Annotated in this window: 109 protein-coding genes, 1 tRNA gene and 1 pseudogene (2 of these 111 running past the window's edge); 40 read left to right on the top strand and 71 right to left on the bottom strand. The window is 66.9% G+C overall.

The genetic code is table 11. From position 1 onward, the window contains the following. Nucleotides 1–914, bottom strand: partial view of a 4-hydroxyphenylpyruvate dioxygenase gene (gene hppD, locus AC1DOM_RS02570; RefSeq protein WP_498960211.1) — the 5' portion only. 154 nt of this gene lie to the left of the window's left edge; 914 of the gene's 1,068 nt are visible here — the first part of the coding sequence; the start codon lies at nt 912–914; the stop codon falls past the left edge of the window. 103 nt (nt 915–1,017) lie between these two features. On the opposite strand from hppD, the gene AC1DOM_RS02565 reads away from it, so the two are divergent. Continuing rightward, a complete protein-coding gene (locus tag AC1DOM_RS02565) occupies nt 1,018–1,503 on the top strand; it encodes a MarR family winged helix-turn-helix transcriptional regulator (RefSeq protein ID WP_498959907.1) in 486 nt (161 codons plus the stop codon). A 3-nt stretch (nt 1,504–1,506) separates the two neighbouring features. Here the strand turns inward: AC1DOM_RS02565 and AC1DOM_RS02560 are convergent, their stop codons facing one another. The 14 genes from AC1DOM_RS02560 to AC1DOM_RS02495 are packed head-to-tail and all read right to left on the bottom strand — an operon-like array spanning nt 1,507 to nt 21,353. Continuing rightward, on the bottom strand, nt 1,507–3,021 hold the full coding sequence (locus AC1DOM_RS02560; RefSeq protein ID WP_498959905.1) for a phytoene desaturase family protein: 1,515 nt from the start codon (nt 3,019–3,021) through the stop codon (nt 1,507–1,509). Next, complete coding sequence (locus AC1DOM_RS02555) at nt 3,021–4,604, bottom strand: phytoene desaturase family protein (protein ID WP_498959903.1); 1,584 nt, start codon at nt 4,602–4,604, stop codon at nt 3,021–3,023. Before AC1DOM_RS02555 ends, AC1DOM_RS02560 begins: the two co-directional genes overlap by 1 nt. Beyond that, nucleotides 4,601–5,797: an aminomethyl transferase family protein gene (locus tag AC1DOM_RS02550; RefSeq protein ID WP_498959901.1), complete on the bottom strand. Its 1,197-nt coding sequence runs from the start codon at nt 5,795–5,797 to the stop codon at nt 4,601–4,603. The genes AC1DOM_RS02555 and AC1DOM_RS02550 overlap by 4 nt, the downstream gene beginning before the upstream one ends. A 24-nt stretch (nt 5,798–5,821) precedes the next feature. Further along, nucleotides 5,822–7,144 (bottom strand): aromatic ring-hydroxylating oxygenase subunit alpha, encoded by a 1,323-nt coding sequence (locus AC1DOM_RS02545; RefSeq protein WP_498959899.1) that lies wholly within the window; start codon nt 7,142–7,144, stop codon nt 5,822–5,824. A 9-nt stretch (nt 7,145–7,153) separates the two neighbouring features. Continuing rightward, nucleotides 7,154–8,473 (bottom strand): APC family permease, encoded by a 1,320-nt coding sequence (locus AC1DOM_RS02540; protein WP_498959897.1) that lies wholly within the window; start codon nt 8,471–8,473, stop codon nt 7,154–7,156. After that, the gene (locus AC1DOM_RS02535; RefSeq protein WP_498959895.1) at nt 8,463–9,794 is read right to left on the bottom strand and encodes a Xaa-Pro dipeptidase; all 1,332 of its coding nucleotides are present in this window, start codon (nt 9,792–9,794) and stop codon (nt 8,463–8,465) included. The genes AC1DOM_RS02540 and AC1DOM_RS02535 overlap by 11 nt, the downstream gene beginning before the upstream one ends. Then, a complete protein-coding gene (locus tag AC1DOM_RS02530; RefSeq protein WP_498959894.1) occupies nt 9,791–10,972 on the bottom strand; it encodes a DmpA family aminopeptidase in 1,182 nt (393 codons plus the stop codon). Before AC1DOM_RS02530 ends, AC1DOM_RS02535 begins: the two co-directional genes overlap by 4 nt. After that, the gene (locus AC1DOM_RS02525) at nt 10,972–12,954 is read right to left on the bottom strand and encodes an alpha/beta hydrolase family protein (RefSeq protein WP_498959892.1); all 1,983 of its coding nucleotides are present in this window, start codon (nt 12,952–12,954) and stop codon (nt 10,972–10,974) included. The genes AC1DOM_RS02530 and AC1DOM_RS02525 overlap by 1 nt, the downstream gene beginning before the upstream one ends. Further along, on the bottom strand, nt 12,954–15,455 hold the full coding sequence (locus AC1DOM_RS02520; RefSeq protein ID WP_498959889.1) for a CehA/McbA family metallohydrolase: 2,502 nt from the start codon (nt 15,453–15,455) through the stop codon (nt 12,954–12,956). The genes AC1DOM_RS02525 and AC1DOM_RS02520 overlap by 1 nt, the downstream gene beginning before the upstream one ends. A 20-nt stretch (nt 15,456–15,475) precedes the next feature. Beyond that, on the bottom strand, nt 15,476–16,798 hold the full coding sequence (locus tag AC1DOM_RS02515) for an acetyl ornithine aminotransferase family protein (protein ID WP_498959887.1): 1,323 nt from the start codon (nt 16,796–16,798) through the stop codon (nt 15,476–15,478). Between the two features lie 11 nt (nt 16,799–16,809). Next, a complete protein-coding gene (locus AC1DOM_RS02510; RefSeq protein ID WP_498959885.1) occupies nt 16,810–17,598 on the bottom strand; it encodes a CoA-transferase subunit beta in 789 nt (262 codons plus the stop codon). Further along, nucleotides 17,595–18,443: a CoA transferase subunit A gene (locus tag AC1DOM_RS02505; RefSeq protein WP_498959884.1), complete on the bottom strand. Its 849-nt coding sequence runs from the start codon at nt 18,441–18,443 to the stop codon at nt 17,595–17,597. The genes AC1DOM_RS02510 and AC1DOM_RS02505 overlap by 4 nt, the downstream gene beginning before the upstream one ends. Before the next feature lie 7 nt (nt 18,444–18,450). Beyond that, nucleotides 18,451–20,019: an aldehyde dehydrogenase family protein gene (locus AC1DOM_RS02500; RefSeq protein ID WP_498959882.1), complete on the bottom strand. Its 1,569-nt coding sequence runs from the start codon at nt 20,017–20,019 to the stop codon at nt 18,451–18,453. Then, a complete protein-coding gene (locus AC1DOM_RS02495) occupies nt 20,016–21,353 on the bottom strand; it encodes an aminotransferase family protein (protein ID WP_498959880.1) in 1,338 nt (445 codons plus the stop codon). Before AC1DOM_RS02495 ends, AC1DOM_RS02500 begins: the two co-directional genes overlap by 4 nt. Nucleotides 21,354–21,471: 118 nt before the next feature. Between AC1DOM_RS02495 and AC1DOM_RS02490 the strand changes: the two genes are divergently transcribed. From AC1DOM_RS02490 to AC1DOM_RS02470, 5 genes are all read left to right on the top strand, one after another. After that, nucleotides 21,472–22,287, top strand: a complete 816-nt coding sequence (locus AC1DOM_RS02490) for an IclR family transcriptional regulator domain-containing protein (protein WP_498959879.1) — start codon at nt 21,472–21,474, stop codon at nt 22,285–22,287. After that, complete coding sequence (gene pcaF, locus AC1DOM_RS02485; RefSeq protein WP_498959877.1) at nt 22,284–23,474, top strand: 3-oxoadipyl-CoA thiolase; 1,191 nt, start codon at nt 22,284–22,286, stop codon at nt 23,472–23,474. Before AC1DOM_RS02490 ends, pcaF begins: the two co-directional genes overlap by 4 nt. Then, nucleotides 23,471–25,207 carry a sulfotransferase family protein gene (locus tag AC1DOM_RS02480; protein ID WP_498959875.1) on the top strand — a complete coding sequence of 579 codons (1,737 nt, stop codon included), beginning with the start codon at nt 23,471–23,473 and terminating at the stop codon, nt 25,205–25,207. Before pcaF ends, AC1DOM_RS02480 begins: the two co-directional genes overlap by 4 nt. 101 nt (nt 25,208–25,308) lie before the next feature. Then, nucleotides 25,309–27,729 carry a TonB-dependent receptor gene (locus tag AC1DOM_RS02475; RefSeq protein WP_498959873.1) on the top strand — a complete coding sequence of 807 codons (2,421 nt, stop codon included), beginning with the start codon at nt 25,309–25,311 and terminating at the stop codon, nt 27,727–27,729. 70 nt (nt 27,730–27,799) lie between these two features. Next, a complete protein-coding gene (locus AC1DOM_RS02470) occupies nt 27,800–29,188 on the top strand; it encodes a M20/M25/M40 family metallo-hydrolase (protein ID WP_498959871.1) in 1,389 nt (462 codons plus the stop codon). Between the two features lie 70 nt (nt 29,189–29,258). On the opposite strand, the gene AC1DOM_RS02465 is transcribed toward AC1DOM_RS02470, so the two are convergent. Together AC1DOM_RS02465 and AC1DOM_RS02460 are read right to left on the bottom strand one after the other, a co-directional pair. Beyond that, nucleotides 29,259–30,761, bottom strand: coding sequence for a peptide MFS transporter (locus AC1DOM_RS02465; RefSeq protein WP_498959869.1), 1,503 nt, complete (start codon nt 30,759–30,761; stop codon nt 29,259–29,261). A gap of 136 nt (nt 30,762–30,897) precedes the next feature. Continuing rightward, the gene (locus AC1DOM_RS02460) at nt 30,898–31,791 is read right to left on the bottom strand and encodes a tryptophan 2,3-dioxygenase (protein ID WP_498959867.1); all 894 of its coding nucleotides are present in this window, start codon (nt 31,789–31,791) and stop codon (nt 30,898–30,900) included. Between the two features lie 48 nt (nt 31,792–31,839). On the opposite strand from AC1DOM_RS02460, the gene pdhA reads away from it, so the two are divergent. Genes pdhA through AC1DOM_RS02440 form a run of 4 tightly spaced genes read left to right on the top strand, consistent with a single transcriptional unit; the run spans nt 31,840 to nt 35,699 of the window. Further along, nucleotides 31,840–32,919 (top strand): pyruvate dehydrogenase (acetyl-transferring) E1 component subunit alpha, encoded by a 1,080-nt coding sequence (pdhA, locus tag AC1DOM_RS02455; RefSeq protein WP_498959865.1) that lies wholly within the window; start codon nt 31,840–31,842, stop codon nt 32,917–32,919. After that, on the top strand, nt 32,912–33,901 hold the full coding sequence (locus AC1DOM_RS02450) for an alpha-ketoacid dehydrogenase subunit beta (protein ID WP_498959864.1): 990 nt from the start codon (nt 32,912–32,914) through the stop codon (nt 33,899–33,901). The genes pdhA and AC1DOM_RS02450 overlap by 8 nt, the downstream gene beginning before the upstream one ends. A gap of 11 nt (nt 33,902–33,912) precedes the next feature. Continuing rightward, on the top strand, nt 33,913–35,307 hold the full coding sequence (locus AC1DOM_RS02445; protein ID WP_498959861.1) for a dihydrolipoamide acetyltransferase family protein: 1,395 nt from the start codon (nt 33,913–33,915) through the stop codon (nt 35,305–35,307). An 11-nt stretch (nt 35,308–35,318) separates the two neighbouring features. Then, nucleotides 35,319–35,699 (top strand): VOC family protein, encoded by a 381-nt coding sequence (locus AC1DOM_RS02440; RefSeq protein ID WP_498959859.1) that lies wholly within the window; start codon nt 35,319–35,321, stop codon nt 35,697–35,699. A gap of 1 nt (nt 35,700) precedes the next feature. Here the strand turns inward: AC1DOM_RS02440 and AC1DOM_RS02435 are convergent, their stop codons facing one another. From AC1DOM_RS02435 to AC1DOM_RS02425, 3 genes and pseudogenes are all read right to left on the bottom strand, one after another. Further along, nucleotides 35,701–36,747 carry a GGDEF domain-containing protein gene (locus AC1DOM_RS02435; protein WP_498959857.1) on the bottom strand — a complete coding sequence of 349 codons (1,047 nt, stop codon included), beginning with the start codon at nt 36,745–36,747 and terminating at the stop codon, nt 35,701–35,703. Nucleotides 36,748–36,850: 103 nt separating this feature from the next. Next, nucleotides 36,851–37,159 carry a hypothetical protein gene (locus AC1DOM_RS02430; protein ID WP_498959855.1) on the bottom strand — a complete coding sequence of 103 codons (309 nt, stop codon included), beginning with the start codon at nt 37,157–37,159 and terminating at the stop codon, nt 36,851–36,853. Nucleotides 37,160–37,284: 125 nt separating this feature from the next. Next, nucleotides 37,285–38,490: pseudogene (locus tag AC1DOM_RS02425) on the bottom strand (tryptophan--tRNA ligase); the annotation flags it as partial. A 121-nt stretch (nt 38,491–38,611) separates the two neighbouring features. Between AC1DOM_RS02425 and AC1DOM_RS02420 the strand changes: the two are divergent. Continuing rightward, nucleotides 38,612–39,397, top strand: a complete 786-nt coding sequence (locus AC1DOM_RS02420; RefSeq protein ID WP_498959853.1) for a hypothetical protein — start codon at nt 38,612–38,614, stop codon at nt 39,395–39,397. 108 nt (nt 39,398–39,505) lie between these two features. On the opposite strand, the gene AC1DOM_RS02415 is transcribed toward AC1DOM_RS02420, so the two are convergent. From AC1DOM_RS02415 to AC1DOM_RS02390, 6 genes are all read right to left on the bottom strand, one after another. Beyond that, nucleotides 39,506–39,673: an entericidin A/B family lipoprotein gene (locus tag AC1DOM_RS02415; protein WP_498959851.1), complete on the bottom strand. Its 168-nt coding sequence runs from the start codon at nt 39,671–39,673 to the stop codon at nt 39,506–39,508. Nucleotides 39,674–39,828: 155 nt separating this feature from the next. After that, a complete protein-coding gene (rocF, locus tag AC1DOM_RS02410) occupies nt 39,829–40,752 on the bottom strand; it encodes an arginase (RefSeq protein WP_498959849.1) in 924 nt (307 codons plus the stop codon). A 41-nt stretch (nt 40,753–40,793) separates the two neighbouring features. Then, nucleotides 40,794–40,869 (bottom strand) — tRNA-Thr (locus tag AC1DOM_RS02405). 31 nt (nt 40,870–40,900) lie between these two features. After that, the gene (locus tag AC1DOM_RS02400; RefSeq protein WP_498959847.1) at nt 40,901–41,575 is read right to left on the bottom strand and encodes an SPOR domain-containing protein; all 675 of its coding nucleotides are present in this window, start codon (nt 41,573–41,575) and stop codon (nt 40,901–40,903) included. Next, a complete protein-coding gene (locus AC1DOM_RS02395; RefSeq protein ID WP_498959845.1) occupies nt 41,572–42,285 on the bottom strand; it encodes a type III pantothenate kinase in 714 nt (237 codons plus the stop codon). The genes AC1DOM_RS02400 and AC1DOM_RS02395 overlap by 4 nt, the downstream gene beginning before the upstream one ends. Beyond that, nucleotides 42,282–43,280 (bottom strand): biotin--[acetyl-CoA-carboxylase] ligase, encoded by a 999-nt coding sequence (locus AC1DOM_RS02390; RefSeq protein ID WP_498959843.1) that lies wholly within the window; start codon nt 43,278–43,280, stop codon nt 42,282–42,284. Before AC1DOM_RS02390 ends, AC1DOM_RS02395 begins: the two co-directional genes overlap by 4 nt. 157 nt (nt 43,281–43,437) lie before the next feature. Here AC1DOM_RS02390 and AC1DOM_RS02385 point away from each other — a divergent pair, with 157 nt between their 5' ends. Next, on the top strand, nt 43,438–43,761 hold the full coding sequence (locus AC1DOM_RS02385) for a hypothetical protein (protein ID WP_498959841.1): 324 nt from the start codon (nt 43,438–43,440) through the stop codon (nt 43,759–43,761). 21 nt (nt 43,762–43,782) lie between these two features. Next, entirely contained in the window at nt 43,783–44,529 is a 747-nt protein-coding gene (locus AC1DOM_RS02380) for a M90 family metallopeptidase (RefSeq protein WP_498959839.1), read from the top strand. 1 nt (nt 44,530) lies between these two features. Here the strand turns inward: AC1DOM_RS02380 and AC1DOM_RS02375 are convergent, their stop codons facing one another. The 7 genes from AC1DOM_RS02375 to AC1DOM_RS02345 all read right to left on the bottom strand — a co-directional run bounded on the left by AC1DOM_RS02375 (nt 44,531) and on the right by AC1DOM_RS02345 (nt 49,965). After that, the gene (locus tag AC1DOM_RS02375; RefSeq protein WP_498959837.1) at nt 44,531–45,946 is read right to left on the bottom strand and encodes an ATP-binding protein; all 1,416 of its coding nucleotides are present in this window, start codon (nt 45,944–45,946) and stop codon (nt 44,531–44,533) included. Between the two features lie 11 nt (nt 45,947–45,957). Next, on the bottom strand, nt 45,958–46,641 hold the full coding sequence (locus tag AC1DOM_RS02370) for a response regulator transcription factor (protein WP_156640792.1): 684 nt from the start codon (nt 46,639–46,641) through the stop codon (nt 45,958–45,960). Nucleotides 46,642–46,681: 40 nt separating this feature from the next. After that, nucleotides 46,682–47,074, bottom strand: a complete 393-nt coding sequence (locus tag AC1DOM_RS02365) for a hypothetical protein (RefSeq protein WP_498959835.1) — start codon at nt 47,072–47,074, stop codon at nt 46,682–46,684. A 114-nt stretch (nt 47,075–47,188) separates the two neighbouring features. Continuing rightward, nucleotides 47,189–48,100 (bottom strand): arginine deiminase-related protein, encoded by a 912-nt coding sequence (locus AC1DOM_RS02360; protein ID WP_498959833.1) that lies wholly within the window; start codon nt 48,098–48,100, stop codon nt 47,189–47,191. Then, the gene (gene dusA / locus AC1DOM_RS02355; RefSeq protein WP_498959832.1) at nt 48,097–49,095 is read right to left on the bottom strand and encodes a tRNA dihydrouridine(20/20a) synthase DusA; all 999 of its coding nucleotides are present in this window, start codon (nt 49,093–49,095) and stop codon (nt 48,097–48,099) included. Before dusA ends, AC1DOM_RS02360 begins: the two co-directional genes overlap by 4 nt. 22 nt (nt 49,096–49,117) lie before the next feature. Next, the gene (locus AC1DOM_RS02350) at nt 49,118–49,639 is read right to left on the bottom strand and encodes a DsbA family protein (protein ID WP_498959830.1); all 522 of its coding nucleotides are present in this window, start codon (nt 49,637–49,639) and stop codon (nt 49,118–49,120) included. Then, on the bottom strand, nt 49,636–49,965 hold the full coding sequence (locus tag AC1DOM_RS02345; protein WP_498959828.1) for a redoxin domain-containing protein: 330 nt from the start codon (nt 49,963–49,965) through the stop codon (nt 49,636–49,638). Before AC1DOM_RS02345 ends, AC1DOM_RS02350 begins: the two co-directional genes overlap by 4 nt. Before the next feature lie 329 nt (nt 49,966–50,294). On the opposite strand from AC1DOM_RS02345, the gene AC1DOM_RS02340 reads away from it, so the two are divergent. Further along, on the top strand, nt 50,295–50,654 hold the full coding sequence (locus AC1DOM_RS02340; RefSeq protein WP_498959826.1) for a hypothetical protein: 360 nt from the start codon (nt 50,295–50,297) through the stop codon (nt 50,652–50,654). A gap of 245 nt (nt 50,655–50,899) precedes the next feature. On the opposite strand, the gene AC1DOM_RS02335 is transcribed toward AC1DOM_RS02340, so the two are convergent. The 4 genes from AC1DOM_RS02335 to AC1DOM_RS02320 form a co-directional block, all read right to left on the bottom strand. Further along, nucleotides 50,900–51,103 carry a hypothetical protein gene (locus tag AC1DOM_RS02335; protein ID WP_498959824.1) on the bottom strand — a complete coding sequence of 68 codons (204 nt, stop codon included), beginning with the start codon at nt 51,101–51,103 and terminating at the stop codon, nt 50,900–50,902. Between the two features lie 123 nt (nt 51,104–51,226). Then, nucleotides 51,227–51,631: a GFA family protein gene (locus AC1DOM_RS02330; protein ID WP_498959822.1), complete on the bottom strand. Its 405-nt coding sequence runs from the start codon at nt 51,629–51,631 to the stop codon at nt 51,227–51,229. Continuing rightward, nucleotides 51,628–52,260: a hypothetical protein gene (locus AC1DOM_RS02325; protein ID WP_498959820.1), complete on the bottom strand. Its 633-nt coding sequence runs from the start codon at nt 52,258–52,260 to the stop codon at nt 51,628–51,630. Before AC1DOM_RS02325 ends, AC1DOM_RS02330 begins: the two co-directional genes overlap by 4 nt. Nucleotides 52,261–52,349: 89 nt before the next feature. Continuing rightward, nucleotides 52,350–52,784 carry a copper resistance protein NlpE N-terminal domain-containing protein gene (locus AC1DOM_RS02320; RefSeq protein ID WP_498959818.1) on the bottom strand — a complete coding sequence of 145 codons (435 nt, stop codon included), beginning with the start codon at nt 52,782–52,784 and terminating at the stop codon, nt 52,350–52,352. Nucleotides 52,785–52,865: 81 nt separating this feature from the next. On the opposite strand from AC1DOM_RS02320, the gene AC1DOM_RS02315 reads away from it, so the two are divergent. Then, complete coding sequence (locus tag AC1DOM_RS02315; RefSeq protein ID WP_498959816.1) at nt 52,866–53,051, top strand: hypothetical protein; 186 nt, start codon at nt 52,866–52,868, stop codon at nt 53,049–53,051. Nucleotides 53,052–53,069: 18 nt separating this feature from the next. Here AC1DOM_RS02315 and AC1DOM_RS02310 read toward each other — a convergent pair whose 3' ends face one another. The 5 genes from AC1DOM_RS02310 to AC1DOM_RS02290 all read right to left on the bottom strand — a co-directional run bounded on the left by AC1DOM_RS02310 (nt 53,070) and on the right by AC1DOM_RS02290 (nt 55,892). Then, nucleotides 53,070–53,507, bottom strand: coding sequence for a hypothetical protein (locus AC1DOM_RS02310; RefSeq protein WP_498959814.1), 438 nt, complete (start codon nt 53,505–53,507; stop codon nt 53,070–53,072). 129 nt (nt 53,508–53,636) lie between these two features. Then, nucleotides 53,637–54,089 carry a hypothetical protein gene (locus tag AC1DOM_RS02305; RefSeq protein ID WP_498959812.1) on the bottom strand — a complete coding sequence of 151 codons (453 nt, stop codon included), beginning with the start codon at nt 54,087–54,089 and terminating at the stop codon, nt 53,637–53,639. An 89-nt stretch (nt 54,090–54,178) separates the two neighbouring features. Next, a complete protein-coding gene (locus tag AC1DOM_RS02300; protein WP_498959810.1) occupies nt 54,179–54,928 on the bottom strand; it encodes an HAD family hydrolase in 750 nt (249 codons plus the stop codon). Nucleotides 54,929–55,046: 118 nt separating this feature from the next. Then, nucleotides 55,047–55,274 (bottom strand): hypothetical protein, encoded by a 228-nt coding sequence (locus AC1DOM_RS02295; protein ID WP_498959808.1) that lies wholly within the window; start codon nt 55,272–55,274, stop codon nt 55,047–55,049. Nucleotides 55,275–55,394: 120 nt separating this feature from the next. Then, nucleotides 55,395–55,892, bottom strand: coding sequence for an EF-hand domain-containing protein (locus AC1DOM_RS02290; RefSeq protein WP_498959807.1), 498 nt, complete (start codon nt 55,890–55,892; stop codon nt 55,395–55,397). Nucleotides 55,893–56,274: 382 nt separating this feature from the next. Here AC1DOM_RS02290 and AC1DOM_RS02285 point away from each other — a divergent pair, with 382 nt between their 5' ends. Both AC1DOM_RS02285 and AC1DOM_RS02280 read left to right on the top strand, forming a co-directional pair. Continuing rightward, nucleotides 56,275–56,496, top strand: coding sequence for a hypothetical protein (locus AC1DOM_RS02285; RefSeq protein WP_498959805.1), 222 nt, complete (start codon nt 56,275–56,277; stop codon nt 56,494–56,496). Between the two features lie 7 nt (nt 56,497–56,503). Then, the gene (locus tag AC1DOM_RS02280; RefSeq protein ID WP_498959803.1) at nt 56,504–56,782 is read left to right on the top strand and encodes a hypothetical protein; all 279 of its coding nucleotides are present in this window, start codon (nt 56,504–56,506) and stop codon (nt 56,780–56,782) included. A gap of 8 nt (nt 56,783–56,790) precedes the next feature. On the opposite strand, the gene AC1DOM_RS02275 is transcribed toward AC1DOM_RS02280, so the two are convergent. The 3 genes from AC1DOM_RS02275 to AC1DOM_RS02265 form a co-directional block, all read right to left on the bottom strand. Further along, nucleotides 56,791–56,979: a CPXCG motif-containing cysteine-rich protein gene (locus AC1DOM_RS02275; protein ID WP_498959801.1), complete on the bottom strand. Its 189-nt coding sequence runs from the start codon at nt 56,977–56,979 to the stop codon at nt 56,791–56,793. Nucleotide 56,980: 1 nt separating this feature from the next. Continuing rightward, the gene (locus AC1DOM_RS02270) at nt 56,981–57,493 is read right to left on the bottom strand and encodes a DUF1993 domain-containing protein (RefSeq protein WP_498959798.1); all 513 of its coding nucleotides are present in this window, start codon (nt 57,491–57,493) and stop codon (nt 56,981–56,983) included. Between the two features lie 84 nt (nt 57,494–57,577). Then, nucleotides 57,578–60,493, bottom strand: a complete 2,916-nt coding sequence (locus AC1DOM_RS02265) for a putative bifunctional diguanylate cyclase/phosphodiesterase (protein WP_498959796.1) — start codon at nt 60,491–60,493, stop codon at nt 57,578–57,580. Nucleotides 60,494–60,682: 189 nt separating this feature from the next. Between AC1DOM_RS02265 and AC1DOM_RS02260 the strand changes: the two genes are divergently transcribed. Both AC1DOM_RS02260 and AC1DOM_RS02255 read left to right on the top strand, forming a co-directional pair. Beyond that, complete coding sequence (locus AC1DOM_RS02260; protein WP_498959794.1) at nt 60,683–60,967, top strand: hypothetical protein; 285 nt, start codon at nt 60,683–60,685, stop codon at nt 60,965–60,967. A 100-nt stretch (nt 60,968–61,067) separates the two neighbouring features. Further along, a complete protein-coding gene (locus AC1DOM_RS02255; protein ID WP_498959792.1) occupies nt 61,068–61,502 on the top strand; it encodes a hypothetical protein in 435 nt (144 codons plus the stop codon). Nucleotides 61,503–61,562: 60 nt separating this feature from the next. On the opposite strand, the gene AC1DOM_RS02250 is transcribed toward AC1DOM_RS02255, so the two are convergent. The 4 genes from AC1DOM_RS02250 to AC1DOM_RS02235 form a co-directional block, all read right to left on the bottom strand. Next, entirely contained in the window at nt 61,563–63,896 is a 2,334-nt protein-coding gene (locus AC1DOM_RS02250; RefSeq protein WP_498959790.1) for a PAS domain S-box protein, read from the bottom strand. Further along, nucleotides 63,893–64,231 (bottom strand): thioredoxin family protein, encoded by a 339-nt coding sequence (locus AC1DOM_RS02245; protein WP_498959788.1) that lies wholly within the window; start codon nt 64,229–64,231, stop codon nt 63,893–63,895. The genes AC1DOM_RS02250 and AC1DOM_RS02245 overlap by 4 nt, the downstream gene beginning before the upstream one ends. A 70-nt stretch (nt 64,232–64,301) precedes the next feature. Continuing rightward, nucleotides 64,302–65,072: a lytic transglycosylase domain-containing protein gene (locus AC1DOM_RS02240; protein WP_498959786.1), complete on the bottom strand. Its 771-nt coding sequence runs from the start codon at nt 65,070–65,072 to the stop codon at nt 64,302–64,304. 70 nt (nt 65,073–65,142) lie between these two features. Then, nucleotides 65,143–65,913: a lytic transglycosylase domain-containing protein gene (locus AC1DOM_RS02235; protein ID WP_498960209.1), complete on the bottom strand. Its 771-nt coding sequence runs from the start codon at nt 65,911–65,913 to the stop codon at nt 65,143–65,145. Between the two features lie 25 nt (nt 65,914–65,938). Here AC1DOM_RS02235 and AC1DOM_RS02230 point away from each other — a divergent pair, with 25 nt between their 5' ends. After that, nucleotides 65,939–66,454 (top strand): hypothetical protein, encoded by a 516-nt coding sequence (locus AC1DOM_RS02230; RefSeq protein WP_498960225.1) that lies wholly within the window; start codon nt 65,939–65,941, stop codon nt 66,452–66,454. Nucleotides 66,455–66,461: 7 nt separating this feature from the next. On the opposite strand, the gene AC1DOM_RS02225 is transcribed toward AC1DOM_RS02230, so the two are convergent. The 4 genes from AC1DOM_RS02225 to AC1DOM_RS02210 form a co-directional block, all read right to left on the bottom strand. Next, nucleotides 66,462–67,046, bottom strand: a complete 585-nt coding sequence (locus tag AC1DOM_RS02225; RefSeq protein WP_498959784.1) for a DUF1294 domain-containing protein — start codon at nt 67,044–67,046, stop codon at nt 66,462–66,464. A gap of 56 nt (nt 67,047–67,102) precedes the next feature. Beyond that, on the bottom strand, nt 67,103–68,134 hold the full coding sequence (locus tag AC1DOM_RS02220) for a proline iminopeptidase-family hydrolase (protein WP_498959782.1): 1,032 nt from the start codon (nt 68,132–68,134) through the stop codon (nt 67,103–67,105). 303 nt (nt 68,135–68,437) lie between these two features. Next, complete coding sequence (locus AC1DOM_RS02215; protein WP_498959780.1) at nt 68,438–68,761, bottom strand: hypothetical protein; 324 nt, start codon at nt 68,759–68,761, stop codon at nt 68,438–68,440. A 94-nt stretch (nt 68,762–68,855) separates the two neighbouring features. Further along, entirely contained in the window at nt 68,856–69,011 is a 156-nt protein-coding gene (locus AC1DOM_RS02210) for a hypothetical protein (RefSeq protein WP_498959779.1), read from the bottom strand. Between AC1DOM_RS02210 and AC1DOM_RS02205 the strand changes: the two genes are divergently transcribed. Continuing rightward, nucleotides 68,995–69,438, top strand: coding sequence for a hypothetical protein (locus AC1DOM_RS02205; protein WP_498959777.1), 444 nt, complete (start codon nt 68,995–68,997; stop codon nt 69,436–69,438). The genes AC1DOM_RS02210 and AC1DOM_RS02205 overlap by 17 nt on opposite strands. Nucleotides 69,439–69,969: 531 nt before the next feature. Here the strand turns inward: AC1DOM_RS02205 and AC1DOM_RS02200 are convergent. The 3 genes from AC1DOM_RS02200 to AC1DOM_RS02190 all read right to left on the bottom strand — a co-directional run bounded on the left by AC1DOM_RS02200 (nt 69,970) and on the right by AC1DOM_RS02190 (nt 73,596). After that, nucleotides 69,970–70,752: a TSCPD domain-containing protein gene (locus tag AC1DOM_RS02200; protein ID WP_498959775.1), complete on the bottom strand. Its 783-nt coding sequence runs from the start codon at nt 70,750–70,752 to the stop codon at nt 69,970–69,972. 63 nt (nt 70,753–70,815) lie between these two features. After that, the gene (locus AC1DOM_RS02195; RefSeq protein ID WP_498959773.1) at nt 70,816–71,361 is read right to left on the bottom strand and encodes a histidine biosynthesis protein HisIE; all 546 of its coding nucleotides are present in this window, start codon (nt 71,359–71,361) and stop codon (nt 70,816–70,818) included. An 81-nt stretch (nt 71,362–71,442) separates the two neighbouring features. Then, nucleotides 71,443–73,596: an adenosylcobalamin-dependent ribonucleoside-diphosphate reductase gene (locus tag AC1DOM_RS02190; protein WP_498959771.1), complete on the bottom strand. Its 2,154-nt coding sequence runs from the start codon at nt 73,594–73,596 to the stop codon at nt 71,443–71,445. A gap of 483 nt (nt 73,597–74,079) precedes the next feature. Between AC1DOM_RS02190 and AC1DOM_RS02185 the strand changes: the two genes are divergently transcribed. From AC1DOM_RS02185 to AC1DOM_RS02155, 7 genes are all read left to right on the top strand, one after another. Next, on the top strand, nt 74,080–75,513 hold the full coding sequence (locus AC1DOM_RS02185; protein WP_498959769.1) for a Do family serine endopeptidase: 1,434 nt from the start codon (nt 74,080–74,082) through the stop codon (nt 75,511–75,513). 26 nt (nt 75,514–75,539) lie between these two features. After that, nucleotides 75,540–75,914 (top strand): hypothetical protein, encoded by a 375-nt coding sequence (locus tag AC1DOM_RS02180; RefSeq protein ID WP_498959767.1) that lies wholly within the window; start codon nt 75,540–75,542, stop codon nt 75,912–75,914. 12 nt (nt 75,915–75,926) lie between these two features. Continuing rightward, nucleotides 75,927–76,484, top strand: coding sequence for a phage holin family protein (locus tag AC1DOM_RS02175; protein ID WP_498959766.1), 558 nt, complete (start codon nt 75,927–75,929; stop codon nt 76,482–76,484). Between the two features lie 61 nt (nt 76,485–76,545). Further along, nucleotides 76,546–76,881, top strand: a complete 336-nt coding sequence (locus AC1DOM_RS02170; RefSeq protein ID WP_498959764.1) for a hypothetical protein — start codon at nt 76,546–76,548, stop codon at nt 76,879–76,881. Further along, nucleotides 76,878–77,969, top strand: a complete 1,092-nt coding sequence (locus AC1DOM_RS02165) for an AI-2E family transporter (protein WP_498959762.1) — start codon at nt 76,878–76,880, stop codon at nt 77,967–77,969. The genes AC1DOM_RS02170 and AC1DOM_RS02165 overlap by 4 nt, the downstream gene beginning before the upstream one ends. A gap of 50 nt (nt 77,970–78,019) precedes the next feature. Further along, nucleotides 78,020–78,742 carry an HAD family hydrolase gene (locus tag AC1DOM_RS02160; protein ID WP_498959760.1) on the top strand — a complete coding sequence of 241 codons (723 nt, stop codon included), beginning with the start codon at nt 78,020–78,022 and terminating at the stop codon, nt 78,740–78,742. Continuing rightward, nucleotides 78,739–80,109, top strand: a complete 1,371-nt coding sequence (locus tag AC1DOM_RS02155; RefSeq protein ID WP_498959758.1) for a leucyl aminopeptidase family protein — start codon at nt 78,739–78,741, stop codon at nt 80,107–80,109. Before AC1DOM_RS02160 ends, AC1DOM_RS02155 begins: the two co-directional genes overlap by 4 nt. On the opposite strand, the gene AC1DOM_RS02150 is transcribed toward AC1DOM_RS02155, so the two are convergent. Genes AC1DOM_RS02150 through AC1DOM_RS02135 form a run of 4 tightly spaced genes read right to left on the bottom strand, consistent with a single transcriptional unit; the run spans nt 80,110 to nt 83,610 of the window. Continuing rightward, a complete protein-coding gene (locus tag AC1DOM_RS02150) occupies nt 80,110–80,712 on the bottom strand; it encodes a response regulator transcription factor (RefSeq protein ID WP_498959756.1) in 603 nt (200 codons plus the stop codon). Then, a complete protein-coding gene (locus AC1DOM_RS02145; RefSeq protein WP_498959754.1) occupies nt 80,709–81,881 on the bottom strand; it encodes a sensor histidine kinase in 1,173 nt (390 codons plus the stop codon). Before AC1DOM_RS02145 ends, AC1DOM_RS02150 begins: the two co-directional genes overlap by 4 nt. A 20-nt stretch (nt 81,882–81,901) precedes the next feature. Continuing rightward, nucleotides 81,902–82,690, bottom strand: a complete 789-nt coding sequence (locus AC1DOM_RS02140) for an ABC transporter permease (RefSeq protein ID WP_498959752.1) — start codon at nt 82,688–82,690, stop codon at nt 81,902–81,904. Then, complete coding sequence (locus AC1DOM_RS02135; RefSeq protein ID WP_498959750.1) at nt 82,690–83,610, bottom strand: ABC transporter ATP-binding protein; 921 nt, start codon at nt 83,608–83,610, stop codon at nt 82,690–82,692. Before AC1DOM_RS02135 ends, AC1DOM_RS02140 begins: the two co-directional genes overlap by 1 nt. 193 nt (nt 83,611–83,803) lie before the next feature. On the opposite strand from AC1DOM_RS02135, the gene AC1DOM_RS02130 reads away from it, so the two are divergent. The 6 genes from AC1DOM_RS02130 to AC1DOM_RS02105 all read left to right on the top strand — a co-directional run bounded on the left by AC1DOM_RS02130 (nt 83,804) and on the right by AC1DOM_RS02105 (nt 90,983). Next, nucleotides 83,804–85,057 carry an efflux RND transporter periplasmic adaptor subunit gene (locus AC1DOM_RS02130; RefSeq protein WP_498959748.1) on the top strand — a complete coding sequence of 418 codons (1,254 nt, stop codon included), beginning with the start codon at nt 83,804–83,806 and terminating at the stop codon, nt 85,055–85,057. A 31-nt stretch (nt 85,058–85,088) separates the two neighbouring features. Next, nucleotides 85,089–85,778, top strand: a complete 690-nt coding sequence (locus AC1DOM_RS02125) for an ABC transporter ATP-binding protein (protein ID WP_498959746.1) — start codon at nt 85,089–85,091, stop codon at nt 85,776–85,778. A gap of 16 nt (nt 85,779–85,794) precedes the next feature. After that, nucleotides 85,795–86,955, top strand: coding sequence for an ABC transporter permease (locus tag AC1DOM_RS02120; RefSeq protein WP_498959744.1), 1,161 nt, complete (start codon nt 85,795–85,797; stop codon nt 86,953–86,955). Between the two features lie 10 nt (nt 86,956–86,965). Beyond that, a complete protein-coding gene (locus AC1DOM_RS02115) occupies nt 86,966–88,267 on the top strand; it encodes an ABC transporter permease (RefSeq protein WP_498959742.1) in 1,302 nt (433 codons plus the stop codon). 165 nt (nt 88,268–88,432) lie between these two features. Further along, the gene (locus AC1DOM_RS02110) at nt 88,433–89,644 is read left to right on the top strand and encodes a ricin-type beta-trefoil lectin domain protein (RefSeq protein ID WP_498959740.1); all 1,212 of its coding nucleotides are present in this window, start codon (nt 88,433–88,435) and stop codon (nt 89,642–89,644) included. A 124-nt stretch (nt 89,645–89,768) separates the two neighbouring features. After that, complete coding sequence (locus AC1DOM_RS02105) at nt 89,769–90,983, top strand: ricin-type beta-trefoil lectin domain protein (protein WP_498959738.1); 1,215 nt, start codon at nt 89,769–89,771, stop codon at nt 90,981–90,983. Nucleotides 90,984–91,036: 53 nt separating this feature from the next. On the opposite strand, the gene AC1DOM_RS02100 is transcribed toward AC1DOM_RS02105, so the two are convergent. From AC1DOM_RS02100 to AC1DOM_RS02085, 4 genes are read right to left on the bottom strand one after another with little or no spacing between them, the layout of a single operon-like run. Further along, nucleotides 91,037–91,276, bottom strand: a complete 240-nt coding sequence (locus AC1DOM_RS02100; RefSeq protein WP_498960207.1) for a DUF1272 domain-containing protein — start codon at nt 91,274–91,276, stop codon at nt 91,037–91,039. A 19-nt stretch (nt 91,277–91,295) separates the two neighbouring features. Continuing rightward, nucleotides 91,296–92,225, bottom strand: a complete 930-nt coding sequence (gene rarD / locus AC1DOM_RS02095) for an EamA family transporter RarD (protein WP_498959736.1) — start codon at nt 92,223–92,225, stop codon at nt 91,296–91,298. Continuing rightward, entirely contained in the window at nt 92,222–93,160 is a 939-nt protein-coding gene (gene yedA, locus AC1DOM_RS02090) for a drug/metabolite exporter YedA (protein ID WP_498959734.1), read from the bottom strand. Before yedA ends, rarD begins: the two co-directional genes overlap by 4 nt. Next, on the bottom strand, nt 93,157–93,639 hold the full coding sequence (locus AC1DOM_RS02085) for a DinB family protein (RefSeq protein ID WP_498959732.1): 483 nt from the start codon (nt 93,637–93,639) through the stop codon (nt 93,157–93,159). Before AC1DOM_RS02085 ends, yedA begins: the two co-directional genes overlap by 4 nt. Nucleotides 93,640–93,774: 135 nt before the next feature. Between AC1DOM_RS02085 and AC1DOM_RS02080 the strand changes: the two genes are divergently transcribed. Next, nucleotides 93,775–94,269 (top strand): Lrp/AsnC family transcriptional regulator, encoded by a 495-nt coding sequence (locus tag AC1DOM_RS02080; RefSeq protein ID WP_498959729.1) that lies wholly within the window; start codon nt 93,775–93,777, stop codon nt 94,267–94,269. Nucleotides 94,270–94,326: 57 nt separating this feature from the next. Here AC1DOM_RS02080 and AC1DOM_RS02075 read toward each other — a convergent pair whose 3' ends face one another. The 5 genes from AC1DOM_RS02075 to AC1DOM_RS02055 form a co-directional block, all read right to left on the bottom strand. Beyond that, nucleotides 94,327–95,175: a methylated-DNA--[protein]-cysteine S-methyltransferase gene (locus AC1DOM_RS02075; protein WP_498959728.1), complete on the bottom strand. Its 849-nt coding sequence runs from the start codon at nt 95,173–95,175 to the stop codon at nt 94,327–94,329. 79 nt (nt 95,176–95,254) lie between these two features. Then, the gene (locus AC1DOM_RS02070; protein ID WP_498959726.1) at nt 95,255–97,438 is read right to left on the bottom strand and encodes a carboxy terminal-processing peptidase; all 2,184 of its coding nucleotides are present in this window, start codon (nt 97,436–97,438) and stop codon (nt 95,255–95,257) included. Nucleotides 97,439–97,672: 234 nt separating this feature from the next. Beyond that, nucleotides 97,673–98,680 carry a lipoyl synthase gene (gene lipA / locus AC1DOM_RS02065; protein WP_498959724.1) on the bottom strand — a complete coding sequence of 336 codons (1,008 nt, stop codon included), beginning with the start codon at nt 98,678–98,680 and terminating at the stop codon, nt 97,673–97,675. Next, a complete protein-coding gene (gene lipB, locus AC1DOM_RS02060; RefSeq protein ID WP_498959722.1) occupies nt 98,677–99,390 on the bottom strand; it encodes a lipoyl(octanoyl) transferase LipB in 714 nt (237 codons plus the stop codon). The genes lipA and lipB overlap by 4 nt, the downstream gene beginning before the upstream one ends. Next, entirely contained in the window at nt 99,378–99,656 is a 279-nt protein-coding gene (locus tag AC1DOM_RS02055; RefSeq protein WP_498959720.1) for a DUF493 family protein, read from the bottom strand. The genes lipB and AC1DOM_RS02055 overlap by 13 nt, the downstream gene beginning before the upstream one ends. A 179-nt stretch (nt 99,657–99,835) precedes the next feature. On the opposite strand from AC1DOM_RS02055, the gene AC1DOM_RS02050 reads away from it, so the two are divergent. From AC1DOM_RS02050 to AC1DOM_RS02030, 5 genes are all read left to right on the top strand, one after another. Beyond that, entirely contained in the window at nt 99,836–102,160 is a 2,325-nt protein-coding gene (locus AC1DOM_RS02050) for a winged helix-turn-helix domain-containing protein (protein ID WP_498959718.1), read from the top strand. A gap of 80 nt (nt 102,161–102,240) precedes the next feature. Beyond that, entirely contained in the window at nt 102,241–104,775 is a 2,535-nt protein-coding gene (locus AC1DOM_RS02045) for a YadA C-terminal domain-containing protein (RefSeq protein WP_498959716.1), read from the top strand. Nucleotides 104,776–104,826: 51 nt separating this feature from the next. Further along, nucleotides 104,827–106,647 carry a S8 family serine peptidase gene (locus tag AC1DOM_RS02040; RefSeq protein WP_498959714.1) on the top strand — a complete coding sequence of 607 codons (1,821 nt, stop codon included), beginning with the start codon at nt 104,827–104,829 and terminating at the stop codon, nt 106,645–106,647. Nucleotides 106,648–106,789: 142 nt separating this feature from the next. After that, nucleotides 106,790–108,820, top strand: a complete 2,031-nt coding sequence (locus tag AC1DOM_RS02035; protein WP_498959712.1) for a hypothetical protein — start codon at nt 106,790–106,792, stop codon at nt 108,818–108,820. After that, nucleotides 108,811–110,562: a hypothetical protein gene (locus AC1DOM_RS02030; RefSeq protein WP_498959710.1), complete on the top strand. Its 1,752-nt coding sequence runs from the start codon at nt 108,811–108,813 to the stop codon at nt 110,560–110,562. Before AC1DOM_RS02035 ends, AC1DOM_RS02030 begins: the two co-directional genes overlap by 10 nt. Nucleotides 110,563–110,639: 77 nt before the next feature. On the opposite strand, the gene AC1DOM_RS02025 is transcribed toward AC1DOM_RS02030, so the two are convergent. Continuing rightward, complete coding sequence (locus tag AC1DOM_RS02025) at nt 110,640–111,854, bottom strand: D-alanyl-D-alanine carboxypeptidase family protein (RefSeq protein ID WP_498959709.1); 1,215 nt, start codon at nt 111,852–111,854, stop codon at nt 110,640–110,642. 95 nt (nt 111,855–111,949) lie between these two features. Next, nucleotides 111,950–112,320 carry the final stretch of a septal ring lytic transglycosylase RlpA family protein gene (locus AC1DOM_RS02020; RefSeq protein ID WP_498959708.1) on the bottom strand. 907 nt of this gene lie beyond the right edge of the window, so only the last 371 of its 1,278 coding nucleotides appear in the window; its start codon lies off the right edge, out of view; its stop codon occupies nt 111,950–111,952.

The following is a 112,320-nucleotide window of genomic DNA, read 5'->3' as shown; positions in this document are numbered from 1 at the left end:
TGCTTGGTTTCCGGATCGGCGTCGATCAGGATCTTGTTGCGCTTGAGGCGCGGCACGTCTTCGCCGTGGTCGGGCACGCGCTGGTCGATCACGTCGAAGTAGGTCTCCGGCGTATCGAGGAACAGCACGCCCTGCGCGCGCATCGCTTCGACCGTGTCGTAGATGTTGTCGGTGAAGCACGCGATGTGCTGGATGCCCTCGCCCTTGTAGGCGTCGAGGTATTCGTTGATCTGCGACTTCGGGTCGTTGGATTCGTTGAGCGGAATGCGCACGATGCCGTCCGGCGCCGTCATCGCCTTGGACACCAGGCCGGTCTTCGCGCCCTTGATGTCGAAGTAGCGGATCTCGCGGAAGTTGAACAGGCGCTCGTAGTAATCCGACCAGCGCTGCATGTTCCCGAAGTACAGGTTGTGCGTGAGGTGGTCGATGAAGGTCAGGCCGAAGCCCTTCGGGTTCTGGTCGGCGCCCTGCACCGGCAGGAAGTCTTCATAGATCGAGCCCTTCTCGCCGTACTTGTCGATCAGGTACAGCATGCAATCGCCGATGCCCTTCACCACCGGCGCATGCACGGCCTTGGATTCGGGCTTGTGCGAGATCGCTTCGCCGCCGTTGCCGAGCACGGTCTTGCAGACTTCGTCGGCCGGCTTGCGGAAGCGGATCGCGAAACCGCACGCGCTCGGGCCGTGGGCCTGCGCGAAGTCGGCGGCGAAGGAATCGGGATCCTCGTTGACGAGGAAGTTGACGCCACCCTGGCGATACACGGTGATCGGGCGCGTCTTGTGCTGCAGCACGGCGGTGAAGCCCATGCGGCGGAAGTAGTCGTGCAGCAGCTCGCCCTGGCCGGCGGGTGCGGCGAACTCGACGAATTCGAAGCCGTCGATCCCCATCGGGTTCTCGAAGGTGGTGACCTGCATGCCGAGATTGGGCTGGGCGTTCATGGCATTCTTTTCGCGCGAGGGGGAAAGGCGCATTCTACACCCCATAGTTTCAGGTGAAACAATACCCCGGGGCATGTTGATGAACGCAGCCGACCCACCCAGCCACGAAGGCCACGACCACGCCGAGCTGGACCTCGATCGCTTCCTGCCCTATCGCATGAGCGTCCTGTCCAACCGCATCAGCCAGGCCATCGCGAAGCTTTACCAGGCGCGCTTCGGCTTCGGCATCACCGAGTGGCGCGTGATCGCGGTCCTCGGGCGCTACCCGGCGCTGAGCGCGAACGCGGTGGCCGAACGCACGGCGATGGACAAGGTCGCCGTGAGCCGCGCGGTCGCGCATCTGCTCGAACGGGGCCTGCTCACGCGCGAGATGCACGGCGACGACCGCCGCCGCTCGGTGCTCGGCCTCAGCGAAGCGGGCTACCAGATCTACGACGAGATCGTGCCGCTCGCCTTGGGCCGCGAGCGCAAGTTGCTCGCGACCCTGGACGCGGACGAACGGCGGCAGCTCGAACGCATCCTCGACAAGCTCGCGAACGAAGGCTTGCCGGCGATGCTGGAGTAGTCGTTACGCCTTCGACTTCAGGACCATCTGCGCCGCATTCCGCCCCGGCGCACCGCTGATCCCCGCACCCCCGTGCATGCCGTTGCCGCATAGGTACAGCGCATCGATCGGCGTGGCGTGGTTCGACCAGCCCGGCAACGGGCGCATGAAGAACATCTGGTCCAGCAGCGGCTGGCCGTGGCTGAGGTCGCCTTCGGTCAGGCCCCACTCGCGTTCGAGATCCGGCGCGACGATCGTGCGCGTCTCGCGGATCGACGCCTTCAACGCGGGGAAGTGCGCGGCCAGCATGTCGATCGCGATGCGCTCCACCGTCGCGCGCGCCTCATTCCAGTCGACGTTACGCAACTTGTACGGCGCCGATTGCACGTGGATCGACACGATGTCGCCCGCGGTCGTGATTTCCAGGTACGGGCGTTGCGCGATTTCGCCGTATTTCGCCGCGTCGTAGGCGCGTTCCAGGTCCTTGAGCGTCGGCGCGATCGCGAGCGTGCCCGCAGGCATCCCGTGGCTGCCGTCGGTGCGCAGGTGCACCTTGGCGAGCGAGCCGCGCATCTTGATCGACTGCACGTGCCACACGAATTCGGTCGGCAACTCCGGCGCGCCCACCAGGCCCTGGAAGGTGTGCTTCGGATCGGCGGCAGAGAACACGGTGCTCGCGCGAATCTCTTCGCCGTCGGCCAGCCGCACGCCGGTGGCGCGCATCTTTTCGACGAGGATGCGGTCGACGCCCGCCGACGTGCGCAACGTTCCGCCGTTCGCCTTCAGGGCGGCGACGAGTGCTTGCGTCACATTCGAACTGCCCCCGGCGATCGGACGATGCGCAAGGCCGCCACGATGCAGCCAGTTGTGCATCAGCGTGTAGCCGGTGCCCGCCGACATCGAGCCCAGCGTGTAGCCATGGATGCCGACCGCGGCGATCGCCGCGCGCACCGGTTCGGATTCGAACCACTCTTCGGTGAATTCCACCGTCGACATCGACATCATGCGGATGACGCGGAACATGTCCTTGCCGCCCAGGCGGCGCAGGGTCCACGCGAGCTTGGCCAGCGGCCAGCCTTCGGCCAGGCCGACACGCGGCAGGCGCGGCATCGGCGTGCGATAGGCTGCATCGAGGAATGCCGCCGCGCGATCCATGAAGGCCACGAAGTCGGGCCAGCGGTTCGCGTCGTTTTCGGAGAACTGGCGGATCGACTCGCAGGTGCCGGGCAGATCGGTCGTGGACAACACCAGCAAACGGCCGTCGGGCAGGACCGAGATGTAGGGCACCGCCATGCCGGTCTTCAAACCATGTTTGGTCAGATCGAGATCGCGCACGATGTCCGGTCGCAATTGCGCACCGGCATGCAGCGGATCGAACGCGACGCCCCCCAATTCGTCCGGTGCGAGCTGCCCGCCCGCGCGATCGCGCCGCTCCAGCACCAGCACCTTGCGGCCGGCCTTGGCGAGATAGTTCGCGGCGACCAGGCCGTTGTGGCCCGCACCGATCACGATCGTGTCGTACTGCTTGTCGGTGGTCATCACTTCCAGTCCTTCAGCACTTCCTGTGCGGCCAGCTTGCCGGCCGCGCCCATGACGCCACCGCCCGGATGCGCGCCGGACGCGCCGAAGTAATACCCCGGCAGCGGCGTGCGGAAATCGGCCCATTGCGGCGCCGGGCGCAGGAAGAACAGTTGATGCAGCAGCAGTTCGCCGTGGAAGATGTTGCCGCCGGTGATGCCGGCGATCATCTCGATGTCTTTCGGCGTGATGACCTGCTTGCCGACGATGGCGCGGCGGATGTTCGGCGCGTAACGCTCGATCGTCGAAATCACCGTTTCGCCGAAGGCATCGCGCTTGGCATCGTCCCAACCGCCTTCGATGTCGTAGGGCGCGTATTGGACGAAGCAGGACATCACGTGGTGTCCCGGCGGCGCCATGTCGCGGTCGATCATCGACGGGATGATCATGTCGATGTAAGGGTTCTTCGCGAACTGCCCGTACTTCGCCTCGTCGTAGGCGCGCTCGATATATTCCATGCTCGGGCTGATCGAGATCGCGCCGCGATGCAGCGGGCCTTCGCCAGGCAGACACGTGAAGTCGGGCAGTTCGCTCAATGCGATATTGACCTTGCCCGACGAACCGCGCACGCGGAAGTTCTCGATCTGCTGCACGAACTCGCCGGGCAGGTGCTTGCGCTCGACGAACTGCAGGAAGCTGCGCTTCGGATCCGCAGCGGAGATGACGACCTTCGCGCGCAGCTCGTCGCCATTGGCCAGCGCGACGCCCGCGGCGCGGCCGCCCTGCACGATCACTTGTTGCACGGAGGCATTGGTGCGCACTTCCACGCCCAGCGCGCGCGCCGAACTCGCGATCGCCGCCGACACGCCACCGTTGCCATTCTTCGCGAAACCCCACGCGCGGAACGCGCCGTCGATTTCGCCCATGTAGTGGTGCAGCAACACGTACGCGGTGCCCGGCGAGTGCGGGCCGAGGAAGGTGCCGATGATGCCGCTCGCCGACTTCGTGCCCTTCAGCGGATCGAACTCGAACCAGTCGTTGAGCAGATCCGCCGCCGACATCGTGAGCAGCTTGGCGATCTGGTAGAGCTCCTTCTCCGACAGGCTCTTCGCGTATTGACCGACCTTCAGCAGACCGAGCATGTCGCGCGGGCTGAGCGAGGAAGGATCCGGCGGCACCAGGCCGAGGATCGGCTTGATCGCCTTCGCAGCGCGCGCCATCACGCGGCCGTATTCGTCGGAGGCTTCGGCATCGCGCGGCGAATGGCGATACAACTCCTGGCGCGTGAGGTCGTGGTCGTCCCACGCGGCGAGGTAATCGCCGTTGTCCATCGGCGTCAYGGTGCTGGGCAGCGGGAGGATCTTCAACCCGTGCTTCGGCAATTCGAGGTCGCGGATGATTTCCGGGCGCAGCAGGCTGACCACGTAGGAGAACTGGCTGAAGCGATAGCCGGGAAACGGCTCGGCGGTGACCGCCGCGCCGCCGACCACTTCGCGCCGTTCGAGCACGCAGACTTTCTTGCCCGCGCGCGCGAGATACGCGGCCGCGATCAGGCCGTTGTGGCCGGCGCCGATGACGATGGCGTCGTACTGGTTGGACGTCATTTCTTTTTCCACTCCGGCTCGTAGAACGGCAGCTTCACCACCTTGCCCGGTGCCTGCAGGCGCTTGTGCTCGACGGTGACTTCCATCGTCAGCGGCGTGCCGGGCGTGTAATGCGGGCGTTGCAGGTGGACGAGCGCGATGTATTTCTTCAACACGGGCGACCAGGTGCTGGTCGATGCATAGCCGACCTGCACGCCGCCCTGCTTCACCGGCAGGCTGCCGCGCACCGCCATCGCGGGAATCTGCGGCGGCAAGCCGACGGCGGCGAACAAGGGTTCCATGCCGGCCCAATCCACTTCGAAGCCCATCAGCTTCCACGCCGAGCCTTCGCGCTGTTCGCGTTCGAGCGCGCGGCGGCCGACGAAGTAACCGGGCTTGTCCAGGTGCACCGCCCAATCCAGGCCCATTTCGAGCGGCGAAGATTTCTGTCCTTCGATCCACGCGTGGTTGGCTGCGGTGTAATCGACATCAATCATGAACAGGCCCGCTTCCACGCGCGCCATGTCCATCGCGAGGATGCCGCACGGCACGATGCCGTAGTTGTGCCCCGCTTCCATCAACGCGTCCCACACGTCGAGCGCGTCGGCGGCGTCCATCCAGATTTCGTAACCGAGGTCGCCCGTGTAACCGGTGCGCGAAATCGTCACCTTCTTTCCGGCGAGCGTGTTCTCCATCACCCGGAAATACTTGAGCTTGTCGAGCGATTTCTTGCACACCAGGTTGAGCACGGTGCGCGACTTCGGGCCCTGCAGGCTGAGCGCGCCCATCTTCTCGGTGACTTCGGTCACCGTGACATCCAGGCCGACGGCGTTCATCGACAGCCAGCGCAGCGAGGGCTCGGCGGAGGTCAGGCGGAAGGTGGTTTCGCCCAGGCGCGAGATGGTGCCGTCGTCGAGCAGCTTGCCTTCGTCGTCGCACCAACCGGTGTAGCCGACCTGCCCGATCGCCATCTTGCCGATGTCGCGCGGCACGAGCTTGTCGAGCAGGCGCGCGGCATCGGGGCCTTCGATCATGTACTTCATCAGCGGCGAGACGTCGATCAGCGCGACCGCGTCGCGGATCGCCCAGTACTCGCGTTCGACGTGCAGATCGTAGGAACCCACCACGATGTGGCCGGCCCAGCGCCGCCAGTTCTGCGGCAGGCTGAGCTTCGACGTACGCGCATGGAAGGGCGTGTGTTTGAGCTGGAACATCGGGAAGGGGTTTCCGCTTGGAAATCAGGGGTGTTCGGTCATTTCGCAGGAACTGGTGCGATGCGCGCGCACCGTCGGGGGCACCACGCTGAAATCGCCGGCCAGCGCATGCAGGTACCAATCGACGAAGCGCTTGGGCGTGTCCTCGAACTCGGGATGCTGCGGACCGGGCTCGAAGAACCGCGAGTTCACGCCCGCGGCGTTCAACTGCATGATGCGCTTGTCTTCGATCGTCGTGACATCCCACAGCCACACCAGCCCGGCCTTGTCGTAGTCGACGCCTTCGACCGCATCGCCGTCGACGAACCACACGATCTCCATGTCCGTCCTGTTCCTGCCGAAGGGAACGTAACGGAACAGGATGCAGTGGTCCGGGTAGTTGAGCATGTAGGTGAGCGGGCCGAGCTGGTAATCGCCCGCGCCGCCGTCATAGCCCTTGAACTCGCCCATCAGCGGCGCGACCGGCGTGCCGTCGCGGCTGCCGGTCAGATAACCGTCGAACAACGCATAGCGGCTCGTATACACGCACGAACCGAAGCCCGGCGCTTCGCGGAACATGCGATAGACGGCCTTCTCGATGTCGGGCACGCCGGTTTCGCGCACGGCGCGCTCCCACATCGCGCGATTGATCGGCGCGACGACTTCCTCGCGTTCCTTGAAGGTATGCAGCTTCGAATACGCGCGGTGCGCGGTTTCGCAGTGATAGCACTCCAGGTAATTGCCGAGCGCGATCTTCCAGTTCGCATCGACCGAATACGTTTCGCGATGCGCGATCTTCGCCTTGTCCAGCCGATACGGGCCCAGCTGCGCGTCGAGTTGCGACAGGCAGGCGTTGTAGTCGTAGGCGTCGGGATCGAAGTTGATGAAGATCAGGCCGAAGCGCTCGGCCACGCGCAGTTGCTTCAGACCGTGGTCTTCCTTGCGGAAGTCCGGCATCACGTCCATGTGGCGCGCGCCGCGCAGGGCGCCGTCGGTGCCGTACACCCAGCCGTGGTACGGGCAGACGAAGGTGCGGCAATTGCCCTGGCGTTCCTCGCACACCCGCGAACCGCGGTGGCGGCAGGAATTGACCAGCGCGCGGATCTGTCCATCGTTGCCGCGCGCGACGATCACCGATTCCTCGCCGATCTCGTAGAGGAAAAAATCGCCCGGGTTCGGAATCTGGCTGACGTGGCCGGCCCACAGCCAGCTCTTGAAGAACACGGTGTCGAGCTCGCGCTGGTACACCACGTCCGAGCGGTAGAAGTACTGCATCAGCCCGGCGTCGCGGTCGCGCGCTTGCGCGGCCACCGCCTGCTGCATGCGGGCCTGGTTGTCTTCGCTGTCGGCGATGAATAGTTGCGTCATGGCCCGATGTTAAGCCACCGCCGCCGGGCGGCGAATACGCATGAAGACATAGAGCGGCAACCCCGCCGCGGCCAGCACCAGGCCCAGCTGGAAGGGCTCATGGCCCAGGCCCACGAAGGCAAAGATCACATAGGCCGTGCCCAGCACAGCCACCGGCAGCATGCCGCGCACCCCGGCGCGGTCGCCGCGGCGCCACAGCACCGCCAGCGCCAGCGACGCGCACAGGTACAGCGGGAGGTTGGCCGCGGTCACGACGTTGGTGATGAAGGTGAAGCCGTCGACCAGCGAGCGGCTGTAGCTCATCAGCACCATGCCGCTGCCCAGCAGCCCTGTCACGACCAGCGCGATCGCCGGCGCGCCGCGCCGATTGTTGCGCGCCAGCGGCGAAGGCATCACGCCATTGACGGCCATCGCGCGCGTGAGTTCGCCGACCAGCAGCGTCCACCCGTTGAGCGCGCCCAGGCCGCTGATCACGACGAACAGCGCGAGCCAGCGCCCGACGCCGGCGGCGGCGAAACGGTCCATCACCAGCGCGAAGGGCGCGTTCGCGGTCGCGAGTTCTTCCTGCGAAATCAACATCATCGGCACGGTCGAAACGACCAGGTAGACCACCGCCGTCAGCAGCGTGCCGGCGATCGTCGCGCGCGGAATCGTGCGGCCCGGATCCTTGACGCGCGAAGCCGGCACGGTCGCCGATTCCAGGCCGAGCATCGCGAACAGCGCAATGGTCGAGGCCGTGACGACGTGACCCAGGTCCACGGGCGCCGTCGGCGGGTGGGCGGTATAGGCCGCGGGTGCGGTCAGCAGCAGCCAGCCACCGAGCAGCGCGACGGCGACCATCGGCAACAACTTCAGCGCGGTGGTCACCACCTGCACGCGGCCGCCGGTGCGCACGCCGAACAGGTTGATGATCACGAAGGTCCACAACAACGCGAGCGCGACCAGCGCCGGCTGCATCGCCGCCACGGACGGAAACACCGCGCCGAGATAGCCAACGACGCCCGTGGCGATCGCCGCGTTGGTGATCCACAGCGAGACCCAGTAGCACCACATCGCGATGAATGCGGGAATGTCGCCGAGCGTCGCGCGAATGAAACCGTAAGGTCCGTCGGCGTTGGGCATCAACCGGGCAAGCCGCGCGAAGACATTCGCCAGCGCCACGCAGCCCAGGACCGTGACCAACCAGCCGATCGTGGCGTTGAAGCCGTACGGCGCCAGGGAGGCGGGCAACAGGAAGATCCCGATGCCGATGGTGTTGCCCACCACCAGCGCGGTGCACATCCAGAAGCCGAGCTTGCGCTGGCCGTCGTCCACCACGTCACTTGCCATTCTGATGCTCCGGGTCCGGCGGACCGCATTCGTCGGGGCCGTCGCAGACCCGTTCCCCACTCTTGATCACCGAGCGTACGTGGCGGAGCACGTCGATGTCGACGATCGGATCGCCTTCCACCGCGATCAGGTCGGCGAACTTGCCGGGCGCGATCGAACCCAGCTCCCCTTCGCGCCCGAGCAGGCGCGCGGACTGGATGGTCGCCGACTGGATCGCCTGCATCGGCGTCATGCCATAACGGACCATGTAGGCGAACTGGCGCGCGTTGTCGCCGTGCGGATAGACGCCGCTGTCGGTGCCGAAGGCGATGTTGACGCCCGCGGCCACGGCCTTGCGGAAGCCGTCGCGCTGGGTCTGCGTGGTCTCGGTGTTCTTGCGCAGCGTGTCCTTCGACCAGCCCTGCGCGCGGCCGACGGTGTCGATGAAATCGCCGTTGTAGATATCGGCCACCAACCAGGTGCCGTGCTGCTTCATCAGCGCGATCGCTTCGTCGTCCATGAGCGAGCCGTGTTCGATCGATCGCGCGCCGGCGCGCGTGGCGCGCTTGATGCCTTCGGCGCCGTGCGCGTGCGCGGCGACGAAGCTGTGGTGTTTCTCGGCCTCTTCGACCGCGGCGCGGATTTCGGCCTCGGTGTATTCCGAATGGCCAGGCTCCGTGCCTTCGGCAAGGACAGCGCCGGTGGCGATGACCTTGATGAAGTCGACGTCGTGATCGAACAGGAAGTTCACCTTCTGGCGCACCTGTTGTTCGTTGTCCGCCACGCCGATGCGGAATTCCGGCGGCACCACGGTGCCTTTCGGCAATCCGGTGATCTCGCCGCCACCGCCGGTCACCGTGATGTAGCCACCGGCGACGTACATGCGCGGGCCGGGAATGAGGCCTGCGTTGATGGCGTTGCGCAGCTGCACGTCGGACAGGCCGCGATACGTGCCGACATCGCGCACGGTGGTGAAGCCTGCGCGCACGGTGTCCCACGCATTCTTCGCGCCGATGAAGGCATCGCGCGCGGGGTTGCTTTTCAACGGCGCACCGGGGTCGGCGGACTGCGCTTCGTCCGACAGATGCGTGTGCATGTCCATCAGGCCGGGTAGCACGGTGTAGCGCGACCAGTCGACGACCTTCGCGTTTTTCGCGAGCGCATCGTTCCAGGGCTCGACACGCACGACGTGGCCCTTCTCGATCGTGATCGCGCGATCGGCGAGTACTTCACCGCGATCGACGTCGACCATGCGGCCGGCGTGCACGACGAAGGTTTGCGCGAACGTCGGCGTCGCGGCGAGCGCCAACAGCAGCGCGGTGAACAGCTTGCTCGGGGTCATTTGGATTCCGGGTGGTAACGGTTGTACTGCTTGAGCAGACGAACCAGGGCATCGTGGTCGATGGCTTTCGCATAGCGCCCGCCTTCGCCGCGCATGTCGCGCGCGGCGACCATCGCGTTGACGATGGCTTCCTCGGTGGCCTGCACGGTGGCTTCGAACAATCCGTCGAGATGATCGTTGCCGATGAACTGCGCGTCGTTCATCTCCTTGTTCGCGGCGGCCGCGGCATTGGCGGTGGAAAACGCAACGAAGATGTCGCCCGATCCATTGCCCGCGTAGCTGCCCATGCGCCCGAGCCCCAGGCTCGCGCGCTTGGCGACGCGGTCGAGTTGGTTCGGCAGCAAGGGCGCGTCGGTGGCGATCACGACGATGATCGAACCGGTATCGCCACCCGGCACGGCGCGTCCTTCCAGCGCGAGCGCCGGATCGGTATAGACGCGATCGTTGCGCAGGTGCTGGCCGACGGGCACGCCGGCGATGCGCAGGGGATCGCGCACGCCGTAATTCGCCTGGACCAGCACGCCGACGGTATATGCGCCCTTCCCTTCGGTGACGCGGCGCGAGGCGGTGCCGATGCCGCATTTGAATTCGTGGCAGATCATGCCGGTGCCGCCGCCGACATTGCCTTCGGCGACCGGACCGCCCTTCGCATCGTGCAATGCCTGCGCGACGTGCTCGGGCTTCACATGGAATCCGTTGATGTCGTTGAGGTGGCCATCCCAGGTTTCGGCGACGACGGGCAGCGACCACCAGTAACCACTGGCATCGGCGCCGCCGGCTTTCACGCGCTCGGCGATCACTGCGTCGCGCACGACGCCGACGCTGTGCGTGTTGGTCAGCACCACCGGCCCTTCGAGCTGGCCCGACTCGGTGATCCAGGTGGTGCCGGTCATCTCGCCGTTGCCGTTGAGCGCGAACCAGCCGCCGAAGACCCAGGTGTCGAACGTTTCGCGACCTCGCGGCAGGATCGCGGTGACCCCGGTGCGCACCTTGTGGCCATCGGGCAGGTCGTCGATCAGCGTGACCTGGCCGACGGTGACGCCCGCGACGTCGGTGATCGCATCGAGCGTGCCGGGCGTGCCGTCGAAAGGCACGCCTAGCGCACGCGCGCGTGGTTCGGCGGCGAGCGCGGACAGCGACGCGGACAAGGCCAGCGCGAACACGACGGTCGAGCGCATCAGTCCCCTCCCTTCAGGAACCTTGTGTACCACCCCAGGTTCCGCATCATGCGGTCACGGAGGTAGCTGGGAACAGTGAGCCCGTGCGATTCGCCGGGATAGACCACCAATTGCGTGGGCACGTCGCGGGAGCGCAGCGCCTGGTACATCTGCTCGGCGCCGAGGCAGGGCACGTTCGCGTCGGCTTCGCCGCACTGGAAGAGCGTCGGTGTCGTGATCCGGTCGCTGTGCAGGAAGGGGAAGCTGGCGCGGTCGTAGACTTCGCGGTTGTCCCAGGGCGTGCCGAGCTCCAGCGTGTATTCGCGGATGTATTGGTCGTGCCCGAACATGCCGTACATGTTCGAGGCGCCGGCGCCGCTGATGGCGGCCTTGAAGCGCTGGTCGCGCGCGATGACGGCGTTGGTCAGGATCGCGCCATAGCTCCACCCGCCGATGCCGAGGCGACCTGGATCGGCGATGCCCATCTCGACGACATGGTCGACGCCCGCCAGCACGTCGCCCGCATCGACATTGCCCCAGTCGGCGTAGATCGCCTTCGCGAAGTCGAAGCCGCGGCCCGAGCCGCCGCGCGGATTCAGCGCAACCACCGCGAAGCCGCGCGCCGCGTAGGCCTGCCAGTCGGCCATGAATTCGTGGCTGAATTGATACACCGGGCCGCCGTGCAATCGCACGATGGTCGGGTAACGATGGCCTTCGACGTAACCGATCGGTTTGACGAGCAGTCCATCGAGCTCCACGCCGCCGTTGCGGTAGTGCAGTTCCTCGACCGGCGCGAGCTGGCGTTGTTCGAGGAAGGTGTTGTGGTCGGCGAGCGTGCGCAGGCCCGCCGGTTCCACTGCGGCGATGTCGTAGGGATGCAGGTCGCCGCCGCCGAGGACGACGATGCGCCCGTCGCGTGAGACGTCGAGGTCGTAATCGAAGCGCGGTCCGGTCGTGAGCGGCGTGACGGTGCCGCTCGCGAGATCGATGCGCGAGAGATGCGTGACAAGCGGTTGCTCAACGAGTGCGTAGACGCTCTTTCCGTCGCCCGACCAGCGCGGCTTGGTGAAGCAGCGGTCGATCGGCGCCGGAATCGACTCGGCGCCCGTCGCGACATCGACGATCGCCAACTGCCACGGCGTGTAGTAGATCCACTTGTCCTCGCCGCTGCGCAGGTAGGCGATCCGCGTGCTGTCGGGACTCCAGGTCGGGCGGGTCTCCCAATACGGATCGAGGTCTGAGCCGGTGAAGGTCGTGAGTTGTCGTTCCTTTGCGCCCGCCTTGGGTTCGACGAGGTAGATGTCGTAGTTCAGATGCCGATCCGGATCGACGCCGCGCTTGGTGACGTAGGCCAGCCACTTTCCGTCGGGCGACCACGCAGGCAGTTGTTCGTCGTGCGCGCCGGGCGTCAGCAATTCGGTTTTGCCGGTGGCGATGTCGAACACGTAAAGGTGCGCGCGCCGCGCGGTGAGATAGCCGACGCCGTCCTCGCGCAGTTGATAGCGCTCGGTGACGATCGGCGGCGGTTGCTTGGGTTCCTTCGCGCCGAAGGGCCGTTCGGGATCGCGGCCGATGAAGGCGATGCGCTTGCCGTCGGGCGAGAGCACGAAGTCGCTGATGTCTTCCCCGAATTTCGTGAGGCGCCTGGCTTCGCCGCCCTTGGCCGGCATCAGCCAGACTTGCGTCTTCGCCTCCTCACCACCGCGATCGAAAAGGAAGGCGATCGATTTGCCATCCGGCATCCACTGCGGACGCGACTCGTCTTTCTTCGGCGTGTCGGTGAGGCGCGTGCGTTTGCCGCTGGCGTAGTCGACCAGCCACAGGTCGGATTGGCTTTTGTCTTCAGTGAGGCTCGCGGCGGTCGCGGTGTAGACGAGCGTGCGGCCATCCGGCGAAAACGCCGGCTCGGTCAGATCGACCAGCTTCGACAGATCGTCGGCGGTGAACGGCGCCTGCGCCTGCGCGGACGCACTAAGCAACGCGAGCAACCAAAGGGCACGCATCACTTGCCTCCCGCGCGCTGGCGGATCAGGGATTGCGCTTCGCGCAGGTAGGTGAGTGTCGCGTCTTTTTCGGGGGCGTCGTTGAAGTCGTCGCGCGCGCTAACGGCTTGGATCATGCGATCGATCCAGGCGATGAAGTAGGCGGCATCGGCGCGCGCGTCGGGCACGGGGCCTTCGAGCCACACGGGGTTGGTCGTCGCGTACGGGTAGAGATCGAGCAACAGGGCATCGGCGCCATCGTTCCAGGCGCGCAGGAGCAGCCAGCCGCCGTGCGGCAAATCGAGCGTACCTTGCGCATCGAAGTGCATGCGCTCGCCGGTGAGGTCGAAACGCTTGACGACTTCGCCGTTGGACACCAGCTCGAGGTGGTCGACCGGCACCGGCGAACGCAGCGCGACGCGGTAGGCCGGATGCTTCGACGCGATCGATTCACCGGGCTTGTGGCCATCGACGAGCAAGCCGAGAAGCGGACCGTTGCTTGCGAAACCCCGCCCGGCCTTGAGCGCAGCGAACACCGCGTCGTCATCGATGCGTCCATGGGTATCGAGGAACACGCGATTCATGCCGACCGGCCCGCGCAGCGACGCGTAATTCGCCATCGTGTCCGAACCCGCGCCCGCGGGGATGCGGTAGCCGAGATTCAAAAGCCGATACCAGACCGACGCCGTCGACTTGTGGTCGGAGAAGCCGACCACTTCCATGTAGTCGACCTTGCCGTGCGCGACATCGGCGGGAAGCGCGTTGGTGAGCGATGCGTCGTTGACGGGATCGGGCACGGTGTCGAACGGATGCACGTAACCGACCAGGCCCTGCTGCGCGTGCGCGAGATCGGCGATCACGCCGTTGTGCGGGAACGGGCTGCCGATCGCGGTGTGGCGATAGGCGGAGAAGTCCGGCGTGATGTAGTGGTCGCGCAGGTTGAGCAGGCCCAGGTGGCCCCAGAAACTGGTGTGGAATTCCTGCGCGTGCGCGATGCGCGGCCGCGTGTCGATCCCCGGCTTGCCGAACCAGGCGATGTCGGGGATGCGCTCTTCCTTGTTGACGATCAGGTTCTCGACCAGGTCGAGGTCCTCCGACTGCGCCTGCCAAGCCAGGTGTTTCGGCGTATTGCGGTAGTGGCCGCCGTAGTTCATGTGGACGTGCAGGTCCGCGCTGATCCAGTCGCCGAATTCCGGCGGCAACGGCTGGGCGGCCAGCGCGACGTCGACGGTGTTGTCGCGGCCGGCGGCGACATTGATGCGCTTGTGCCATAACGCGTTCGCGAATCCATGCTGCACGGTGACCTGCGTCGCGCCAGCGGGAACATCGAGCGAACACGGCGAGGCGCAGTGGAAGTAATGCGCTTCGGTGGCGATCTTTGCGCGATCGAAGCCATCGTCGGCGTGCATCCAGGCCGCGCGCGGCGCATGCGCGCGATCGTCGCTGCCCTGCACCGAGACTCGCGCGGGCATGGGCTTGCCGCCGGCGTCGCGAATGTCGAGCGTCAGCCGCGCGGTCGGCGACAGCGTGCGCAGACGCCTTGCCTCGATCGCACGGCTCGCGCCGCCCAACGGATCCATCACGATCAGTTGCGTGTTGCCATCCGTGCCGGCGTTGCCGATGTAGGCGATGCGCTTGCCGTCGGGCGACCAACGGGCATTGCGGCGTTCCGTCTCGCCGAAGGTCAAGGGCAAGGGCGCGGCGCCTTGCAACGTCGTCAGCCAGAGTTGATGTGTTTGCCGCCCGTGGTAGCTGGCATAGAGGATACGTTTGCCGTCCGGCGCGAACTCGGGGCGCGCATTCCAGCTGGTTTCTTCCGAGAGCACCTTGCGGCGCTTGTCCGGCGCATCGATCGGCACGATCGAGAGATCGCCCGTGCCCCACGCGATTTCAGGATTGCTCACGTACAGCAGCGATTTTCCATCCGGCGACCACGACGGATTGATCGCGTGATCGAACGCGGAGTAGTAATACCGATCGAGCGTGCTGCGGCGTTCGCCGAGGAGGGGATGCGCGTCGTGCAGGCCATCGGCGGCGATGTCGGCGATGAACAGGTTGAAATGCCCCGTGCCTTGCGTCGACACCCAGGCGATGCGGCGCCCGTCGGGCGACAGGCGCGGTTCGACGTTCACCGCGCCGCCCTGTGTCAGCGCCCGTGACGTCCCACTCGCAAGGTCGAGCCGCCACAGTTCGAGCCCGCGCCCGTCGTAGCGCGTGAACACCACGCTGCGTCCATCGCGCGCGACATCGGGCTGGTAGTCGTAGGCACCCTTCGCATGCGTGAGCTCGACCGCCTCATCGTCTCCGATGCGCTGCCGCCACAAGGATCCGCCCATGCTGTACACGAGCGTTTGATTGTCGGGCAGGAAACTCGCGGACGACGGCCCGGTCGTCAATTGCGGGATGTACAACTCGCGCCAGTAATAGTTGTGCGGCAGGTCGACCTGCTTGAGCACCGGTTCGCGCCCGCTCGCCGCGGCGACCGCCGAAGCGGACAGGACGACGAGGCCCGCAATGCGCATCCCCCCGGTGCGCATCGGCCTCAGGCCCCGGCCAAAGCTTGATCGAGGCTGGTGCGCAACAGCGCCATCGCCTCGTCCACTTCATCGCGCGTCACGTTGAGCGGCGGCATGAAGCGCACCGTGCTCGCGCCGCACGAAAGCAGCAGCAGACCGTTGTGGAAGGCGCGCGTCACCACCGCGTCGCACAGCGCGCGTGCCGGCGTGCGCGGGGCATCGTTCTCGATCAGTTCCATGCCGATCATCAGGCCCTTGCCGCGGATCTGGCCGATGCAGGGATAGTCGCGCGCCAGCTCGTTCAGGGCGCCCATGAAGTGCGCGCCGACCGTGGCCGCGTTGCCGACCATGCCGCCTTCCACCAGGTCGATCGTGGCGTTCGCCGCCGCGCAGGCGATCGGGTTGCCACCATAGGTATTGCCGTGCGCGCCGCGCTTCCATTGCGACATCAGGCGCTTCTTCGCGACCATCGCGCCGATCGGCAGACCCGAGCCCAGGCCCTTGGCGAGCGTCATGATGTCCGGCGCCACGCCCCAATGCTGGCTCGCGAACATGCGTCCGGTGCGGCCGGTGCCGGATTGCACTTCGTCGAAGATCAGCAGGATGCCGTGCTCGTCGCACAGCGCGCGCAGGCCGGCGAGGAAGCTGTCGGGCGGAACGATGTAGCCGCCCTCGCCCTGGATCGGTTCGACGAGGATGGCCGCCACTTCCGACGGCGGCACGCTGCGTTCGAACAACATGCGGATGTAGTCGAGCGCCGCGACACCTTGATCGTCGCCGGCGAACAACGGCCGATAGGCATTCGGATATGGCACGTGCACCACGCCCGGCATCGTGGCGAAGAAGCCCTTCTGTTGCGTGTACTTGCTGGAAGTGAACGCGAGCGAGCCCATCGTGCGTCCGTGGAAGCCGCCGAGGAAACCGATGAAACGCGAGCGTCCGGTCACGTAGCGCGCGAGCTTGATCGCTGCTTCCACCGCTTCGGTGCCCGACTGGCACAGGAAACTCATCGCCGGCTCGCCCATCGGCGCGATGCGCGCCAGGCGTTCGCCGAGCCCGGTCATCTGTTCGTGCCAGTAATCGCTCGAGATATGCAGGAACTTGCTGGCTGCACCCTGCACTGCCGCGACGACCTGCGGATGCGCATGGCCCGTGCTGCACACCGCGATGCCCGCGGCGAAATCCAGGAAGCGGTTGTCGTCGACATCCCACACTTCCGTGCCGCGGCCATGCGACATCACGAACGGGTAGTCGCGCGGATACGACGGCGAAATGACTTCGGCATCGCGCGCGAGCATCGCCTGCGCGTTGGGGCCGGGAAGCGGAGTGCGGATGTGTTCGGAGGACATGGGCGATCCGGTCAGGGGGTGGGCAGCACGACGGGGCGTGCGTGGGCCGCGCGGGTGCGCGCATGCAGCGCGCGCAGGGTGTCGAGTTCGAGCGGCGTGGGCGGCGGCACCTGCGTGACGACGTCGGCCACGTTGAGCGGCCAGCCGATCGCCTTGCGGGCTTCGTCGACGGTTGCGTCTTCGAACAACGCGCTCAGTTGCAATTCGTCGGTGGTCGGGTGCGGCGTGAGGATGCCGAAGTCGGTGATCACCGCGCGCGGGCCGCCACCCTGCGCGGTGCCACGTGCGCGCGCGCCGTGACCCCGGCCGAAGCCGGCGGTCGTGCGGAAATCCAGTTGCCCGACGAAGCTGCGTGGCGTCGCCTTCAAGAGCACGAAGGTTTCGCGCACGTGCGCCGCGATCTCCGGCGCGCCCCCTGCACCGGGCAAGCGTGTCGACGGCGCCTCGTAATCGCCGATGACGGTGCTGTTCAAGTTGCCGAAGCGATCGATCTGCGCCGCGCCGAGGAATCCGACGTCCACGCGGCCGGCCTGCAGGTAGTACGCGAACACTTCCGGCATCGGCACGACGAAGGCCGCGGTCTCCGCCAATTCGCCATCGCCGATCGACAGGGGCAGTACATCGGGCTTGGTGCCGATGGTGCCGGATTCGTAGATCAGCACGATGTCGGGCGCGTGCGTGAGGCGCGCGAGGTTGCAGGCCGCGCTGGGCAAGCCGATGCCGACGAAGCAGACGCAGCGATCGCGCAGCATGCGTGCGGCGGCGACGGTCATCCACTCATCGCGCGTGGCCTCGGTCATGCGGCGTGCCTGTCGAGCATTGCGAGGAAAGCCGCGTGGTCTGCCGTCTCCAGCACATGCGCCTGCATCCACGCCGCGAACGCCTCGCGCTCGCGCGCGATCGCATCCCAGCGCTGGTAGAACGCGTTGTCGCGCGCGTAGTAGCCCTGCGCATAGGACGGATATGCGCCGCCGGGACAATGCACGACGGCGGTGACGATCCAATGCGGCAGCACGATGCCGTTCATGGCCGGCGGCAATGCGTCGACGATTTCTTCCACGGTAACGATCAACTTCGTCGCCGCCATCGCCGCTTCGCGCGCCGCGCCGACGATGCCGTGCAGTGCGACGTTGCCCGCGCGGTCGGCGCGTTGCGCGTGGAGGATCGTGACGTCCGGATTGAGCGCGGGCACCGCGGCCAGGCGTTCGCCGGTGAACGGGCATTCCACGCGCTTCACGCGCGGATTGACCTTGTCCAGGTCGTTGTCGAGATAACCGCGCAACACGCCGAACGGCAGGCGCGCCGCACCGGCGCAGAACGCCGCGACCATGCCGGCGTGGCTGTGTTCGTCGAGTTCCAGCCGCCTCGGCCATTGGTGTTCGGCCGCGTCGCGCAGGCGATGCAACGACCCCACGCCGGGATTCCCGCCCCAGGAGAATGTCAGCTTGCGCGCGCAACCCATCCCGATCAGTTGGTCGTAGATCAGGTCCGGCGTCATGCGGATCAGATGCAGATCGCGCTTGCCCTGCCGAATCAACTCATGGCCCGCGGCGAACGGGATCAGGTGCGTGAAGCCTTCCAGCGCGACGCTCGCGCCGTCGGCGACGTGCGCGGCGATCGCATCGCGGAGCGAAAGCGCCTGCACGCGTGGCTTACTCCACCACCGTGCGCGATTGCTCGCGCAGGTATTGCTGCAGGTAGTAGAAGGACGCGATCGCCTTGCCCGTCGATCCCGATCCCTTCCAGCCGCCGAAGGGCTGGTAGCCCGGCCACGCGCCGGTCGTCGCGCCTTGCGGACGATTGGCGTAGGTGACGCCCGCTTCGATATGGTCCTGGAACCACGGTACTTCGTCGGGACCGCCATAGAAGCCGGCGGTGAGGCCCATGTCGGTGTCGTTGGCCAGGCGCATCGCGGCTTCGCGATCGGTGTAGCGGTGCAGCATCACGATGGGCAGGAACATCTCCTGCTTCCACAGCGGATGCGAGAGATCGGCTTCGGCCAGCACCGGTTCGACGTAATAGCCGCGCGAACCACCGTTTTCGCGAATCTGCTTGCCGCCGCGCAACAAGCGCGCGCCGCCGGCTTCGAGGTCGAGCACGTAGCGTGCGTAATTCGCGTAGGCGTTCGCGTTGACCACGGGGCCGAGCCAGTGCTCGCGTTGGCGCGCATCGCCGATGCGGATGGCGTCGATTTGCGCGACGAGTTTTTCGATCAACGCATCGGCGACGGATTCGTGCACGTACAGGCGCGACAGCGCGGAACACTTCTGCCCGCCCATGCCGAACGCCGAGCGCGCGATGCCCGCCGCGGCGCGATCCAGATCCGCCTTCTCGGTCACGATGCAGGGATTCTTGCCGCCCATCTCCGCGATGCACGGCCGCGGATACGCACCGCCCGCCATCTGTTGCATGAGGTTGCGGCCCACCGGAACCGAACCGGTGAACGTGATGCCTGCGGTCAGCGGATGCTTCGCGAGTGCCTCGCCCGCTTCGCGACCGCTTCCCGACAAATAGTTGAACGTGCCCGCGGGGAAGCCCGCGTCGCGCAGCACTTCGGCGAGCAGGCGCCCCGACCACGGTGTGTCGGTCGCCGACTTGAACACGACGGTGTTGCCCGTCACCAACGCGGCGGCCACGGGTCCGCCGGCAAGCGCGAACGGGAAATTGAAGGGCGCGATGACCACCCACGGGCCATAGGGCCGCATCACGCTGCGATTGTGCGAGGCCATGCCTTCGATCGGATCGTCGGGCAGCGGGTTGTCGAAGCCGGCGTGTTTTTCGAAGTCGTCCGCGTAGTGGTGGAAGAAGTCGACGGTTTCCTGCGCTTCGCCGAGTGCCTCCATGCGGTTCTTGCCGACTTCGAGCGTGAGCGCCGCGGCGATGTCGTAAACGCGTTGCTGCATCAGGTCGCCGGCCTTGCGAAGCAGCGCGGCGCGCGCGGCGACGGGCAACGCACGCCAGGCCGGATACGCGGCGTGCGCGGCGCGCATCGCGGCATCGACGTCGCCCGCATCGGCGAGCGGGAACTCACCGATGACCAGGCTGGTGTCGATCGGCGTGTGTTTCGCGCTCCACTTCGCCGGCTGTCGGTCCGCGCCGTCGACGAACAGCGGATGCCGCTCGCCGAAGCGCGCTTCCAGGCGCGCGAGCGCGGCCTCGAACTGCACGTGCATCTCCGCCGGCGGGTTGAACATCGTCGCGTAGGTCAGGCGAAAACTCATCGGGATACCTCGACGGGGGTCGATGCGAAATGGTGGGCGAGCAGGCGGTCCAGCAGCGCGAGGGCGTCGGCGAGTTCGGCTTCGTCGATGACCAGCGGTGGCGCAAGCAGGATGAGGTTGCCGCGCGTGGCGAAGGACACGCCTTCGGCCATCGCGGCAGCGACCAGCGCCTTCAGCGCGGGCGGTGTTTGCGGCCACGGCGCGAGCGGCTCGCGGGTGTGGCGGTCGGCGACGAGTTCGATCACGACGAACAAGCCATGTCCGCCGCGCACGTCGCCGATGACCTCGTGCCGTTGCTGCAGGCGCGTGGCTTGCGCGAAGAGCCGCGCGCCGAGCGTGCGCGAACGTTCGATCAGATCTTCTTCGTCATAGGCCTCGAGCGCGGCGACACCCGCGGCGCACGCGAGCGGATGCCCGCAATACGTCAGGCCCGTGTAGAGCATTTCGTGTTCGATGCGGGCGGCGACCTCGCGCGACAGGACGACCGCACCCAGCGGCACGGCGGCGCCCGTGAGCCCCTTGGCGAGTGTCATCAGGTCCGGGCGACCGGCTTCGCCGTGGCGCTGCCAGGCGAACCATTCGCCGCAGCGGCCGAAGGCGCTCATCACTTCGTCGGCGATCAACAGCACATCCCGTTTCGCGGTCGCGCGGCGCAACGCGGGCCAATACGTGTCGGGCGCGACGATGCCGTTGGTGCCGGCGTTGGGTTCCATCAACACGGCCGCGACAGCGTCGGCGCCCATCGCATCGATGCGTTGCGCAACCGCGTCCGCGGCGCGCAGGCCGCATTCATCGGGATCGCGGCTGCCGAACGGACAGCGATACGCATAAGGCGGCGGCACGTGTTGGACGCCGAGCGCACCGGCATCGACCTGCTGCTGCGTGCGCGTGTCGCCCGACAGCGCCATCGCCAGGTGCGTGGCCCCGTGATACGAGCGATCGCGCGCGATCACCGCGCCGCGCGGCTTGCTCGAGGCCTGCCGCGCGATCTTCACCGCGTTTTCGTTGGCATCGGCGCCGCCGAGGGTAAAAAACACGCGGCCGCCTTCGAAGCCGGAGCGTTCGAGCAGCATTTCGGCCAACTGCGCCCGCGGCTGTGCGCCCCACGCATTGCTGACGAAACACAGGCGGTCGGCCTGCGCCCGGATGGCGGCGACCAATTTCGGATGCTGGTGCCCGAGGTTGCTGCACTCGGCCAGGCTGCTCATGTCGAGGATCGTGCGGCCGTCGGCCAAGTGCAGCCGCGCACCCGAGCCGCCGACGACCGTCGGCGCACGCCAGTCGGCCTGGACCGACCAGCTATGCAGGACCGAATGGCGTTCGTCGATCGACATCGCGACAGCCTCGCATGCCCGGGTTTGTGCGCTATGCGCACGCTCTGTGCGTATTGCGCACCACTCTATGAAGCACTTACCCTCGTCGTCAATCCGCCTCATCAGGGTACGGGCAAGCATGGCGAAGTCAGCACGCAGCCAACCGGCGTTCGACGACAGTCGCGACTACGTCCAGTCGCTCGCGCGCGGATTGTCGGTGTTGCGGGCCTTCGACGCCGAACACACGCGCCTGAGCCTGGCCGAGATCGCGCATCGCGCCGGCACCTCCCGCGCCGCCGCGCGGCGCCTGATCATGACCCTCGAACACCTGGGCTACGTGCGCCTGAGCGGGCGCGAATACGTGCTCAGCCCGAGCGTGCTCGAGTTGGGCTTCGGCTACCTGGGCTCGCTCAACCTCACCGACCTGGCGCAGCCCCTGCTCGAAGAACTCGCGCGCGCGGTGAACCAGAGCAGTTCGATGGCGGTGCTGGACGGACAGTCGATCGTCTACGTTGCGCGCGTGCCCGGCCGGCGGATCATGAGCGTGACGCTCGGCGTCGGCGCGCGCCTGCCGGCTTCCTCCGCATCGATGGGGCGCGTGCTGCTGTCGGGCCTCGACGACGCCGCGCTCGACGCCTGGCTCGCGCAATGCACGCCGGCCAAGCTCACCGCACACACCGTGACCGACCTGCATCGCCTGCGCCGCATCGTCGAAGACGTGCGCCGGCAGGGGCATTCGTGGGTCGAACAGGAACTCGAACTCGGACTGTGTTCGCTCGCAGTGCCCGTGCGCAATGGCGAGGGCCGTGTTGCCGCGGCGATCAACGTGAGCATGCCCTACCACCCCGACGTCGAACGCGAAGCCACGCGCGAGATCCTGCCGCACCTGAAGCTCACGGCGGCGGCGATCGAAGGTTGCGCGCCATCGCATCGGTTGCCGGCGGTGGCTGCGTGAACGCCACGCGCGCCGTCTGGCTCTGCGACGGCGTGCGGACGCCCTTCGGCCGGCATCGCGGGGGCCTGTCGACGGTGCGCACCGATGATCTGGCGGCGCTGCCGTTGCGCGAGTTGATCGCGCGCAATCCGCGACTCGATCCCGCCGCCATCGACGATGTGATCCTCGGTTGCGCGAACCAGGCCGGCGAAGACAACCGGAACGTCGCGCGCATGGCTGCCCTGCTCGCGGGCCTGCCGGTATCGGTGCCCGGCGTGACGGTGAATCGGCTCTGCGCGTCGGGGCTGGAAGCCGTGGGCCAGGGTGCGCGGGCGATCGCGCTGGGCGAAGCGGAGATTGTGCTCGCCGGGGGCGTCGAAGGCATGTCGCGCGCGCCCTACGTGCTTTCAAAAGCCGATGCGCCCTTCTCGCGCGAACAGGCGCTCGAAGACACCACGCTCGGCTGGCGCTTCGTGAATCCGGCGATGCGCGAGGCGCACGGCGTGGATTCGATGACGCAGACCGCCGAACACCTGGCGCGCGAACACGCCATCGCGCGCGAAGACCAGGATGCTTTCGCGTTGCGCTCGCAACAGCGCGCCGCGCGGGCGATCGCGGCGGGTCGCTTCGCCGAGGAATTGATGCCCGTGGGCACCTGCGTTGCCGACGAACAACCGCGCAGCGACACCACCCGCGAAAAGCTCGCCACGCTCGCACCGCTGCTCGGTGCGCAGGGCACGGTGACCGCGGGCAACGCCTCCGGCCTCAACGACGGCGCATGCGCGTTGCTGCTCGCTTCGGACGACGCGGTCGCACGCCATGGGCTCACGCCGCGCGCGCGCATCCTCGGGATGTCCGCCGCCGGCGTGCCGCCGCGCACCATGGGGCTCGGGCCCGTGCCTGCGATCGAACGCCTGCTGCAACGCCTCCGCCAGGACCTGGACGACTTCCAGGTCGTGGAGATCAACGAGGCCTTCGCCGCGCAGGTGCTCGCCTGCACGCGCGCGCTGGGCCTGCCCGACGACGCGGCGCGCGTGAACCCGAACGGCGGCGCGATCGCGCTCGGCCATCCGCTCGGGGCCAGCGGCGCGCGCCTGGCCCTGACGGCGATGCAGGAGTTGCGGCACATGCGCGGGGGGCGGGCCCTCGTGGCAATGTGTGTCGGCGTCGGACAGGGCGTGGCCCTGGCCATGGAGCACGTCGCATGAGCGTTCACTCCGCTTCGCTTCCATCGATCGCCGCGCTGCGGCGCACCGTGGCCCAGGACCCGAGTGGTTGGCTGGCGCTGGGCGATCGCCTGTTCGCATCGGGCGATCTGGCCGGCGCGGACGCGGCCTACGTCGAACACGTGCGCCACGCGAGCAGGGACCCCACGCTCCTGCGCGCCGGTGCCGCGCTCGCGCAGAACCGCATCCCCGAAGCCGAAACCCAGTTGCGCGCGCATCTGCAACGCGCGCCGACCGACGTCGCCGCGATCCGCATGTTCGCCGAACTCGCCGCGCGCCTGGGTCGGTTGGAAGAATCCGAACATCTGCTCGCGCGTGCGCTCGAACTCGCACCGAGCTTCCACGCCGCGCGCCTGCATTACGCGCTCGTGTTGAATCGCGGCAACAAGCCCACCGACGCTTTGGCACAGATCGAGCGCCTGCTGCGCGTGGATCCGCACAACCCCGGTTATCGCAACCTGCATGCGGTGGTGCTGTGCCGCATCGGCGAATACACGCGCGCGCTGGACATCTATGCGCGCCTGCTGCGCCAGTACCCGGCGCAGACCAAGATCTGGATGAGCTACGGCCACGCGCTGAAAACCGAAGGACGACAGGAGGAGGCCATCGCCGCATACCGGCGATGCATCGCGCTCGATCCGTCCTTCGGTGAAGCATGGTGGAGCCTGGCCAACCTCAAGACCTTTCGTTTCGGCCAGGCCGACCTGGCGACGATGCGCCGCCAGCTCGAAAACACCGCGCTGCCCGCCGAGCACCGCTTCCATCTCGAATTCGCGCTGGGCAAGGCGCTCGAGGATGCAGGCGAACATGGCGAATCGTTCGCGCATTACGACAACGGCAACCGGCATCGCCGCGAAACGGCGTACTACAGCCCCGCGGACAACACCGCGCGCGTGCGCCTGATCAAGCGGACATACACCCGCGAGTTTTTCGCGCAGCGCGCAGGCAGCGGCAGCGATGCGAACGACCCGATCTTCATCGTCGGCATGCCGCGCGCGGGTTCGACGCTGATCGAACAGATCCTCTCCAGCCACTCCGCCGTCGAAGGGACGATGGAGTTGCCCGAGATCATCGCGATGACGCGCGAGCTGCGCCGTTGCCTGGACACCGCGCAATCCAAGCCGTACCACGAAGCGCTGGCGGCGCTGGATCCGGCGCGTCTGCGGGAGCTGGGCGAGGACTACCTCGAACGCACGCGCATCCACCGCAAGTCCGGCGCGCCCCGCTTCATCGACAAGATGCCGAACAACTTCGCGCACATCGGCCTGATCCAGCTGGCCCTGCCCAACGCGAAGATCATCGACGCGCGCCGCCATCCGCTGGCGTGCTGCTTCTCCAACTTCAAGCAGCATTACGCGCGCGGGCAGAACTTCAGCTACGGGCTCGACGACATCGGCCGGTATTACCGCGATTACGTCGACCTGATGGCGCACTTCGACGACGTGCTGCCCGGCCGCATCCATCGCGTGTTCTACGAACGCATGGTCGCCGACACCGAAGGCGAAGTCCGCCGCCTGCTCGATTACCTGGGCCTGCCCTTCGAGGCGGGCTGCCTGCGCTTCTACGAAAACGATCGCCCCGTCCGCACCGCGAGTTCCGAACAGGTGCGCCGGCCGATCTACACCGATGGCGTCGACCAATGGCGCCATTACGAACCCTGGCTCGATCCGCTCAAGGCGGCATTGGGCCCCGTGCTCGAGGCTTATCCGACGTAACGCTGTCGTAATCGATCGATTCCACTACTTGGGAGGGGAGCTGGATGCATCGTTCAAGACTGACATCGCCACGCAATCGATTCGCGTGCAAGCCCGTTCGCTTGCCGCTGGTTGCCGCCATCTACCTCGCCTTCGGCTCCGCTCTCGCGCAGGAGGCGCAACCGCCGCCGGCGCAGGCCGCCACGCAGACGCCCGTGCTCGACACCGTCACGGTGACCGCGCAAAAGCGCTCCGAGGACGTGCAGAAGGTGCCGATCAGCATCCAGGTGCTGGGCAAGGAAAAACTCGACGAGCTGGACCTGAAGGACTTCCAGGACTACGCGGCCTACGTGCCCGCACTGTCCTTCGATACCGGTGAAGGCGGCGGCTCGGTGCCGTACATGCGCGGCGTGGCCAGCGGCGAAAACAGCAACCACTCCGGCCCGCAGCCCAGCGTCGGCGTGTACTTCGACGAACAGCCGACGACGACCATCGGCGGCGTGCTCGACATCCACCTGTACGACATCGACCACGTCGAAGCGCTCGCCGGCCCGCAGGGCACGCTGTACGGCGCCAGTTCGCAGGCGGGCACGCTGCGCATCATCACGCGCAAGCCGGACAAGGAAGCGTTCTCCGCCGGCTATGCATTCGGCGCGAACCAGTTGACCGGCGGCGACAACGGTTTCGTCGCCGAAGGCTTCGTCAACGTGCCGCTGGGCAAGAACGCCGCGGTCCGCGTCGTCGCCTGGGACAAGAAGGACGCCGGCTACGTCGACAACAAGCCGGCCACGCGCACCTTCCCGTCATGGGATGCCGATTCGGGCGGCAACGGCACGATCACCAACGTCGGCACCGTCGCCGAAGACAACTACAACGACATCTTCACCCGCGGCGCGCGTGCGGCGCTGAAGTTCGACTTCAACGAGAATTGGTCGGTCACGCCGATGGTGATGACGCAGAAGACCGACAGCTACGGCAACTTCGCCGGCGACGATCACCTGGGCGACTACATCGTCAACAAGTACTACCCGGAAAGCGCGCAGGAAGACTGGACCTCGGCGACGCTGACCGTCGAAGGCAAGATCGGCAACTTCGATCTCACCTACGCCTACTCGCACCTGCGGCGCGAGATCGATTCGGAGTTCGACTACACCGATTACTCGTTCTGGTACGACAGCATCGACGGCTCCGGCGCGTATTTCTACGACGATTCTGGCGCGATCATCAATCCTTCGCAGGTGATCATCGGCGTCGACAAGTACACCAAGCAGAGCCACGAGTTGCGCATCGCATCGCCCTCCGACGAGGCCTTCCGCTTCGTCGCCGGCGTGTTCTTCCAGAAGCAGACGCACGATATCCAGCAGCAATACAAGATCGTCGGCGACCTGGCCTCCGACCTGGAAGTGACGGGCTGGCCCGACACGATCTGGCTGACCGAACAGGGACGCCGGGACGAGGACCAGGCGGCGTTCGGCGAGATGTCGTACGACTTCAACCCGAAGTGGACCGCCACCATCGGCGCGCGCTACTTCCGCTACGACAACAGCCTGCGCGGCTTCTTCGGATACAGCGACGGCTACAGCAGCAACTACGGCGAAGCGCTGTGCTTCAACCCGATGCCCTACCACGGCGCGCCGTGCGTGAACATCGACAGCGTCGTCAAGAAGAGCGACACGATCTATCGCGCCAACCTGACCTACCACATCGACGAGAACAAGCTGATCTACGGCACGTGGTCCGAAGGTTTCCGCCCCGGTGGTTTGAACCGCAACGGCACCGTCGGCCCCTACCTGCCCGATTACCTGACCAACTGGGAATTGGGTTGGAAGACGATGTGGCAGGACAATCGCCTCGCCTTCAACGGCGCGCTGTTCCAGGAAAACTGGGACGACATCCAGTACTCATTCCTGCCGCCGAGCGGATCGGGGCTCACGGTCATCCGCAACGCGGGCAACGCACGGGTGCGCGGCCTGGAAATGGACCTGAGCTGGGCGGCGACCTACAACTTCCGCGTCAACGGTGGCGTGGCGTTCTACGACGCGGAGTTGACCAAGGAGTACTGCGGCTTCAACGACCTGGCCGGCAATCCGGTCACCAGTTGCCCGGCGGGGACCGTGAATCCGAACATCCCGGACGATCCGCTCGACGATGAGGTGGTCGACGGCCCGCAGGCGCCGGTCGGCACGCGATTGCCGGTGACGCCGCGCTTCAAGGCCAACGCCACGGGGCGCTACGCCTTCGACATCGGCAGCATGGAGTCCTACGTGCAGGGCTCGCTGGTGCATGTGGGAAGCCGCGCTGCCGCGTTGACGCGCGAGGATCTGGCGGCGTTCGGCGAACTCGATGCCTACACGCAGGTCGATTTCTCCTTCGGCGTGAAGCGCAACAACTGGTCGCTCGACTTCTTCCTCAAGAACGCGTTCGACGAACACGCCGAACAGACCCGCTTCGCGCAATGCGCCACCGACACCTGCGGCGGCCAGTCCTACACGGTGCACGGGATTCCGCGCAGCATCGGCTTCCGGTTCTCGCAGGAGTTCTGAGCGACACGCCCAACCCGGTGGCGGCCCTGCCGCCACCGGTTTTTTTTCACCTCGCAAAAAGGATTGCCCGATGACCCGCACCTTGCTGAGCGCGCTGCTCGCCCTGGCGATCGCCGCGCCCTGCACCGCTTCCGCCATCACGCCCGAACAGGCGCGCGCGCGGGAGATCTATTCGACGCTGATTTCGTACAACACGGCCGCCGGCAACGGCCAGGTGCCCGTGATGGGCGCGTGGCTGGCCAAGCAATTCCGCGACGGCGGATTTCCCGATGCCGACATCCACCTGCTCCCGGTCGGCGAAACCGCATCGCTGGTGGTGCGCTACCGCGGCGACGGCAGCGGCGGAAAACCCATCCTCCTGATGGCGCACATGGACGTCGTCGCCGCCGATCCGAAGGACTGGACGCGCGATCCCTTCAAGCTGGTCGAGGAGAACGGCTACTTCTTCGGCCGCGGCACCAGCGACGTCAAGGACGGCATCGCGACCTTGACCGCCACGTTCCTTCGACTGAAGAAGGAAGGCTTCGTGCCGACGCGCGATCTCATCATCGTCTTCACCGGCGACGAGGAAACCGAGATGGCGACGACGCGCGACCTGACGACCACGCATCGCGCGCTGATCGACGCCGAATACGCGCTCAACGCCGACGGCGGTGGCGGTACGCTCGAAGAAGACGGCACCGCGCGCTCCTTCAGCGTGCAGACGGCGGAGAAGACCTACGCCGACTTCGAACTCACCACGCACAACCCGGGCGGGCACAGCTCCAAACCCATGCCGAGCAATGCGATCTATGAACTCGCCGATGCGCTCAAGCAGGTGCAGGCCTACGCGTTCCCGGTGATGTGGAACGACACGACGGTCGCGGAGTTGCGCGCCGAAGGCAAGGTGGCGCCGGGACCGATCGGCGCGGCGATGGCGGCCTTCGCGAAGGACCAGCACGATGCGAAGGCGGTCGCCACGCTGGCAGCCGACCCCGGCAGCGTCGGGCGCATCAAGACCACGTGCGTGGCGACGATGCTGCGCGGCGGACACGGGCGCAACGCGCTGCCGCAATCGGCCACCGCGAACATCAACTGCCGCATCTTCCCGGGCACGGCGGTGGACGATGTGCGCAAGACCTTGCAGGACATCGTGGGCAAGAAGGTCGAAGTGACGACGATCGGTTCCCCGATCGCCACCGACGCCTCGCCGCTGCGGCCCGACGTGATGGAAGCCGTGACGCGCGCGGTGCACACGCTGTATCCGGGCATCGAGGTGGTGCCGAACCAATCCTCGGGCGCGACGGACGGGATGTACTTCCGTGCGGCGGGCATTCCGACCTATGGCGTCGGCGGGATGTTCATGAAGGACAGCGACGGGTTCGCGCATGGGCTCAACGAGCGCGTGCCGGTGAAGGGCTTCTACGACGGGCTCGATTACTGGCACGTGTTGTTGACGGACCTGGGCGGCAAGCACTGAGTCGCAGCGACGCGCATAAAAAAAACGGCGGCCGAAAGGCCGCCGTTTTTCGTTTCGCGAAGTGCGTTGCTTACTTCACGCCGTGCATCAGCTTCTGGATCAAGGGCGCGATCAGGAACAACAACACGCCGCCCACCATCAGGATGATGAAGCCCTGCGTATAGCTGGCGTAGGCCGAGTCCACCGTCATGCCGGTCTCGCCGCTCGCATGGCTGGCGAAGATGCCCGACAGGTTGTTGCCGATGCCCGTCGACAGGAACCAGCCACCCATGCCGAAGCCGACCAGGCGCACCGGGGCGAGCTTGGTCGTCATCGACAGACCGATCGGCGACAGGCACAGCTCGCCCACCGACTGGATGACGTAGACCATGAACAAGGTCCAGAACGGAATCTTGCCGGCCGCATCGACCATGCCCGACAACGCCGCCATCAGCAGCAGGAACGCCAGGCCGTTGAAGATGATGCCGATGCCGAACTTGCGCGGGATCGACGGGTTGTGGCGACCCATCTTGATCCACGTCCATGCCACCACCGGCGCGAGCGTGATGATCGCCAGCGAGTTCACCGACTGAAACCAGCCCACCGGGAAGATCCAGCCGCCGAAGGTGCGGTTGACGATCTTTTCGGCGAGGAAGTTGAACGAGCTGCCGGCCTGTTCGAAGAAACACCAGAACAGGATGTTGAAGGTGAAGATGATCAACATCGCGATGGCGCGGTCGCGCGCGGTCTTTCCGTCGCGGATGCCTTCCACCAGCAACATGCCGCACAGGCCCAGGAACAGCACCGTCAGCACGCCCTGCAGCTTCGCCGCATCGATGGCGAGCAGGAAGTAGTACACCGGGATCGACGCCAGGCAGAACAGCAGCACATACAGCACCTTGTGCTTGCCGCCCGACCCTTCCGCGGGACGACCGATGTTGCCGAGCTGGCGACGGCCGAACCAGAACCACACCAGGCTGATCAGCATGCCGATGCCGGAAACGATGAAGACGATCTTGTAGGTCGGCAAGCTCGGCGTGCCGCCGAACATGTGCTCGGCCATCCAGCCGGTCAGCAGCGGCGCGACCATCGCACCCAGGTTGATGCCCATGTAGAACAGGGTGAAACCCGAATCGCGGCGCTGGTCGGCCTGCGAATACAACGCACCGACCATCGTCGAGATGTTCGGCTTGAACAGGCCGTTGCCCGCGATGACCGTGGCCAGGCCGATCTTGAACACTGTCTGGTCGGGGTAGGCGATCATGAACAGGCCGGCGGACATCACCACCGCGCCGAGCAGGATCGAACGTTGGTAACCGATGACGCGGTCGGCGATGTACCCTCCGAAGATCGCCGCGGCGTACACCAGTGCGAGGTACGCGCCGTAGATGCGGCTCGCCGGTGCCTGGCCTTCGCCGGCGCCCGCGAAGAACTCCTGCACGATGTACAGCGTCAGCGCCCAACGGATGCCGTAGAACGCGAAGCGCTCCCAGAACTCCGTCATGAACAACATCCACAACGGCCTGGGATGCCCCAGGACCTGTCGGAATTCCGGAATGGGCGCGCTCGCGCCCGATGTCGCCGCTGAACTCATGCGGTGGCCCCTGATGGTGGATCGATGGGTGCGCCTGCCGGGATGGCAGGCAATCCTGTCGAGGTTTACCGGCTCCGGCGGAGCCCGTCAAACCGGAAATGTGTGATGTTGCAGCGCATCACGCCGCCACCCGCATTCAGGCGGACGGCGGTCCGTAGCCGGGAAGACCGATCACCGTGCGGACTTCGAACAATTCCGGGAAGAAGGTGAGTTCCAGCGCCTGCTTGAGGAAGCCGACGCCGCTCGACCCACCGGTGCCTTTCTTGAACCCGATGATCCGCATCACCGTGCGCATGTGGCGGAATCGCCACAGCTGGAACTGCGTTTCCAGGTCGACGAGGTCCTCGCACAGGTGGTACGCCTCCCAGTGCGCCTTCGTGCCCTCGTAGATCGTTTCGAACACCGGCACCAGGTCCGGCGCGAACACGTGCGGCTCCGACCAGTCGCGTTCCAGGAACTTCGCCGGCACCGGATGGCCATGGCGCGCGAGGTACATCAGCGCCTCGTCGTAGAGGCTCGGCGCTTCGAGCGCGTCCTTCAGGCGCGCCTGCCCTTCGGGGTCGTGGGCGAACACGCGCAGCATCTGCGCATTCTTGTTGCCCAGCAGGAATTCGATGGTGCGGTACTGCAAGGACTGGAAGCCCGACGAAGGCCCGAGGATCTCGCGGAATTCCATGTATTCCGACGGCGTGAGCGTCTCGAGCACCGACCACATTTCGGTCAGCTGGCGCAGCACCTGTTTGCAGCGCGCGAAGATTTTCTGGCACGGCTCCAGGCGGTCGGCGCGCAGGTGCGCGATGGCCGCCGACAGCTCGTGGACGAGCAGCTTCATCCACAGCTCCGAGACCTGGTGCTGGACGATGAAGAGCAGTTCGTCGTGGTGCGGCGGCGTGGACAGCGGTTGCTGCGCCGAGAGCAGGCGCCCGAGCTGCAGGTAGCCCCCATACGTCATCCGGCCTTCGAGATCGGTGTGGATGCCGGCCTCGAGGGGGCGCTGGTTTTGGGCCCCGGCGTTGTCTTCAATGCTCATGCGGGAAGGGTATCATCCGGGGTTCCTGTCGCCCGAGCCGAAGTCCGCATGACCCTCGCCGCACAGTTCCAGATCGAATACCTGCAGTACCTCGGTCCCGACGGCAAGGCCGTCGCCGATCTGCCGCAGGCCTTCCGCGATGCATCGGCCCTGGTGCCGCTGTTCAAGCAGATGTTGTACGTGCGCACCTTCGATGCGAAGGCCATCGCGCTGCAACGCACCGGCAAGCTGGGCACCTACGCCAGCTGCCTGGGCCACGAAGCCACGCACGTGGGCATCGGCGCGTCGATGGCGCCCGAAGATGTCTTCGCGCCCAGTTACCGCGAGTACGGCGCGCAGTTCATGCGCGGCGTCAAACCGCGCGAAGTCCTGATGTACTGGGGCGGCGACGAACGCGGCAACGATTTCTCCGGCCCGAAGCACGACTACCCGTGGTGCGTGCCGATCGCCACGCAATGCCTCCACGCGGCCGGCGCCGCGCTCGCCTTCAAGTTGCGCGGCGAGAAGCGCGTGGCCGTCACCTGCTGCGGCGACGGTGGCAGTTCGAAGACCGATACGTACGCGGCGATCAACTCGGCCGGCGCGTACAAGCTGCCCTTCATCCAGTGCATCATCAACAACGGCTGGGCGATCTCGGTGCCGCGCAATTCGCAGACCGGTGCGCAGACGCTCGCGCAGAAGGGCCTGGCCGGCGGCCTGCATTGCCTGCAGGTGGACGGCAACGACCTGATCGCCGTGCTCGAAGGCATGCGCCGCGCCGTGGCGCGCGCGCACAGCGGCGAAGGCGGCAGCGTCATCGAATTCATGACCTATCGCCTGCACGACCACACCACCGCCGACGACGCGCGCCGCTATCGCGACGAGGCCGAGGTCAAGGACGCGTGGACGCGCGATCCGATCCCGCGCCTGCGCACCTACCTCACCGCCGCCGGCGCCTGGAACGAAGCGCAGGAAACCGCGTGGATCGAGGAGAGCGCCAAGCTCGTCGACGTGGAGATCAATGCGTACCTGGAATTGAAGGTGCAGCCGGTGACCGCGATGTTCGATTTCCTCTACGCCGACCCACCGCCCGACCTGCTCGCGCAGCGTGCGGCCGCCGTCGCCCTGGAGGGCAAGTCGCATGGCTGATGCACCCGCGATCACCTTGATCGAAGCGATCACGCAAGCGCTCGCCTACGAAATGCGCGCCGACGACACCGTCGTCGTGCTCGGCGAAGACGTCGGCGTCAACGGCGGCGTGTTCCGCGCCACTGCAGGTTTGCAGGCGACCTTCGGTTCGCAGCGCGTGCTCGACACGCCGCTGGACGAAACCACCATCGCCGGCCTTACCGTCGGCCTGGCCTCGCAGGGCATGAAGCCCGTCGCCGAGGCGCAGTTCGACGGCTTCGTCTATCCGATGGTCGATCACATCATCTGCCATGCGGCGCGCTTCCGTTACCGCACGCGCGGGCGACTGACGTGCCCGATGGTGTTGCGCGTGCCGTGGGGCGGTGGCATCCGCGCGCCGGAGCATCACTCCGAAGCGAACGAATCGATCTTCACCAACGTGCCGGGCCTGCGCGTCGTGCTGCCCTCCTCGCCCGCGCGCGCCTACGGCTTGCTGCTGGCCGCGATCCGCGATCCGGATCCGGTCATCTTCATGGAACCCAAGCGCATCTATCGCCAATACAAGGAAGTGGTGCCCGACGACGGCGAAGCGCTGCCGCTCGACGTGTGCTACGTCCTGCGCGACGGCACCGACCTCACGCTCGTGACCTGGGGCGCGCAGGTGAAGGAATGCCTGGAAGCCGCCGAGGCGCTCGCGAAGGACGGCATCAGCGCCGAAGTCATCGACGTCGCGACGTTGCGTCCGCTCGACTTCGCCACCATCGCCGAATCGGTGAGCAAGACCGGGCGTTGCGTGATCGTGCACGAGGCGCCGAAGACCGCCGGCTTCGGGGCGGAGATCGCGGCGCGGCTTGCGGAGGAGTCGATGTTCGACCTCGTCGCGCCGGTCGAGCGCGTCACCGGCTACGACACGCACATTCCGTTGTTCCGCCTGGAAATGAAGTACCTGCCGAGCGTGGACAAGATCGTCGCCGCGGCAAAGCGCGCCCTGGCGCACGCATAAGGACTGGACGCATGACGACGAAACAATTCCTGCTCCCCGACCTCGGCGAAGGCCTGCCCGACGCAACCGTCGTCGAGTGGTACGTCAAGGTCGGCGATACGATCAAGCTCGACGACAACCTGGTGTCGATGGAAACCGCGAAGGCGGTCGTCGACGTGCCTTCGCCAGTTTCGGGCAAGGTGCTGAAGGTCGGCGGCGGCGCGGGCGACGTGATCGTCACCGGCACGCTGCTCGCCGAGTTCGAAGTCGATCCCTCGATGCCGCAGCGCGCCGAAGGCCAGGACACGGGCCATCACCACGGTCCGCCGAAGGGCGCGGGCGCGCACCTGAGCGCCGAGAACGTGGTGGCCTCCGACGAAGGCGGCGAGATCACCGAAACCGACAAGCCGGCACCGAAGGCCGAGCGCGAAGACAGCGGCACCGTCGTCGGTGCGATGCAGTCCTCCGATGCGGTGCGCAGCGAAGCCGCGGTCGCGGTCGGCGGCGTCAAGGCCTTGCCGGCGGTGCGCGCGTTGGCGCGCAAGCTGGGCGTGGACATCGCGCGCGTGCGTGCGACCGGTCCCGATGGCGTGGTCACCAACCAGGACGTGAAGAACGCGGCGGCCGATGGGTCGGCGAAGGTGGGCGCAGCTCCGGTGCAAAGCCGTCCCGCCGTTCCCCCCTCCGGCGCTGGCGCGCCGACTCCCCCCGCAGGGGGGAGTGGGCAACGGTCGACGTTGTCGCAAGCCGGCAAGCCGATGCGCACGCAGCCGCCGGGCGTGCAGGCCAGCGGGCAACCGGAACAACTCAAGGGCGTGCGCCGCAACATGGCGCGCGTGATGGCCGACGCGCATTCGAAGGTCGTGCCGACGACGCTGAGCGATGACGCCGACATCCACGCATGGGCCCCGGGCAACGACATCACCGGCCGCCTCGTGCGCGCCATCGTCGCCGGCGCGAAGGCCGTGCCGGCGCTCAACGCCTGGTTCGACGGCGAAGGGCTCACGCGCACGCTGCATCCGCACGTCGACATCGGCATCGCGGTGGACACCGACGACGGGCTGTTCGTGCCTGCGTTGCGCAACGCCGACATGCTCGATGCGCGCGGCGTGCGCGAAGCGGTCAACCGCCTGCGCACGCAGGTCGAAGACCGCACGATCCCGATGACCGAACTCACCGGCTACACGATCTCCCTGTCGAACTTCGGCATGTTCGCCGGCCGTTACGCCACGCCGGTGATCGTGCCGCCGACCGTGGCGATCATCGCCGCGGGCAAGGGCCGCCATCAGATGACGCCGGTGATGGGCGGCTTCGAATCGCACAAGGTCATCCCGCTCTCGCTCACCTTCGACCACCGCGCCTGCACGGGCGGCGAAGCGGCGCGCTTCCTCAAGGCGATGCTGGACGACCTGGCCAAGGCCAACTGAAGGACACACCCATGGCGCACCGCAGCCGGCTCGCAGGCTTCATCATCGACTGCAACACCGACGACCATGCGGCCGCCGTGGACTTCTGGAGCCAGGCGCTCGGTTTGCCGAAGACCGAGCACTACATCGAGGAAGGTGCGGAGTACACCAACCTCACCGACACGCCGGGCGACCTGCAGATCGAAGTGCAGCAGGTCGCGCATCCCTCGCGCGTGCACCTGGACATCGAAACCGACGACCAGGACGCGGAAGTCGCGCGCCTTGAAGCACTCGGCGCCAAGCGCGTCGAATGGGTCAAGCGGTGGTGGGTGATGGAAGCGCCGACCGGGCAGCGGTTCTGCGTGGTGAAGATGCGCCATCCCGACAAGGGCGCGACGCCGAACGAGTGGTGAACTAACGCGGAGTATCGTCCGCGACGACACGATTCCGGCCGCCCTTCTTCGCGCGATACAAGGCTTGGTCCGCGCGTTCGAACACGCCTTCGGGCCCCTTCTGCGAAGACGGCCCGTCTGCGATCCCCACAGACACGGTGACCGGCACCGGCAATTCCAATTGCTCGACCGCACGGCGGATGCGTTCGGCGATTTCCGCGCCGCCGTCCAGGCGCGTGTCGGGCAACACCACGAGGAATTCCTCGCCGCCGATGCGCGCGGCGATGTCGTTCGCGCGCACCGAACGCGACACCGCATCGGCCACCGCACACAGCACGCGATCGCCGAACAGGTGCCCGTGCTTGTCGTTGATGCGCTTGAAGTGGTCGATGTCCAGCACGAGCATGACGTAGGGTTGCGCGAGTTCTCGCTCCACGTCGATGCGCGCGCGCAGGCGTTCCAGGCCCGCGCGGTTCCACAGGCCGGTGAGCTGGTCGTGGTGCGCGGTGTATTGCAGGTCGTCGTGGCGACGTTGCAGGTCGGCGCGTGCATGGCGCTGTTCGAGCATGAGCCGGCGCAATTCGAACAGGTGTTGCGTCTGCTTCGCGAGCAGGCGCAGCCCTTCCAGTTGCGGCAATCCCAGCATGCGCGGCACGACGTCGGCCACGCTGAGCACGCCGAGTGCATGGCCGTCGGGGCTGAGCAGCGGCACGCCGGCGTAGAAGCGCGGACGCAGGCCGAGCAAGCGGCGCCGCTGCGCGTAGACCGGATGCTGCTCGAGATCCTGCACGACGAGTGTTTCGTGCGGCGCGTCGATCGCGTGCCCGCAGAGGGAACGCTTGCGCTCCAGTTGCGATTGGTCGATGCCGATGCGCGCCTTGAACCACAGGCGATCGTGGTCGATCAGCGCGATCGCCGCCGCGGGCATGTCGCACAACGTCGCGGCCAGCCGGACGATGTCGTCGAAGGCGCTTTCCGGCCCGGTATCCACGATCGCGTAAGCGTCGAGCGCCGCCTGGCGCTCCGCTTCGCGGACGTCGAACACGATGGAGGAAGGAACGGCGGACATGGCGTGCGGGGAAGCCGGGGGGGCGATCTCGAAACCGGCTTCCCTGCCGACACGATGGAACTGAACAGGCGGCAGATTCTACCGATCTGGCGTCGCCGAACCGTTACTGCTTCCGCAACATGCGGCGCCGGACCCAGAACGCAAGCCCGAGCGCGGCGAGGAACACGCCATATGAGACGGACGTCCCAACGATCTGCTGCCACATGCGCCCGTACCCCCGGTCGGCCCATTCCAGCGCCCAGTGCAGGCTGGCGACGAACAGCAGGGCCGAGGCCGCCAGCGCCCCGAGGTCGAACCACGTGCGCCACGACGGACGCGGCTGCCGCGGGTAGAGCCAATAGAGCACGGCGAGGATGAGGAACCAGGGCAGGAACAGCAGCGCGGCGAGATTGACCTCGACGAGGGAATTCATCACGCCTCCTGCGCGAATCGGGCGAGCGCGGCGCGCAGGTCGTCGACGCTGCCGTCGGGCGGTACGCGACCGAGCACGCCGTCGCCGAAGCGGACGACACCCGCCTGCGCATCGAGCGTGCGCCCCGCGTCCTGCTTCGCGCGGGCCACGAGCTGGCCGGCATCGCGCGCGGAGTCGAAGCCTTCGCTCTGCAACAGCACGCGGTCGCCGTCGACGAGCTTGAAGTAGAACTTGCCGTCGGCTTCGCGGTACTGCTTGAAGGTCGCTGCGGCACGCTTGGTTTCTTTGGTTTGCGCGGCGTTTGCCTGGGTCGACAGATCCCGCAGGCCCACCGACTCGCGCAAGGACTGCATCAACGGCGTCGCGTACTGCGTGCGCAAACGCTTCGCGCCATCGCGCAGCAGCGCTTCGATCTTCGCAGGCTCGGCCATCAGCGCTTCGTACTTCTCGCGCAGCGGCGCGATGTCGCGATCGATGCGTTCGAACAGTTGCTGCTTCGCATCGCCCCAGGCGATGCCGTCGGCGAAGGCCTTGCGCATCGCGACGACTTCCTCGGGCGAGGCGAAGGCCTGGTAAAGCTGGAACAAGGCCGAATCCTGCGTGTCCTTGACTTCGCCCGGCGCGCGCGAATCGGTCTTGATGGCGAAGATCAGTTTCTTCAATTGCTCGCGCGGCGCGAACAAGGGAATGGTGTTGTCGTAGCTCTTGCTCATCTTGCGGCCGTCCAGGCCGGGCAAGGTGGCCACGTGTTCTTCGATCGCCGCTTCGGGCAACGCGAAGTGTTCGCCATAAAGGTGATTGAAACGCTGGCCGAAGTCGCGCGCCATTTCGATGTGCTGCACCTGGTCGCGGCCCACCGGCACCTTGTCGGCGTTGAACAACAGGATGTCGGCGGCCATCAGCACCGGATACATGAAGAGGCCGGCGGTGATGCCCGCATCGTCGTCGGTTTGCTCGACGCGATTCTTGTCCACCGCAGCCTTGTAGGCGTGCGCGCGATTGAGCAGGCCCTTGCCGGCGACGCAGGTGAGCAGCCACGTCAGTTCCGGGATCTCGGGAATGTCGCTCTGGCGATAGAACCAGACCTTCGCCGGGTCCAGGCCGCAGGCGAGCCACGCCGCCGCGATTTCCAGCGTCGAACGCTGCACGCGCGCCGGTTCCTGCACCTTGATCAGCGCGTGGTAGTCGGCGAGGAAGTAAAAGCTCTCGGTTTGCGGATCGAGGCTGGCGGCCACCGCCGGGCGGATGGCGCCCACGTAATTGCCGAGGTGCGGTGTCCCCGAGGTCGTGATGCCGGTGAGGACGCGGGTGCGGGGAGCCTGGGCGGCCATGAAAACGGTGTTCCTTTCGCAGGCGTTCGAACAGCGCCCAGTGTAACCGGCGGCCGCCTCAACCCCGCCGGCGGCGATGGCGCGTTGGAGGAAACGCACCATCCCTCGCGAGGCGTTCCCCATGTTGCGCACCACGCTCTTACTCGGCACCTTGCTCGCCACCACCCTGCTCGCGACGCCGCAGGCCCACGCCGCGCTGGTCGACATCGACCTGGTCGACCGCGACACCGGGCAATGGCTGCCCGAAACCCCCTTCCGCGGCGACACCTGGGTCGCCGGCATGCCCGGCCACCGCTATGGCGTGCGCCTGACCAACACCAGCGGCGAGCGCGTGCTCGTCGTGCTGTCCGTCGATGGCGTCAATGCCGTGACCGGTCAAACCGCGCGGCCTTCGCAGGCCGGCTATGTGCTCGAACCATGGCAAAGCACGGAGATCGCGGGATGGCGCAAGTCGATGGATGACGTCGCGCAATTCGTGTTCACCGATTTGCCCGATTCCTATGCCGCGCGCACGGGGCGGCCGCGCAACGTCGGCGTTGTCGGTATCGCGGTGTTCCAGGAAGCGCGGCCGGTGATGTACGAGGAGTACGACGCGCCTTCGGCCAACGGCGCGGCGCGCGATGCGGCGGCGGCGCCTGCGCAATCGCGTACGAAGGCCGCGGCCGAAGCCAGCGAACAACCGCAACGCCTCGGCACCGGGCACGGCGCACGCGAATGGTCGCGCGTCGAACGCACCGACTTCGTGCGCGCCACGCGTTCGCCCTCGCAGGTGACGGAACTGCGTTACGACGACTACAACACGCTGGTCGCGATCGGCGTTTATCCGCGCCCGCGTCCGCCGTATTGGCGCGACACGCCGCGCGCATTCCCGAACGGCTTCGTTCCCGATCCACCGGGCGGTGGATAAGCGCAAAGGAAAAGGGACGGCCCGGGGTCCACCGGGCCGTCCCTTTCATCTGCATCCGTGCTTACCGCGGCGCCACTCCTGTACGCCGCTTCCCTCCCTCGTCGGGCCTCAGCAATGGCTGTCCTTGCAGTCCTCGGCCTTGTCTTCAACCTTTTCGCCCGCCTTCTGCACGTCCTTGCCGGCGCCAGCCATCGTGTTGCAGGCGGCGAGCATGTTCATCGAGAACATGGCGAGGATGAGCAGGTAAACGGTGCGCTTGAGTGCCGTACGATTCATCGAATGTCTCTCCTGGGGATGGAAGGGACGGCACTCCGCCGTCCGCGAAGGCATTCCACGCAAGCGGCCGTGAACGCGGTGTCGAATGCGACACAGCGTTGCGCGGTTCGTTCAGGGATTGATTCGACGCGTGCACGCCGCGTCAAGATGCGTCGTCAGTCGCGCATCAACGTCGACTTGCCGAACAGGCTCTCGACCAGGTCCACGGCCAGTTGCGCCGTCGCATTGCGCGCATCGAGCAAGGGGTTGAGTTCGACGATGTCGAGCGAGCCCATGCGCCCGGTGTCGGCGATCATCTCCATCACCAGTTGCGCTTCGCGATAGTTCGGGCCGCCGGGCACCGTGGTGCCCACGCCGGGCGCGATGCTCGGGTCGAGGAAGTCCACGTCGAAGCTCACGTGCACGTGCGTGTCGGCGTCGACGCCCTCGAGCGCGGCTTCCATCGCGCGCTTCATGCCGACCTCGTCGATGTAACGCATGTCGTACACGTCCAGCCCGTGTTCCTTGACCAGGCGCTTCTCGCCTTCGTCGACGGAACGGATGCCGATCTGGCGGATTTCGCCGGCCTGCAACGCGGGTGCGCTGCCGCCGATGTTCGTCAGTTCGCGCGGGCCCAGGCCGCACAGGCACGCGACCGGCATGCCGTGGATGTTGCCCGACGGCGTGACGTTGTGCGTGTTGAAATCGGCGTGCGCATCGAGCCAGAGCACGCGCAGTTTCTTGCCGGTGCGCCGGCAATGCTTGGCCACCGCGGTGATCGAACCGATGCCCAGGCAATGGTCGCCGCCCAACAGGATGGGCATGCGACCGGCCGAGAGTTCGGACGCCACCGCTTCCATGACGACGCGGTTCCAGTCGACGACTTCCTTCAGGTGCCGATAGCCGTCGTTCGGCGGTTGCCAGGGATTGCGCGGGCCATCGAGGTTGCCGCGATCGACCAGGTCGATGCCGCGCGCGATCAGCGCCTCGGGCAAACCCGCGATGCGCAGCGCTTCGGGGCCGAGGCCCGCACCGCGATGACCGGCGCCGACGTCTGTCGGCGCACCCAGGAGACTGACGGGGGGATAGGTGCGAGCCATGCCGGGATGGTATCGCATGCGGCGTGCGGCGCCGCGGAGCGTGGTGCCGGCAGTCAGAATCGAACTGACGACCTACCGCTTACAAGGCGGTTGCTCTACCAACTGAGCTATGCCGGCGAAAGCGCGGGCATCCTACCCTATTGGCGCATCAGCGCAACGAGGCGCAGTCCGCGGGCACGGTGCGCGGCGCGGCGATGTCCCGCGCGGCGAGGGCTGCGTCGAAGGCCGCCGGTGCGGCGACATCGATCCAGCCCTGCGTGCGCACGTCGCCGATCGGTTCGACCTGCACGTCCGCGAACCCTTTCGCCTGCACCTGCGCCTGGCGGCGACGCGCGGAGTCTTCGCTGCCGAAGCGCCCGAGCGCGACGCTGTCCTGGTCCACGCCGGCCGGCATGACGAGCAGATCGTCCAGGCCCGCCGCCGTCATGCGGTCGGCGAGGGCCTGCGCGGCCTCGCGGCTCGCCTGGCGCGGCGCGAACACGCGCCATCCGCGCGGCGCGCCGCGGATTTCATTGCGCACCGTCGCGCGCAGCACCTGCGGTTGCAGTCGCTCCTGTGCGCGACGCAACAGGGCGGGATTGTCGAAGGGACCGAAGGACACGCAACGCGCATCGGCCGGAATCGCGGTGGTGGCGATGGATGCGCCGGGCGTCGGTGTCGCAGGGCGTGGACGTTGCGGTGCTTCCTGCAGCAATTGCAGTCGCGGCACGCCTTCGGGTGCTGCGATGCGGTCTTCCTGCACGGCCGGTTTGCGCGAGACCCACCACGCGGCGACGCCGAGGTTCATCACGACCAGCAACACGATGAGGGCGCGTTGCTTCATGCAACGACGTCCATGCGCGCCCAGCGCGCGAGGCCTTCGAGCACGAGCGCCGGACGGGCGTGCGCGTCGTCGAGACGCGCGTGCAAGGGCGCGGCGCCGCCGCCGTGCAGCAGCAATTGCGGGCGCGCGCCGAGCTGGCGCGTGGCTTGGGCGACACTGCGTTCGACGAGTGCGAGCGCCGCGCCTTCGCAACCGGAGACGAGCGCGTCTTCGGTGTCGTCGGCGAATTCGACGTACGCGCCGCCCGTCGGCGCGAGTTGGGTCGCGCGGGCGTGCAGCATTTCGCGCATGAGCGTCGGCGAGGGGGCGATGCGGCCACCGTGGTGGCGTCCCGTGCCGTCGACCAGGTCGATCGTCAGCCCGGTGCCCACGCCGACGATCAACGCCGGCCACGCATCTTGCGCGCCGGCCATCGCGAGGAAGCGATCGACACCGAGTTTCTGCGGATTGGCGTACGCGATGCGCAACGCGCCGAATGCCACCGACGTGCGCGCGAGGCAAATGCGGCGAAAGCGCTGCGATAGGGCATCGAGCAACTGCACGCGCGCGTCTTCGCCGGCGACGCTGGCGACATACGCCACCTCGCCCGACGGCAAGGCATCGACTTCGGAAGGCGCGCAGGCACGCACCGACCCGACGCTGCCGTCCGCGCCGAGCGGCGCGCACTTCAGGCGGGTGTTGCCGAAATCGAACAACCAGTCCTGCTTCATGCCCCGCGTGTCCGAACGCTGACTTCGCCGGAGTGGACCACACGCACCTCACCGTCGTCGAGGCGAACGCGCAATGCACCGTCGGGCGCGAGGCCTTCCGCGACGGCGTTCCGCTTTCCACCGTGCTGGTGCAGGACGATCGGCCGGCCGGCCAGGGCGTCGACCGCGGCGTGTCGTGCGAGGAAGGGTTCGAGACCATCGCGATCGAACAGGCCCAAGGCCGGCAACAGATGCGACAACACGACCGCCGCGATGGCGTTGCGTGTGTGCAGTTCGACGCGTGCGTGTTCGGCGAGCGGGGCCAGGTCGCACCAGGGTTGGTCGATCTCGCGCGCGAATGCCGCGGGCATGCGCACGTTGAGACCCAGGCCGATCACCGCGCGCACCGGGCCGCCGTGCTCGCCACCGCCTTCGACGAGCAGGCCACCGAGCTTGCGCAGGCCCGCGCCCTCCTCGACGACCAGGTCGTTGGGCCATTTGAGTTTGACGTCGGCGTAGCCGAGCGCATGCAGCGCTTCGGCCGCGGCCACGCCGGCGACCAGGGGCAGCCCGCCGAGCCGCGTGAGCCCGCCGCCGAAATGCCGGGCGACCGAGAGATACAGATGGGCTGCCAGCGGCGAGGCCCAGGTGCGTCCGCGCCGACCGCGGCCGCCGGTCTGGCGTTCGGCCAGCAAAACGTCCGCTTTGCGCACATCGGTGCTGCGGCGCAGCAGTTCGGTATTGGTCGAGTCGATGGACCACGCCAGTTCGAAGGTACCAATCGCCTCACGTACCGGCGCCGGGAGGCCTTGCTGAATGGCGGTCGCGTCCAGCAGATCCATCGGCTGTTCGAGCGCATAACCGCTGCCGGCGCGCGCCGCGATCCCGACGCCGGCCGCGCGCAAAGCCTCGATCCGCTTCCAGATTGCCGCGCGCGTGGTGCCGGCCGCGCGGGCGAGGGAATCGCCGCTGGCGGGGCCTTGCGCCAGCCGTGCGAGGAGGTCGCGGTCGTCCATGCGGGTCGGGGCCGGCGCGGGGGAAGCGGCGATTCTACGATTCCCCGACCGACAGGCGGTCGCCGGCCCTTGCAACGTTCTGCGTGCAGGCCGCATCCACGCTATAGTCCGGGGCCTGTTCCCCTGGCCGTGCACCCCACCGCACCAGGATCCTGCCATGACGTCCCGTGCCCTGATTTGCGTATTGATGCTGCTCGCCAGCACGAGCGTTGCTGCGCGCGATGTGCACCTGGCCGGCCCCGGCGGTGGTGGCGGTGGCAAGGGCGGCAGCCTGCAGCAGTGCGACGAAGTCGAGAATGCCGTCGCGGCGGCCAACGCCAAGGCGCCGGCCAAGCCGCGCGTCACCGCCTCGATCTCGCAACCGGTGCGTAGCGTGAAGGCCGTGAAGGCCCTTCCTGCCACACGCGGCGATACGGACGAGGATGCGCCCCGCATGCCGACGCCGCGCTGGCACAGCTTCCTGCCGGGCATGTTCCGCTAAGCCTTCCGCAAAGCACGTCGCTTGCGTTCGCTTTTCCGGCGCCTCCTGCGCCCCGACCCCATCGATGACGCGCTCTGGCGCGAAGCGACCGCGCGCGTTCCCTTCATCGCGCCCCTCGATGCGCAGCGCCAGGCGAAACTGCATGTGCTCGCCTCGCGCTTCTTGCACGAAAAAGCGATCACCCCCGTCGGCGACCTGCATCTGGACGATCTCCAGCGCATCCAACTCGCCGCACTGTGCTGCCTGCCGCTGATCGAATTCGGCGCCGAAGGCCTGCATGGCTGGTCGCAACTGCTCGTCTATCCCGATGCCTTCCGCGTCAACCGCACGCACGTCGACGCCGCGGGCGTGCTGCACGAATGGGACGACGAACTCATCGGCGAAGCATGGGAAACCGGTCCGGTGATCCTGTCGTGGGCCGACGTGCAGGCGGATTTCGAATCGCCGCGCGACGGGTTCTGCGTTGCTGTGCACGAGATCGCGCACAAACTCGATGCACTCGATGGTGTGCTCGATGGCACGCCGCCCTTGCCGCGGGCATGGCAACGCGACTGGGCGCGCGATTTCCAGAAGGCTTACGACGCATTCGCCGATCGCGTGGACCGCAATCGGAAGACCGACATCGATCCCTACGCGGCCGAAGCGCCCGAGGAATTCTTCGCCGTGTGCACCGAATACCACTTCAGTGCGCCGTCGTTGCTGCGCAAGGACATGCCGGCGATCGCCGCGCACCTGGAGCGCCTGTACGGCCCCTCGCCCTTCGCCTGAGTCAGAGGCCCGGCGGGAGTTTCACTTCGAAGCGCGCGCCGCCGAGTTCGTCCGAGCGCCGCACTTCCAGCTCGCCGCGATAGCCGCGCACGATGTCCTGCACGATCGCCAGGCCGATGCCGTGGCCCTGCACGCGTTCGTCGCCACGCACGCCACGCTGCAGCAATTGCGCGACGCGTTCGGTCGCGATGCCCGGGCCGTCGTCGTCGACGGCGAGCAGCAAGCCATCGCGCCGTCCCGGTGAGGTATCGCCCACGCGCACCGTCAGCAACACACGCGACTTCGCCCACTTGAAGGCGTTCTCCAGCAGGTTGCCGAGCAGCTCCTGCAGGTCGCCGGGTTCGCCGTGGAAGCGCGCATTGGGATCGAACTCGAATTCGCACAGCACCTTGCGCGAGGAATACACCTTCTCCAGCCCGCGCACGATCTGTTCGGCGTGCGGTTCGATGTCGATGGGCGCGGCGAACAATGCATGGCCGCTGGAGGCCGCACGCGCGAGTTGGTAGGACACCATTTCGTTCATGCGCCGCAATTGCGTCGCCACTTCCTCGCGCAACTCCGCTTCGGGCGTCGGGTTGTCCAGGCGTGCGCGCAACACCGCGAGCGGTGTTTTCAGGCTGTGCGCGAGATCGGCCAGCGTGTTGCGCTGGCGGTCGAGGTTTTCGCGCTCGCTCTCGATGAAGGCGTTGATGCTTTCGGTGAGCGGTTCGAGTTCGCGCGGATGCTGCGAACTCATGTGCGCAAGCTGGCCGCGGTGCACGCGCTTGAGTTCGCCGACGACCTGGCGCAGCGGGCGCAGGCTCCAACGCAACACGAGCATCTGCAGCAGCAACAACACGAGGCCCGCGCCGCCGAGATATCCCCACAACGCGCGGCGGAACACGCGGATCTGCGATGCGAGCGCGCTGGTGTCTTCGGAAATGTAGACGGTGTACGGGAACTCGCCCTGCGGCCCGCCTTCGGCCCACACCAGGCCTTTGCCGAGGCGGTAGATCTCGCCGGATTCGCCGTTGCTGCGCGTGATCGGCAGCGGGCCTTCGAACTTGTCGACCGCGGGCGCGAGCATGCCGCCGAGCGGAAGCTCCGGGCCCTGCGCCGAGGGCGAATCCCAATGCCCGTTCGGCAACACCACTTCGGCGTACAGGCCGCTGCCGGGGCGCTCGAAGCGCGGCTCGGGCGGAGTATCGGGAACGTAGAGGGTGCCGTCGCGCAGGAACTCGATGCCGCTCGCGTATTCGAGCGCGTAGCTTTCAAGCCGCGTGCGGAGATTGCTTTGCGCGGTTTCGAGGAACGCGCGGTCGAGCGCGTATCCGGCGAGCGCCAGGAAGGCGACCAGCCCCAGGCTGGCCGCGAGCAGCTGCCGCGACTGCAACGAGCGCGCGCGCCACCGAGCTTTGTCGAAGAGCGCGTCGCCCACAGGCTAAGAGGTCAATCCCCGCTGCGCGGGATCGCGAAGCGGTAACCGCGTCCGCGCACGGTCTCGATCGGCTTGAGCTCGCCTTCGGGATCGAGTTTCTTGCGCAGGCGGCCGATGAAGACTTCGAGCACGTTGGAGTCGCGGTCGAAATCCTGCTGGTAGATGTGCTCGGTGAGGTCGGCCTTCGAGACCAGCTCGCCGGCGTGCATCATCAGGTATTCGAGCACTTTGTATTCGTAGGAGGTCAGGTCGACGTTGCCGCCGTTGACCGTCACCGTCTGCGCGGCGAGGTCGAGCACGACCGGGCCGCATTCGAGCGTCGGCTTGCTCCAGCCCGCGGCACGGCGCACGAGCGCATTGATGCGCGCGAGCAATTCCTCGACGTGGAAGGGCTTGACCAGGTAATCGTCGGCGCCCTGCTTCAGGCCCTCGACCTTGTCCTGCCACGACGAACGCGCGGTGAGGATGAGCACCGGGAATTTCTTGCCCTCGTCGCGCAGGGCCTTGATCAATTCCATGCCCGACATCTTTGGCAGGCCGAGGTCGATGATGCCGAGATCGAAGGGCACTTCGCGCCCCATGTACAGGCCTTCTTCGCCGTCCTGGGCGGAGTCCACGGCGAATCCTTCGCGCTTGAGGCGGGCCGAGAGGGTTTCGCGAAGCGGGGCTTCGTCTTCGACGAGCAGGATGCGCATGGTGACTCCGTGTCTGCGTAAGGCCTGAGCGGCCGTTGGCTCAGAGGGTGGGGTCGCCGTCGTCGTCGGAGCGTGTACGGGGCTTGTCCTGCCGCCGTTTCCCGCCGTCCCGAGGCTTCGCCGCCGGATCGTCCCAGAACACGCGGACGCGACCCTTGTCGTCGATGATCTTGACACGATTCACGTCGCGTCCGTCCGACTGCACCTGCTCGGCACTGAGCACCTGGCCGTTGCGCTCGGCGCGCCGCACCGATTCGGACAGGCCCTGCTGTTGGTCGCGATGCGGCGAGCGCGGCTGCTGCTGCGGTTGCGGCGGGTGCGGCTTCGGCGGCTGCGGCTGGGCCCACGCCACGGCGCACGCGCCCGACAGGGCGAGCGCCAGCGACATTCGGGACAGGGACAGCGACAGCGACGACATGGGCGGTGCGCTCATGATCCAGCGGGGAGGCCATTTTTCGAACGCGGCAGTGAATCACGTCTGAACTTTTTCTTCACGCGGGGGCGCCGTTCATGGCCGGTCGCGTCGCGGATGACGTTCCGACCCCCCTCAGAAGAGCTCGCCGACGCAACAGCGGAGCGAGCCACCGGCCGCTTCGATGGCCTCCATCGGAACCGTGCGGATCTCGAAACCCGCATGGGCCAAGGCCTGTCGCGTCGACGCGGCAAGGGCGCGGCCGGCCCCTGCGCTCATCCACACGACCTCGTGCGACAAGGCGATCGCGTTGCCCGCGAAGGCCGCATGCTCGGCCTCCGACAGGGCGATCGCGTGCGGGGCGTACAGCGCGCGCAGGGCCTCGACGACCCCGGGGTCGGCGAACCCGCGCGGACACACGAGCGCCGCACGGCCGGCCAGCACGGCCAGCACGACGTTGGTGTGGTACTCGCCCGGCGCCAGGTCGAACAGCAGCGTCGCACGCAGCCCGAGCGCTTCGTGCATCAGTTGCGCGCCGATCTCGTCGCAGCGTTCCGACAAGCCGCACCAGCCGATGCCGCGCGCGCGATCGACCACCAGCGCGCCGGTGAGTTCGCAGGGATGCACCTGGTCGGACAGGTCGATCTCGGCGTAGTCGAGCACGCCGCCGAAGAATGCACGGATGTCGGCGCGCGCGGCCTCGCGCTGCCGCACCGCATGGCGCATGCGACCGACGATGTAACGGCCCTGCCCCGTCGCGAAGACGTTGTTCGGGAACAGGCCGTCGGGTGCGTCGGGATCGCCGGGGAAACAGATCGTCGGCACGACTTGCGCCAGTGCACGATGCAGCGCGCGATGTTCGTCCGATGCGCGCGCCGCATCGAAGCCGGCCTGGTCGGCCATGTAGCGGTTGTCGGTGGCCGACTCGGTGGCCAGGCGGAAGCCGTCGGGCGCGACGAGGAAGGCACCGCGCGCGGTCGGCGGGCCGAAGTCGTGCGCGAGCGTGCGCGCGCGGGCGAGGAAGGCGCCGATGTCGCGCGTGATCATGCGACCAGCGCCGGGGATTGCGTGAGCGCCAGCGCCCGTTCGATCAGCGACCAATCGGCGCCGGGCTTGTGCGCGCCTTCGCTCAGCACCTGGCGGAACGCACGGCCGCCGCGCTCGCCCGCGAACAGGCCCAGCAGGTGGCGCGTGATGTGCTTCAAATACACGCCGCGCGCGAGTTCGCCTTCGATGTACGGACGCAGCGCGCGCAGCAATTCTTCGCGCGTGCGCAACGTGCCGCCGAACCACGCGACATCGAGGCGATGCAACAAATACGGATCGTGGTACGCCGCGCGGCCGAGCATCGCGCCGTCGACGTGTTGCAGGTGCGCCGTCGCTTCGTCTTCCGTCGCGATGCCGCCATTGACGATCACCTGCAATCCGGGCCGATCGCGCTTGAGCGCATACGCCCAGTCGTAACGCAGCGGCGGGACTTCGCGATTTTCCTTCGGCGACAGGCCCTTGAGCCAGGCATTGCGCGCATGCACGACGAACATGCGACAGCCCGCCGCGGCGACGGTGTCGATGAACGCGAGGAAGTGATCGTAGTCGTGGTCGTCGTCGACGCCCAGGCGGCATTTCACCGTGACCGGGATGTCGCAGGCGGCGACCATCGCGGCGACGCTGTCGGCGACGAGCGCCGGTTCGCGCATCAGGCAGGCGCCGAAACGCCCGGCCTGCACGCGATCGGACGGACAACCGCAATTGAGGTTGATCTCGTCGAAGCCGTGTTCTGCGCCGATGCGCGCAGCCTGTGCGAGCAGTGCCGGTTCGCTGCCGCCCAGTTGCAGCGCCACGGGATGTTCGACCGGATCCATCGCGAGCAGGCGCGTGCGATCGCCGAGGACCACGGCGTTGGCATGCACCATCTCGGTGTACAGGCGCGCGTGCGGCGCGAGCACGCGATGGAACACGCGGCAATGCGTGTCCGTCCAATCCATCATCGGGGCGACGGACAGGCGCAGGCTGGCGGGATCGATGGTCGGCGTGGGCTTCATCGGACCCGCATTCTACTGCGGGCTAGGCGCGCGCCGCCTCGATCGCCTGCGACAGGGCCTCGAACGAATACGCCCCGTCGTGCCGCGTGCCGTTGATGAAGAAGGTGGGCGTGCCGTTCACGCCGCTGCGGATGCCGCCGTTGAAATCCGCATGCACTTTTTCGGTGTAGGTATCGGCGTCGATCTCCGCCTTCAACTGCGCGGGCTCCAGGCCGAGGCCCTGCACGATCTCGAACAACAACTCCGGCCCGAGCCGCGCCTGGTTGGCATACAGCGCCTCGTGCGCCTGCCAGAACTGTCCATGCGCGCCGGCGAACTCCGCGGTCACTGCCGCGATCGCCGCCATCGGATGCACTTCGGTCAGCGGAAAATGACGAAACACGAAGCGGATGTCGTCGCCGAAACGATCGAGCACCTTGCGCACCTGCGGCTGCGCGGCGCCGCAATACGGACACTGGTAGTCGCCGTATTCGACGACGGTCACGGGCGCATCCTCGCGGCCCAGGATGTGATCGTGCGAACCGACCGGAATGCGCAGGCTCATGGCGTCGTCCTCCCGTCCATTGCATCGAGTGCATCGAGGATGCCGTCTGCGCCGGGGTTCACCGCCATCGGCGAGCAGTAGCTCCACGCGATGGTGCCCGCCTCGTCGACGACGAACAGCGCGCGTTCGGAAACACCCTCGCTTTCGCGATACGCACCGAATGCGCGGGACACGCCGCCCTTGGGTTCGAAGTCGGAGAGCAGCGGGAAATGCAAATTGCGTGCCTCGGTGAAGGCCTGGTGGCACCACACGCCATCGACCGACACGCCGAACAATTCCGCCTTGCGGCTGCGGAACTCCGACAGGATCTGGTTGTAGAGCCCCATCTGGTCGCCGCACACCGGGCTGAAATCGGCGGGATAGAACCGAGCACGTAACGCTTGCCGCGCAACTCATCGGAGGTCAGCACCTGGTCGGGCGTGGCGTGCAGTTTGAACGCGGGGACGGGCTTGCCGGCTTCGAGGATGGCCATGGAAGAGCCTTGCGCGCGGGACGAGCCCGTCGATATAGCAGCACGACCGTCATGTTTTCGTTGCGCGGTGCCCGTCCGGGCAATCTTCCCCAGAACCAAGGGGCAATTGCCCACGCGGACAATGTTCGCGCCGGAACGGACGCGGTTTCCTGTCGTCGCCATCCAACGCCAAACGGGGCACACATGGGAATCGACCTGGACTACTTCGAAAAACGCGTGCGCAGCCTCGAACAGGCGCTGCACCGCTTGCAGCACGACCTGGAGGATGCGCACGAAATCGCGGGCCGCATCGTCGCCGAATACCAGCAGTGGGTGAAGAACGAAACGCCGGGCCGCGAGTTGATCCTGCGCCGGCTGGAAGAACTCATCACGCGCGGCAGTCCGCGCAGCGTGTTCGCAAAAACGCTCGTGCTGGAGTTCGGTATTTCGCGCACCAAGTCCTACCAGATGGTGAAGGACTACCTGGCCGAGCGCGACGGCGTCGCCGTGGCGCAACGCGTGGGCGAGAGCGCCGACGCCCCCAACGTGTATTCGATTCGCTGATTGCGACTTTGCGTTCCCCTGGGCCCGTCGCAGGGAAGCGACCGGGCTCTTTTTTCGTCTCGCATTCGGACGCGGCTGCACCAAGGGACAATGGTCGCGACCCGCGCGTGGTGTTCCACTACATGCACCTGCCGAGCGACATCGGCAGGCCGGAGCCGAAGAGACGCGCGAGCACGCCCGTCGGCCGGCGCAGAACCCCCCCCTCTCCCTGAACTGCGCCGGCGGCTCCCTCTCTTACCAGCGAATCACATCAGCGCATCGGGGATGCGCGAGCGCTCCAGCGCAAGCCAACCGGCTTCCGTGATTTCCCAACCTCCCAGGACTTTGCGCGCATAGCCGCGTTCCACCATGCGCGCCATGGCGTGCAGGTCGACGGCGTGGCGCACGGTGATGGATTCGGTGAGCTTGCGCAGCTCTTCGCGGTCGACGGGGTCGAGGCGAGGATTCACGATGGCGCCCTGCGCTGTGGTCGGTGTGTGTAAATGCATTCCACATCGAACGATCCGCGGTTCGATCACAGGACAAGCGACGGCGGCCAAAGCCAGCCTGGATTCAGCCGCGTGATGATGCGTTCAGTCGTGCGTGAGGTGCGCGAACGCGGCCGTTGCGGCCTCGCGGTCGTTGTCGTCGAAGGGGACGATGCGCAGCGACGCGACCGTGCCCACATCCAGGCACCGCACGTTCACGTCGACGCCGTCGGGGTGGCTGCGCGGAATGTAGAAGGCCTTGACGCCGCACACCGAGCAGAAGCGATGCTTCGCCGCGCCGGTGTTGAACGTGTATTCGGTGAGCACCTCTTCGCCCGACAACAAGCGGAAGCGCGCGGCCGGCACGATGAGATGCAGGAACCCGGTCATGCGGCAGATCGAACAGTTGCAGTCGAGCGCTTCGATCTCCGCGGGCGCACCGACTTCGAAGCGCACGCGGCGGCAATGACAGCCGCCGCGATGCACGACGCGGTCGGGCGTCGCACTCATTTCTTGCCGTGGCCTTTTCCGTGCCCCTTGTCCTTGCCGTTGCCATGGCCCTTGCCGCTGTTGCCGTGGCCGCTGTTGCCGTGGCCGTTGTCGCCGTGGTCGTCGTAATCCTTGCCGCCGTGCGACTTCGACTTGCCCTTGCCGTGGTTGGGATACACGCGCTCGAGTTCGGAGTCCAGGACGATCGTGCGGCCCCAGCGGTCGTAGGTCGGCACGAAGCCCTTCTTCAGGCGATGGAATTCCGGCGAGCCCGGCTTGATGCCGAGTTGCTTGGCGATGTTGCCCCAGCCGTTCCCGTGGTCGCGGTCGTAGACGTCAACGACGTAACGGCACGGACGGCCGATGATCGAGGCGATGTTGCACGCCATCCACACGTCGCCCGGCGCCCAGCGGCGCGGGCCGAGCAATTCATCGACCAGGTCGCGCGGCGCACCGTGGTAACGCACGAGTTCGTCGACGAAGGGATCGCGATAGCGCTGGCCGTAGCGGTTCATGTCGCCGAGCCAGGAATCCATCCACACATCGCCGCTGCGCGGATTCCAGCCGAAGGTGAAATCCTGCGCGTGCGCGGTTTGACCCGCGGCGGCCAGGACGAGCGCAAGCGAAAGCACTTTGAAGGAATGACGCACGTGGCCCCCTGCAGGTGTGGCGGTGATGTGCGCAGTGTGGGCGCGCGGACTGAATGCGTTCTGAAAGAAGTCGCGTTACGGGCAGGCCGTCACAGTGCCGGCGGACCGGCGGGCGCGAGGACGTGGTTGGGCCCGGCAGTACGCCCCATGCGATCGACGACGACCAGGTTGCCGGTGCCGTCGATTTCGTAGAGCCGCTCGCCGCCCGAGGTCGCCTGCAACCGCAGGATGCGGCCTTCGCGCCGCCAGCGGCCGGCTTCGTGGAAATACTCGGCGCCCTCACCGTCGAGGTAGGCCTCGACCAGTTCGTATTGCGCGACCACGCCGTTGCCGCGCTGCAACCGCAGGCGGGTGTCGATGCCGTCGCAATCGGCGCACGCGAGGACGCCCTGCCAACGCAGCTCGGCGTCGGGGTTGTCGAAGCGTGCGGTGGTCGCGTCGCGCGGCGCGCCGGCGTCGTTGCAGCCGGCAATCAGGGCCGCCGCGAACAGCGGCAGCAGGAACAGGCGGACGAGCGCGCGCATGCGCCCATTCTGGCCCGGCACGCGTGCACGCGGCCACGACACGGCCCGGCGGAGCATGGCGCCGTCATCGGGGACCGTGCCATGCGCCTGCATCTTTCGCCCTTCGCCTTCCTGCGCCGCCATGCGTGGGGAGCCGCCGTGCTCGTGTTGATCGTCGTGGGCTGGTTCGCGACCATCGGCTGGGTGGCCGGCAAACTCAATACCGACCTGGGGCGCACCTACAAGGCTGCGCCCGTGGTCGAGGATCACGCGCATCGCGCCGAGTGAGCGCGCGTCACCGCCGGCTCAGCGCTTCGAGATCGTGAATTTGCCGAAGGAAACGCCGAGGTCCCAGCCTTCGCCGGTCCCGGCCAGTGCGAGCGACACCTCGCCCTTGGTCATCGCGCTTGCGCCGGACGACTTGACCGCACCCGCATGGGCTTCGCCCTGCGCGTAGCTGCCCAGCAGTTCGTGGATGTCCTTGACGCCGGAGAACTCGCCGGTGCCGTTGTCGATCTTCGACTTGCCGAAGGTCAGGCCGCCGCCCTTGGCGACGATGTGGACCGCCATCTTCTGGCCGTTGTCGCAGGTGATCGTGCCGTCGCCCGAGGCGGTCTTGTAGAAGGCCGACCAACCGGCGAGGGAAAACTTGAGCTTGCAGTCTGTCTTGCCGGCCGCCATGGCCAGGGGCGAGGCGAGGACGAGCGCGAGCGGGAGCAACTGGATGAGGCGGAGACGGCGCATGGCAGGACTCCTTCGGGGGATCGGTCCGCCGAGGCTAGCACTGGTCGCGTATGGCCGGTACGAATACGGCGCCCGGGGGGCGCCGTCGTTGTCCGGGGACGATCAACGGTCGCCGCCCTGGTCGTCGCCCTAGTCGTCGTCGTGCCCGTGGTGGCCATGGTGGCCGTGTCCGTGTCGGTAGCGGACCGGCGCGTAATACCCACCCCGGCGGTCGTACTGCGGGTCGTAATACGAGACGGTGCAGTTGCCCGCGCCATTGCACTTCACCCGACGGGCGGTGCGGTCGTAGGTGTTCCCGTAATAGACCGGCGGGACGTACGGGCGATAGGCATAAGGCCGATCGACGACCCGGTAATACACCGGACGCCCGTAGCGATCGCGCACGACGATCAACCGATCCTGGTCGCGATAGTTGCCATAGCGGTAGTACGGCTGGCCGCTGCGCAACACCACGTCGGCGACATCGACGATGACGCGGGTCAGCCCGTCGTCCTGTGCGAGCGCCGGCTTGGGCAGCAGCGCGAAAAAAGCGAACCCCGCCGCGAACACCGCGGGTGCGATGTACTTCGACAGCGTCGACATGATGGTCTCCCTTCGGTCCGCCCTGATGCGGACCTGTGGCGACGATGCGACCGAATCGATTAACGGACGTCTAACCGTTCCGGCGCGGGCTAGCGGCCATTCAGGGACGCCGCCGCGCGTGCGATGTCGGTCACGGCCGCGGGCAGTTCGCTGGCCTGCGCGACGCGACGCACGCGGGGTTCGTCGTCCGCGACTTCGGCTTCGGCTTCGTGCGCCCAGGTCACGTGGTAGGGCATGTACACGCCCCACCCGCCGAGCGCGATCACCGGCGCGATGTCCGAGCGCAGCGAATTGCCGACCATCGCGAATTGATGCGGCGCCAGTTCGAACTCGTCGAACAAGCGCGCGTAGGTTTCCGGATCCTTCTCGCTCACGATCTCGATGCGGCGGAACAGATCCGCGAGTCCCGACTGTTTGACCTTCGCTTCCTGGTGGAACAGATCGCCCTTGGTGATCAGCACCAGCTCGTGGTGCGCGCCGATCGCTTCGACGGCTTCGCGGATGCCGGGCAACAATTCCACCGGATGCTGCAGCAATGATTTGCCGAGTTCGACGATGCGATGCAAGTCGCTCGCGCTCACGCGCGCTTCGGTGATCTCCACCGCGGCCTCGATCATCGACAGCACCATGCCCTTCACGCCGTAACCGAACAACGCAAGGTTGCGCTTCTCCACGGCGTACAGGCGTTCGTGCGCGTGCGCATCGGCGAGGTCGACGTAACGCCCGACGATCTGTTCGAAATCCCCCTGCGCGCCGCGGTAATAGTCTTCGCTGCGCCAGAGTGTGTCGTCGCCGTCGAAGCCGACCAGGCGGATGCCATCGGGTATGGAGTCAGACATGGGGCGAGCGCTTGGGTGGGGCGCGCCAGTGTACGAAAACAGCGCAGGGCGGCCGAAGCCGCCCTGCGCTGTTCGCCTTCAAGGCATCGGCCGGCACCCCTGGGCCGGCCGTTTTTCCTTACGGCGTGCTCGGCGGTGCGCCCGCCGTGCTCGCCGACGTCGGCATCGACGACGAAGTCGTCGTGTCGCTGGAGGTCGTACCCGTCGTACCCGACGAATCCGTGGTGGTCGTGCTCGTCGTCTCGGTCGTCGTGGTCGCGTCCTTGTCGTGCGCGCAGGCGGCGAGCGTCAGGGAAGCGACGGTGATTGCGGCAGCGATGCTGATGTTGCGGAGCGTGTTGTTCATTGGGGTTTCCTCGTCTATGTGCCTTGGAGCGCGAATCCGGCTGGCTCCGAAGAGTCAGCCGGATGGAGCGCCACTATTTCGAAGCGTGCGCGATGCGCGCTTCGACTCGGGTGCGACTGATCAGCCGCCCGAATCCGACTTGGCTCCGCCCTTGCCGTTCGCGGCGAGGTAGGCCTTGTATTCGTCCTGCGTCAGCTCGCCGTCGGCGTTGGCGTCGGCCTTGGCGAAAACGGACGAGAGGTTCGACACCGATGCCGCTTCCGACGCGCTCAGCGTGCCGTTCTTGTCGGTATCCAGGTCGGACCAGTTCTTCTTCTCGGGCTCGCCCTTGGACTGCGCCATCGCGTCCTTCGACTGGCCCATCGCGTCCTGCGTCGCGGCCTGGGTCTGCGCCGTCGCATCTTGCGTTGCAGCCTGCGTGGCGTCCTGCGTCGCCGCGGTGGTCGCATCGGTCGCCGTCGACTTCGCGGCGTCCGTCGCGCTCTGCGTCGCCGAAGTGGCGGCGTTGGTCGCGTCCTGCGTGGCCGACTGCGGCGTGGTGCTCTGCGCGAAGGCCAGCGGTGCAGCCAGCGTCAGCGCGAGGGCGAGGTAAAGCGGCTTGCGATTGGAAAGATTCATTCGTCGGTCTCCATGGGGGAACAAACGTCGCGCCAGATGCATCGGCTTTTTGGCGACGTTACGCACCTTGCGCCATAGCATCTGAATCTCCGCGACCTGCCGGTTCGCGCCTCCACACCGCATTAACCAACCGGCACGCGAATTGGAGTAACCGCGTGCGGCGGTGTGCCGCATGTCGGGCATTGGCCTGTTTTCAGGCCTTTTCGCCGGCGTTCGCGAGCTTCGCGCCGCCGGCGTCATCGCCGCGCGAACGCCGTCGATGACGCGAACTCGACCGGTGAAGCCGACTTACGAAAGTTTTACATCGGCCATGCAACGGCGTTAATGGCCGCCTCTCCACAGTGGGTCGCAGACACCACACGCTCTCCCCCGAGGACTCCCCATGGCCACGCAACGCCACGCGCCACGCTCGAAATCCCGCACGGTCGGATCGCAACCCGCCGCACAGCAGAGTTCACCGCAGTCGATGGCCAACCACGACGCGCCAGCGGATACGCAACGCGATCGTCTTCGCGATGCCGTGGCCAACCAGGGTGCGCAGGGCCGCCACGTGCCCTTCTCCCTGAAGGAAGAAGAAGACGACGACGCGGCGACCCGACACTGAGTCTGCGATGAAAGTCTTCCCGCTCCTGCTGCTGATGTGCGCATTGCCTGCGTTCGCACAGACGCCGCCCACCGCCGCGACGATCGCCGCGCCCGCGGCAAGCGGCGATGTCTTCTCGCGCCTGGATACCGACAAGGACGGGCGCGTGAGTTCGACCGAAGCCGACCGCGACGCGGGATTCAGCGCTTCATTCGCGGCGATGGACGCGAACGCCGACGGGTTCGTCACCAGCGACGAACACCACGCCCACGCCCGGGCCAACGCGAAACCCGAACCCCGGCATTGACCGGGGAATCAGGCCTCGTCTTCCGACGTCGCCCGCACGATCGGATCGCCATCGCGATCGAAGCCCACGTCGATGACGATGGGCTTGCAACACACCTGGCAATCTTCGATGTAGTGCTGCTCGCCCGCCGAGTCGTCGACGAAGATCGTGATCGTCTCGCCGCAATAAGGGCACTGGATGTCGACGCTCGGCAGCATGTCAGCGGCCGACGTCGCCGAGCCAGTCGGCCTTGCCGATCGGCACGCCGGAGGCGCGCAGGATCGCGTAGGCCATCGAGGCGTGGAAGAAGAAGTTCGGCAGCGCGAAACTGGTGACGTAACCCTGTCCGTCGAAGTTCAGCTCCCCGACGCGGCTCTTGACCTGGATCGGACGCGAGGCCGCACCTTCGAACTGCGCGGCGTCGAAGGATTCGACATACGCGATGCAACGCGCGATGCGTGCATGGAGTTCCTCGAAGGTCTTCTCTTCATCGGGGAACGGCATCGGCTCGGTCGCCGTCAGGCGCGCGCAACAGTTCTTCGCGTGGTCGGTGGCGATCTGCACCTGGCGCACCAGCGGCAACATGTCGGGGATCAGGCGCGTGTTCAACAACACGTCCGGTGCGATGCCCTTCTCCGCGGCGTGTTTCTCGCCGGCGCGCAGGACGTTCATCAGGTTGCGCAACGTGCGGATGAAAACGGGCGCGGTGAAGGCGTGCAGCGTTTGCGTCATGGCAGGGCTCCGGCGGGCCGGTGCGGCCCGGAAGCGCAACAGGTTACGCCGACGCCCGTGGAGCGATAGTCGCCCTTCCGGGTTTCACTGTCCCAGCCAATGGCCGGACGGCGCGGGATGCGCGAAGCGATAGCCCTGCCCGTACACGCAGCCCATCGCGCGCAACACGGCCCACTGCGCATCGGTTTCGATGCCCTCGGCGACGATCTCCGTCCCCAGCGCATTGCCCAGCGCGAGGATCGCTTCGATCAACGCCGAGCTGCGCGAGGGCGCGCCGTTGGCGAAGGGCGCCACGAAGCTCTGGTCGATCTTGATCATCTTCAACGGGAACTGGTGCACGTGACCCAGCGACGAATAGCCCGTGCCGAAGTCGTCGAGCGCCGCCACGACGCCGCGCTCGGCCAGGCGATGCAACATCGCCACCACGTTGTCCGGATCGCCGAGCAGCGTGCCCTCGGTCACTTCCAGGCGCAGCGCGCGCGGATCGAATCCGATTTCATCGACCAGTTCGAGCAGGCGCCGGTCGAAGTCGGTATGCAGGAACAGGCGCGGCGAGACGTTGAGCGTGAGATAGCGCAGCACGCCGTCGTGCGATTGGCACGCCATCGGGCGCGCGGCTTCCAGCGCCAGGCGGAACATGCGCCAGTCGACCTGGCCGATCAGCCCGCTGTCCTCGGCGACCTTGAGGAACTGCGACGGCGTGAGCACGCCGCGCGTGGGATGTCGCCAGCGCAGCAGGGCTTCGTAGCCCACGACGCTCGCATCCTCCAGGCGCACGATGGGCTGGAACCAGGGCTCGAACTCGTCGCGCATCAGCGCATCGCGCAAATCCTGTTCGAGCTCGAGCACGTCCATCGCGGTCTGGTGCATCGCGTCGTCGAACAATACGAAGCGGCTGCGGCCCGCATCCTTCGCGCGATACAGCGCGACATCGGCATCGTGCAGGATGCGGTCGACCGACTCGCAGTCCTGCCGCGCGATCGCGATGCCGATGCTGCACGACAACTGGATCTCGCGGCCGGCCACGTGCAGCGGCGGTGTCAGCGCGCGCAACACGCGCTGGGCGACCTTGCTCGCGGTCTCGGGCGCCTGCACGTGTTCGAGCAACATCACGAATTCATCGCCCGCGATCCGCGCGACCACGTCGGGATTGCGCACGCAGGCCGCCAGTCGCTTGGATACCTGCTGCAGCACGGCGTCGCCGGCGCTGTGGCCGAGGCTGTCGTTGACCACCTTGAAGCGGTCGACGTCGATGTAGAGCAGGCCGAAGGCCCAGCTCTTGTCGCGGCGCAGGCCGGCCAGCGCGCGTTCGATGCGATCGCGCAGGTAGACGCGATTGGGCAGGCCGGTCAGCGCATCGTGCATGACCTGGTGTTGCAGCTGCGCTTCGACCTGCTCGCGCACGGAGATCTGTTCGCGCAACTCCAGGGTGCGCGCTTCGACGCGATGTTCGAGTTCCGCGTTCGCCTGGCGCAGCAGTTCGGCCGCGCGGCGGCGCTGCAGCGAGCTGCCGATCTGGTAGGAGACGAAGGTCAGCAGTTCGGCGTCGCGCTCGTTGTAGACATCGCCGCGGTCGTAACTCTGCACGGCGACCACGCCGATCGCGCCTTCGGTGCTCAGCAGCGGCGCGCCCAGCCACACCAGCGTCGGTGCGCCGAGCATGCCGCTGTCGATTTCGCCGGCCGCCACCATCGTGGCGGCCTCATCGCGCGTGACCAGCGCGGGGCGTTGCGTGCGCAGCACGTGTTCGGTCAGGCCGCGGCCATAGGACCGCGCGCTCCAGTCGCGCTCGTGTTCGTCGGCCGCATACGGGAAGGACACCGTGCTCCCGTCTTCGGAAAGCAGCGCGATGTAGAAGTTCTTCGCTTCGATCAGTTCGCCGACCACCGCGTGCACGTGGCGATAGAAGTTGTCGGTCGTCTCGTCCAGGCTCGCCAGCGCGGCGATGCGGTACAGCGCGGCCTGCAGGCGTTCGCCGCGTTCGCGCTCGCCCACTTCGCGGCGCAGCTCGCTGTTGGCGACCTGCAACTGCTGCGTGCGCTCGACGACGTGCCGTTCCAGTTCCACGCGGCCGCTCTTGCGTTCCAGCGCGGTGAGGATGTGTTCGGCGACGAAGGCGAGCAGCGACATCTCCGCCGTCGTGTAGCAACGCTCGCCGGTGTAGCTCTGCACGACCACGACGCCGTGCACGTCGCCATCGCGCAGCATCGGCACGCCGAGCCAGTCCGAGCTGTCCGCGCCGTGCAGGCGCAGCGGGCCGGAGACCTGCTGCATCAGGTCGGCCGTGGCGCCCATCAGCGGACGCTTGTCGCGGGTGAGATACCAGGTCAGGCCACGTTCGATCCGCGCCAGCGGGATCTCTTCCTCGGGCGCGAGCAGTTGGTCGTCGACGACGTCGGAGAAATAGAGGAAGCGCAATGCATCGCGGTCGCGGTCGTACAACGCGATATAGAAGTTCTCCGCGTACATCAGGTCGGCGACGATGCGATGCAGGCCGCGCAGCATGTCCGGCATCTCGAGGTCCGAGCCGGCCATGTCGGCGATCGCGTAGAGCGAACGCTGCAGCTTCTCCGCCTGCTCCAGGCGCGCGACGCTTTCGCGCATACGACGCAGGTCGAGCGTTTCGGCCAGGCGCGCGATGGTCGTGGCGCAGGGCGTGATGCCCATGTACGGGCTGTTGAGCACGGCGACCGCGCCCTCGCCGTCGTCGTAGAGCACCCGCGGGTTGCTGTCGTCGTTCTCGCCCGCGCGGATGCGCGAGACCGCATCGATGGCATCGGCGATGATCCCGGCGTCCGCGCAGGCAGCCGGGAACGCCTCGATGTCCCGCGGCCAATGTGTCGACCACAGGACGCAGGCGCAGTGCATGTCGAGTTGCGGGTCGGCCTCGAACCAGGCCTGGACGACTTCTTGCGGGGTCGATGTACGCAGCAGGCGTTCGGGCAGCGGCAGCTGCGCCGCACCCTCCTGCGCCGGCGATCGACCGAATTTCACGACCATGGAACGTGGATCCCCCTGAGGGTGGCAGCGTACGGGGGCGTCCGGGGTTCATTCCGTGCGCTGCGTCACTGAGTGGCTGATACCCACGTCTCGGCAGATGAACGGTTTAGTGGCGCATCGTCACGTCGGCTGCACCCGCCGCCGGCGAGCGTGCATCCACGCGCCCGACAGGGGGCCAGGGGGAACACGATGAGCGAGCACGCCATTGCGGGGCAGACGGTCGATCTTGGGCCGGCGCTGGAAGCCGAACTGGAAGCCTTGGACCGCGAGATGCCCCGCATCCAGTCGATGTCCGGCAACGTCTTCGCACTCGCCAGCGCGTGGGCCGAACGCCACGCCGCCATCCTGGAGCGCACGCCACCCCTGATGCGCCCGGCGATGGAAGCGCGCCTGCATCGCATCGGCATTCGCTGGGGCGTCGTGCACGGTGCGCGCATGACCACGCAATTTCCGGCGCTCGGTTCACCACGCTGAATCGCGTTAGCGACGCCTTCACTGCTCGCAACAAGTTCGATAACGCGCGGCTGCGTAACGTCGTGCGACGGCCATTTCGGCCGTAGTTGGAGAAGTCGAAATGGGCAATCAGAACGAAGGCACGCAAGGCGCGTCGTCGCAGAACCAATCTTCGCAGAAGCAACAGGGCGCCTCCGGCCAGCAACAGCAAGGTTCCGAACAGTATTGGAAGCAGCAGTTCCAGAACGAGCCCTACTATCAACAGGGCAAGCAGTTCGAGGATTACCAGCCGGCCTACCAGACCGGCGAACAGGGCCGGCAGCAATACGGTAGTGGCGGCCAGAGCTTCAGCCAGTCCGAAAGCCAGTTGCGCAGCCAGTACGAGAACAGCACCAAGGGCAACGAGAAGGCGCTGAAGTGGGACCAGGGCGCGAACAAGGCGTGCGAAGCGGCGTGGAATCGTGCCGGATCGCAGTCGAGCGACCGCGACATGCAGGGCTCGCAGAGCGCATCGCAGCAGCAGAATCGTGGTGAGAGTACGGGGCGTACGAGCTAAACCGCGCAACCAGGCAACCCCTCCCCAACCCCTCCCCTGCCTTCGCAGGGGAGGGGCTTTTCATGCGCGGTGTTTCATTCGCAAGAGTGAGTCGACCAGGTTTTCGAGCGCGACGGGATCCACCGGCTTCACCACGTGCGCGTCGAAGCCGGCCTCCGCCGTGCGGGTGCGCACTTCGGGCTGGCCCCATCCGGTGATCGCGACGACGACCAACTGCTCGCCACCATCGGCCGCACGCATGCGACGGCACACTTCGTAACCGTCCACGCCGGGCATGCCGAGGTCGAGCAGCACCGCGTCGGGCGCGAAGGCTACCTGCCAGGTGAGCGCCGAAGCCGCGTCGTAAGCGGTGCGCACCTGGTGCCCCTGCATGCGCAGGAACAGTGCGAGCGAATCGGTGTGTTCGCGATTGTCGTCGACGACGAGCAAGCGCATGCGCGTGCCGGAGGTCGACGCCGATTCCTTCGCGGCCAACGGATCGGCTTCGCCCTGCGCGAGCGGCAAGCGCACTTCGAACTCGCTGCCCTGCCCCAGGCCGGCGCTGCGCGCGACGACCGAACCGCCGTGCATGTCCACCAGGCTGCGGACCAGCGTCAGGCCGATGCCCAGTCCACCCGCCGCGTGCCCGATCGAATGCTCGGCCTGGCTGAACAGATCGAACACGCGCGCGATCTGGTCGGTCGCGATGCCCAGGCCGTTGTCCTGCACGACGATCACCGCTTCGTCGCCTTCGCCTCGCGCGTCGAGCACGATGCGACCGCCCGGCTCGGTGTACTTCGCCGCGTTGTTGAGCAGGTTGGACAGCACCTGCGCCAGGCGCACCGGATCGGCGTGCAGCACCAGCGGCTTGGGGGGCACCGACACCACGAGTTCGTGGTGCGCACCATCGATGAGCGGCCGGCTGGTTTCGACCGCGCGATCGATGACGTCGGCCAGCGACACCAATTGCAGGTGCAAGGGCACCATGCCGCGCGTGATGCGCGAGACCTCCAGCAGGTCGTCGACCAACCGCACCAGTTGCGCGACCTGCCGTTCCATCACGCCGTGCAGGCGCTGCATGTCGACGTGCGCGCCGGCCTCGCCCTGCTCGGCCATGCGCAGGATGTGGAGGCAATTGCGAAGCGGCGCGAGCGGATTGCGCAACTCGTGCGCGAGCGTGGCGAGGAATTCGTCCTTGCGCTGGTCGACTTCGCGCAGCGCTTGCTCGGCGAGCTTGTGGTCGTGGATGTCGGTGGTCGCGCCGTACCACCCGGTAAGTTTGCCGGCCTCGTCGTGGGAGGGATTGGCGCGAACCAGGAACCAGCGATAGGCACCGTCGCGCCGCCGCAGCCGCAATTCGGTTTCGAACGGCTCGCCCTGGAACGCACGGCGCCAGGCGTTCGCGACCGCCTCGCGATCGGTCGGATGGATCAGGCTGTTGCGCTCCTCGCGGCTCACGTCCAGGCCCTGCCCGGTGTATTCGGTCCACCGATCGCTGAGCCAGGTCATCGCGCCATCGGAGGTCGCGCTCCAGAGGATCGACGGCGAGGCGTTGGCCAGGCAACGGAAACGCTCTTCGCTGTCGCGCAGCGCGACTTCGGTGCGCGTGCGCGTGGAGATGTCCTCGAAGAGCACCGCGACACGCGCGCCCGTCGCGGGACCGAACGGGAACGCATGGACTTCGTACCAGCGGCCCAACGACTGCGCGGGCAGCATCGTGCGCGCGGATCGACGGCTTCGGGCGACATCACCGTAGAACTGATACCAATGCGGCTCGTGGTCGGGCACGAGTTCGCGCATGGTCCTGCCGACCACGTCGACCAGGCCGGTATCGCGCTCGAACTCGCGGTTGGTCTCGATGAAACGATAGTCGATGGGTGTATCGCCCTCGAACAATACTTCGATCACGCAGAATCCCTGGTCGATGTCGTCGAACAGCGCGCGATAACTCCTGTCGGAGGCGATCGCCTCGCGCGGGCGCTGCGGTTCGATGAGCTTCGGCAACTCGCCTTCGTCCAGTTCGAGCAAGGTGATGGTGGCGGCGCGCAACACGCCGGTGAAATCGCGCACCGCGGTGAAACGCGCCATCGCGGCAAGCGATCCACCGTCGGGGCGGGCGATCTGGATCGCGATGGTCGATGGCCGCTGGCCTGCATGCAGCGCGCCCATCGCGCGTTGCATCGCGTCGCGGTCGGCGATGTCGCCCAGCGAGTCGAAGGCCATGCCACGCAACACGTCGATGCCGCGCCCCAGCATGCGCGCGGCGGCGGCATTCACGTCGACCAGGTGCCCGCCCGCATCCACCCGCAGCAAACCGACATCCGCGCGATCGGCGATCTCAAGCCAACGCATCGACGGCTGCGGCGCAGCGTCCGCGCGCGGTTGCATGGCCGGCGGCGCGGAGTCGTCGATCATGACGGTGCCGGGGGATCGATGAGGTCGAGGGCTTCGGCGATCGGGCCGAACGACGTCGGGCGCACGAGGCGCGCGACCTCTTCGCCGTCGCGCAGGAAGATGAGCGTGGGCCACAGCTTCACGCGGAACGAACGTCCGAGCGGCTTGCCGCGGCCGTCTTCGATCTTCAGGTGATGGACGTCGGCGTGCGCATCGAAGGCCGTTTCGAGCGGCGATTGCGCCGCGATGCAATGGCCGCACCACGGCGCGCCGAACTCCAGAACTGCAGGGCCGGCGCGCACGTCCACGCTTGCCCGTTCGGGTTCGGTGGGTTCGTAACGATGAGCGAAGGACATCGTGCTTCCATGCGCGGCCGGGCGGTGCATCGAGGCTAGCGCCTGCGCGGTGAGCGCAGCGTCCCCAGGCTCAGCTTCTGCGGGCGACTGGCTTCTTCAGCGCGGTGCGGTAGCGCGCGTACAGCGCCTGCACCTTCTCGACGTAATCCTCGGTCTCCGCGTACGGGGGCACGCCCTTGTAACGATCGACCGCGCCGGTGCCTGCGTTGTAAGCGGCGGCGACGAGCACGAGATCTCCCTTGTAACGACGCATGAGATCGCGGATGTGGCGCGCGGCACCGTCGATGCACTGCGCCGATTGATACGGATCGGCCACGCCGTACGCGCGCGCGAGCGCCGGCATCAACTGCATCACGCCCTGCGCCCCCTTCGGCGACAGCGCACGCGCATTGAAGTCGCTTTCGGCATGGGCGATGGCGCGCAACCACGCATCCTCGACACCCGTCTTCTTCGCCGCGGCAACGAATTGCGCCGCGAACACGTCGAGGCGCGGCGTGCCGAGTTCGCCGTAGCCTTCATGCGCCCACGAATCGCGGGGCGCGCGAATGCGCACGGGCTCGGCGACTTCCTTCCATCCGCGGATCGGCCGCGTGCTGTACGCGGCGATGCCGTTGATGCGCGTCGTATACAGGTTGCCGCGCACGGGGCCCTGGTCGCCCCAGAAGTTCGGCACCTTGGCCTTGCGATCGTTCACGCGCTTGGGCTTGCACCGCGAACCGGGCTCGGGAACCGTCGACAGACTCAGCCGATCGTCGCGCAGGCATTCGTAAACGGTGCGCGCCTGCGCGCCCGCGAAAGGCAGCAGGCACAACACGGCGGCGGTGGCGAGGCGGGCGTACATCGGGCGCCATGAAACGCGCGGACTGCTCAGCATCGCGTGAAGAGCGCGTGTGCGCCGCAGCAATGGCAGCTTAACGGCGGGCTTTGGCCGGCTTGGTCATCGCGCTGCGATAGCGGTCGTACAAGGCCTGCACCTTGGCCACGTACTCGATGGTCTCGCGATACGGCGGCACGCCCTTGTACTCGGTCACCGTACCGATGCCGGCGTTGTACGCCGCGGCGACGAGATCCAGGTCGCCCTTGTAGCGCCGCAGCAATTGCTTCAGATGCCGCGCGCCCCCGTCGATGGATTGCGCGGCCGAATACGGATCGGCGACCGCGTATTCCCGCGCGACTTCCGGCATCAACTGCATGACGCCTTGCGCACCCTTGCTCGACGTCGCCATCGGATCGAACCCGCTTTCGGCATGTGCGAACGCGCGCAGCATCGCGTCCTCCACGCCGGTGCGCTTCGCCGCGGCGCGGAACTCGGCGTTGAAGCGCTTCAGCTGCGGCGGCCCCAGTTCGCCCAGCCCGACATGCGCCGACGACCCGGGCGGTGTCTGCACGGTAAACGCGAGCACCGGCGTCGACCCCGGCAACTTGCGGGTGCCGTACACGGTTTTCCCGTCTTGCTGGCGCTCGTACAGGGTGCCCTTCACCACGCCCAGGTTGCCCCAGAGATTGGGCACCTTGCCCGCGTCGTCCTCGAAATGTTTGGCGACACACTTCGATCCCGGTTCAGGCGCGGTCGAGAGGCTGACGGTGCCATCGCGCACGCAGCGGTACACCGTACGTGCGTGCGCAGGCCACGCGGCGCAGGCCGCGATGAGGCAAACCATGAACAGGGGCGCGCGCATCAGGCGGAGCGTACACCTCGGAGGTCGAATGCGCGTGCAAGGCAAACTGTGGGTCCTGGCGGCGACGCTCCTGCTCGCCGCGGGCTGTGCGACCAAGCCCAAACCGGCGGAGGAAGCGCCGACGGCGACGCTCGAATTCCCCGTCGCGCCGACGACGACCCGCGGTGAATTCACCATCGAGGCCGACAAGAACGAAACCTGGAATGCCGTCGGCGCGATCGTCGTGAACACCCCGGGCGTCGAGTACGAGGGCCGCTCGCAGATGCTCGACATGTACACCTTGCGCTATCGGGGCCAAGAGCTGCTGGTGTTGACGAAGGCCCTCTTTTTATCGGACACAATTCGAAAGACCACCACGCGCGTCACCGCGACGACACCGGACGGAAAACCGATCGACACCGATGCGAGCGCGGAATTGCTAGCGATGTTGCAGGAGAAGCTGCCGACGGCGATCGTCGACGTGCAGGCGCGCTTCGCCGCGGAGGCGAAGGCGAAGAGCAAGGCCAAGCACAAGTCGAAATCGAAGAAGAAGAAAAAGAAGTGACGTGCTTCTATCGGTTGGACGATATCAGCCAAACCATGAGACCGATGTTGGCGATGACCGTCAGCCAGAACGTGGCTTGAAACGGCGCCTTCTTCGACTTGTGCCGCAACAGGCCCTGCGCGAGCAGCGCGCCCGGCCAGCCGCACGCGAGCGAAAGGAAATGCAGTTCGGCTTCCGGCGTTCGCCGCGCGTTTTCCTGAGCGGCGCGTTTGTCGCGCAAATAGTAGGCGAACGTCGCGACGCTCATAAGGGCGTAGATGACGAGGGCCATTATCGGAAGCCAACCCCGCCACGCTGCGAGCGCGATTGCAGCGATCGCAATGAAGCCCAGGAACGTATGTGGGATGCGCAATGCGCGTTGGTTGTCTTGTGCGACGGCTGGCTGCCCCGCAATCCGCACGCGCATCGCAGCAAGCCGCCCTTTCTCATCGCGCCCGACTTCATACGACAACAGATCGCCCTGTTCCGGACGCCGCCGGAGACGTTCGAATCGTTTCACGTGCACGAAGGCGCGCTCGCCCCCGCCATTGGGAACGACGAACCCGTAACCCTTCTCGTCATGCCATTCGGTGATGCGGCCGGCGAAACGCATGAAGCCCCCTGGAACGCGCCGGCCCCCATGCCGGTCGAGCCCATTCTAGCGGGCGATCATCCGCCCGCCTTGGCCTCGTCCACCTTGTGCAGGAACTCCAGCAAGCCGGCGAAGTACGCGTCCTGGTCGTCGTAATAGGCGCAATGGCTGCCGTTGGGGAGATAGAGGTAGTCGCCATGCGGCAGCTTCTTGCTCATCATCTCCATGTACTTCGGGTCCATGGTGTCGTAGCGGGCGCCGATGACGAGCGTGGGCACGGTGATGTTCTTCAGGTCTTCGGTGCGGTCCCAGTCGACAAGGATGCCGCTCGCGCCCAGTTCGCTCGGGCCCTGCATCGGGACGTAGACCTTCTTGTTGAGGTGGCGCGCGAAGCCGCGCAACACCGGCTCGGGCCATTCGGCCATCGGGCGGCGCAGCACGTGGTGTTCGTAGTGCGGCTGGAGCAGTTGTTCGAAGCGGGGGTTGTCGTAGTCCTTGGCCGCGTCGAGCTTGTGCAGTTCGGCCAGTGCTTCGGGGCCGAGCTCCGGCATCAGCACGTCGTTCGCGTATTTGTTGTACGCGGGGATGCTGGAAACCATGTTCGAAATGATCAGGCCCTTGAGGTGGTCCTGGTGCTTGAGCGCGTACTCGATCGCGAGCATGCCGCCCCAGGAATGGCCGTAGAGGTAGAAGTTGTCCTTGTCCAGGTGCAGCGCCTGGCGCACTTGTTCGACTTCGTCGACGAAGCGGTCGAGGTTGAGCAGCTTCGGGTCGTCGGGTTGGTCGCTGTAGTAGGAGCCGAGTTGGTCGTAGTAGTAGTACTCCACGCCGTCGGCGGGGAGGAAGCTGTCGAAGACTTCGAAGGGTTCGTGGGTCGCGCCGGGGCCGCCGTGCAACAGCAGGACCTTGATGCGCGGGTTGTTGCCGACGCGCTTGGTCCAGACTTTGAAGTCGCCGACCGGGGTGTGGATCGGGATCATGCGGACGCCGCCTTGCCAGGCGTCGGGGTGGCCGGTGTTCGCGTGGTATTCGCGGAGGGTGGGCTGTGCTGCGATGACGGGGGATGCGAAGAGCAGACCGATCGACAAGGCGAGCAGGTACCGGAGCATGGTGTTCCCCCGCGGGTGGCGTTGCGCGGAGTCTAGCGCTGGTTGTGCAGTGCGGGTTTGGTGGGGTTGAAGGCCTACACCATCATTGGCGCGCCGCCCGAACGTGTGAAGTTCCAAATTTTTTTGGGAAAAAAATTTGAAACTCCCCACGCTGGGGCATCACCTTGCGGGTCGCTTCGATCAAGGGGCTTTCGCCCGAGCGTTCATTGGGGGCTGCAAAGCGCGCTTTGCAGGGAGCCGATCGTTGCCAAGAGCGCGCGTCCTGCGATCATTTTGCTGGCGACGGCAAAATGATCTCGCGCTTCACTCCTCGTCTGACGTATTCGCTTCCGCGAACAACATCGCGAACTCATCGCTCGTCAGCTCGATCCCTTCTTCGCGCGCAACTTCGCGATTGCGGTCCCAGAGCTCACGAATCGCCACTTCGATCCCATCGCCCCAGTTCATTTGCGCGGCGACGATTTGTTGCCAGGTGCCTTCGCGATCCAGGGACGCTGCGAGCTTGGGTGCCATCTCTTCGAGGGCCGCGCGCTGCTCCGGGTCGAGTGCATCGATGGCATCCAGGGCCAGGCACTCCAGCAGGCGGAGGAAGGGCCGGCCTGCGTAGCGGTCTTCGGTTGCACTCATGGGGGACGCCTGATCTTCTGGGTAGATCATTTTAGCGGCGCCGGAAAAAGCCCCGCTAGTGCGGGGCTTTTTGATTCGGTGCAGCGAGATTCCCTTACGCGGCCTGTTTCTCCTGCGCTTGCGCAAGAACTTTTCCCATCTGGGCATGGAGCTTTGCGAACTCGGCACGAATCTCGCGAGCGAGCGCGATCATCTCGTCAAGCCGGGCGGCCTTGTCGTGGGATGGGCGGGGCATGTTGTTGGTGTTCATCGTCTTCTCCATTTCTTCCTGTTCCTGCCTCTCACTCGTGATGGGAACCGCCGTGGCACCTGAGCTTGCGGATGACGTCGTCGTACTCGGGTTGGTTGTCGTGCTTCAGCGCAACGTGAACCCGGCGAATCAGGTGGATGCATTGCTGGCAGTCGATGAGCCGAAGCTCGACCTCGATCGGCAAATCACCGGGGAAAACCCCGTCAAGCATCTTGTTCATCAATTCATCGATCTTGCTGATGCTATTGATGATCTCTTCGAGACTCGGGTCCGCCAGCTCCAGGTACCTCTCGTACCCGTGGGCATCACCCTGAAGCACGTCCTTGATATGGCTCACGATGTCTTACCAAATGCGGGCAACCTGCTCCTCTGCCTCGTTGTCGCGCGCAACCTGTCCGCCGCGCACCACAGTGACCAGGCTGGCTGAAGGCATCTGGAGGTTTCCCTGGGGCGCACTGTCCTCATTGAGCGGGGGCGCGGCACTTGCATCGAGCAAGACCATATCGAGCTCCTCGTTTCATGCGGTTGGTTCACGCAGGCCGGCCCCCGGCCTGCGAGTGACACTAACAAGTTAGATCGCGGCGCACTGCTCACCCTGTCGGGAAATGCGATGCGAGCGCAATCGCAGTGCGGGCAAGACGAAAGCCCGCGTTGCGATGTTCAGGCCTCGCGGTTACAAGCCGCTGCGTGCCCATTCGTGAGTGCGACGCAAACCGAACTCGCGCTGGTGATTTCGTCGAGGTCCCGCTCCAGGCGCGAGAACCACTGCTAGTGCGGCGGTTGTTTCGGAGATTTGAAGCCCCGAAGTGGATCGTGCGCCTGCCGAACGTAATTGTTCCAAGGGGCAACGTGTTTGGGATCTTGTGAGGCGCGTGCCCACAAAACGAAAGAGGGACTCACCTGGAGTCCCTCGTGTGTCGATATGGCCTCGAGACATCCCGAGGACGTCAACCGGGCATCACCCGCACTTGCTGTAACCGCAGTTAAGACAAGTCGCACACCCATCCATGATCACGACTGCTTTCGTCGAGCACTTATGGCACATCGTCGCACTCGGCGGAAAACTCGCGCCATCACCCGTCACTTCAATCACTTCTTCCGTGCGCGCATCACTGCCCGTCGCCAGGCCCAGGCTCACTTCACTGTTTTTTTTTGAGCCGCGGTTCTCGTAGGCCGCGCGCTTTTCCGCGATGAGGGCGCGCTGCGCCGGGCTCATCTCGGGGTCGTGGATCAGGCCGATGGACTTCATGTGGTCTTCGACGATCGCGCCCAGTTCGGCCACCAGGGACGGCATGTAGACGCCGCCGGCCTTGAAGTAGCCGCCGCGGGGGTCGAACACCGCCTTCATTTCTTCCACCAGGAACGTCACGTCGCCGCCCTTGCGAAACACCGCCGACATGATGCGGGTGAGCGCGACGATCCACTGGAAGTGCTCCATCGACTTGGAGTTGATGAAGATCTCGAAGGGGCGGCGCAGTTCGTGTTCGGTGCCGGCGTTGAGCACGATGTCGTTGAGCGTCACGTACATGGCGTGTTCGACCAGCGGCGACTTGATCTTGTAGGTGCTGCCGATCAGCACTTCCGGGCGCTCGATGCGCTCGTGCATCTGGATCACGTCGGCCGTCGGGAGCTCCGCTTCCAGCGTAGCGCGGGCCACCGCGTCGGCTTTCGCTTCGCGTGCCTTGTCTTCCGCGCTGATGACGGCGTAGCCCTTGATCTTCTTGTCGATTTTGACGGCCATGTGCGTTCTCTGAATTTGGTTCCAAAAAATCCCCTCCCGTTCGCCGGGAGGGGACGTTGTCGCTTACGCGCTCTTGCGCGCCGTCTTGCGGGCGGTCTTGCGAGCGCCGGTCTTCTTGGCAGCGGTCTTGCGGGCCGGGGCCTTGCGCGCCGTGGTCTTGCGCGCCGTCTTCTTCGTGGCGCGCTTCACTGCGCCCTTCTTGGCGGCGACCTTGCGGCCGACCTTCTTCGCCGTCTTCTTGACCGCGCGCTTGGTCGCGGCGACCTTCCGCCCGACCTTCTTCGCCGTCTTCTTGACCGCGCGCTTGGTCGACGCCTTCTTGGCGGCGGCCTTGCGACCGGTCTTCTTCGCCGCGCGCTTGGCGGCGGCCTTCTTGCCGGCCACCTTGCGCTTGAGCGTCGCTGCTTCCTTCTTCGCCGCGGCGCTGGCCGCGGTAAGCTTCTTCTTCGCCTTGGTCACGGCCTTCTTGGCGGACTTGGCCGCCTTCGATGCCGTCTTCTTCGCGCCCGACACCGCCTTGCCCGCGCGCTTGGCGACGGACTTCGCGGTCTCGACCACCGTATCGGCGGCGTTGGAAAGGGTCGCCGTGACCCCGTTGCCGTTGCTCATTGGTGCTCCTCGTTGGCCAGGTTTGTGGAACAACGCGATCCTATACCCGTCACGTGCGTGAACAAGTAGTCGAGACGTTCCTCAGAACTTGCCGTAATACCCTTCCTTCAGTGCATCGAACAGGTTGGCGGCGGTGTGCATCTCGCCGTCGTACTCGATCTGCTCGTTGCCCTTGACCTCCAGAACCGAGCCGTCTTCCAGCTCGAAACGGTAGGTCGTGTTCTCCAGGTCCGCTTCCTTCACCAGCACGCCCTGGAAGGCGGCGGGGTTGAAGCGGAAGGTGGTGCAGCCCTTCAGGCCTTGCTGGTGGGCGTAGCGGTAGATGTCCTTGAAGTCTTCGTACGGGTAGTCCGTGGGGACGTTGGCCGTCTTGGAGATCGAGGAGTCCACCCACTTCTGGGCGGCGGCCTGGACGTCGACGTGTTCCTTCGGCGAGATGTCGTCGGCGGAGATGAAGTAGTCAGGAAGCTTGGCGCCGGCTTCGTCCGAGAACGGCATGGCCTTGGCGTTGACCAGCTCGCGGTAGGCCAGCAGCTCGAAGGAGTAGACGTCCACCTTCTCCTTGGTCTTCTTGCCTTCGCGGATCACGTTGCGGCTGTAGTGGTGCGCGAAGGACGGTTCAATGCCGTTGGAGGCGTTGTTGGCCAGCGACAGCGAGATCGTGCCGGTCGGGGCGATCGAGGAGTGGTGGGTGAAGCGCGCGCCGACTTCGGCGAGCTCTTCCACCAGTTCCGGCGCCACTTCGGCCACGCGCTGCATGTAGCGCGAGTACTTGGCGTGCAGCACCTTGCCTTCGATGTCCTGGCCGATCTTCCAGCCATCGGCCACCATCTCGGGGCGCTTGCGCAGCATCTCGGCGGTCACCGGGAAGCGCTCTTCCATGATCGGGGCGGCGCCCTTTTCCTTCGAGAGCACCAGGCCCATTTCCCAGCCGGCCACGGCCATGTCGCGGGCGATGCGGTCGGTGAACTCGCAGGATTCGGGCGAGCCGTACTTCATGCGCAGCATCGTCATCGTGCTGCCCAGGCCCAGGAAGCCCATGCCGTGGCGGCGCTTGCGCATGATCTCGTCGCGCTGCTGCTGCAACGGCAGGCCGTTCACTTCGACCACGTTGTCGAGCATGCGGGTGAACACGCGCACGACTTCCTTGTATTCCTCCCAGTCGAACTGCGCCTGGTCGGTGAAGGCATTGCGCACGAACTTGGTCAGGTTCACCGAACCCAGCAGGCACGCGCCGTAGGCCGGCAGCGGTTGCTCGCCGCAGGGGTTGGTCGCGCGGATGTTCTCGCACCACCAGTTGTTGTTCATCTCGTTGACGCGGTCGATCAGGATGAAGCCCGGCTCGGCGTAGTCGTACGTCGAGACCATGATCATGTCCCACAGGTGCCGCGCGCGGATGTGGCCGTAGATGCGGCAGGCCACCAGGCCGTCTTCGCGCACGATGTAGTTCTTGTGCGTGGGCCATTCGCGCCAGACCACGGTCTGCGCGTCGGCCAGGTCGACGTCGCCTTGTTCCTTGGCGTTGACCGGGAAGACCAGCGGCCAGTCGCCGTCGTTTTCCACCGCTTCCATGAAGCCGTCGGTGATCAGCAGCGACAGGTTGAACTGGCGCAGGCGCCCGTCCTCGCGCTTGGCGCGGATGAAGTCCTTCACGTCGGGGTGCGAGACGTCGAAGGTGCCCATCTGCGCGCCGCGGCGGCCACCGGCCGAGGAGACGGTGAAACACATCTTGTCGTAGATATCCATGAAGGACATCGGGCCCGACGTATACGCGCCGGCGCCGGCGACGAAGGCGCCGCGCGGGCGCAGCGTCGAGAATTCATAGCCGATGCCGCAGCCGGCCTTCAGCGTCAGGCCCGCTTCGTGCACCTTCTCCAGGATGCCGTCCATCGAGTCTTCGATCGTGCCGGAGACCGTGCAGTTGATCGTCGAGGTGGCCGGCTTGTGTTCCAGGGCGCCTGCGTTGGACGTGATGCGGCCGGCGGGAATCGCACCGCGGCGCAGCGCCCAGACGAAACGCTCGTGCCAGTACTTCTGCTTCTCGGGCGAACCCTCGGCTTCGGCCAGCGCCCTGGCGACACGCTGGTAGGTCCCGTCGATGTCGGCGTCGATCGCCTCGCCCGACTTCGTCTTCAGCCGGTACTTCTTGTCCCATATGTCGGCCGAGGCCGGCTGCATCGGGATCTCCTGCGCTGCGTTGTCCATCTTGACCGCCTCGAGGCGCACCGTGCTCATGCTGCTCCATCTCCTCGTCGTGGCCGGGTCGTGCCCGGTTCTCATCGTTTTGTCTGGTGGCGATCGGGTCGCTCCGGTTCCACGGAAGCAAGCCGGAAACGCCACCCCACGGGCGTGTCCCTCGCCACCTTCGAACGCTGGTTTTCCCCTGACGCAACCGGGATTCCGGTCACGTTATCGCCTGTGTTCGTGGATGGGACTGAAAGTTCGTGGAACACAACATTCAGGTCCGTCCTTCGCTGCCACCACTATATGTTGTGGCAACGGAAGGCGAAACTACGCCCCGGCCGCGAGGTGTGTCAACGGGCTGGCGAAAATATTTATCGCGCCTGTGATGTGTGCGCAGAAGGCGCAGAAACGCGTTGTCCGCAAGCATCCGGCCAAGCGATGAAAAATAGGCCCCTGTTCAGCGAGATCTTGATTCGATGGCGGCCTGCCGCGATTTCACATCACTGACTCACTTGCCCCCGGGACAATGAACTCATGCGCCATGCTCCCCTGAAAACGCTCGCTGCCTTCACGATCGCCGCCGGTTTCGGCGGCTTCGCGGCGACTGCGATGCGCGAAGGACTGCAGTCCCCCGCGATGGCCGAACCGGCGCCCGCCGCCGTGCCGCTGGTGGCCGCGTTGCCGACGGCCGTCGATGGCCAGGCATTGCCTTCGCTGGCGCCGATGCTGGAGAAGGTCACGCCCGCGGTAGTGAGCGTGCATACCAAGCAGCGCGTGCGCGTACGCAATCCCTTCGCCGACGATCCGATGTTCCGCCGCCTGTTCCCGCAGGTGCCGCAGGAACGGATCAACCAGTCGCTGGGTTCGGGCGTGATCGTCGATGCGGCCAAGGGTCTCGTGCTGACCAACCACCACGTGATCGAAGGCGCGGACGAGGTGTCGGTGACGCTGGCCGATGGCCGCACCTTCGTCGCCACTTTCGTCGGCTCCGACCCCGATACCGACGTGGCGTTGATGCGCATCCAGGCCGACAAGCTCACCGCCTTGCCGCTCGCCAATTCCGATCAATTGCGCGTCGGCGACTTCGTCGTCGCGGTCGGCAATCCCTTCGGCTTCAGCCAGACGGTGACCTCGGGCATCGTCTCGGCGGTCGGGCGCAATGGATTGCCCGGCCTGGGCTTCCAGAACTTCATCCAGACCGATGCGTCGATCAACCCGGGCAATTCGGGCGGCGCGCTGGTCAACCTGCGCGGCGAACTGGTCGGCATCAACACCGCGACCTTCAACCCGCAAGGCAGCCGCGCGGGCGACATCGGCCTGGGCTTCGCGATTCCCGCCAACCTCGCCGGCAACGTGATGCGCCAGCTGGCGAGCACGGGCGAAGTGCGGCGCGGCACGCTGGGCATCGAGACGCAGACGGTCGACGACCAGCTCTACAAGGGCCTGGGGCTCGAAACGCCGCGCGGCGCGGTGGTGACGCGCGTGTTCCCGAACTCGGCCGCCTCGGCCGCCGGCGTGCGCGTGGGCGACGTCGTGCTGTCGGCCAACGGCCAGCGCATGGATACACGCGAGGCGCTGCACAACTTCGAAGGCCTGCAGGCGGTCGGCAGCGACGTCGCGCTCGAGCTGCGCCGCGACAAGGCGCCGCTCACGCTCAAGGCCACACTGCGCGAACAGCCGCGCGCCTACGATGGCAGCGTGCTCGATGCGCGCCTGGCAGGCGCCACCTTCGCCGAACTGCCCGAGCGCCTGCGCCAGGCCGGGCTGGACGGCGTGCTGGTGAGCGCGGTCGCACGCGGCAGCCGCGCGGCGCAGAATGGCTTGCAGAAGGACGACGTCGTGCTTGCCGCCACCAGCGGCGAATTCATCGATCTTGGCGGCTTCCGCGCCAGTTTCGGCCAGACCCCGCAACGCCTGGTGCTGCGCGTGCTGCGCGGCAACGCGCGCGGCGACCTGGCCATGCAGTGATTCCCCCCACCCCCAAGGAGAACGCGATGTCCCCGGACAACAACGGTCGTGCGACCGATTCGATGAAGGCCGATCTCGGCGAAGCGGGCCAGCACTTCAAGGGCGCCGCGGTGGCCGCGGGCGATGCGATCAAGGGCGCGGCCGTCGCCGCGGGCGACGAGATGCGCCTGGGCAAGGCGCAGATGAAGGCCGAACTGGCCGACGGCACGCTCTCGTCCATTTCGGCGGCCGAAAACCTCGGCGCGGCCTCGCGCGAACAAGTCGACGCCATCATGGACAAGGGTCGCGACCTGATCGACAGCGCGGCCGAATTGATCCGCGAGCGTCCGCTCGCTTCCTTCGGCGTCGCCTTCGCCGCGGGTTGGATCATCGCCAAGCTCGGTCGCAGCAGCGACAAGTAAGGCAGCGCCACGATGGGGAGCGAGGGCAGCGGGGACACGACGGACGACGGCACGCAAGCGCGTGCCGCCGCGCCGGGCATCGCCGATGCGCTGAAGGAACTCGGCGACACCGGCAAGGCCACGTGGGCCGCAGGTCGCGAAGCGGCGACCGCGCTGCGCATCCTCATCACGGCGGACTTCGCGCTCGCGCGCAGCGCCGCCGGGCGCACGCTGGCGCTGACCGCGCTGGCGATCATCTTCGGCGCGTCGGCGTGGTTGTTGTTGATGGCCTCGCTGATCGCGTGGCTGTCGCTCAACGTCGGCTGGGCGTGGTGGCTTTCGCTGGTCGTGTGCGGCGGCAGCAGCCTTTTGCTGACCGTCGGCGCGGGTTGGCTGGCGACGCACTACTTCGAACACACGCGCATGAAAGCCACGCGTCGGCAGCTGGCACGCCTGGGCATCGGCGAGCTCGGCGACATGATGGCGGGCGCCGATTCGAGCAAGTCGGCGAAGAAGAGCGCCGAGCAAGTGGCCAACGCAACCGAAGACGGCGTCAAGAAGGGCCTGGGTGTCGACGTCACACCGCCATGAATCACATGATCGTCAACCGGCGGTACGCCAGCATCCCCACATCCGAACAGCAGAGTCGCGCGTGAACTTCGAATCGCTCCAGCGCAAAGTCCGGCAAGCCGAAGTCGCGCTCGAGGCGAAGGAGCGCCAGGCCGCCGCCGATTGGCGACAGGTGAAGTCGACGTGGCTCGCGTCGTGGACGCCGGGCCGCATCGTCGTCGCCGGGCTCGTGTCGGGTTTCGTGGTCGGCAAGCTCGAACCGGGCAAGAGCGTCGCGAAGGGCAACACCCTGCTGCAGATGCTGACCGCGGTCGCCGGCATGTTCGCCGGTGGCAGCGCGCAGGTCGCGGCGGGCAAGGCCGAAGACGCCGCGCAATCCGCCGAAGAAGTCGCGCAAACGCCGCCGGTGGGCGCATGAGTTTCCGATTCGAGACCGAAGAGGCCGAACAACCGCCGTCTCCGCCGCGCCCGCGCTCGTCCAGCGCGGCGATCGTGCTCGCGGTGCTGGCCGTCGCGTTCACGCTCTACCTTGCGCAGGATCTGTTGCTGCCGGTGTTGCTCGCCGCATTCTTCGCGCTGGTCGGCAATCCGATCATCCGCTTGCTGCGCAAGCTGTGGATTCCGCGCTTCGTCTCCGCGATCCTCGTGTTGGGCCTGGGCATGTTCGGCGCCTACTCGCTCGGTCGCGAACTGATCCAGCCGGGCGCCGAGTGGGTGCGCGAAGTGCCCAAGCAGATGCGCGACCTCGCGCCGAAGCTGCGCAACCTGACCAAACCGGTGACCGAAGCCAACCGCGCCGCCGAGAACATCGCGCGCGCGGCCGGTGGTGAATCCTCGACGAAGGTGCAGGTCGTCAAGACCGAGGTCAACGATCCCTACCGCGTGCTGACCTCCACGCCGCGCGTGGTCGCTTCCTTCCTCGCGGTCGTGCTGCTGACGTTCTTCTTCATGGTCTACGGCGGCGATCTGCAGCGCAATGCGATCGCGTTGCTGCCATCGCGGCAACAGAAGAAGCTCACCGTCGAGATCCTGCAGGCGATCGAGACCGAGATCTCGCGCTACGTACTCACCATCAGCATCATCAACGTGATCGTCGGCCTGGTGTTCGCCGGCCTGCTGTACTGGTTGCTCGGCGTGCCCGGCGACGAAGCCTTGCTGTGGGGCACGATGGCGGGGCTGCTGAACTTCGCGCCCTATGTCGGCCCGCTGATCGGCATCTGCATCATGTTGGTGATGGGCTTCGTCAGTTACGGCGAAACGCTCCAGTCGCTCGGGCCGGCGGCGCTGTACCTGGGCCTGCACACGCTCGAAGGGCAGATCGTCACGCCGATCGTGCTCGGCCGGCGCATGGCGCTCTCGCCGCTGGTGCTGATCCTCTCGCTGATGGTCTTCGGCTGGCTGTGGGGAATCATCGGCCTGCTGCTGGCGGTGCCGCTGCTGGTGTGCGTCAAGCTGGTGCTGGCGCGCATCGATGGCCTGGACGGGTGGGCCAAGCTGTTGGAGTGACTGCGGCGGCGCGGCGCGGCCATTAGCCCGTACCGTTTAGAATCCGCCGGGTGAACCTCCGCATCCGCGCCATCACCCTCGATCTCGACGACACCTTGTGGCCGTTCGCGCCCATCGGCGCGCGCGTGGACCACGTGCAGCACGACTGGCTGCGCGCGAACTGCCCGCGCACGGCCGAGCGCTTCCCGGTCGACGAAATGCGGCGCCTGCGCGATGTCATCAACGCCGAACACCCGCACCTGGCCCACGACTTCAGCCGGCTGCGCAAGCTCACCCTGGCGCGGGCGATGGAACTGGCGGGCGACGACGTGTCGCAGGTCGAGCCCGCGTTCGAAGCCTTCTTCGCCGAACGCAATCGCGTGGAGTGCTACCCCGATGCGATCGCCGCGCTCGAACGCATCGCCGCGCGCGTGCCCGTCGCCGCGGTGACCAACGGCAACGCGGACCTGTCGCGCATCGGCTTGAAGCACCACTTCGCCTTCCAGCTCGGCGCCAGCCAGCACGGCGCACCGAAGCCCGATCCCACCATCTTCCGCGCCGCCTGCGAGCGCCTGGGCCAAGCCCCCCAGCATGTGTTGCATGTCGGCGACGACATCGAGCTCGACGTGCTCGGCGCCGCGCGCGCCGGCCTGCGCACCTGCTGGATCCATCGCGACGACCTGCATCCCGAACCGACGTGGCCGCACGCGCACGTGCGCCCCGACCTTGCCTTTCCCACCCTCGATGCGTTGGCCGACTGGCTGGACGCGCACCTCCAGGACGACGTCGCATGACCGATTCGAACGGGTTCGCACCATCGGGCACCAAGGGTTTGCCGCTGTATTGCGTCGAACGCACGGGCTTCGATGCGTGGCGGCAATTGCAAGTGCCCGAAATCGGGAGCTGGATCGACGCGCATTCCTTCACCGGTGTTTCCGGCAGCGTGTTGCTGCTGCCCGGCGATGGCGGGATCGCGGGCGCGGTGCTCGGCGTCGGCGATCCGCTGGATCCCTACTCCTATGCGCACGCACCGTTCGCCTTGCCGCCGGGCGATTGGGCGCTGGCGAGCGAACTCGATGCCGATGCACTGCGCGCGCTGCACCTGGGCTGGGGCCTGGGCGCGTATCGCTTCACGCGCTACAAGGTGCCGCTGCGTGCACCGGCGCGCCTGGTCGCAGGATCGATCGATGCCGAAACGCACGACACCCTCGCCGCCTGCGTGCGCGTGCGCGACCTGGTCAACACGCCCGCCGAAGACATGGGCCCCGACCAACTCGAACAGGCTTGCTGCGAACTGGCCGAAGCGCACGGTGCGCGCATCGAAGTGGTCAGCGGCGAGGATCTGCTCGACCACAACTATCCGGCGATCTACGCCGTCGGCCGCGCATCGCATCGCGCGCCGCGCCTGATCGCCGTGCATTGGGGCGATGCCGATGCGCCGAAGCTGACGCTCGTCGGCAAGGGCGTTTGCTTCGACACCGGTGGCCTGGACATCAAGGCCGCCGACGGCATGCGCAACATGAAGAAGGACATGGGCGGCGCCGCGCACGCGATCGCGCTCGCCGGCCTGGTCATGGCGCAAAAACTGCCCGTGCGGCTGACCCTGTTCGTCGCGGCCGTCGAAAACGCGATCGGGCCGATGAGTTATCGCCCCGGCGATGTCGTGAACACGCGGCTCGGCGTGTCGGTGGAAATCGACAACACCGATGCCGAAGGGCGCGTGGTGTTGTGCGATGCGCTGGCGCGCGCGGCCGAAGACAAGCCCGCGTTGCTGGTCGACTTCGCGACGCTGACGGGTGCGGCGCGCATCGCGCTGGGCCCGGACCTGCCCGCGTTGTATGCGAACGACGAGTCGGTCGCCGCCGATTGGCTCGAAGCCTCCGGCGCGCAACGCGATCCGGTGTGGCGCATGCCCTTGTGGCGACCGTACCTGCGTTATCTCGTCAGCAGCGTGGCGGACATCGCCAACGGCGGGCCCTCGCGCATGGCCGGCAGCGTGACCGCGGCGCTGTATCTCGAACGCTTCGTGCCGTCCACGCAGCCGTGGGCGCACCTGGATGTGTATTCGTGGAACGACACCGATCGCCCGGGACGCCCCGCGGGTGGCGAAGCGCAAGGCTTGCGTGCGGCGTGGGCGATGCTCAAGCAGCGCTTCGCGTAGTTACAGCCAACCCTTCTGCCGCGCGAGGCGATAGGCCTCGATGCGGTTGCCGACGCCGAGCTTGCCGATCGCTTCGGACAGATAGTTGCGCACCGTGCCGCCCGACAGATTCAACTGCGCGGCGATTTCCGATGCGGACATGCCATCGCCGGCCAGGCGCAACACCTGCCGTTCGCGATCGTTGAGCGGATCGGCATCGCTCCACGCATCGATCGCCAGCTGCGGGTCGATCGCGCGGCCGCCGCGATGCACCTTGCGCAGGGCTTCGGCGAGATCTTCTGCAGGCGCGTCCTTCAACAGGTAACCCGACACGCCGGCGTCGAGCGCGCGGCGCAGGAAACCGGCGCGCGCGAAGGTCGTGACGATGACGACCTTGATCGGCAGTTCATGCCGCTGGATGCGCTGGGCAAGCTCCAGGCCCGACATCCCGGGCATTTCGATATCGGTGACGAGCACGTCGGGCTTGAGACGCTGCACTTCGCGCCATGCGGCTTCGCCATCGGGCGCGGTGCCAACGACTTCCAGGTCGCTTTCCAACGAAAGCAGCGCGGACAACGCGCCACGCACGAGCGCCTGGTCTTCGGCCAACACGATGCGGATCACCCTGGCAACCCCGCGCGCACGAGCACCTTCGTGCCGCTGCCCTTCGCCGACTCGATGCTCAACGTGCCACCCATGCCACGCACGCGATCGCGCATGCCGGCGAGCCCGTTGCCGTCGTTCGTCGCGCCGCCGCGCCCGTTGTCTTCCACGCACATGCGCACGCTGCGCGCATCGGTGTCGAAGGCGACGCGCGCATTGGTCGCCTGCGCGTGGCGCGCGATGTTGGTCGCCGCTTCGCGCAGCACGAGCGACAGCCCGCGTTCGACATCCGGTGGCAAGGCCGCGGGTGGTGCGTCGTACTCCAGGTGCACGTTGGAGGATTCCAGCAGCAGGCGCGCGGAGGCGAGTTCCGCGGCCAGGTCGGCCGAGCGGATGCCGGTGACGGCGCTGCGCACTTCGGCAAGCGCGTGGCGCGCGACGCGCTCGGCTTCTTCCAGTTCGCGGCGCGAACCCGGCGGATCGCGTTCGCTGAGCTTGCGCGCGAGTTCGAGCTTCAGCGTGATCAGCGACAGCGTGTGGCCGAGCAGGTCGTGCAGGTCGCGACCGATGCGTTCGCGCTCGGCGGTGGCGGCCAGCCGCCGCACTTCGTCGTGCGAGAGTTTCAGCGCGATGTCCTTGTCGGCGCTCGCGCGTTCGACGTTGATGATCAGGCCGATGATCAGCGTCATCACCGGCATCCACACGATCATTTGCCACGGATAGCCCACCGCGGTCGCCATGCCCGCGTACACCGCGTTCATCACCAGCCATTGCAGCAGATACACCGGGATCGCGCGATGCCGCTTGCCCGCGTGCAGCATCACGCAACCGAACACGAAGTAGCTGATGCCCGAGGGATACCAGGGCAGCAGCACGAAGCACAGCACCGCCATGCCGTAGGCGTAACGATCGGAGATGCGGCGCGACGACAACAGGGTCTTCGCATACAGCGCGATGAACACCGGATACGAGAGCGCCGTCAGCCCGACCCACTTCCACGTGTAGCCCATGCCGAACATCGGGGTGATGAACACCCACAGCGACCAGAGCAGGTGGACCGCGTCGGTCCACGGCGACTTGCCCTGGCGGATGAGGTCGGCGATCGCCGAATCCGGCGCGGGCGCGAACCCGCAGCGCGCAAGCAACTGCGCGATGCGGGGCGGGATGGGCGCGGCGGCGGCGGTGTTCATGCGGGCAATGCTAGCGGGCTTCAACCCACCTTGCGCAGGCGCCGCGCGGCGAGCCACGACACGGCGACCGTGAAGCCCAACAGGAGCGTGACGTGCGGCCATGGATTGACGTGCGCGATGTCCACCGCGTCCAGCGCAAGCGCATTGAGATGGAAACTCGGGAGCGCGGGCGCGATGGCCTGCATCGCCTTCGGCAGGCTCTGGATCGGGAACCAGAGGCCCGAGAGGAAGGCCATCGGCAGGTACAGCATGTTGATGACCGCCGGCGCGCCCTGGCCCTTCACCAGCGTGCCGAGCAGCAGGCCCAGCGCGCAGAAGGGCAACACGCCCGGCACGTTCGACAGATACAGCGCGGCGATCTGCGCACCGGTCACCGGCACGTGCGCGGCGAACACCGCGAGCAACACCAGCAGGGTCAGCACGCCGGCCGCGACACCCATCGCCATGACCATCTTGCCGAACAGATAGGCGAAGGGCGGCATCGGCAGTGCGCGCTTGAGCGTGAGCAGGCCGTTCTCGCGTTCCATCGCCATCGACACGCCGAAGCCGAACAGGCCCGGCGCCATCACGCCGAAGGTGCCGTAGGCGGCGAGCAGATAGCGGCCCGCGTCGCTGCCGGGGCGCGCGAGGAACACGCCGAACATCAAATAGAACACCGTCGGGAACAACAGCGTCGGCAGCATGAAGCCGGGGTTGCGCAGGTAGCGCAGGCACTCGGCGCGCATTTCCTGCAGGTAGGCGTTGAGCACGCGGGTGCGCGGCATCGTGTCGATGCGCGGGCGTTCGGAGAGGATCGACAGATCGGACATCACGCGGCCTCCTGCAAGGTGGCGACGGCATCGTCGCGCGTCAGTTCGGTGAAGGCTTCGGCCAGGCCCGCTGCGCGGACTTCCAGCCCGCGCAGGTCGGCATCGAGTGCGAGCAGGCGACGCACGACATCTTCGGCATGTTCGGTGCTGATGCACAGGCGATCGCCTTCGTGCGCGATCTCCACGACGCCCGGCCAAGCCCGGATGATTTCGATCGGCAACTGCGTCACGCAGCGCACGCGCTTCATCGCCACGCGTGCGCGCAGCGTATCGACGGTGCCTTCCATGAGTACGCGCCCCTTCGCCATCACGCACACGCGGTCGGCGAGTGCTTCGGCTTCTTCCAGGTAATGCGTGGTGAGGACCACGCCGTTGCCTTCGGCGACGAGGTGGCGAATCGCGGCCCACAGCTTCTGGCGCGCTTCGATGTCCATGCCCACGGTCGGTTCGTCGAGGAACAGCAGCTTGGGACGGCCGCACAGAGCGAGCGCGAATTGCACGCGACGTTGCTGGCCGCCGGACAACTTGCCGTACGGACGCTTCAGCAGATCGGCGACGCCGGCCAGGTCCGCGCTCTCCTGCACGGTGCGCGGCGAGGGGTAATAGCTGGCGGCAAGGCGAATGAGTTCGCCGACGCGCAAGGTCGGCGGCAGTTGCGCGTTCTGCAACATCACGCCGATATGGCGACGCGCGGCGATTTCCTGCGGATCCTGCCCGAACAGTTCGACCGTGCCGCCGTCGGCGCGCAGCAATCCGAGGAACAGGCCGATCGCCGTGGTCTTGCCCGCGCCGTTGGGGCCGAGCAGTGCGAGCAGCTCGCCGCCGCGCAGGGTCAGGTCGACGCCGTCCAGCGCGCGCACCTTGCCGTAGGACTTGCTTGCCTGGTGCAGGCGCGCGAGTGCGCCCTCGAAGCTGGACATGTCGAAGCTCCACGTGAATGTGGAGACGATGCTGCGCTCGCGCCGGGCCGCGTCCCAGTCCGGACCTTCATGCAAAGCACATGACATGCGTCAGGTGCGCCCGGGGGCGGCCTTCCGTAGGCTGCGCCCCTGTCAATGGCATCCGCCTGCCTGCTTGGTCACACTAGGCGCCTCCCTCCGTCCCTGGACCACCATGCCCAACGCGTCCGCCGATCTGTTGAAGGAATTGCGCATCGACCGCAGTGCGCCCCCGCCCGCGCCGCCGTCGCGGAAGCGCTGGGCGTTGCTTGCCATCTTCGGCGGCGCGTTCGCGGCGATCGTCGGTGCCTGGGCGGCACTGGGACACGACAAGGCGATCGAAGTCGAAACCGCGCAGGTGACCACCGTCGGTGGCGCCAGCGGCGGTGGTGCGGCCACGGTGCTCGATGCGACCGGTTACATGGTCGCGCGGCGCATGGCGACGGTGTCGGCGAAGATCACCGGCAAGGTGCGCGAGATCAAGATCGAAGAAGGCATGCACGTCGAAGCGGGCCAGGTCATGGCGACGCTCGATCCGATCGATGCCGACGCCGAGCGCGAGCTGATGTCCTCGCAGGTCGGCGCCGCGCAGAGCCAGATCGGCATGGTGCAGGCACAGCTGAAGGAAGCCGAAGCCAACGTCGGGCGCTTGGATGGACTGGTGAAGCAGCAGCTCGTCGCGAAAGCGCAGTACGACCAGGCCGTCGCCGAACGCGATGCATTGCGCTCGCAATTGCTGACCGCGCAGCGCAACGCGCGCGTGGCCAACGATCGCCTGCGCATCGCCGACCTGGGCATGGACAACACCATCGTGCGCGCGCCGTTCGCGGGCATCGTGATCGCCAAGGCCGCGCAGCCGGGCGAAATCGTTTCGCCCTTGTCGGCCGGTGGCGGCTTCACGCGCACGGGCATCGGCACCATCGTCGACATGGATTCGCTGGAAGTCGAAGTGGAAGTCGGCGAGGCCTTCATCGGCCGCGTGAAGCCCGGCATGCCCACGCAAACCATGCTCAACGCCTATCCCGACTGGAAGATCCCCGGCCACGTCATCGCCATCATTCCCGCCGCCGACCGCGGCAAGGCAACGGTGAAGGTGCGCGTGGCGGTGGACCAGAAGGACGCGCGCATCGTGCCCGACATGGGCGCGCGCGTGAGCTTCCTGGAAGCCGCACCGCCGAAGGACGCCGCGCCGCGCAAGCCGACGGTGCTCGCGCCCGCGAATGCGATCGTCGATCGCGGCGGCAACGACGTCGTGTTCGTGGTCGCCGAAGATAAAGCGCAGCAGCGCGCCGTGAAGGTCGGCCGCACGCTGGGAGACGATCGCGAGATCGTCGATGGCCTGAGCGGTGGCGACACCGTCGTGCTCAGCCCGCCCGAATCGCTGGTCGACGGCGGCCGCATCAAGCAGAAAAAAACCGAAGCGCAGTAACTCCCATCCGCACACACCCCCCGGAGTTCGCATGTCCACCCTCGTCAGCATCCGCAACCTGCACAAGAAGTACCGCCGCGGTCCGGAGACCGTCGACGTCCTGCACGGCCTGGACCTGGATATCGACGAGGGCGATTTCGTCGCGCTGATGGGCCCGTCTGGCTCGGGCAAGACCACGCTGCTGAATCTCATCGGCGGCCTGGATACGCCTTCGGGCGGCGAGATCTCGGTGGGTGGCGCACGCATCGACCAGCTCGCGTCCGGGCAGTTGTCGAACTGGCGCAGCAACCACGTCGGCTTCGTGTTCCAGTTCTACAACCTGATGCCGACGCTCACCGCGCAGAAGAACGTCGAACTGCCGCTGCTGCTCACCAAGCTCTCGGCCGCGCAGCGCAAGCGCAACGCGGAGATCGCGCTGGAGCTGGTCGGCCTGAAGGATCGCGGCAAGCATCGCCCGTCCGAGCTTTCCGGCGGCCAGCAGCAGCGCGTGGCGATCGCGCGCGCGATCGTGTCCGACCCCACGCTGCTGATCTGCGACGAACCCACCGGCGACCTGGACCGTGCATCGGCCGAGGAAATCCTCGGGCTGCTGCAGATGCTCAATCGCGATCACAACAAGACCATCGTGATGGTGACGCACGATCCGAAGGCGGCCGAGTACGCCACGCACACGCTGCACCTCGACAAGGGCAACCTCGTCGAACAAGCCGTCCACGCGTGATCGCCGGAGGCCAGCGATGAAATATTTCCACCTGATCTGGGCGGCCCTGTTCCGCTCCAAGACACGCACGTTCCTCACCCTGTTCTCGGTGATCACGGCGTTCTTCCTGTTCGGCATGCTGGACTCGGTGCGCGTCGCCTTCAATTCCGGCGGCAGCGTCACCGGCGCCAACCGCATGATCGCGTCCTCGCGCCTGTCGCTGACGCAGATGCTGCCTTACAGCCTGGATTCGCAGATCCGCTCGATCGACGGGGTGAAGAAATCCTCGTACGCGGCGTGGTTCGGCGGCATCTACCAAAAGCCGGAAAACTTCTTCCCCAACTTCTCGGTCGGCCCCGACTACCTGGATCTGTATCCCGAGTACGTGTTGCCTGCCGACCAGCGCAAGGCCTGGGAATCCGATCGCGTCGGCGCGGTCGTCGGCGAAACGCTGGCCAAGAAGTTCGGCTGGAAGATCGGCGACACCATCCCGCTGCAGGCGACGATCTTCCCGACCAAGGGCAGCAACGACTGGACCTTCCGCCTCGACGGCATCTTCAAGGTCGAGGACGAAAAGCGGAAAGGCCAGGAAGCGGTGATGCTGTTCCACTGGAATTACTTCGACGAGTCCAACGACTACGTCAAGGGCCGCGTGGGCTGGTACATCGTGCAACTGGACAACGCCGACAGCGCCGATCGCGTCGCCAAGGCGATCGACAAGCTCTCGGCCAACTCCGACCACGAAACCAAGACGCAGACCGAAGAAGCGTTCAACAAGGCCTTCATCAAGCAGATCGCCGACATCGGCATGATCGTGAGCGGGATCATGGGCGCGGTGTTTTTCACCCTGTTGCTGCTCACCGGCAACACGATGGCGCAGGCCGTGCGCGAACGCATCCCGGAACTGGCGGTGCTCAAGACAATCGGCTTCACCAACCGCAGCATCCTGATGCTGGTGCTGGGCGAATCGGTGCTGCTCGTCGCCATCGGCGCGGTCATCGGCCTTGCGCTCGCGCCCATCGCGATGATCGCCACGACCAAGGGCAGCGGCGGCTTCATCCAGTTGCCGTCGTCCTTGCCGGCCGAAAGCTGGATCACCGGGCTGGTGCTCATGCTGGTGTTCGGCGTGCTGTCGGGCCTGCTGCCGGCGCTGCGCGCGATGCGCCTGAACATCGTCGACGCCCTCGCGGGCCGCTGAGGAGAACCACATGAAGATTCTTGTGAACCTGCTCCTCCTGCTCCTGCTCGCCGTCGTGCTGGTGGCCGCGGCGTTCGTGCCCTACGGCATGCTCATCCTCGCCGCGCTCGTCGCCATCTGGTTGTTCACCACGCGTAGCGGTGCACTGGCGCGCGCGGCCACGAGCATCGGCATCGCGGGACTTCCGCAACGCTGGGGTGCCTCGCTCGTCATCGTCGTCGGCATCGCCGGCGTGGTCGGCGTGCTGGTGGCGATGCTCGCGATGGGCGAAGGCTTCCGGGCCACGCTGTCGAACACCGGCGGCACCGACACGGCGATCGTGTTGCGCGGTGGTTCGCAAGCCGAGACCAACTCGGTGATCACGCGCGACCAGGTCCCGCTGATCTCCGCGCTGGCCGGCATCGCGCGCGGCCCCGACGGGCGTCCGATCGTGTCGCCGGAGCTCTCGCAGGTCGTCAACCTGCAGAGCAAGGCCGACGGCACCGATACCAACGTGCAGTTCCGCGGCGTCGGGCCGGATGCGTGGACGATCCGCCCGAACCTGAAGATCGTCGAGGGCCGCAAGTTCAACGGCGGCCTGCGCGAGATGGTCGTCGGGCGCGGCGCGCAACGGCAGTTCCGTGGCCTGGAAGTCGGCAAGCAACTCAACCTCGCCAACCAGATCTGGACGGTGGTGGGCGTGTTCGAATCGGGCGATTCGAACGAATCGGAGTTGTGGGCCGATGCCGACGTGCTGGGCCCGGCGTACCAGCGCCAGGCGTTCCAGTCGGTGACGGTGAAGCTCGACGGCAAGAATGGTTTCAAGCAATTGAGCGGCGCACTCGCCGCCGATCCGCGCCTGAAGCTCGACGTCTCGACCACGCATGACTATTACGCCAAGCAGTCGGAGAACCTGACCAAGTTCCTGTCGATCCTCGGCATCGTGATCGGCACGATCATGGCGGTCGGCGCGATCTTCGGCGCGCTGAATTCGATGTACGCGGCGGTGGCCGGACGCGCGCGCGAAATCGCGACGATGCGCGCGATCGGCTTCCGCGGCCTGCCGGTGGTGACGGCGGTGATGCTGGAGACGATGTTGCTCGCGCTGCTCGGCGGTTTGCTGGGCGCGGCGATCGCGTGGCTGCTGTTCAACGGGCACACCGTCTCGACGCTGGGCAACAACTTCAGCCAGGTCGTGTTCCAGTTCCGCGTCACCCCGCAGTTGCTCTGGACCGGGTTGAAGTGGGCGCTCGGCATCGGCCTGGTCGGCGGCTTGTTCCCCGCATTGCGCGCGGCGCGCTTGCCGGTGACGGAGGCCTTGCGCGCGGCGTGATCGTCAAGCCGGCGTTGTCCCTGGAGGCCGCGCAATGCGCGGCCTCTTTTTTTGTTCGATGCGCTCCGCTCGGCACGCCACGGAGAGAATTCGCATAGGCCAGTGACGAAGGATCCGACAACGTGCGCGCGGCGCACTCCGCGCCCCTGAAAGGATTTTTCGAGAATGCAGCGTTGTAAACGATCCATCGCGCTGGGCGCGCTCCTGTTGTCCTTCGCAAGTGGCGCCTGTGCCGCGGAAATCGTGGGCGATTTCACCAGCGCGACGACGGCCCAGGGCTGGACGCTCGCCTCCGAGCGCATGTGGATGGCCGCACCGGGCGCCGTGGTCACGCCGCCATCGATGAACGGGACGGGCTGGCTGAGCCTGATGGCGCTCTCGCAAACGGGGGAGCAGATGTCCTATGCGACCTCGTCCACGCTGCTCGATACGCGAGCGCCCATTCGCATCCAGTACGAGTTCCTGTCCTACGACACGCGGAAGAACATCGGCGCCGTCGCGGGCTTCCATCTGCTGGATCCGGCGAAGGGGCCGGAGATGCACGAGTCAGGCAAGGCGCATCACTGCGCCTCTTCGGCGCTCATGGTCAGCATGGGCCACGAAGGGCTGTACTACGACGAGTGCAATGGTGCGTATGAAGCCTGGAACAAGTTCAATCGTGCCGTCGTCCGCGCCGACAACACGGTCGTCGCGCGCGACCAGGCCCCGATGTGGCTGAGCTGCGGCAACTACGACGGCTGGGGCGGCGAACGCATCGATGCACGGCACTGCACCACCCGCGATGAGGCGGTGACGCGCGGATTCGTCCGCGTAGTCGATGCGCAACTCGCGCCGACCCTCGCCGGCGGCTACACGCTGGACATGAAGGTCGACGGAAAGCCGGTCTATACGCAAGTGGCGATCGCAAAACCGCTTCCGCCGCTGGTGCAGTTCGGCCTGTGGGCCGAGCACTTCGGCCGGCCTCACCATGAAGTGCGCAACGTGCGGATCACGCAGGATGCGCGGCTGATGAGCGCGGTGAATGGCCACTGCGTCGAAGTCGCAGGCAGCATCGCACTGGGGCGTCACCTCGCGGCGTATGCCTGCCACGGCCGTGCGAACCAGACCTTCCGCTTCGCGAACGACAGGCTCGAAAGCGGCACCTTCTGCCTGGGTGCGGAGCACGGCCAGAACAAGGACGGCGCGCGCGTGCTCACGTATGCGTGCAACGACCAGGCGTATCAGCGCTGGGAGCGGACTCAGACCGGACAGTTGCGCAGCAAGATGGAGGGAACGCAGCGCTGCATCACGCTGGGCGCAACCGGCAACCATCTGTCGTTGCAGCCGTGTGAGCCGATGCTGGCCGCACAGCAGTTCGCGGTGCGCGGGGCGCCGTAAGTGTTGTCCCTGGGGGCCGCGCAATGCGCGGCCTCCAACGCAGAGACTTCGCATAGGCCGGTGACGACGGATCCGACATGGTTGCGCGCGGCGCACTCCGCGCCCCTGAAAGGATTTTCCGAGAATGCAGCGTTGTAAACGAGCGATCGCGCTGAGCGCGCTCCTGCTGTCCCTGTTCGCGAGCGGCGCACACGCCGAGGAAATCGTCGGCGACTTCACCGATGCGACCACTGCCCAAGGCTGGGCGCTCACCTCTGAACTCTACTGGATGGCCACTCCGGGCGCCGAGCGCACGCCGCCGTCGATGAACGGAAGTGGCTGGCTGACCATGATGGCGCACGCGCCCACGCTGACGCAGATGGCCTATGCGACGTCGCCCACGCTGCTGGATACGCGAGTGCCGATTCGCATCCAGTTCGAATTCCTGTCGTACAACACGCGGAAAAACATCGGGCCCAATGCGGGGTTCCATCTCCTCGACCCGACCAAGGGACCGGAGCTGCACAAGGACGGCAAGGCCCTCGATTGCGCCTCGTCGGCGCTCATGGTGAACATGGGCCACGAAGGGTCGTACTACGATGTGTGCAACGGTCCCTTCGAATTCTGGGAGAAGTTCAATCGCGTGGTCGTCCGCGCCGACAACACGGTGGTCGCGCGCGACCAGGCCCCGATGTGGCTGACATGCGGCAACTACGACACCTGGCACGGAGACCGAATCCAAGCGCGGCATTGCACCACGCGCGAGGAAGCGGTTGCACGCGGATTCGTCCGCGCTGTCGATGCGCAGGTAACGCCGGCCCTCGGCGGTGGCTACACGCTGGACATGAAGATCGACGGAAAGCCGATCTATACGCAACTGGCGATCGCAAAACCGCTGCCGCCGCTGGTGCAGTTCGGCCTCTGGGGAGATCACAATAGCCGGCCCCACCACGAAGTGCGCAACGTGCGGGTCACGCAGGATGGGCGGCTGACGAGCGCGGTGAATGGCCACTGCGTCGAAGTCGCGGGAAGCATCGCGCTGGGGCGTCACCTCGCGGCGTACGCTTGCCACGGTCGTACGAACCAGACCTTCCGCTTCGCGAACGAGAGGCTCGAAGCCGGCACGCTGTGCCTGGGCGCGGAGCACGGCCAGAACAAGGACGGCGCGCGCGTGATCACGTATGCGTGCAACGACCAGGCGTATCAGCGCTGGGAGCGGACGGAGAGCGGACAACTGCGCAGCAAGATGGCGGGCACGCAGCGCTGCATCACGCTCGGCGCAACCGGCAACCATCTGTCGTTGCAGCCGTGTGAGCCGCTGTTGGCGGCACAGCAGTTCGCGGCACGCGGGGCGCCGTAACGCGGCATCGGGACGGGCGTCGCGCGCGCCCGTCTCTCAACGAGGTTCGTCGCTCAGCCTGCTTGCCGGCAGCCTTCGGGCTTGAAAATCCGCGCGCTCGAAGCCGGGGACTTCGCCAGCAAGTGCGCCGCGCGCGTGGGACGCGGCGCGAAGGTGCCGCCGCAATTCGGGCAGCGGCCCTTCAACACGCCGATCGCGCAGTCGGCGCAGAAGGTGCATTCGAAGGAACAGATCACCGCGTCGTGGGCATCCGGCGGCAGATCCTTGTCGCAGCATTCGCAGTTGGGGCGCATCTGGAGCATGGGGCAACCCTCAGCGTGAAGCGTTGGCGGGAACCAGTGTCGCGCGTGCATTCGCCCGGCGCGCGCGCAGCGCGCCGTCGACGGCGAAGATCGCCAGTGCGACCCAGATGCACGCAAAGCCGACGGCGCGGTCGCGGTCGAAGGCTTCGTGGAAGACGAACACGCCGATCAGGAATTGCATCGTCGGCGCGACGTATTGCAACAGGCCGATGATCGACAGCGGCACGCGACGCACCGCGTAGGCGAAGCCCACCAGCGGCAGTGCGGTGAGCGCGCCGCTGACGATCAGCATCAGGCTCATCGCCGTGCCATAGCCGTCGAGGAACCCGCCCTGCCCGTGCGTTTCGCTCCACGCGAGCACCGCCACGACCGGCAGGAACAAGTACGCACCTTCGATGCCCAGGCCGGTGATCGAATCCACCGCGGCGATCTTGCGGATCAATCCGTACAACGCGAAGGACACCGCGAGCGCCAGCGCGATCCACGGCAACTGGCCGAAACGGAAGGTCAGCCACGCCACGCCCAGCGTCGCGATGGCCACCGACACCCATTGCACGCGTCCGAGCCGTTCGCGAAGGAAGACCACGCCGAGCAACACGTTCAGCAGCGGATTGATGAAGTAACCCAGGCTCGATTCCACGACGTGCCCGGCATTCACCGCCCAGATGTACAGGCCCCAGTTGAAGCCGATCAGCACGCCGGACAAGGCGAGCATCCACCACGTCCGTGGTTTGGCCAGCGCGCTTTTGAGCCAGCCGCGTCCGTCGCGCCAGAACAGGAATCCGCCGACGATCACCGCGCTCCACGCGATGCGATGCAGCACGATCTGCAGCGAGGGCACCGACTTCATCAGGTGCCACCACAACGGCATGACGCCCCACAGCAGGAAGGAGGCGATCGCGATCCACAGGCCGCGGCGGTCCAGCGTCTGTTCGCTCACGCCACCGGCTCCTCGGCCGCTTCGCGCACGGCCGCCGGCGTCGGCGCCGGAGATGCAGCGCGCGCTTTCGCCAGCGTGATCAGCACCACGCCGGCGAGGATCACGGCCATCGCGCCCAGGTCGTGCGTGGTGAAGGATTCACCACCGATCAGCGCGCCGATCAGCACGGCGAGCGGCGGGTTCACGTACGCGTAGCTGGTCGCGAGCGCCGGCCGCACGTGGTGCAACAACCAGATATACGCGGTGAAGCCGAAGATCGAACCGGCGACGACCAGGTACAACAGCGCGGCGGTGGATTCGAAACTCGGCATCGTCGTGATGCGTTCGCCCGCGACGAGCGCGACGACGATCAACCACAGCGTGCCGACGAGCATCTGGCCCGCGGCGGCCATGAAGGGTTCGGGCAGGTCCTGGTCGCGCGACCAGATCGAGCCCCACGCCCATGCCAGCGGCGCGATGATCAGGCAGATCAAACCGAGCTTCGAACCCGACAGCTCACCGCCAACACTGAGCCAGATCACGCCGAGGAAACCGACGATCAGGCCGCTCCATTCCATGCGCGTGGGATGGCGGCCCTTGAGCATTGCGAACACGCCCGCGAACAGCGGCATCGACGCGACCGCGATCGCCGCCAGGCCCGAACCCACTTGCGTCTCGGCCTTGTTCACCAACGCATTGGACAGCACGACCATGAAGATCGAGAGCTTGGCGAGCGTGATCCATTGCTTCTTCGTCGGTGCGGCCACGCCGCGCATGCGCAACACCGCGTACATGATCGAACCGGCGATCGCCATGCGGATCGCCGCGAGCAGGAACGGCGGATAGCCGTGCAAGGCGAAGCGGATCGCGAGGTAGGTCGAGCCCCACAGGATGTAGACCGACGCGAGCGCCAGTCCGACGGCGAGCGGGGTGGCGGGTTTGAGAGGCGTGCTCATGCAAGGGCTCGTGCGGCGAGCCATTGCAGGCCCGCGAGGTGTTGGTGGTCGTGGCTGCACAACAGATGCATCAGGCTGCGCACGGTGACCGGGCCGAAGCCGTCGAAGGTCGCCGGGCGTTCGAGTTGCTCCGGCGTCAGCGCGGCAAGCAGCGCGATGGTTTGCCCGCGCGCCGCTTCGAATTCGTCGAGCGCCTGTTCCGCGCTGCCCCGCTCGCCCCTGGATTCGGCGAGTGCGTAACTGTCGATGTCGTCGAGCAGCGGCGCGTGCTCTGCCAGCGTGCGGCCGAAGCGCACGTGGTAGCCCTCGCGCTCGATGTCGCGCAGGTGCCAGAGCTGGTGCAGCGGGTCGAAGTGTTCGCTCGGGCAGCCGTCCCAGGCCGCCGGCCGGAAGCGGGCGTGGCGGACGGGAATCGCTGCGTAATGCGCGCGCAGGAGCTGCGGGAACTGCGCGAGGGAAGCGAGGATCGGGTCCTGCATCTGGGCTCCCGACGAGGGGGAGGTCGGAAGCGAGCACTCTAGCGAGCCGACCGGAATCGCGCTTGAAAATTCGTGCGTTTGCGCGCAAGAATCTTGCATGGCGCGAAGACGCGCATCACCCTGCGAGCCAACACGATGTCGACCACGCCCTTCGCACTGGACGAATTCGACCACCGGCTGCTCGAACTGCTGCAACGCGACGCCGACGCCACGCTGTCGGCGCTCGGCGACGAGGTGGGCCTGTCCGCCAGCGCCGTGCAGCGGCGCATCAAGCGCTATCGCGAATCGGGCCTGATGCGGCAGGTGGCCGTGCTGAATCCGGCGATGCTCGGCAACGTCACGTTGGCCACGGTGCTGGTGGCGCTGGAGCGGGAATCGGCCCGCCACCACGCGGCGTTCTATGCGCGCATGCGCAGCTCGGCCGAAGTGCAGCAGTGTTACGTGCTGGCGGGTGAATGGGATTACCTGGTGATCCTCGCAACAACGGGGCTGCCGCATACGCGCGAAGTCGCCGAGCGCTTGTTCGGAAACGACGAGACGCTGAAGCGCTACGAGACGCGCATGGTGTTCGAGCCGATCAAGCTGGGGTTGCATCTGCCGACGCGCGCGCCTGCCAAGCGGAAGAAGTAAATCGCTCGATAAGCCGCAACCCCACCCCGGCCCTCCCCTGCAAGCACGGGAGGGAGATTACGCGGCGGCCTGCTCGCGACGCAGCAGGTGTTCCTTGAGCGGCAGGCCCCAGCGGTAGCCCCCGAGTGTTCCGTCGTTGCGCACCACGCGGTGGCAGGGGACGAGGATCGCGATCCGGTTGTGTGCGCAGGCGTTGGCGATCGCACGCGCACCCTGCGGCGCGCCGACGTCGGTGGCGAGCGCCGAATAGCTGCGGGTTTCGCCGCGCGGAATGCGCATCAGCGCGTCCCATACTTTTTTCTGGAAGGCGGTGCCCAGCAGGTCGAGGTCGACGTGCGCCTGCTTGCCGGCCAGGGCATCGGCGACGGCGCGCACGCGCGGTGCGAGGAATTCGTCGCGGCCGGCGTCGACGCGTTCCAGGTGCGCCTGCGGGAATTCCATGTGCAGGCTGCGCTCCAGGCCCGCGGCATCGCGACCGAGTTCGACCATGCAGATGCCGCGCTCGGTGGTCGCGACCAGCGCCTGGCCCAATGCGGTGTCGACGATGCTCCAGCGAATGCGTTCGCCCTGCCCGCCTGCGCGGTAGCGCGCCGGCGTCATGCCGAGTTTCGCGGCGCCGTCTTCGTATACGCGCGACGGCGAGCCATACCCGGCGTCGTACAGCGCACCGCTCACGTCGTCACCGTCGCGCAACGCGGACTTCAGCGCGCCGAGCTTGCGCTGCGCCAGGAATTGCGCCGGGCTGAGGCCGAACCGCGCGGTGAAGCTGCGCTGCAGATGCGACGCGCTGAGGCCCACGATGTCCGCGAGTGCCTCGAGCGTGGGCTCGTCCGTCTCCAACACGCGGCGGGCGTGCTCGAGCTTGCGGATCGTCGTGTCGCTGGCCTTGGTTGCGATCATGTCCATGTACAAACGATACGGGCGCCCGAAGGCGCCCGATATCCGATTCTTGCCCGCCGTCGCGTCGGGAAACTCCGACCCAACGTTACTCCGACCAGTGCCCCATCGTCCGCGCCGCCGGCAGCACCTGCTGCGAGAGCTTCTGGTCGTTGGTCAGCAGCGTGAGCGCATCGGCGAGGATCGCGGCCGATTCGCGCAGCAGCGGATCCGGGCGCTTCTCTTCCAGCTTCTCGCGCTTGGCGTCTTCGGCGATGTTGCGCTCGTTGGCCTGCAGGCCATCGTCGCTGTCGTTGGCGAAGGGATCCAGCGGCAGGCCCAGCGCCTTGCGTTCGGCCTGGCGCTGCTTGGTCTTGGCTTCGAACTTGTCGCGCTCGGCGCGGCGTTCGGCTTCGTTGAGCGAGACCGACTTCTTCGCCGACTCGGCGCGGAACTGCGCCACGTCCTGCGCCCACCACTGGAATTCCTTGTCCTTGGCCACGCGCGCGGCGTGCAGCGAATCGAGGCGCGGAATGATCGGCGCGAAGTTGCCGTACTGCGTGTGGTCGACCGCCTGGATGCGCGACCACGGCAGCGCGTTGTCGTAGGTGCTCTCGCCGAACTCGCTGGCATCCACCGACACCGGGAAGGCGATGTCCGGCACCACGCCCTTGTGCTGCGTGCTGCCGCCGCTGATGCGGAAGAACTGCGCGATGGTGAGCTTCACCTGGCCGTACTTGTCGCCATCGTTCTGCGGCCAGCGGTCCAGGTCGATCAGGTTCTGCACCGTGCCCTTGCCGAAGGTCGTTTCACCGATGACCAGGCCGCGGCCGTAATCCTGGATCGCGCCGGCGAAGATTTCCGACGCCGAAGCCGAACCGCGATTGGTCAGCACCGCGAGCGGGCCGTCCCATGCGACGCCGGCGCGCGTGTCGTCCTCGACGCTCACGCGTCCGCCGGATTCGACCACCTGCACCACCGGACCGCGATCGACGAACAGGCCGGTCAGTTCCACCGCTTCGGTGAGCGAACCGCCGCCGTTGTTGCGCAGGTCGAGCACCACGCCGTCGACCTTCTGCGCCTTGAGCTGGCCGAGCAGCTTGGCGACGTCGCGCGTGGCCGATGCATAGTCGTTCGCGTTCTTCCGCCGACCTTCGAAGTCCTGGTAGAACGCGGGCAGCTTGATCACGCCGATCTTGCGCGAGGGCGCGCCCTCGGCGCCCGGCACGGTGATCGTCTGCGCCTTGGCGGCCTGTTCTTCCAGGCGCACCTTGTCGCGCGTGAGCACCAGGCGCTCGGGCTTGGAGTCGGCGGGCGATTCGGCCGGCACCACATCCAGGCGCACGGGCGTGCCCTTGTTGCCGCGGATCTGTTCGACGACATCGTCGATGCGCCAGCCGACCACGTCCTTCATCTCGCCCGACGTGCCCTGCCCGACGGCGACGATGCGGTCGCCCGGCTTGAGCTTGCCGCTGCGCGAAGCAGGGCCGCCCGGGATGATCTCGCGGATCACCACCACTTCGTCCTGCTTCTGCAGCACCGCGCCGATGCCTTCCAGCGAGAGCGACATCGTCAGGTTGAAGTTGGCCGCGGTGCGCGGGTTGAAGTAATCGGTGTGCGGGTCGATCGAATTCGCGTAGGACGTCAGGAACGTCTGGAAGATGTCCTCGCCGTTGAGGTCTTCCACGCCCTTGGTCAGGTTGCCGTAGCGCTTGTCGAGCGTCTTGCGGATGTCGTCGGGCGCCTTGCCGGCGAGCTTCAGGCGCAGCCAGTCGTTGCGGACCGACTGCGTCCAGATCTTGTCGAGCGTGGCCGCGTCGGCCCACGCCGCTTTTTCGCGGTCGTAGTCGTAGCGGTCGGTGCCGCTGAAATCGAACTTGTCGGTCTTCAGGGCCTTGCGCGCGAACGCGGTGCGTTCGGCGACGCGCTGCTTGTAGATGGCGAACATCGCGTACGGCGCATCCATCGAGCCGCTCTTGATCGCATCGTCCAGTTGCGTCTGGTACGGCGCGAACTTCGCGATGTCCTGCGCGGTGAAGAACAGCTTCCCGGGATCCATCGCTTCGAGGTAGCGCTTGTAGATGTCCTTCGACAACGCATCGTCGAGATTGCGCGGGCGATAGGCGAAGCGGCTGTCCGACAACAGGCCGTAGACCAGTTCGGCGGTCTTCGCCTGCGCGGCGTTGGGACCGTCCGGCAACTTGTTGTCGTTGTCGGCGCGCGCGAGCAGCGCGATCGGCGCCGACAGCGCGAGGGCGATGGTGAGGACGGGAAGGGTCTTGCTGAGCTTCATGGGCGCTTCCGGGCCCGGTGGGGCGGGCCGACAAGGGAACAACGGGGTGCCGCTTGGATTCGACGGCAAGTCCAGACTGCGACTGGCATCGATAAGCCGACAGTGCCGAAAGTTTCCGGCGCGCGCCAGCGGCAAAAGGTGAGACTGAGCGTTCAGGCCATGGGGATGGTTCAGTCCGGACGGCCGCTTTCGCGTGGCGTTAACGGAATCCGAAGACCAACCTCAACCGCACCTTTACGCGGCGACGAAGCCGGCGTCGATCGCCTGCCGGTCGGCGTGGTACGACGAACGCACCAGCGGGCCCGAGGCGACGTGGGTAAACCCGAGCGACATGCCGTAGACCTCGAGCGCCTTGAACTCCTCGGGCGTCCAGTAACGCAGCACCGGATGGTGGTGCGGGCTGGGCTGGAGGTACTGGCCGATGGTGATCATGTCGACGTCGTGCGCGCGCAGGTCGCGCAGCGTCGCCTGCACCTGCTCCATCGTCTCGCCCAGGCCCAGCATGATCCCGGACTTGGTGGCGACTTCGGGGTGCTGCGCCTTGAACTTCTTCAGCAGCGTGAGCGACCAGGCGTAGTCCGCGCCGGGGCGCACGTTCGGATACAGGTCCGGCACGGTCTCGACGTTGTGGTTGAACACGTCCGGCGGGTTGGTCGCCAGGATCTCCAGCGCGCGATCCATGCGGCCCTTGCCCCGGAAATCGGGCGTGAGGATTTCGATCTTCGTGCGCGGGCTGTGGTGGCGCACCGCGCTGATGCAGTCGACGAAATGCTGGGCACCGCCGTCGCGCAGGTCGTCGCGGTCGACCGAAGTGATGACCACGTACTTCAGGCCCATGTCGGCGATGGTGGTCGCCAGGTGCAGGGGCTCGCCGGCATCGGGCGGCTTCGGGCGGCCATGGGCGACGTCGCAGAACGAGCACCGGCGCGTGCAAACCTCGCCCAGGATCATGAAGGTCGCCGTGCCGTGGCTGAAGCACTCGTGGATGTTCGGGCAGCTGGCTTCCTCGCACACCGTGACCAGGCGGTTCTCGCGCAGCTTGGCCTTGAGGTTGGCCACGGAGTTGCCCGACGGAATGCGCACGCGGATCCAGGACGGTTTGCGCAACACGGGCGTGTCGGCGAACTGTACCGGCGAGCGCGCGATCTTGTCGCCGGCCACCTGCTTGGCGCCCGGCACGAGCGACGGTGCGGCGTCGCCGACGATGGTCAGCGGGATGGCCTTGGACTCGATTTCGCTCATGGGGAAGGTGCCGCGAATAATTCGGGGGAGGCAGACTGGAGCCGCAGGCCGAATTGTACGGCCAGGTGCTCCAGCAGCCGGGGTTTGACGGCGTCCAGGGCGTTCGGGCCGCCCAGGTCTTCCATCGAGACGACCTGCAGACCCGCGTAGCCGCACGGATTGATGCGGTGGAAGGGTTCGAGGTCCATCGCGATGTTGAATGCGAGGCCGTGGAAGGTGCAGCCGCGGCGCACGCGGATGCCCAGCGCGGCGACCTTGGCATCGTTCACGTACACGCCCGGCGCGCCGTCGCGGCGCTGCGCGTGGATGTTCCAGTCGCCCAGCGTGTCGATGACGGCCTGTTCGATGCGGTTGACGTACTCGCGCACGCCCACCTTCAGCCGCTTCAGGTCGAGCAGGGGGTAGGCCACGATCTGGCCCGGGCCGTGGTAGGTCACCTGCCCGCCGCGATCGACGTGGATCACGGGGATATCGCCGGGCATCAGGACGTGTTCGGGCTTGCCGGCCTGGCCGAGCGTGAAAACCGGATCGTGCTCGACCAGCCAGATTTCGTCGGGGGTTTCATCGGTGCGCGCGTCCGTGAAGGCCTGCATCGCGCGCCACACCGGTTCGTAGGCCATGCGGCCCAGGTCGCGCACGAGGGCCGGTCGCGCGACGATCTCGCGTGCGATCCCCGCTTGCGGCGCGATGGCGACGCTCACAGCGTCCACTTCACCTCGGGGTGCGCGCGCAGGGCGGCGTGCGCGGCGTCGTACTGCTCGCGCGAGTCGGCCTTGAAGGCGATGCGCACGGAGACGTATTTCCCGTTGGAGGAGTGCTTCCAGCTGACCGATTCGCTCACCACGTCGATGCCGGCGGCCATCAGCAGGCGCGGGAGTTCGGCCTGCAGGTCCTTGTCGGCCGCGCCCATGGCGGAGAGCTCGAAGGTGCCGGGAAACTGGAAGCCGTGGTCGGGGTTGTCGGACTTGATCTCCATCGCGGGATTATGGGACCGTCAACCGGCGAACCCAACCCCGACAGTACGCACCCCGATTTAATTATTTCGCGGGCGTTCGCAACGCGCAGCCCCTAGGATCGGGCGCTCCCTTGCACGTCCCCCGGCCGTGTCCGCCACAGGATGTGGTGCCCGGTCCGGTGGCTCCCGCTGGTTCGACGATGCGACACCGCCCCGCGCCGACTGCTGTCCGCTACCGCTTCGGCGCGCGCGTGCTCGACCTCGCGCGACGCGAGCTGCGCCTGGACGAGGTGCCGCAGCCGCTGCCCGCGCGCGTCTTCGAATGCCTGCAGACCCTGATCGAACACCGCGACCGCGCCGTCGGCCGCGACGAACTGGTACGCGCCGTCTTCGGCCGGCCCGATGTGTCCGATGCGCAGCTGGCGCAGGTGGTGCTGCGCGCGCGGCGCGCGATCGGCGACGACGGGCAGGAACAGCGCGCGATCCGCACGGTGCCGCGGTTCGGGTTTCGCTGGGCGATGGAGGTGGAAATCCTCGGCGAAGAAGTCGCGGCGGCCGAACCGACCGTCGTCGAAACGGTCGTGGAAGCGCCGCCAAGCACGGCGGGCGAGGGTCGCGCACCGGAAGTCGCCAGCGTCGCCACGCGCGCACCGCGCCGCCGGTTCGCATATGCGATCGCCTTCCTCGCGCTCCTGTCGATCGCCACCTTCTTCGCATGGCCGCACTTGCCATGGTCCAGCGCGTCCGTCGCAGCGCAATCGCGGGACGCCATCATCGTCCTGCCGATGCAGGTCGAAGGCGACGACACCGCGGCGTGGGCGCGCCTGGGCATGATGGATTTCGTCGTCGATCGCCTGCGCCGCGCGAACCAACCGGTGTGGTCCAGCGAAGCGACGCTCGCATTGCTGCGCGCGCACGGCGAAACCTTCGATGCGCAGCGCATGCGCCAGGATTCGCCGGCGGCGTGGATCGTCGAATCCCGCGCGCGCAATCAACGCAATCTCTGGGATGTCTCGCTCACCGCGCGCGATGCGAAAGGCCACGCGATCGCAGGCCGCGCCGACGCAACCGACCTCGTCGGCGCGACGCGGCAGGCGACCGATCGCCTGCTGGCCGCCATCGGCGGCACGTCGCCGGCCATCGCGCAGGACGTCCCCGATCTCGACGAACGCCTGCAGCGTGCGCAATCGGCGTTGCTCGCGAACGATCCGGAAACCGCGCGCAGCCTCCTGCTCGACGCGCCGCCCGCGCAACGCGCGACGCCGCAGTTGCAATATCGCCTCGCGCAAGTCGATTTCGCCGACGGCCGCCACACCGCCGGCCTGGCGAAAACCACGCGATTGCTGCAGCTGCCCGCGGTCCAGGGCGACGCGACCCTGCGCGCGCAGATCGAAGCCTTGCAAGGCCGCCTGCTGATGCGACTGGATCGGTACGTCGATGCCGAGCGCAGCTTCGATCGCGCGATCAACGCCTTCGCGCCGACGCCCAATGCCAGTGAACTCGGGCGCGCACTCATCGGCCGCGGCACCGCGCGCATGGCGCAGGGCCGCTTCGACGATGCCCTGGCCGACCTCGGCAGCGCGCGCGTGCAACTGTTGCGCGCCGGCGACCGGCTTTCGGTCGCGAAGGTCGACGGCAACCTCGGCGTGCTGGAAATGCAGCGCGACCATCCGCAACAGGCCGCGCAATCCTTCGAAAAGGCCGAGCGCGACTTCAAGGCGCTCGATGCGACCGTGGAGTTGTCCGGCGTGCGCAACATGCTCGTCGCGATGCACCTGTTGCTGCTGCAGCCCGACCAGGCGCTGGCCGTGAGCGAGCGCGCGTGGGCCGTGCGCGACCGCCTCCGCGACCCGGCGCATGTCGCCGATGCGCTGCTGGGGCGCGCCGAAACCCTGATCGCCATCGGCCGCCTGCAGGAAGCCGACGCGCTGCTGCGCCTGCCGCAATCGCGCGCCGCTTCGCACGGCGACTTCCATCGCCACGAATACCTGGAGATGGAACTGGCGCGGCAACGCGGCGAGATGGCGGCGGTCGCGCGGATCGGCACGCAGGCGCTGCGCGATTGGCCCGCCGACCGCAACGGCCGCTTGCGGGCGTGGGTCGCCTGGCGTGTGCAGGAAGCGGCGCTGGATGCGGACCTTCCGACGCCGCCGAACGCCGATGCGCTCGACGCCGATCCGCTCACCAAACAACTCGGCCTGGCCGTACGCCACCGTCGGGAAGGCGACGACCGCGGCGCCGATGCCGCATACAAATCCGCCATCGACATCGCCGAAGGCAGCGGCGTACCCGGCATGATCGCCAACGCCGTGTCCGCGCGCGCGCAGTGGCTGCTCACGCGCGGTCGGCTGGATGAAGCGACGGCCCTCGTCGGTCGCGTGGCGCCCTGGGCCGACCGCGATTTCGAACTCGCGTTGCTGCAGGTTGCGCTCTATACCCACCTTCGGCAGGCGGGCCAGCAACAGGCGGCGTTGGCCGTCGCACGTCGCCTGGCCGGCGAAAGGCCCGTGGCAACGCGGCTGTAAAGCGATCGTCAAGCGTTTGGAATGGCGCGCGGCGGGGTGCGTGACAGCGTCGGGAACTCACCCCGATCGCGAGATCCCCGATGCAACGCACGAAGTTGTATGCCGCACTGCTGTTGATGATCGCCACGCCGCCCGCCGCGCTCGCGCAGCAGGCCGCCCGACAGGACGTCGAACCCCAGGCCACGCGCGACGACTGTCGCGTCGTCGAATCCGCCGAACCCGACGCCCACGGCATCTATCGCGCAGTGCTGGAATGCACGCGTGCGCCCGATGGCGGGATCAATGCCGCGTCCCCGATCGCCGCATTGAAGCCGGCGCCCGGCCCGGGCGGTCCGCCGCCGGTGCCGGACACCGACGGCCTGGATTACTTCTCCTCCAATGGCGCGGGCGACGGCACCGACGCCACGCTGGCCGGTTGGGGTTCGGTCGCCGCCGGTCCGTACACCGCGGCGCTCGGCAACCAGGCGGTGGGCTTCGGCTGGGGCGCGATGGCCACCGGCGAATGGACCGTCGCCCTGGGTTACCAGGCCGCGGCGATGACCTCGCGCGACATCGCGATCGGGCAGCTGTCCTATGCCTCGGGCAACGGCGCGATCGCCATCGGCAGCGCGACGAACTGGATCGGCGGCTGGCACAACACCCAGGCCACCGGCGCACTGGCCACCGCGATCGGCACCGGCTCGATCGCATCGGGCAACTTCAGCACGGCGCTCGGCACCGGCGCGGTCGCCTACGGCGACGACGCGGTGGCGGTCGGCGAAGCAGCGGTCGCAAGCGGTGAACAGGCCGTTGCGCTGGGCCTGGCGAGCGTCGCCACCGGCATGGCGACCACCGCCATCGGCGTCGGCAGCGCGGCCCATGGCGAAAGCGCGACGGCGGTCGGTTCGTTCTCGCAGGCCGAAGGCCATTGGAGCAGCGCGATCGGCACCGGCGCCTTCGCGCAATACGACTACGCCAACGCGTTCGGCTCCTTCGCCGAGGCCGATGGCTTTGCGTCCACCGCCCTCGGCGTCGGCGCGGTCGCGCTGCGCGCGAACAGCACGGTGCTCGGCGGCGCTTACTTCGTCGGCGCGTCCGACGACGGCAGCGTGTGGGAAGGCGAACTCGTCCGCTCCTTCGCCGACGGCCAGGGCGCGACCGCGGTCGGCGCCGGCGCGCAGGCGATGGCCGACCAGGCCACCGCGATGGGCACGCTGAGCCAGGCGATCGGCGTGGACAGTCTCGCGGTCGGTGCGCTGTCGATGGCGGAAAGCGATCAGTCCACCGCGCTGGGCAACTACAGCAACGCGCTCGGCACGGCATCGACGGCACTGGGCAACGGTGCGATGGCGCGCGGCGAATACGCGACCGCCAGCGGCAGCAACGCCGCCGCGATCGGCGACGAAAGCACGGCGATGGGCTTCGGCAGTGATGCGAGCGGCGCGGCGAGCCTCGCACTCGGTGCACACGCGAGTGCCTCGGCCGACAACGCCATTGCGCTCGGTGCCAATTCCGTCGCCGACCGCGCCAACGCGGTGTCGATCGGCAGCGACGGCTTCGAGCGCCAGCTCACGCACGTCGCCGATGGTTCCGAGGATTTCGATGCGGTGAACGTGCGCCAGCTGCGCGCGGCGGGCCTGGTCGACACCGACGGCACCGCGATGCACGCGGTGACCTACGACTCGATGGCCGCCGATCGCGTGAGCTTCGGCGGCTTCGGCGGCACGACGCTGACCAACGTCCGCGCAGGCGCGATTTCCGCGACCAGCCTGGATGCGGTCAACGGCGCGCAGTTGTACGCCTTTGGCCGGAGTTACCTCGCGCAGCTCACCGCACTCGACGATCGCGTGACCGATCTCGAAAACGCGGCGCCGGGCACGGGCGGCGACGACAGCCACGTCGACGTCGACGGCGGCATGCCGGGCGCCGACGACGCGAACGCCGGCACGGGCACGGGTGGTGTCGCGATCGGTTCGAACGCGCATTCGACCGGCACGGGCAGCGTTGCGGTCGGCAGCGGCTCGGCGGCGACGACGGCGAGCGCGACGGCCATCGGCACCAACACGTCGGTGCAGGCAAGCGGTGGCACGGCGATCGGTGCAGGTGCGACGGTGGCCGCGACGGCGACCAACAGCGTCGCGCTCGGACAAGGCTCCGTCGCCGATCGCGCGAACACCGTTTCCGTCGGTTCTCAGGGCCACGAACGCCAGGTGACGAACGTCGCCGCGGGCACGGCCGACACCGATGCGGCCAACGTCGCGCAGGTGAACGCCGGCGACACGCGCACGCTCAACGACGCGCGCGCGTACACCGATGCGCGCTTCGCCGACCTGGTCGCCGCACCGCTGCAGGCCGTCGACGACCTGCGCAGCCAGGTGAACAAGCGCTTCGACGAAACCGACGAGCGCATCGACCAGATGGGCGCGATGAACGCCGCGATGCTCAACATGGCCACGAGCGCGGCGGGCGTGCACCAGACCAATCGCGTGGGCGTGGGCGTCGGTTTCAGCGGCAGCTCGCAGGCGCTGTCGATCGGCTACCAGCGCGCGATCGGCGAAAAGATCACGGTCACCTTCGGCGGCGCGTTCAGCGACGACGAGGCCTCCGCCGGCGCCGGTGTCGGCTTCGGCTGGTAATCCCTTTCCCTCTGGGGCCAGGGACCGGCCCCGATTTTTTTCGGAGTCCTCATGAGCATTCGTCTGACCAGCTGCCTGAGCGCGTGCGCGCTCGCCGCTGCCGTTTCCCTCTCCTTCGTCGGCATGCGCGCGACGGCCGCAGGCGTCAACGTGCGCGTGGTCGATGCGAAGCCCGCACCGACCGCGCAGGCGCCGCAGCGTCGTTTCATCGTGCGGTATCGCACCGGCACCTTGCAGCGTTCGAGCACCACGGCTGCACTCGATGCCGCGCGCGCAGCCGTCGTTCGCTCGGGTATCGCCGCGTCGATCCCCGGCCTCACCGTGCGCCACGTGCGTCGCATGGGCTCGGGCGCCGACGTGATCGCACTTTCGCGTTCGCTCGATGCAGCCGGCACCGCGTCGCTGTTGAACGCGCTCGCCGCCGATCCGAACGTCGCTTCCGTCGCGCCCGATCGCCGCATGTATCACACGGGCATCGCCGCGCCGACGATGCTGCCGAACGATCCGCTCAGCCAGCAATATCAGTGGCACTTCTACAACTCCGTCGGCGGCATCAAGGCACCGGCGGCGTGGGACAGCGCGAACGGAACCGGCGTCGTCGTCGCCGTGCTCGACACCGGTGTCACCGACCATCCCGATCTCACGCCGAATTTGTTGCAGGGCTACGACTTCATCTCCGATGCCTTCGTGTCGCGCCGCGCCACCGACGAACGCGTGCCCGGCGCGCACGACTACGGCGACTGGAACGACGATTACACGCAGTGCGACATGAGCAACAGCAGCTTCCACGGCACGCATACCGCGGGCACGGTGGCGGAAGTCTCGAACAACGGCCTCGGCCTGGCGGGCGTCGCACACGGTGCGAAGGTGTTGCCGGTGCGCGTGCTCGGTCGTTGCGGCGGCTACACCTCCGACATCGCCGACGCGATCGTGTGGGCCTCCGGCGGCATCGTGCCGGGCGTCACCGCGAATGCGAACCCGGCCGAGGTGATCAACATGAGCCTGGGCGGCCAGTTCGCCTGCGACGACGTGATGCAGGGCGCGATCGACACCGCCGTGGCCAACGGCACGACCGTCGTCGTCTCGGCGGGCAACAGCGACGCCGATGCATCGGGCTTCGCGCCCGCCAGCTGCCGCAACGTCATCACCGTTGGTGCTTCCCGCATCAACGGCGGCAAGGCGTACTACTCCAACTTCGGCAAGATCGTCGACCTCTCCGCACCCGGTGGCGGCGGCGGACAGGATGGCGTCCCGACCGGTTACGTGTGGCAGACGCTCAACGACAGCGCGACGGCACCGGAACTCGGCAGCCCCGCGTACGGCGGCATGTCGGGCACCTCGATGGCCGCGCCGCATGTCGCGGCCGTTGCAGCGCTCGTGCAGAGCAAGGCGAGCAAGCCGCTCACGCCGGCGCAGATGGAAACGATGTTGAAGGCGACCGCGCGCCGCTTCCCCGTCGCGATTCCGTCGAACGAGCCGATGGGCACCGGCATCCTGGATGCGAAGGCGGCACTCGCCACCGTGTTGCCGCCGTGCCAGGGCCCGGATTGCGAAAGCGCCGCGCGTCCCCTGGTGAACAAGACGCCGGCGAAGAACCTCGCGGGCGCAACGGGTGCGCAGTTGTCGTACGTCATCGATGTGCCGGTCGGCGCGAGCGCGCTGAGCTTCCTGACTTACGGCGGCACCGGCGACGTGACGCTGCTCGTGCGGTATGCGCAGGTGCCGACGACGAGCGCGTACGACTTGATCGCACAACACGCGGGCAACAACGAAACCATCCGCGTGCCGGTGACGCGCGGCGGGCTGTACTACGTGAAGGTCGTCGGTGCGAAGGCCTTCGCCGGCGTGACGCTGGAAGCGCGCCACAACTGATCCACGCTGGGAGAGGTGTCCGGTCGTGCAGGACGCGCGCCCGGATGCCGGCGCGCCCGACGGAACGTGTTCCTCCACGTTTCGTCGGGTGTGTTTTTTCGGCGAACAAGCAAATCCATTCCATCGACAGGGGGCTGTTGAGATGAACTGGTTGAAAGCAACACTGTGCGCGAGTGCGCTGAGCGTGGTCGCCGCGTGCGGCGGCGGCACGCAGCATGCCGCCGCGCCACGCACCGCGAGCGTCGACAAACGTCCGGCGCAAAGCCCGGCCAATCCTTTCTCGCGCCGCAGGACGGGCGGGCCGCTTCCGCCCTACAGATACGACGGCTTCACCGGCCAGGACTTCCCGAACCTGCGCGAATCGCGCACGGCCGCCAACTGCGATCCGGCGCATCCGGACAACGCGAATTTCGCCGGCAACGTCATCAACGTCGGGCCGGGCGGATCGCTCGCCAATCTCTCGCAGGTGGCCTGGGAAGCCTTGCCGCCGCACACGATGGTCCGCGTCCTGCCGAAGGCGACGCCCTACAACGAACGCATCTTCATCGTCACCGGCGACATCAAGGTCTGCGGCGTGCGCGATGCCAACGGCGCGCGCCCGAAGATTTCGGRCCTGAATGCCCGCGTGCGCAGCAACAACGCATTGCAGAACGAGATCGGGACGCCGGCGGAGGAATACGCCACCGTCAATCGTGGCATCGTCGCCATCGCGCGCGACAGCGGCATCAGGAACATCGCGATCGAAGGCCTGAACCTCACCGGCACCATGTCGCCGCCCTATTCCGGCGACAACCACGCCGCCAGCTACATCGGCATGGACAACCTGTCGCACCCCTACAACACGCACACCGGGTGCCTGTATGTGTCGCGCGCGCAGAACGTCACCTTGCGCGACAACGAGTTTTTGTTCTGCCCGGTCGGCGTCTACGTGATCAGCCGCGGCCTGGATTACGGCGGCGACCACTACCTCACGCGCAACTTCCTGCTGGAAGGGAATTACTTCCACGACAACGGCCTGGTCGACGACTACAACGTGCACCAGGCCTACATCCAGGGCGTGAACTTCGTCGTCCAGTACAACTACTTCGGCAATCCGATCCGCCACGACATCGACGGCAGCGGCGCGATCGACAACGATGAAGCCTCCAACGGCAACGACCTGAAGATGCGCACGGTGGGCGAACTGGTGCGCTACAACTACTTCGAGAACGGCGCGCATTCGATCGACCTGATCGACATCGAGGATTTCCGGCCGTCGGTGTTCCCGTGGTTCTTCAACCTGCTGGCCGACCAGGACCCCGGCGCCGTCACGCCCGAACTGCGCGCGATGATGCAGCGCGACTGGCTGAAGTACGACCACGGCAGCTACATGTACGGGAACATCTTCCGCCGCGACCAGAAGGTGCACGTGCAGACGATGGGCGCGTCGATGGTGCATTTCGGTTCGGACAACAGCCCGATCGACGGGCGCCGCGGCAAGCTCTGGTTCTACTTCAACACCATCGTGACCAGCTTGAACAAGAACAGCAGCCAGGGCGCCGCCACGCTCTTCAGCTGCTGCCTGGACAACGCGAACTCCTGGGACTTCTACGACGGGCACCTCGTGCTCGATTCCAACAATGTCGACTTCCACATGATCGCCAACGGCAAGGATTACGGCGTGATCCGCCGCCGCACGCCGGAAGACTTCTGGGGCCGCTACGTGGCGGTGAACAACGCCGTGCAGGTCATGAGCGGCAGCAACGCACTGGCCAATGCGCAGCCCTTCCACTGGAACACCTACAAGGGCGAGCAGATCGAGTTGCGGCGCAACTACGTCACCAACAACTGGAACCAACCCTTGTGGACCGGCTACCCGACGCCGGGCTACGGCGACAACGAGGTCGCGCTCTCGGAATTCAGTTATCCCGGCGCCCACGATCACCATCACGTGACCGGCGCAGCGAACCTGAAAACGGGCGGGCTCGCGCTCAATGCCGCAACGACGGCACCCATCACGGGCAGCGCGGTCTGCAGCCAGGCCGTTGCGTGGACCAACGACATTCCCGCCTCAGTGCGCCCGCGCTATCAGATCCGCCTGCAGGACAACGGCGCCGGTGGATGGACGCCGGGCGTGTTGCTGGTCACCCCGCGCACTGCGCACACGACACTGGGAGCAAGCCAATGCAATTGATCTCCGCATTGCGTTGCGCGGTGTGCATGACGGCGCTGTGCGCGCTTGGCGCCTGTGGTGGGGCAGGCCGCCAGGACACCGCGGCATCGCGCGTCGGCGCGCTCAAGCCGAAATCGTCCGGCGCCACCCTTTCCAGCGCCGATGCTTCCTTTGCAGGGACCGGCATTCGCACGGGCGGCGGCTTGCGCCCGATCAGGATGCACGGCGGACTCGGCGTTGGCGGCAACGGTTATCTCGATTACGGATGCACGAACGACGCGCTGCGGCCTGCCGGTTGGACCAGCCGTTTCGTGCGCGCAGGCGCCACCGGCAACGGCACGCGCGCCAATCCCTACGGCACGATCATGCAGGCGATCGTGGCGGCGGGCGAGACGCCGACGATCGTTTGCGTCGCGAACGGCAGCTACACGGAAAACATCGACCTCGGCATGCGCCATAGCCACCGGCTGGTGGGCGGATTGAATGCCGCGTTCACCACGCGCAACGCGGCCGCACTGCCATCGACCGTCACCGCCGCGAACGCCAACCAGCACGTCATCCATGCCGAGGCGCCGGTGGAAATCGTGATCGATGGCTTCGTCGTCACGGGCAGCAACAATCGCGGCATCGACGTCACTGCGTGGGACGCGAACGAGCGCATCACCCTGCGCAACAACCGCGTCCACCACAACGGTTGCACCACGCCCACCGCGCGCACCGACTGCGGTGGCGTCGAAGTCGGCGGCGGCCGCACGGTGGCGGTGGAAATCGCCAACAACCTGATCGAGGAAAACGGCGGCGGCCACCACGGCGGCGGCATCAACATCGGCGGCGCGACCGAAAGCCTGGGCACGCTGGATCAGACGGCCTCCAGCAACGACGGCTTCGGCAACGTGCTGACCATGACCGGCCTGGTCGCGAACGTGCACCACAACATCATCCGAAACAACCGCCTGTACGAAGCCTCCCTGCCGCATGGCGCGGGCATGGCCATCGGCATGCACGGCGATGTGCACCACAACCTGTTCTTCGGCAACGACACGGTGTCCGACGGCGACCACTTCGGCGTCGGCGCGGGCCTGATCGGGCAACACGACCGCGGCGGCAGCGCGTCGGTCGCGCTACTGATCGTGCGCAACAACTGGTTCGAAGCCAACCGCACCACGAAGCTGGGTTCGGCGATCTTCCTCGACCAGTACAACGTCGGTTATGTGTACAACAACGTCGTCGTGCGCAATTTCGGCACGGGCGCGATCATCGTCGACGGCAATTGCGGCGACACCTGCACGGGGCCGAACGGCAACAACGGGCGCAATTTCGCGACGATCGTGAACAACACGGTCGCCGACAACGCCGGCGCCGGCCTGGCGGTGCAGGACAGCACCGCGCACGTGTACTTCAACGTGTTCTGGCGAAATCACGATGCCGATGTCGTCGGCGACATCGCTTCGTTGACGGGGGCACCGGGCGCGGACAACAGGATCCGCGGTGCCTTCAACATCATCGACATCGATCCGCCGCAGTTCCCCTTGCTGACCAATTCGGTCAGCGGCGAGGGCATTCCGAACCTGCTTCGCTCATTGCCGAACAGGGACTATCGCCTGACCGATCCGAACAATCCGCTGCATCCGTATCGCTTCGACCAGCAGTTCACGCCGGCGATCGTGTTGCCTGTGGCGTTGCAGCCGCCGGCGGTGGATTACGACGATGTGGCGCGGCCGGATGGTGGCGGGCGCTTTTTGTACGGGGCCTACGGGAAGTAAAGGCGCCTCTTCGGATGGACGCCTCGGCACGTGACGTGGCGAGGCGTCCCCAAGAAGCTACGCGCGCATCAACGCTCTTAGCTGTTCCACCACATCATCAGTTCATCCCACATGCGCTTGAAGAACCCCCCTTCTTCCACCGCATTGAGCGCAACCAGCGGACGCTCCGCGATCACCTTCCCGTCGAGCGTGACCTTCACGCTGCCGATCTTCTGGCCCTTCGCGATCGGCGCGACGAGCGTCTTGGGAATGTCCATGCTCGGCTTGAGCTGCGCGTACTTGCCGCGCGGCGTGCTCACCAGCATCGGCGAATCCACGCCCAGCTGCACCTGATCGGCATCGCCCTTCCACACCTTCTGCTTCGAGATCGCCTTGTTCGCTTCGTAGAGGCGATGCGTTTCGAAGAAACGGAAGCCCCAATTGAGCAGCGCCTGCGAATCCACCGCGCGCTGGTTCTCGCTGGTCGAACCCATGACCACCGAAATCAGGCGCTGGTCGCCGCGCTGGGCCGAGGCCATCAGGCAATAACCGGCGCCGCTGTGGTGGCCGGTCTTGATGCCGTCGACGGACGGATCGCGCCACAGCAGCAGGTTGCGGTTGCGCTGCGTGATCGGGCCGACCGTGTATTCCTTGATCTTGTTGTACGAATACGCTTCGGGGAAATCGCGGATCAACGCGCGGCCGAGGATCGCCAGGTCGTGCGCGGTGGAGACGTGACCCGGCGCCGACAGGCCGTGCGGGTTGACGAAGTGCGAGTGCTGCATGCCGATGCGCTGCGCGTAGGCATTCATCAGCGAAGCGAACGCGTCTTCGCTGCCGGCGACGTGTTCGGCGAGCGCGATGGCCGCGTCGTTGCCCGACTGCACGACCATGCCCTTTTCCATTTCCACCAGCGGCGCGGTCTTGTTCACTTCGAAGCCGCTGTAGCTGCCCTCGGTGCCGGCGCCGCCTTCGCGCCAGGCGTGCTCGCTCATCATCACCGGGTCGGTGCCCTTCACCTTGCCCGACTTCATCTCGGCGGCGACGACATAGCTGGTCATCACCTTGGTGATGCTCGCCGGTTCGAGTTGCGCATCGCCGTTCTGGCCCGCGAGAACCTGGCCGGTCGCGTAATCCATCAGGACCCAGGCCTTGCCCTGGATCTGCGGCGGCGGCGGAACGGGCAGCGAATCGCTCAGCGCGGCGGGCGCGGCGGGCTTCGCCGCAGGTGCCGGCGTTTGCGCGAGCGCGAGACCGATGAAGGAAGTGGCGAGGGCCGCGAGCGTGAGGGCGGCGAGGGGACGGACGTTCATCAGGACGGCGGGTTCCGGAAATGCGGGCGAAGGGGGAAAGAACGCGATTCTAAGGAGCAGGATTCTAGAGGCCACGGCCGCGCCGTGCCGGTGAATCAGTCGCGCACGATGTTTGGGCGACCGAATCCGAGACCGGCGACGGTCGCGCTGAGTTCCGCGACGCGCTCGCCCGGCACCGGGCCAACGCGCAGGCGCCAGACTTTCTGGCCTGAAGCGGTGGCGTCGAACAGGCGTGCATCGCGAATGCCGGCGCCTTCGAGCATCGCCAGTGCGCGCTCTGCATTGGCACGTGCGGCGAAACTGGCGATCTGCAACACGACGGCGTCGCCCTTCACGGTCGGCGCAGGTGGCGCGGGCGGCGTTTCGCGTGCGGGCGGCGGCGGCGTGGAAGCGGCCGTTTCAGTGCGGACCGGTGCCTTCACCGGTTCGGTGGGTGCGCGCTGGTCGGCCGTGCCGGACTGGCCGG

The organism is Lysobacter sp. P5_B12 (assembly GCF_056400425.1).
The sequence above is the reverse complement of the archived record's forward strand: the minus strand, read 5'-3'. Positions and strand labels throughout refer to the sequence as shown.

Coding starts and splice junctions, on each gene's coding strand:
- AC1DOM_RS02330 (WP_498959822.1), bottom strand. CDS start 51,631: ATGAGTGCGACGCCCGACCGCGTCGTGCATCGCGGCGGCTGTCATTGC.
- AC1DOM_RS02275 (WP_498959801.1), bottom strand. CDS start 56,979: ATGCTGCCGAGCGTCGACATCCAGTGCCCTTATTGCGGCGAGACGATC.
- AC1DOM_RS02050 (WP_498959718.1), top strand. CDS start 99,836: ATGCGACACCGCCCCGCGCCGACTGCTGTCCGCTACCGCTTCGGCGCG.
- AC1DOM_RS02220 (WP_498959782.1), bottom strand. CDS start 68,134: ATGCTCCGGTACCTGCTCGCCTTGTCGATCGGTCTGCTCTTCGCATCC.
- AC1DOM_RS02520 (WP_498959889.1), bottom strand. CDS start 15,455: ATGCGCATTGCGGGCCTCGTCGTCCTGTCCGCTTCGGCGGTCGCCGCG.
- AC1DOM_RS02400 (WP_498959847.1), bottom strand. CDS start 41,575: ATGAAGCAACGCGCCCTCATCGTGTTGCTGGTCGTGATGAACCTCGGC.
- AC1DOM_RS02430 (WP_498959855.1), bottom strand. CDS start 37,159: ATGAATTCCCTCGTCGAGGTCAATCTCGCCGCGCTGCTGTTCCTGCCC.
- AC1DOM_RS02530 (WP_498959894.1), bottom strand. CDS start 10,972: ATGCGCTCGACCGTCGTGTTCGCGCTGGCCTTGTCCGCGTCGCTGTCC.
- AC1DOM_RS02080 (WP_498959729.1), top strand. CDS start 93,775: ATGTCGACCACGCCCTTCGCACTGGACGAATTCGACCACCGGCTGCTC.
- AC1DOM_RS02195 (WP_498959773.1), bottom strand. CDS start 71,361: ATGAGCAACGGCAACGGGGTCACGGCGACCCTTTCCAACGCCGCCGAT.
- AC1DOM_RS02435 (WP_498959857.1), bottom strand. CDS start 36,747: ATGTCCGCCGTTCCTTCCTCCATCGTGTTCGACGTCCGCGAAGCGGAG.
- AC1DOM_RS02525 (WP_498959892.1), bottom strand. CDS start 12,954: ATGCGTGCCCTTTGGTTGCTCGCGTTGCTTAGTGCGTCCGCGCAGGCG.
- AC1DOM_RS02210 (WP_498959779.1), bottom strand. CDS start 69,011: ATGAACACCAACAACATGCCCCGCCCATCCCACGACAAGGCCGCCCGG.
- AC1DOM_RS02345 (WP_498959828.1), bottom strand. CDS start 49,965: ATGGGGCTCTACAACCAGATCCTGTCGGAGTTCCGCAGCCGCAAGGCG.
- AC1DOM_RS02470 (WP_498959871.1), top strand. CDS start 27,800: ATGACCCGCACCTTGCTGAGCGCGCTGCTCGCCCTGGCGATCGCCGCG.
- AC1DOM_RS02385 (WP_498959841.1), top strand. CDS start 43,438: ATGACGTCCCGTGCCCTGATTTGCGTATTGATGCTGCTCGCCAGCACG.
- AC1DOM_RS02135 (WP_498959750.1), bottom strand. CDS start 83,610: ATGTCCAGCTTCGAGGGCGCACTCGCGCGCCTGCACCAGGCAAGCAAG.
- AC1DOM_RS02140 (WP_498959752.1), bottom strand. CDS start 82,690: ATGTCCGATCTGTCGATCCTCTCCGAACGCCCGCGCATCGACACGATG.
- AC1DOM_RS02225 (WP_498959784.1), bottom strand. CDS start 67,046: ATGCGTTTCGCCGGCCGCATCACCGAATGGCATGACGAGAAGGGTTAC.
- AC1DOM_RS02315 (WP_498959816.1), top strand. CDS start 52,866: ATGCGCCTGCATCTTTCGCCCTTCGCCTTCCTGCGCCGCCATGCGTGG.
- AC1DOM_RS02495 (WP_498959880.1), bottom strand. CDS start 21,353: ATGTCGATCGACGAACGCCATTCGGTCCTGCATAGCTGGTCGGTCCAG.
- AC1DOM_RS02350 (WP_498959830.1), bottom strand. CDS start 49,639: ATGAGCCTGCGCATTCCGGTCGGTTCGCACGATCACATCCTGGGCCGC.
- AC1DOM_RS02250 (WP_498959790.1), bottom strand. CDS start 63,896: ATGATCGACGACTCCGCGCCGCCGGCCATGCAACCGCGCGCGGACGCT.
- AC1DOM_RS02295 (WP_498959808.1), bottom strand. CDS start 55,274: ATGAACAACACGCTCCGCAACATCAGCATCGCTGCCGCAATCACCGTC.
- AC1DOM_RS02075 (WP_498959728.1), bottom strand. CDS start 95,175: ATGGACATGATCGCAACCAAGGCCAGCGACACGACGATCCGCAAGCTC.
- AC1DOM_RS02185 (WP_498959769.1), top strand. CDS start 74,080: ATGCGCCATGCTCCCCTGAAAACGCTCGCTGCCTTCACGATCGCCGCC.
- AC1DOM_RS02200 (WP_498959775.1), bottom strand. CDS start 70,752: ATGGCCGTCAAAATCGACAAGAAGATCAAGGGCTACGCCGTCATCAGC.
- AC1DOM_RS02365 (WP_498959835.1), bottom strand. CDS start 47,074: ATGAGCGCACCGCCCATGTCGTCGCTGTCGCTGTCCCTGTCCCGAATG.
- AC1DOM_RS02340 (WP_498959826.1), top strand. CDS start 50,295: ATGGGAATCGACCTGGACTACTTCGAAAAACGCGTGCGCAGCCTCGAA.
- AC1DOM_RS02360 (WP_498959833.1), bottom strand. CDS start 48,100: ATGATCACGCGCGACATCGGCGCCTTCCTCGCCCGCGCGCGCACGCTC.
- AC1DOM_RS02515 (WP_498959887.1), bottom strand. CDS start 16,798: ATGTCCTCCGAACACATCCGCACTCCGCTTCCCGGCCCCAACGCGCAG.
- AC1DOM_RS02180 (WP_498959767.1), top strand. CDS start 75,540: ATGTCCCCGGACAACAACGGTCGTGCGACCGATTCGATGAAGGCCGAT.
- AC1DOM_RS02300 (WP_498959810.1), bottom strand. CDS start 54,928: ATGTCTGACTCCATACCCGATGGCATCCGCCTGGTCGGCTTCGACGGC.
- AC1DOM_RS02045 (WP_498959716.1), top strand. CDS start 102,241: ATGCAACGCACGAAGTTGTATGCCGCACTGCTGTTGATGATCGCCACG.
- AC1DOM_RS02480 (WP_498959875.1), top strand. CDS start 23,471: ATGAGCGTTCACTCCGCTTCGCTTCCATCGATCGCCGCGCTGCGGCGC.
- AC1DOM_RS02370 (WP_156640792.1), bottom strand. CDS start 46,641: ATGCGCATCCTGCTCGTCGAAGACGAAGCCCCGCTTCGCGAAACCCTC.
- rocF (WP_498959849.1), bottom strand. CDS start 40,752: ATGGCTCGCACCTATCCCCCCGTCAGTCTCCTGGGTGCGCCGACAGAC.
- AC1DOM_RS02175 (WP_498959766.1), top strand. CDS start 75,927: ATGGGGAGCGAGGGCAGCGGGGACACGACGGACGACGGCACGCAAGCG.
- AC1DOM_RS02415 (WP_498959851.1), bottom strand. CDS start 39,673: ATGAATCGTACGGCACTCAAGCGCACCGTTTACCTGCTCATCCTCGCC.
- dusA (WP_498959832.1), bottom strand. CDS start 49,095: ATGAAGCCCACGCCGACCATCGATCCCGCCAGCCTGCGCCTGTCCGTC.
- AC1DOM_RS02500 (WP_498959882.1), bottom strand. CDS start 20,019: ATGAGTTTTCGCCTGACCTACGCGACGATGTTCAACCCGCCGGCGGAG.
- AC1DOM_RS02245 (WP_498959788.1), bottom strand. CDS start 64,231: ATGTCCTTCGCTCATCGTTACGAACCCACCGAACCCGAACGGGCAAGC.
- AC1DOM_RS02265 (WP_498959796.1), bottom strand. CDS start 60,493: ATGGTCGTGAAATTCGGTCGATCGCCGGCGCAGGAGGGTGCGGCGCAG.
- AC1DOM_RS02550 (WP_498959901.1), bottom strand. CDS start 5,797: ATGTTCCAGCTCAAACACACGCCCTTCCATGCGCGTACGTCGAAGCTC.
- AC1DOM_RS02450 (WP_498959864.1), top strand. CDS start 32,912: ATGGCTGATGCACCCGCGATCACCTTGATCGAAGCGATCACGCAAGCG.
- AC1DOM_RS02445 (WP_498959861.1), top strand. CDS start 33,913: ATGACGACGAAACAATTCCTGCTCCCCGACCTCGGCGAAGGCCTGCCC.
- AC1DOM_RS02125 (WP_498959746.1), top strand. CDS start 85,089: ATGTCCACCCTCGTCAGCATCCGCAACCTGCACAAGAAGTACCGCCGC.
- AC1DOM_RS02085 (WP_498959732.1), bottom strand. CDS start 93,639: ATGCAGGACCCGATCCTCGCTTCCCTCGCGCAGTTCCCGCAGCTCCTG.
- AC1DOM_RS02215 (WP_498959780.1), bottom strand. CDS start 68,761: ATGAGTGCAACCGAAGACCGCTACGCAGGCCGGCCCTTCCTCCGCCTG.
- AC1DOM_RS02240 (WP_498959786.1), bottom strand. CDS start 65,072: ATGTACGCCCGCCTCGCCACCGCCGCCGTGTTGTGCCTGCTGCCTTTC.
- AC1DOM_RS02565 (WP_498959907.1), top strand. CDS start 1,018: ATGAACGCAGCCGACCCACCCAGCCACGAAGGCCACGACCACGCCGAG.
- AC1DOM_RS02205 (WP_498959777.1), top strand. CDS start 68,995: ATGTTGTTGGTGTTCATCGTCTTCTCCATTTCTTCCTGTTCCTGCCTC.
- AC1DOM_RS02270 (WP_498959798.1), bottom strand. CDS start 57,493: ATGACGCAAACGCTGCACGCCTTCACCGCGCCCGTTTTCATCCGCACG.
- AC1DOM_RS02290 (WP_498959807.1), bottom strand. CDS start 55,892: ATGAATCTTTCCAATCGCAAGCCGCTTTACCTCGCCCTCGCGCTGACG.
- AC1DOM_RS02260 (WP_498959794.1), top strand. CDS start 60,683: ATGAGCGAGCACGCCATTGCGGGGCAGACGGTCGATCTTGGGCCGGCG.
- AC1DOM_RS02440 (WP_498959859.1), top strand. CDS start 35,319: ATGGCGCACCGCAGCCGGCTCGCAGGCTTCATCATCGACTGCAACACC.
- AC1DOM_RS02130 (WP_498959748.1), top strand. CDS start 83,804: ATGCCCAACGCGTCCGCCGATCTGTTGAAGGAATTGCGCATCGACCGC.
- AC1DOM_RS02285 (WP_498959805.1), top strand. CDS start 56,275: ATGGCCACGCAACGCCACGCGCCACGCTCGAAATCCCGCACGGTCGGA.
- AC1DOM_RS02560 (WP_498959905.1), bottom strand. CDS start 3,021: ATGACCACCGACAAGCAGTACGACACGATCGTGATCGGTGCGGGCCAC.
- AC1DOM_RS02465 (WP_498959869.1), bottom strand. CDS start 30,761: ATGAGTTCAGCGGCGACATCGGGCGCGAGCGCGCCCATTCCGGAATTC.
- AC1DOM_RS02310 (WP_498959814.1), bottom strand. CDS start 53,507: ATGCGCCGTCTCCGCCTCATCCAGTTGCTCCCGCTCGCGCTCGTCCTC.
- AC1DOM_RS02540 (WP_498959897.1), bottom strand. CDS start 8,473: ATGGCAAGTGACGTGGTGGACGACGGCCAGCGCAAGCTCGGCTTCTGG.
- AC1DOM_RS02320 (WP_498959818.1), bottom strand. CDS start 52,784: ATGCGCGCGCTCGTCCGCCTGTTCCTGCTGCCGCTGTTCGCGGCGGCC.
- AC1DOM_RS02545 (WP_498959899.1), bottom strand. CDS start 7,144: ATGACGCAACTATTCATCGCCGACAGCGAAGACAACCAGGCCCGCATG.
- lipA (WP_498959724.1), bottom strand. CDS start 98,680: ATGAGCGAAATCGAGTCCAAGGCCATCCCGCTGACCATCGTCGGCGAC.
- AC1DOM_RS02105 (WP_498959738.1), top strand. CDS start 89,769: ATGCAGCGTTGTAAACGAGCGATCGCGCTGAGCGCGCTCCTGCTGTCC.
- yedA (WP_498959734.1), bottom strand. CDS start 93,160: ATGAGCACGCCTCTCAAACCCGCCACCCCGCTCGCCGTCGGACTGGCG.
- AC1DOM_RS02535 (WP_498959895.1), bottom strand. CDS start 9,794: ATGACCCCGAGCAAGCTGTTCACCGCGCTGCTGTTGGCGCTCGCCGCG.
- AC1DOM_RS02510 (WP_498959885.1), bottom strand. CDS start 17,598: ATGACCGAGGCCACGCGCGATGAGTGGATGACCGTCGCCGCCGCACGC.
- AC1DOM_RS02155 (WP_498959758.1), top strand. CDS start 78,739: ATGACCGATTCGAACGGGTTCGCACCATCGGGCACCAAGGGTTTGCCG.
- AC1DOM_RS02115 (WP_498959742.1), top strand. CDS start 86,966: ATGAAGATTCTTGTGAACCTGCTCCTCCTGCTCCTGCTCGCCGTCGTG.
- AC1DOM_RS02190 (WP_498959771.1), bottom strand. CDS start 73,596: ATGAGCACGGTGCGCCTCGAGGCGGTCAAGATGGACAACGCAGCGCAG.
- AC1DOM_RS02255 (WP_498959792.1), top strand. CDS start 61,068: ATGGGCAATCAGAACGAAGGCACGCAAGGCGCGTCGTCGCAGAACCAA.
- AC1DOM_RS02390 (WP_498959843.1), bottom strand. CDS start 43,280: ATGGACGACCGCGACCTCCTCGCACGGCTGGCGCAAGGCCCCGCCAGC.
- AC1DOM_RS02490 (WP_498959879.1), top strand. CDS start 21,472: ATGGCGAAGTCAGCACGCAGCCAACCGGCGTTCGACGACAGTCGCGAC.
- AC1DOM_RS02395 (WP_498959845.1), bottom strand. CDS start 42,285: ATGAAGCAGGACTGGTTGTTCGATTTCGGCAACACCCGCCTGAAGTGC.
- AC1DOM_RS02305 (WP_498959812.1), bottom strand. CDS start 54,089: ATGTCGACGCTGTCGAAGTACATCGCACCCGCGGTGTTCGCGGCGGGG.
- AC1DOM_RS02055 (WP_498959720.1), bottom strand. CDS start 99,656: ATGGAGATCAAGTCCGACAACCCCGACCACGGCTTCCAGTTTCCCGGC.
- AC1DOM_RS02070 (WP_498959726.1), bottom strand. CDS start 97,438: ATGAAGCTCAGCAAGACCCTTCCCGTCCTCACCATCGCCCTCGCGCTG.
- AC1DOM_RS02145 (WP_498959754.1), bottom strand. CDS start 81,881: ATGAACACCGCCGCCGCCGCGCCCATCCCGCCCCGCATCGCGCAGTTG.
- AC1DOM_RS02120 (WP_498959744.1), top strand. CDS start 85,795: ATGAAATATTTCCACCTGATCTGGGCGGCCCTGTTCCGCTCCAAGACA.
- AC1DOM_RS02460 (WP_498959867.1), bottom strand. CDS start 31,791: ATGAGCATTGAAGACAACGCCGGGGCCCAAAACCAGCGCCCCCTCGAG.
- AC1DOM_RS02030 (WP_498959710.1), top strand. CDS start 108,811: ATGCAATTGATCTCCGCATTGCGTTGCGCGGTGTGCATGACGGCGCTG.
- AC1DOM_RS02420 (WP_498959853.1), top strand. CDS start 38,612: ATGTTGCGCACCACGCTCTTACTCGGCACCTTGCTCGCCACCACCCTG.
- pdhA (WP_498959865.1), top strand. CDS start 31,840: ATGACCCTCGCCGCACAGTTCCAGATCGAATACCTGCAGTACCTCGGT.
- AC1DOM_RS02280 (WP_498959803.1), top strand. CDS start 56,504: ATGAAAGTCTTCCCGCTCCTGCTGCTGATGTGCGCATTGCCTGCGTTC.
- AC1DOM_RS02230 (WP_498960225.1), top strand. CDS start 65,939: ATGCGCGTGCAAGGCAAACTGTGGGTCCTGGCGGCGACGCTCCTGCTC.
- AC1DOM_RS02110 (WP_498959740.1), top strand. CDS start 88,433: ATGCAGCGTTGTAAACGATCCATCGCGCTGGGCGCGCTCCTGTTGTCC.
- AC1DOM_RS02040 (WP_498959714.1), top strand. CDS start 104,827: ATGAGCATTCGTCTGACCAGCTGCCTGAGCGCGTGCGCGCTCGCCGCT.
- AC1DOM_RS02165 (WP_498959762.1), top strand. CDS start 76,878: ATGAGTTTCCGATTCGAGACCGAAGAGGCCGAACAACCGCCGTCTCCG.
- AC1DOM_RS02025 (WP_498959709.1), bottom strand. CDS start 111,854: ATGAACGTCCGTCCCCTCGCCGCCCTCACGCTCGCGGCCCTCGCCACT.
- AC1DOM_RS02100 (WP_498960207.1), bottom strand. CDS start 91,276: ATGCGCCCCAACTGCGAATGCTGCGACAAGGATCTGCCGCCGGATGCC.